Source organism: Rhizobium sp. 05N49 (genome assembly GCF_056396805.1).
Genome location: NZ_JBFTME010000008.1, coordinates 227984 through 340602, shown reverse-complemented (window position 1 = coordinate 340602; position 112619 = coordinate 227984). Strand labels below are relative to the sequence as shown.

115 protein-coding genes and 3 pseudogenes (1 of these 118 cut by a window edge) are annotated in these 112619 nt (G+C 60.1%); 47 read left to right on the top strand and 71 right to left on the bottom strand.

Annotation, left to right across the window (positions count from 1 at the left end):
* From AC1DF8_RS18780 to ccoN, 14 genes are all read right to left on the bottom strand, one after another.
* Positions 1–1910, bottom strand: a 1910-nt coding sequence (locus AC1DF8_RS18780; RefSeq protein ID WP_478154425.1) for a heme lyase CcmF/NrfE family subunit, incomplete at its 3' end; no start/stop codon positions are given.
* Positions 1907–2419 carry a cytochrome c maturation protein CcmE gene (gene ccmE / locus AC1DF8_RS18775; RefSeq protein WP_478154424.1) on the bottom strand — a complete coding sequence of 171 codons (513 nt, stop codon included), beginning with the start codon at positions 2417–2419 and terminating at the stop codon, positions 1907–1909. The genes ccmE and AC1DF8_RS18780, both read right to left, overlap by 4 nt.
* Positions 2416–3552 carry a c-type cytochrome biogenesis protein CcmI gene (gene ccmI, locus AC1DF8_RS18770; protein WP_478154423.1) on the bottom strand — a complete coding sequence of 379 codons (1137 nt, stop codon included), beginning with the start codon at positions 3550–3552 and terminating at the stop codon, positions 2416–2418. Before ccmI ends, ccmE begins: the two co-directional genes overlap by 4 nt.
* Before the next feature lie 63 nt (positions 3553–3615).
* Entirely contained in the window at positions 3616–4344 is a 729-nt protein-coding gene (locus AC1DF8_RS18765; protein WP_113209122.1) for a response regulator, read from the bottom strand.
* A 175-nt stretch (positions 4345–4519) separates the two neighbouring features.
* Complete coding sequence (locus AC1DF8_RS18760; RefSeq protein WP_478154422.1) at positions 4520–5185, bottom strand: Crp/Fnr family transcriptional regulator; 666 nt, start codon at positions 5183–5185, stop codon at positions 4520–4522.
* A 23-nt stretch (positions 5186–5208) separates the two neighbouring features.
* Positions 5209–5367 carry a cbb3-type cytochrome oxidase assembly protein CcoS gene (ccoS, locus tag AC1DF8_RS18755; protein WP_112546969.1) on the bottom strand — a complete coding sequence of 53 codons (159 nt, stop codon included), beginning with the start codon at positions 5365–5367 and terminating at the stop codon, positions 5209–5211.
* Positions 5364–7646: a cation-translocating P-type ATPase gene (locus AC1DF8_RS18750; protein ID WP_478154421.1), complete on the bottom strand. Its 2283-nt coding sequence runs from the start codon at positions 7644–7646 to the stop codon at positions 5364–5366. Before AC1DF8_RS18750 ends, ccoS begins: the two co-directional genes overlap by 4 nt.
* Positions 7643–8128, bottom strand: a complete 486-nt coding sequence (locus AC1DF8_RS18745; RefSeq protein ID WP_113209120.1) for a FixH family protein — start codon at positions 8126–8128, stop codon at positions 7643–7645. Before AC1DF8_RS18745 ends, AC1DF8_RS18750 begins: the two co-directional genes overlap by 4 nt.
* Positions 8125–9693, bottom strand: a complete 1569-nt coding sequence (gene ccoG / locus AC1DF8_RS18740) for a cytochrome c oxidase accessory protein CcoG (RefSeq protein ID WP_112971431.1) — start codon at positions 9691–9693, stop codon at positions 8125–8127. The genes AC1DF8_RS18745 and ccoG overlap by 4 nt, the downstream gene beginning before the upstream one ends.
* A 259-nt stretch (positions 9694–9952) precedes the next feature.
* The gene (locus AC1DF8_RS18735; protein ID WP_478154420.1) at positions 9953–10138 is read right to left on the bottom strand and encodes a hypothetical protein; all 186 of its coding nucleotides are present in this window, start codon (positions 10136–10138) and stop codon (positions 9953–9955) included.
* A 12-nt stretch (positions 10139–10150) separates the two neighbouring features.
* Positions 10151–11014: a cytochrome-c oxidase, cbb3-type subunit III gene (gene ccoP, locus AC1DF8_RS18730; RefSeq protein ID WP_113147691.1), complete on the bottom strand. Its 864-nt coding sequence runs from the start codon at positions 11012–11014 to the stop codon at positions 10151–10153.
* A gap of 1 nt (position 11015) precedes the next feature.
* Positions 11016–11168, bottom strand: coding sequence for a cbb3-type cytochrome c oxidase subunit 3 (locus AC1DF8_RS18725; protein ID WP_112546975.1), 153 nt, complete (start codon positions 11166–11168; stop codon positions 11016–11018).
* A gap of 8 nt (positions 11169–11176) precedes the next feature.
* Positions 11177–11911 (bottom strand): cytochrome-c oxidase, cbb3-type subunit II, encoded by a 735-nt coding sequence (gene ccoO / locus AC1DF8_RS18720; protein ID WP_112546976.1) that lies wholly within the window; start codon positions 11909–11911, stop codon positions 11177–11179.
* An 8-nt stretch (positions 11912–11919) separates the two neighbouring features.
* Positions 11920–13542 (bottom strand): cytochrome-c oxidase, cbb3-type subunit I, encoded by a 1623-nt coding sequence (gene ccoN / locus AC1DF8_RS18715; protein ID WP_478154419.1) that lies wholly within the window; start codon positions 13540–13542, stop codon positions 11920–11922.
* Positions 13543–13775: 233 nt separating this feature from the next.
* Between ccoN and AC1DF8_RS18710 the strand changes: the two genes are divergently transcribed.
* From AC1DF8_RS18710 to AC1DF8_RS18690, 5 genes are all read left to right on the top strand, one after another.
* Complete coding sequence (locus AC1DF8_RS18710; protein ID WP_478154418.1) at positions 13776–14504, top strand: Crp/Fnr family transcriptional regulator; 729 nt, start codon at positions 13776–13778, stop codon at positions 14502–14504.
* Between the two features lie 17 nt (positions 14505–14521).
* Positions 14522–16447, top strand: coding sequence for a hybrid sensor histidine kinase/response regulator (locus AC1DF8_RS18705; RefSeq protein ID WP_112546979.1), 1926 nt, complete (start codon positions 14522–14524; stop codon positions 16445–16447).
* Between the two features lie 319 nt (positions 16448–16766).
* On the top strand, positions 16767–17219 hold the full coding sequence (locus AC1DF8_RS18700) for a pseudoazurin (RefSeq protein WP_478154417.1): 453 nt from the start codon (positions 16767–16769) through the stop codon (positions 17217–17219).
* 57 nt (positions 17220–17276) lie between these two features.
* Positions 17277–17804 (top strand): YcnI family copper-binding membrane protein, encoded by a 528-nt coding sequence (locus AC1DF8_RS18695; protein WP_478154416.1) that lies wholly within the window; start codon positions 17277–17279, stop codon positions 17802–17804.
* Between the two features lie 48 nt (positions 17805–17852).
* Positions 17853–19406: a copper resistance CopC/CopD family protein gene (locus AC1DF8_RS18690; RefSeq protein WP_478154415.1), complete on the top strand. Its 1554-nt coding sequence runs from the start codon at positions 17853–17855 to the stop codon at positions 19404–19406.
* Between the two features lie 18 nt (positions 19407–19424).
* Here the strand turns inward: AC1DF8_RS18690 and AC1DF8_RS18685 are convergent, their stop codons facing one another.
* Together AC1DF8_RS18685 and AC1DF8_RS18680 are read right to left on the bottom strand one after the other, a co-directional pair.
* On the bottom strand, positions 19425–19883 hold the full coding sequence (locus AC1DF8_RS18685; RefSeq protein ID WP_113212903.1) for a hypothetical protein: 459 nt from the start codon (positions 19881–19883) through the stop codon (positions 19425–19427).
* A 3-nt stretch (positions 19884–19886) separates the two neighbouring features.
* On the bottom strand, positions 19887–20042 hold the full coding sequence (locus tag AC1DF8_RS18680) for a hypothetical protein (RefSeq protein WP_007823775.1): 156 nt from the start codon (positions 20040–20042) through the stop codon (positions 19887–19889).
* A gap of 161 nt (positions 20043–20203) precedes the next feature.
* Here AC1DF8_RS18680 and AC1DF8_RS18675 point away from each other — a divergent pair, with 161 nt between their 5' ends.
* The 6 genes from AC1DF8_RS18675 (at position 20204) to AC1DF8_RS18650 (ending at position 25776) form a co-directional block, all read left to right on the top strand.
* A complete protein-coding gene (locus tag AC1DF8_RS18675) occupies positions 20204–20746 on the top strand; it encodes a cytochrome c oxidase subunit 3 (RefSeq protein WP_478154414.1) in 543 nt (180 codons plus the stop codon).
* Complete coding sequence (locus tag AC1DF8_RS18670) at positions 20743–21024, top strand: cytochrome C oxidase subunit IV family protein (protein ID WP_478154413.1); 282 nt, start codon at positions 20743–20745, stop codon at positions 21022–21024. The genes AC1DF8_RS18675 and AC1DF8_RS18670 overlap by 4 nt, the downstream gene beginning before the upstream one ends.
* 206 nt (positions 21025–21230) lie before the next feature.
* Complete coding sequence (locus tag AC1DF8_RS18665; protein ID WP_007823770.1) at positions 21231–21683, top strand: c-type cytochrome; 453 nt, start codon at positions 21231–21233, stop codon at positions 21681–21683.
* A gap of 18 nt (positions 21684–21701) precedes the next feature.
* Complete coding sequence (locus AC1DF8_RS18660; RefSeq protein WP_113117630.1) at positions 21702–23042, top strand: cbb3-type cytochrome c oxidase subunit I; 1341 nt, start codon at positions 21702–21704, stop codon at positions 23040–23042.
* A gap of 27 nt (positions 23043–23069) precedes the next feature.
* Positions 23070–23882 carry a CbbQ/NirQ/NorQ/GpvN family protein gene (locus tag AC1DF8_RS18655; RefSeq protein WP_113117629.1) on the top strand — a complete coding sequence of 271 codons (813 nt, stop codon included), beginning with the start codon at positions 23070–23072 and terminating at the stop codon, positions 23880–23882.
* Between the two features lie 7 nt (positions 23883–23889).
* Positions 23890–25776 (top strand): nitric oxide reductase activation protein NorD, encoded by a 1887-nt coding sequence (locus tag AC1DF8_RS18650; protein ID WP_478154412.1) that lies wholly within the window; start codon positions 23890–23892, stop codon positions 25774–25776.
* Positions 25777–25934: 158 nt separating this feature from the next.
* Here AC1DF8_RS18650 and hemN read toward each other — a convergent pair whose 3' ends face one another.
* Positions 25935–27287: an oxygen-independent coproporphyrinogen III oxidase gene (gene hemN, locus AC1DF8_RS18645; protein ID WP_113204086.1), complete on the bottom strand. Its 1353-nt coding sequence runs from the start codon at positions 27285–27287 to the stop codon at positions 25935–25937.
* Positions 27288–27546: 259 nt separating this feature from the next.
* On the opposite strand from hemN, the gene AC1DF8_RS18640 reads away from it, so the two are divergent.
* The 5 genes from AC1DF8_RS18640 to AC1DF8_RS18620 all read left to right on the top strand — a co-directional run bounded on the left by AC1DF8_RS18640 (position 27547) and on the right by AC1DF8_RS18620 (position 30432).
* On the top strand, positions 27547–27831 hold the full coding sequence (locus AC1DF8_RS18640) for a DUF2249 domain-containing protein (RefSeq protein ID WP_112546989.1): 285 nt from the start codon (positions 27547–27549) through the stop codon (positions 27829–27831).
* A 15-nt stretch (positions 27832–27846) separates the two neighbouring features.
* Positions 27847–29220 carry a hypothetical protein gene (locus AC1DF8_RS18635; protein ID WP_478154411.1) on the top strand — a complete coding sequence of 458 codons (1374 nt, stop codon included), beginning with the start codon at positions 27847–27849 and terminating at the stop codon, positions 29218–29220.
* Positions 29204–29731 (top strand): DUF2249 domain-containing protein, encoded by a 528-nt coding sequence (locus AC1DF8_RS18630; RefSeq protein WP_478154410.1) that lies wholly within the window; start codon positions 29204–29206, stop codon positions 29729–29731. The genes AC1DF8_RS18635 and AC1DF8_RS18630 overlap by 17 nt, the downstream gene beginning before the upstream one ends.
* Positions 29718–30023 (top strand): metal-sulfur cluster assembly factor, encoded by a 306-nt coding sequence (locus AC1DF8_RS18625; protein WP_478154409.1) that lies wholly within the window; start codon positions 29718–29720, stop codon positions 30021–30023. Before AC1DF8_RS18630 ends, AC1DF8_RS18625 begins: the two co-directional genes overlap by 14 nt.
* 106 nt (positions 30024–30129) lie before the next feature.
* Positions 30130–30432 carry a DUF6522 family protein gene (locus tag AC1DF8_RS18620; RefSeq protein ID WP_478154408.1) on the top strand — a complete coding sequence of 101 codons (303 nt, stop codon included), beginning with the start codon at positions 30130–30132 and terminating at the stop codon, positions 30430–30432.
* Between the two features lie 42 nt (positions 30433–30474).
* Here AC1DF8_RS18620 and AC1DF8_RS18615 read toward each other — a convergent pair whose 3' ends face one another.
* Positions 30475–31692 (bottom strand): NnrS family protein, encoded by a 1218-nt coding sequence (locus AC1DF8_RS18615; protein WP_478154407.1) that lies wholly within the window; start codon positions 31690–31692, stop codon positions 30475–30477.
* Positions 31693–31892: 200 nt separating this feature from the next.
* On the opposite strand from AC1DF8_RS18615, the gene nirK reads away from it, so the two are divergent.
* From nirK to AC1DF8_RS18600, 3 genes are all read left to right on the top strand, one after another.
* Positions 31893–33041 (top strand): copper-containing nitrite reductase, encoded by a 1149-nt coding sequence (gene nirK / locus AC1DF8_RS18610; RefSeq protein WP_112971447.1) that lies wholly within the window; start codon positions 31893–31895, stop codon positions 33039–33041.
* A gap of 82 nt (positions 33042–33123) precedes the next feature.
* Positions 33124–34086: an SUMF1/EgtB/PvdO family nonheme iron enzyme gene (locus AC1DF8_RS18605; protein WP_478154406.1), complete on the top strand. Its 963-nt coding sequence runs from the start codon at positions 33124–33126 to the stop codon at positions 34084–34086.
* A complete protein-coding gene (locus AC1DF8_RS18600) occupies positions 34076–34771 on the top strand; it encodes a Crp/Fnr family transcriptional regulator (RefSeq protein ID WP_113147676.1) in 696 nt (231 codons plus the stop codon). Before AC1DF8_RS18605 ends, AC1DF8_RS18600 begins: the two co-directional genes overlap by 11 nt.
* A 66-nt stretch (positions 34772–34837) precedes the next feature.
* Here the strand turns inward: AC1DF8_RS18600 and AC1DF8_RS18595 are convergent, their stop codons facing one another.
* The 5 genes from AC1DF8_RS18595 to AC1DF8_RS18575 form a co-directional block, all read right to left on the bottom strand.
* Positions 34838–35125, bottom strand: coding sequence for a hypothetical protein (locus AC1DF8_RS18595; RefSeq protein WP_112546998.1), 288 nt, complete (start codon positions 35123–35125; stop codon positions 34838–34840).
* Positions 35126–35466: 341 nt separating this feature from the next.
* Positions 35467–36846 (bottom strand): 4Fe-4S binding protein, encoded by a 1380-nt coding sequence (locus AC1DF8_RS18590; protein WP_478154405.1) that lies wholly within the window; start codon positions 36844–36846, stop codon positions 35467–35469.
* A complete protein-coding gene (locus tag AC1DF8_RS18585) occupies positions 36843–37697 on the bottom strand; it encodes an FTR1 family iron permease (RefSeq protein WP_478154404.1) in 855 nt (284 codons plus the stop codon). The genes AC1DF8_RS18590 and AC1DF8_RS18585 overlap by 4 nt, the downstream gene beginning before the upstream one ends.
* A complete protein-coding gene (locus AC1DF8_RS18580; protein ID WP_113204049.1) occupies positions 37694–38041 on the bottom strand; it encodes a cupredoxin domain-containing protein in 348 nt (115 codons plus the stop codon). The genes AC1DF8_RS18585 and AC1DF8_RS18580 overlap by 4 nt, the downstream gene beginning before the upstream one ends.
* On the bottom strand, positions 38041–38583 hold the full coding sequence (locus tag AC1DF8_RS18575; protein WP_478154403.1) for an iron transporter: 543 nt from the start codon (positions 38581–38583) through the stop codon (positions 38041–38043). Before AC1DF8_RS18575 ends, AC1DF8_RS18580 begins: the two co-directional genes overlap by 1 nt.
* Positions 38584–38799: 216 nt before the next feature.
* Between AC1DF8_RS18575 and AC1DF8_RS18570 the strand changes: the two genes are divergently transcribed.
* The gene (locus tag AC1DF8_RS18570) at positions 38800–39480 is read left to right on the top strand and encodes an NnrU family protein (RefSeq protein WP_478154402.1); all 681 of its coding nucleotides are present in this window, start codon (positions 38800–38802) and stop codon (positions 39478–39480) included.
* Here the strand turns inward: AC1DF8_RS18570 and AC1DF8_RS18565 are convergent.
* Both AC1DF8_RS18565 and AC1DF8_RS18560 read right to left on the bottom strand, forming a co-directional pair.
* On the bottom strand, positions 39435–40073 hold the full coding sequence (locus AC1DF8_RS18565; RefSeq protein ID WP_478154401.1) for a UbiX family flavin prenyltransferase: 639 nt from the start codon (positions 40071–40073) through the stop codon (positions 39435–39437). The genes AC1DF8_RS18570 and AC1DF8_RS18565 overlap by 46 nt on opposite strands.
* Positions 40057–41565, bottom strand: coding sequence for a UbiD family decarboxylase (locus tag AC1DF8_RS18560; RefSeq protein WP_478154400.1), 1509 nt, complete (start codon positions 41563–41565; stop codon positions 40057–40059). Before AC1DF8_RS18560 ends, AC1DF8_RS18565 begins: the two co-directional genes overlap by 17 nt.
* 122 nt (positions 41566–41687) lie before the next feature.
* Here AC1DF8_RS18560 and ubiT point away from each other — a divergent pair, with 122 nt between their 5' ends.
* The 9 genes from ubiT to AC1DF8_RS18515 all read left to right on the top strand — a co-directional run bounded on the left by ubiT (position 41688) and on the right by AC1DF8_RS18515 (position 46717).
* The gene (ubiT, locus tag AC1DF8_RS18555) at positions 41688–42173 is read left to right on the top strand and encodes a ubiquinone anaerobic biosynthesis accessory factor UbiT (RefSeq protein ID WP_478154399.1); all 486 of its coding nucleotides are present in this window, start codon (positions 41688–41690) and stop codon (positions 42171–42173) included.
* Positions 42164–43141, top strand: a complete 978-nt coding sequence (gene ubiU / locus AC1DF8_RS18550; protein WP_478154398.1) for a ubiquinone anaerobic biosynthesis protein UbiU — start codon at positions 42164–42166, stop codon at positions 43139–43141. The genes ubiT and ubiU overlap by 10 nt, the downstream gene beginning before the upstream one ends.
* A gap of 3 nt (positions 43142–43144) precedes the next feature.
* Entirely contained in the window at positions 43145–44062 is a 918-nt protein-coding gene (gene ubiV, locus AC1DF8_RS18545) for a ubiquinone anaerobic biosynthesis protein UbiV (RefSeq protein ID WP_478154397.1), read from the top strand.
* On the top strand, positions 44059–44481 hold the full coding sequence (locus AC1DF8_RS18540) for a hypothetical protein (RefSeq protein WP_112547009.1): 423 nt from the start codon (positions 44059–44061) through the stop codon (positions 44479–44481). The genes ubiV and AC1DF8_RS18540 overlap by 4 nt, the downstream gene beginning before the upstream one ends.
* Positions 44478–44684 (top strand): hypothetical protein, encoded by a 207-nt coding sequence (locus AC1DF8_RS18535; protein ID WP_113204057.1) that lies wholly within the window; start codon positions 44478–44480, stop codon positions 44682–44684. The genes AC1DF8_RS18540 and AC1DF8_RS18535 overlap by 4 nt, the downstream gene beginning before the upstream one ends.
* Before the next feature lie 111 nt (positions 44685–44795).
* Positions 44796–44978 carry a twin-arginine translocase TatA/TatE family subunit gene (locus tag AC1DF8_RS18530; RefSeq protein WP_112547047.1) on the top strand — a complete coding sequence of 61 codons (183 nt, stop codon included), beginning with the start codon at positions 44796–44798 and terminating at the stop codon, positions 44976–44978.
* Between the two features lie 42 nt (positions 44979–45020).
* Positions 45021–45416 carry a hypothetical protein gene (locus tag AC1DF8_RS18525; RefSeq protein WP_478154396.1) on the top strand — a complete coding sequence of 132 codons (396 nt, stop codon included), beginning with the start codon at positions 45021–45023 and terminating at the stop codon, positions 45414–45416.
* Between the two features lie 323 nt (positions 45417–45739).
* On the top strand, positions 45740–46342 hold the full coding sequence (locus tag AC1DF8_RS18520; RefSeq protein WP_478154395.1) for a LysE family translocator: 603 nt from the start codon (positions 45740–45742) through the stop codon (positions 46340–46342).
* Between the two features lie 204 nt (positions 46343–46546).
* A complete protein-coding gene (locus AC1DF8_RS18515) occupies positions 46547–46717 on the top strand; it encodes a hypothetical protein (RefSeq protein WP_478154394.1) in 171 nt (56 codons plus the stop codon).
* Between the two features lie 262 nt (positions 46718–46979).
* Here AC1DF8_RS18515 and AC1DF8_RS18510 read toward each other — a convergent pair whose 3' ends face one another.
* Positions 46980–47354, bottom strand: a complete 375-nt coding sequence (locus AC1DF8_RS18510; RefSeq protein WP_112547013.1) for a VOC family protein — start codon at positions 47352–47354, stop codon at positions 46980–46982.
* 44 nt (positions 47355–47398) lie between these two features.
* Positions 47399–47524 (bottom strand): annotated as a pseudogene (locus tag AC1DF8_RS18505) (AraC family transcriptional regulator); the annotation flags it as partial.
* 149 nt (positions 47525–47673) lie between these two features.
* On the opposite strand from AC1DF8_RS18505, the gene AC1DF8_RS18500 reads away from it, so the two are divergent.
* Positions 47674–47928 carry a hypothetical protein gene (locus AC1DF8_RS18500; protein ID WP_478154393.1) on the top strand — a complete coding sequence of 85 codons (255 nt, stop codon included), beginning with the start codon at positions 47674–47676 and terminating at the stop codon, positions 47926–47928.
* Between the two features lie 296 nt (positions 47929–48224).
* On the opposite strand, the gene AC1DF8_RS18495 is transcribed toward AC1DF8_RS18500, so the two are convergent.
* From AC1DF8_RS18495 to AC1DF8_RS18460, 8 genes and pseudogenes are all read right to left on the bottom strand, one after another.
* Entirely contained in the window at positions 48225–48653 is a 429-nt protein-coding gene (locus AC1DF8_RS18495) for a hypothetical protein (protein WP_162732831.1), read from the bottom strand.
* Positions 48586–48895 (bottom strand): annotated as a pseudogene (locus tag AC1DF8_RS18490) (ThuA domain-containing protein); the annotation flags it as partial. The pseudogene AC1DF8_RS18490 and the gene AC1DF8_RS18495, both read right to left, overlap by 68 nt.
* 11 nt (positions 48896–48906) lie before the next feature.
* Positions 48907–50964 (bottom strand): aldo/keto reductase, encoded by a 2058-nt coding sequence (locus tag AC1DF8_RS18485; RefSeq protein WP_478154392.1) that lies wholly within the window; start codon positions 50962–50964, stop codon positions 48907–48909.
* A gap of 48 nt (positions 50965–51012) precedes the next feature.
* Positions 51013–53151: a beta-galactosidase gene (locus AC1DF8_RS18480; RefSeq protein WP_478154391.1), complete on the bottom strand. Its 2139-nt coding sequence runs from the start codon at positions 53149–53151 to the stop codon at positions 51013–51015.
* A gap of 17 nt (positions 53152–53168) precedes the next feature.
* Positions 53169–54311 carry an ABC transporter ATP-binding protein gene (locus AC1DF8_RS18475; protein ID WP_478154390.1) on the bottom strand — a complete coding sequence of 381 codons (1143 nt, stop codon included), beginning with the start codon at positions 54309–54311 and terminating at the stop codon, positions 53169–53171.
* 52 nt (positions 54312–54363) lie between these two features.
* Positions 54364–55215, bottom strand: coding sequence for a carbohydrate ABC transporter permease (locus AC1DF8_RS18470; protein WP_478154389.1), 852 nt, complete (start codon positions 55213–55215; stop codon positions 54364–54366).
* On the bottom strand, positions 55215–56099 hold the full coding sequence (locus tag AC1DF8_RS18465; RefSeq protein WP_112971469.1) for a carbohydrate ABC transporter permease: 885 nt from the start codon (positions 56097–56099) through the stop codon (positions 55215–55217). The genes AC1DF8_RS18470 and AC1DF8_RS18465 overlap by 1 nt, the downstream gene beginning before the upstream one ends.
* A 69-nt stretch (positions 56100–56168) precedes the next feature.
* Positions 56169–57398: an ABC transporter substrate-binding protein gene (locus AC1DF8_RS18460; RefSeq protein ID WP_478154388.1), complete on the bottom strand. Its 1230-nt coding sequence runs from the start codon at positions 57396–57398 to the stop codon at positions 56169–56171.
* Here AC1DF8_RS18460 and AC1DF8_RS18455 point away from each other — a divergent pair.
* The 3 genes from AC1DF8_RS18455 (at position 57379) to AC1DF8_RS18445 (ending at position 59179) form a co-directional block, all read left to right on the top strand.
* Positions 57379–57543, top strand: coding sequence for a hypothetical protein (locus tag AC1DF8_RS18455; protein ID WP_478154428.1), 165 nt, complete (start codon positions 57379–57381; stop codon positions 57541–57543). The genes AC1DF8_RS18460 and AC1DF8_RS18455 overlap by 20 nt on opposite strands.
* A 72-nt stretch (positions 57544–57615) precedes the next feature.
* Positions 57616–58824 carry an ROK family protein gene (locus tag AC1DF8_RS18450; RefSeq protein WP_478154387.1) on the top strand — a complete coding sequence of 403 codons (1209 nt, stop codon included), beginning with the start codon at positions 57616–57618 and terminating at the stop codon, positions 58822–58824.
* A gap of 160 nt (positions 58825–58984) precedes the next feature.
* Positions 58985–59179, top strand: a complete 195-nt coding sequence (locus AC1DF8_RS18445) for a hypothetical protein (protein ID WP_478154386.1) — start codon at positions 58985–58987, stop codon at positions 59177–59179.
* A gap of 216 nt (positions 59180–59395) precedes the next feature.
* On the opposite strand, the gene AC1DF8_RS18440 is transcribed toward AC1DF8_RS18445, so the two are convergent.
* The 10 genes from AC1DF8_RS18440 to AC1DF8_RS18395 all read right to left on the bottom strand — a co-directional run bounded on the left by AC1DF8_RS18440 (position 59396) and on the right by AC1DF8_RS18395 (position 71130).
* Positions 59396–60232 (bottom strand): HpcH/HpaI aldolase/citrate lyase family protein, encoded by an 837-nt coding sequence (locus tag AC1DF8_RS18440; RefSeq protein ID WP_478154385.1) that lies wholly within the window; start codon positions 60230–60232, stop codon positions 59396–59398.
* Positions 60229–61446, bottom strand: a complete 1218-nt coding sequence (locus AC1DF8_RS18435; RefSeq protein ID WP_478154384.1) for a CaiB/BaiF CoA transferase family protein — start codon at positions 61444–61446, stop codon at positions 60229–60231. Before AC1DF8_RS18435 ends, AC1DF8_RS18440 begins: the two co-directional genes overlap by 4 nt.
* Positions 61443–62492 carry an ABC transporter ATP-binding protein gene (locus tag AC1DF8_RS18430; RefSeq protein ID WP_478154383.1) on the bottom strand — a complete coding sequence of 350 codons (1050 nt, stop codon included), beginning with the start codon at positions 62490–62492 and terminating at the stop codon, positions 61443–61445. The genes AC1DF8_RS18435 and AC1DF8_RS18430 overlap by 4 nt, the downstream gene beginning before the upstream one ends.
* A 19-nt stretch (positions 62493–62511) precedes the next feature.
* Complete coding sequence (locus AC1DF8_RS18425) at positions 62512–64611, bottom strand: ADP-ribosylglycohydrolase family protein (protein WP_478154382.1); 2100 nt, start codon at positions 64609–64611, stop codon at positions 62512–62514.
* Between the two features lie 15 nt (positions 64612–64626).
* Positions 64627–65832, bottom strand: coding sequence for an ADP-ribosylglycohydrolase family protein (locus tag AC1DF8_RS18420; protein WP_478154381.1), 1206 nt, complete (start codon positions 65830–65832; stop codon positions 64627–64629).
* Entirely contained in the window at positions 65822–67249 is a 1428-nt protein-coding gene (locus tag AC1DF8_RS18415) for an extracellular solute-binding protein (protein ID WP_478154380.1), read from the bottom strand. Before AC1DF8_RS18415 ends, AC1DF8_RS18420 begins: the two co-directional genes overlap by 11 nt.
* Positions 67250–67281: 32 nt before the next feature.
* Complete coding sequence (locus AC1DF8_RS18410) at positions 67282–68184, bottom strand: carbohydrate ABC transporter permease (protein WP_113204077.1); 903 nt, start codon at positions 68182–68184, stop codon at positions 67282–67284.
* Positions 68184–69149, bottom strand: coding sequence for an ABC transporter permease (locus tag AC1DF8_RS18405; RefSeq protein WP_478154379.1), 966 nt, complete (start codon positions 69147–69149; stop codon positions 68184–68186). The genes AC1DF8_RS18410 and AC1DF8_RS18405 overlap by 1 nt, the downstream gene beginning before the upstream one ends.
* Before the next feature lie 4 nt (positions 69150–69153).
* Positions 69154–70203: a LacI family DNA-binding transcriptional regulator gene (locus AC1DF8_RS18400; protein WP_478154378.1), complete on the bottom strand. Its 1050-nt coding sequence runs from the start codon at positions 70201–70203 to the stop codon at positions 69154–69156.
* 228 nt (positions 70204–70431) lie between these two features.
* On the bottom strand, positions 70432–71130 hold the full coding sequence (locus AC1DF8_RS18395; RefSeq protein ID WP_113015231.1) for a type 1 glutamine amidotransferase domain-containing protein: 699 nt from the start codon (positions 71128–71130) through the stop codon (positions 70432–70434).
* 601 nt (positions 71131–71731) lie between these two features.
* On the opposite strand from AC1DF8_RS18395, the gene AC1DF8_RS18390 reads away from it, so the two are divergent.
* The 3 genes from AC1DF8_RS18390 (at position 71732) to AC1DF8_RS18380 (ending at position 75858) form a co-directional block, all read left to right on the top strand.
* Positions 71732–72547, top strand: a complete 816-nt coding sequence (locus AC1DF8_RS18390) for an N-acyl homoserine lactonase family protein (protein WP_478154377.1) — start codon at positions 71732–71734, stop codon at positions 72545–72547.
* A 1053-nt stretch (positions 72548–73600) separates the two neighbouring features.
* Entirely contained in the window at positions 73601–74650 is a 1050-nt protein-coding gene (locus AC1DF8_RS18385; RefSeq protein ID WP_478154376.1) for an alpha/beta fold hydrolase, read from the top strand.
* A 173-nt stretch (positions 74651–74823) separates the two neighbouring features.
* On the top strand, positions 74824–75858 hold the full coding sequence (locus tag AC1DF8_RS18380; RefSeq protein ID WP_478154375.1) for an LLM class flavin-dependent oxidoreductase: 1035 nt from the start codon (positions 74824–74826) through the stop codon (positions 75856–75858).
* Between the two features lie 203 nt (positions 75859–76061).
* Here the strand turns inward: AC1DF8_RS18380 and AC1DF8_RS18375 are convergent, their stop codons facing one another.
* Positions 76062–76532 (bottom strand): nuclear transport factor 2 family protein, encoded by a 471-nt coding sequence (locus AC1DF8_RS18375; protein WP_112547038.1) that lies wholly within the window; start codon positions 76530–76532, stop codon positions 76062–76064.
* Positions 76533–77190: 658 nt separating this feature from the next.
* Between AC1DF8_RS18375 and AC1DF8_RS18370 the strand changes: the two genes are divergently transcribed.
* The 5 genes from AC1DF8_RS18370 to AC1DF8_RS18350 all read left to right on the top strand — a co-directional run bounded on the left by AC1DF8_RS18370 (position 77191) and on the right by AC1DF8_RS18350 (position 80765).
* Positions 77191–77916 carry an SDR family oxidoreductase gene (locus AC1DF8_RS18370; RefSeq protein WP_113204082.1) on the top strand — a complete coding sequence of 242 codons (726 nt, stop codon included), beginning with the start codon at positions 77191–77193 and terminating at the stop codon, positions 77914–77916.
* Entirely contained in the window at positions 77910–78380 is a 471-nt protein-coding gene (locus AC1DF8_RS18365; RefSeq protein ID WP_478154374.1) for a RidA family protein, read from the top strand. The genes AC1DF8_RS18370 and AC1DF8_RS18365 overlap by 7 nt, the downstream gene beginning before the upstream one ends.
* 35 nt (positions 78381–78415) lie before the next feature.
* Positions 78416–79405 (top strand): enoyl-CoA hydratase/isomerase family protein, encoded by a 990-nt coding sequence (locus AC1DF8_RS18360; protein ID WP_478154373.1) that lies wholly within the window; start codon positions 78416–78418, stop codon positions 79403–79405.
* 154 nt (positions 79406–79559) lie between these two features.
* Entirely contained in the window at positions 79560–80111 is a 552-nt protein-coding gene (locus tag AC1DF8_RS18355) for a hypothetical protein (RefSeq protein WP_112547043.1), read from the top strand.
* Positions 80112–80129: 18 nt separating this feature from the next.
* Positions 80130–80765, top strand: coding sequence for a cysteine hydrolase family protein (locus tag AC1DF8_RS18350; RefSeq protein WP_113204084.1), 636 nt, complete (start codon positions 80130–80132; stop codon positions 80763–80765).
* Positions 80766–80892: 127 nt separating this feature from the next.
* On the opposite strand, the pseudogene AC1DF8_RS18345 reads toward AC1DF8_RS18350, so the two are convergent.
* Positions 80893–81161: pseudogene (locus AC1DF8_RS18345) on the bottom strand (NADPH-dependent FMN reductase); the annotation flags it as partial.
* A gap of 167 nt (positions 81162–81328) precedes the next feature.
* Between AC1DF8_RS18345 and AC1DF8_RS18340 the strand changes: the two are divergent.
* Both AC1DF8_RS18340 and AC1DF8_RS18335 read left to right on the top strand, forming a co-directional pair.
* Entirely contained in the window at positions 81329–81991 is a 663-nt protein-coding gene (locus AC1DF8_RS18340; protein WP_478154372.1) for a VOC family protein, read from the top strand.
* A 224-nt stretch (positions 81992–82215) separates the two neighbouring features.
* A complete protein-coding gene (locus tag AC1DF8_RS18335; RefSeq protein ID WP_478154371.1) occupies positions 82216–83514 on the top strand; it encodes an epoxide hydrolase family protein in 1299 nt (432 codons plus the stop codon).
* Positions 83515–83767: 253 nt separating this feature from the next.
* Here AC1DF8_RS18335 and AC1DF8_RS18330 read toward each other — a convergent pair whose 3' ends face one another.
* Both AC1DF8_RS18330 and AC1DF8_RS18325 read right to left on the bottom strand, forming a co-directional pair.
* Positions 83768–84463 carry a GNAT family N-acetyltransferase gene (locus AC1DF8_RS18330; protein ID WP_478154370.1) on the bottom strand — a complete coding sequence of 232 codons (696 nt, stop codon included), beginning with the start codon at positions 84461–84463 and terminating at the stop codon, positions 83768–83770.
* A gap of 175 nt (positions 84464–84638) precedes the next feature.
* Positions 84639–87473 (bottom strand): ATP-binding protein, encoded by a 2835-nt coding sequence (locus AC1DF8_RS18325; protein ID WP_478154369.1) that lies wholly within the window; start codon positions 87471–87473, stop codon positions 84639–84641.
* A 240-nt stretch (positions 87474–87713) separates the two neighbouring features.
* Here AC1DF8_RS18325 and AC1DF8_RS18320 point away from each other — a divergent pair, with 240 nt between their 5' ends.
* Positions 87714–88382 carry a response regulator transcription factor gene (locus tag AC1DF8_RS18320; RefSeq protein WP_478154368.1) on the top strand — a complete coding sequence of 223 codons (669 nt, stop codon included), beginning with the start codon at positions 87714–87716 and terminating at the stop codon, positions 88380–88382.
* A gap of 197 nt (positions 88383–88579) precedes the next feature.
* Here the strand turns inward: AC1DF8_RS18320 and AC1DF8_RS18315 are convergent, their stop codons facing one another.
* The 7 genes from AC1DF8_RS18315 to AC1DF8_RS18285 form a co-directional block, all read right to left on the bottom strand.
* A complete protein-coding gene (locus AC1DF8_RS18315; RefSeq protein ID WP_478154367.1) occupies positions 88580–88909 on the bottom strand; it encodes an MmcQ/YjbR family DNA-binding protein in 330 nt (109 codons plus the stop codon).
* A gap of 343 nt (positions 88910–89252) precedes the next feature.
* Complete coding sequence (mnhG, locus tag AC1DF8_RS18310; protein WP_478154366.1) at positions 89253–89642, bottom strand: monovalent cation/H(+) antiporter subunit G; 390 nt, start codon at positions 89640–89642, stop codon at positions 89253–89255.
* Positions 89639–89920, bottom strand: a complete 282-nt coding sequence (locus tag AC1DF8_RS18305; protein ID WP_112547637.1) for a K+/H+ antiporter subunit F — start codon at positions 89918–89920, stop codon at positions 89639–89641. The genes mnhG and AC1DF8_RS18305 overlap by 4 nt, the downstream gene beginning before the upstream one ends.
* Entirely contained in the window at positions 89917–90393 is a 477-nt protein-coding gene (locus AC1DF8_RS18300; RefSeq protein ID WP_113115641.1) for a Na+/H+ antiporter subunit E, read from the bottom strand. Before AC1DF8_RS18300 ends, AC1DF8_RS18305 begins: the two co-directional genes overlap by 4 nt.
* Positions 90393–92024: a monovalent cation/H+ antiporter subunit D gene (locus AC1DF8_RS18295; protein ID WP_478154365.1), complete on the bottom strand. Its 1632-nt coding sequence runs from the start codon at positions 92022–92024 to the stop codon at positions 90393–90395. The genes AC1DF8_RS18300 and AC1DF8_RS18295 overlap by 1 nt, the downstream gene beginning before the upstream one ends.
* Positions 92021–92356, bottom strand: coding sequence for a Na+/H+ antiporter subunit C (locus AC1DF8_RS18290; RefSeq protein WP_113013686.1), 336 nt, complete (start codon positions 92354–92356; stop codon positions 92021–92023). Before AC1DF8_RS18290 ends, AC1DF8_RS18295 begins: the two co-directional genes overlap by 4 nt.
* Positions 92356–95277 (bottom strand): monovalent cation/H+ antiporter subunit A, encoded by a 2922-nt coding sequence (locus AC1DF8_RS18285; RefSeq protein ID WP_478154427.1) that lies wholly within the window; start codon positions 95275–95277, stop codon positions 92356–92358. The genes AC1DF8_RS18290 and AC1DF8_RS18285 overlap by 1 nt, the downstream gene beginning before the upstream one ends.
* A 125-nt stretch (positions 95278–95402) precedes the next feature.
* Here AC1DF8_RS18285 and AC1DF8_RS18280 point away from each other — a divergent pair, with 125 nt between their 5' ends.
* A complete protein-coding gene (locus AC1DF8_RS18280; protein ID WP_113148127.1) occupies positions 95403–95651 on the top strand; it encodes a helix-turn-helix domain-containing protein in 249 nt (82 codons plus the stop codon).
* A 295-nt stretch (positions 95652–95946) separates the two neighbouring features.
* On the opposite strand, the gene AC1DF8_RS18275 is transcribed toward AC1DF8_RS18280, so the two are convergent.
* The 14 genes from AC1DF8_RS18275 to AC1DF8_RS18210 all read right to left on the bottom strand — a co-directional run bounded on the left by AC1DF8_RS18275 (position 95947) and on the right by AC1DF8_RS18210 (position 109362).
* Positions 95947–96453, bottom strand: a complete 507-nt coding sequence (locus AC1DF8_RS18275; RefSeq protein WP_478154364.1) for a VOC family protein — start codon at positions 96451–96453, stop codon at positions 95947–95949.
* Between the two features lie 104 nt (positions 96454–96557).
* Positions 96558–99065: an ATP-binding cassette domain-containing protein gene (locus AC1DF8_RS18270; protein ID WP_478154363.1), complete on the bottom strand. Its 2508-nt coding sequence runs from the start codon at positions 99063–99065 to the stop codon at positions 96558–96560.
* A gap of 70 nt (positions 99066–99135) precedes the next feature.
* Positions 99136–100203: a substrate-binding domain-containing protein gene (locus AC1DF8_RS18265; protein WP_478154362.1), complete on the bottom strand. Its 1068-nt coding sequence runs from the start codon at positions 100201–100203 to the stop codon at positions 99136–99138.
* Complete coding sequence (locus AC1DF8_RS18260) at positions 100200–101225, bottom strand: ABC transporter permease (RefSeq protein WP_478154361.1); 1026 nt, start codon at positions 101223–101225, stop codon at positions 100200–100202. Before AC1DF8_RS18260 ends, AC1DF8_RS18265 begins: the two co-directional genes overlap by 4 nt.
* Positions 101226–101336: 111 nt before the next feature.
* On the bottom strand, positions 101337–101516 hold the full coding sequence (locus AC1DF8_RS18255) for a hypothetical protein (protein ID WP_113148124.1): 180 nt from the start codon (positions 101514–101516) through the stop codon (positions 101337–101339).
* Positions 101517–101566: 50 nt separating this feature from the next.
* Positions 101567–101851: a YciI family protein gene (locus AC1DF8_RS18250; RefSeq protein ID WP_112547626.1), complete on the bottom strand. Its 285-nt coding sequence runs from the start codon at positions 101849–101851 to the stop codon at positions 101567–101569.
* Positions 101852–102005: 154 nt separating this feature from the next.
* Positions 102006–103070, bottom strand: a complete 1065-nt coding sequence (locus AC1DF8_RS18245) for a maleylacetate reductase (RefSeq protein WP_478154360.1) — start codon at positions 103068–103070, stop codon at positions 102006–102008.
* Between the two features lie 2 nt (positions 103071–103072).
* Positions 103073–103954 carry an intradiol ring-cleavage dioxygenase gene (locus AC1DF8_RS18240; protein WP_183851236.1) on the bottom strand — a complete coding sequence of 294 codons (882 nt, stop codon included), beginning with the start codon at positions 103952–103954 and terminating at the stop codon, positions 103073–103075.
* An 18-nt stretch (positions 103955–103972) separates the two neighbouring features.
* The gene (locus tag AC1DF8_RS18235) at positions 103973–105031 is read right to left on the bottom strand and encodes an SDR family oxidoreductase (protein WP_478154359.1); all 1059 of its coding nucleotides are present in this window, start codon (positions 105029–105031) and stop codon (positions 103973–103975) included.
* Between the two features lie 3 nt (positions 105032–105034).
* Positions 105035–106018 (bottom strand): zinc-dependent alcohol dehydrogenase, encoded by a 984-nt coding sequence (locus AC1DF8_RS18230; RefSeq protein ID WP_478154358.1) that lies wholly within the window; start codon positions 106016–106018, stop codon positions 105035–105037.
* Between the two features lie 11 nt (positions 106019–106029).
* Positions 106030–107043, bottom strand: coding sequence for a Gfo/Idh/MocA family protein (locus AC1DF8_RS18225; RefSeq protein ID WP_478154357.1), 1014 nt, complete (start codon positions 107041–107043; stop codon positions 106030–106032).
* Positions 107040–107324, bottom strand: coding sequence for a YciI family protein (locus AC1DF8_RS18220; RefSeq protein ID WP_113013697.1), 285 nt, complete (start codon positions 107322–107324; stop codon positions 107040–107042). The genes AC1DF8_RS18225 and AC1DF8_RS18220 overlap by 4 nt, the downstream gene beginning before the upstream one ends.
* A 56-nt stretch (positions 107325–107380) precedes the next feature.
* The gene (locus tag AC1DF8_RS18215; protein ID WP_478154356.1) at positions 107381–108454 is read right to left on the bottom strand and encodes a 2,3-butanediol dehydrogenase; all 1074 of its coding nucleotides are present in this window, start codon (positions 108452–108454) and stop codon (positions 107381–107383) included.
* Between the two features lie 71 nt (positions 108455–108525).
* Positions 108526–109362, bottom strand: coding sequence for a glucose 1-dehydrogenase (locus tag AC1DF8_RS18210; RefSeq protein WP_478154355.1), 837 nt, complete (start codon positions 109360–109362; stop codon positions 108526–108528).
* A 366-nt stretch (positions 109363–109728) separates the two neighbouring features.
* On the opposite strand from AC1DF8_RS18210, the gene AC1DF8_RS18205 reads away from it, so the two are divergent.
* Positions 109729–110634, top strand: a complete 906-nt coding sequence (locus AC1DF8_RS18205) for an NAD(P)-dependent oxidoreductase (RefSeq protein WP_112547617.1) — start codon at positions 109729–109731, stop codon at positions 110632–110634.
* Positions 110635–110716: 82 nt separating this feature from the next.
* On the top strand, positions 110717–112438 hold the full coding sequence (locus AC1DF8_RS18200) for an extracellular solute-binding protein (protein WP_478154354.1): 1722 nt from the start codon (positions 110717–110719) through the stop codon (positions 112436–112438).
* 69 nt (positions 112439–112507) lie between these two features.
* Here AC1DF8_RS18200 and AC1DF8_RS18195 read toward each other — a convergent pair whose 3' ends face one another.
* Positions 112508–112619: the 3' portion of a 2-dehydropantoate 2-reductase gene (locus AC1DF8_RS18195; protein ID WP_113206468.1), read on the bottom strand. 941 nt of this gene lie beyond the right edge of the window; 112 of the gene's 1053 nt are visible here — the last part of the coding sequence; its start codon lies off the right edge, out of view; the stop codon is at positions 112508–112510.

The following is a 112619-nucleotide window of genomic DNA, read 5'->3' as shown; positions in this document are numbered from 1 at the left end:
AGCGAGACGAAGCCGCCGAAGGCCATGATGAGCGCTCCGCCCCAGATGCAGAGGATGAACGGTTTCCACCAGATGCGCACGACGATGCCGCCGTCCTTCGTCGCGTCACCCAGCGAGACATAGAGCTGGCTGAGGCCGAACGTGAGAATACCGGCCTCCGTCGTCGGCATCTGCCGGGCAGTGTAGAGCCGCTTGGCAGACCAGACATCGGCCACCTCGGCGCCACCACGACGGATCGAGAAATGGCCGCGATCCTCGGTGTAGTTCGGGCCGGTTGCCGGCCGCATGCCGTCAAAGAGGATGCTGTAGCCGCCGGCCTCCGTCGACTGGCCCTGCTTCATCTCGACCACATGTTCGGTCTGGAAGGTGGTCACGGCGACGATGCCGAGCACGGTGACGCCAAGACCGGCATGGGCAAGCGCGGCGCCGAAGGCCGAGCGCGGCAGGCCGGTCAGRCGGCGCCAGGCRATATCAGCCTTCACCTTGCCGATGCCGGCGCGATACCAGAGGTCGGCCGCCGCGCCAAGGATCAGGAACAGGCCGGCGGCAAGGCCGATCACTRCCATGACCGGGCCGCCATGTTCGATATAGAAGAAGACRAGGGCTGCGACGAAAGCGAGACCGGCCACGACATAGAGCCGCTGCAGSGCGCCGAGCAGATCGCCGCGTTTCCAGGCRAGCAGCGGGCCGAAGGGCACGATGATCAAAAGCGGCGCCATCAGCAGGCCGAATGTCAGGTTGAAGAAGGGCGGGCCGACGGAGATCTTGTCGCCRGTCAGCGTTTCCAGCACCAGCGGATAGAGCGTRCCCGTCAGCACCGTGCCGCAGGCAACCGTCAGGATCAGGTTGTTGACCACCAACGCGCCCTCACGCGAGATCGGCGCAAACAGACCGCCGGCCGACAGAAGCGGCGCGCGGAAGGCAAAAAGCGATAGCGCCCCGCCGATGAAGATCAGGAGAATGCAGAGGATGAAGACGCCGCGGCTCGGGTCGCTGGCGAAAGCATGGACCGAGGTCAGGACGCCGGAGCGCACCAGGAAAGTGCCCATCAGCGACAGCGAGAAGGTSAGGATGGCAAGCAGCACCGTCCAGATCTTCAGCGCTTCGCGCTTTTCCATGACGAGGGCCGAGTGCAGAAGTGCGGTGCCGGCAAGCCAGGGCATGAAGGAGGCGTTYTCCACYGGATCCCAGAACCACCAGCCGCCCCAGCCGAGTTCGTAATAGGCCCAGTAGGAGCCCATGGCGATGCCGAGCGTCAGGAAGGTCCAGGCAGCGAGCGTCCAGGGCCGCACCCAGCGCGCCCAGGCGGCATCGATGCGGCCGTCGAGAAGGGCGGCAACSGCAAARGAGAAGCAGACGGAGAAGCCGACATARCCGAGATAGAGRAGMGGCGGATGGATGGCGAGGCCGATATCCTGCAGCACCGGGTTCAGATCCTTGCCCTCGGCCGGCGCCGGATCGAGGCGGGTGAAGGGATTGGAGGTCAACAGGATGAAGAGGATGAAGGCGACCGAGATCCAGGCCTGGACCGAGAGCACATTGGCCTTCAGCGTATCGGGCAGATTGCGGCCGAAGATCGCGACCAGCGCGCTGAACAGCGCCAGGATCAGAAGCCAGAGCATCATCGATCCCTCGTGATTGCCCCAGACGCCGGAGTACTTGTAGATCAGCGGCACCAGCGAATGCGAATTCTCCCAGACATTCTGGACGGAGAAGTCGGAAACCACATGGGCATAGGTSAGCACGCCGAAGGAGAAGGCAACGAGGGCGAAGAGCAGGACCGAGCCGAGCGGCGCCACATCCATCATCGCCTGATCGCCGCGCCTTGCACCGATCACAGGTACGACCGACAGGATGATTGCCGTTGCGAGCGCCAGAACCAGCGCATAGTGGCCGATCTCGATGATCATGGCGTTGCCCTTGTCTGTTGYCCCTGGGCTTCCTGGCCCTTTGCCGCCTCGCCTTGCGGTGCGGCCCCCTTGCCCTCTTCCCAGAGGCCCTGSGCCTTCAGCCTGTCGGCGACTTCCTTGGGCATRTAGGTCTCGTCATGCTTGGCAAGCACGGTATCGGCGGTRAAGACATTGCTGCCTGTCTCGAACGTGCCCTCGGTCACCACSCCCTGCCCTTCGCGGAAGAGATCGGGAAGGATGCCCTGGTAGCGGACATTGACGAKCTGMCCGCTCGGATCGGTCACGGCRAAACGCACGACCGAGCCCTCGCCRCGCATGACGCTGCCCTCGCCCACGAGGCCGCCRAGGCGGATGCGGGTGCCCGGYGCGATCGGGTTGCTGGCGAGWTCGCCGGGCATGTARAAATAGGCGACCGACTGGCTGAAGGCGAACATGACGAGCAGCACGGCGGCGGCAATGAAGCCCATGCCGCCGGCAATCACCGCCATGCGTTTCTGCTTGCGCGTCATTCGCTCAATCCCTCCGTCGCGATGCCGAGCTCCTTGCCGAGCGCCAGCAGCTGCCTGCCCTCATCGCCTGATRCMGGGAAGGCYGCAAGCCCACGCTTCAGRGCGCCYGCRGCGCGATCCTTGTCGTTCAATACGGCGTAAGAGCGGACGAGACGCATCCAGCCCTCGAAATTGTTGGGATCAGCTGACAGCTTCGCATCGAGGCTTTCCACCATGCCGCGGATCATCTGCTGCCGGTCGCCGCTACTCATCGTCTCGGCCGCGGCCACATCCTCGGAAGTCGGGCCGCCCGGCGCCGCGGGCTGGGCCTCGGGCGCTGCAGCCTGACCGCCATTCTTGGCGATGTGCTCGTTGACCAGCGGCAGCCAGGGGGCATCGGCAGGCGATTGCTTCGCCAACGTCTCGAAAGCGCTCCGCGCCTCTTCCGGCTGACCCGCCTGCTCCATGCTCAAGGCAATGTAGAAACGTGCACGCGGATTGTTCGGCTCGAGAGAGAGAACCTGTTTGAGTTCATCGAGCACCTCTGTCGTCACCGTGCCATTTGAGGTGGCCATGAGCGTTTCCGACAGCCCTTCAAGACGGCGAACATTGGCTCCGTCCAGGCGAAGCGCGGTTCGATACGCCTTTGCCGCGTCATCCACCCGGCCCATCTTCAGGTAAACCGGAGCGATGATGTCCCATCCCCGCCCGTCCTCGGGGCGCTCGGCGAGATGATTCTCCATCTTCTTCACGAGGATTGCGAGATCCTCGCCCGGCTCCGCGAGCCTCGTCGCCAAAGGACGCGAGGGGATATCAGGAGAACCGAGAGAGACATAAAGAGCGATACTGAGTACGGGCAGGAACACGGCTATCACGTGTTTGAGCCATCTGTCGGAGCGTTGCGGGGTCTGCGCCGGCCGGTCGTTATCGGCCGCCTTGAACAGCCGGCGCGCCGTCTCTGCTTTGGCCAGTTCGTATTGGTCCGGCGAGATACGCCCGAAGGCGATATCCTCGTCGAGTTCCAAAAGCTGGTCGCGATAGACCTTGCCGGCATCCGCTTTGCTGCTCGCTGTCTTCCTCCCCGTTGAAAGCGGATGAAGCAGGATGGCAGTCGCTGCGGTTGTGATCACCGCGAAAAGAACCCAGATCGTCATTGTTGCAGCCATAATGGCTGAACTCATAGCGTCAGCAGCGGACCGGACATTGACGAGGATCAATTATCTCGATGTTCGTCCCGGTCGACCGGTGAAGACATAACCGACGCCGCGGACAGACTGAATGAGATCCGGGCTCTTCGGATCATCCTCGATCTTCTTGCGCAAGCGGACGATCTGGGCGTCTATTGCGCGATCAAAGGCTTCGAGATTGCGGTTTCTCGTCAAATCCATGAGCGTTTCGCGCGAAAGAACCCGGCCGGGATTACGCACGAAAACAAGAAGCATATCGAACTCGCCCGTCGTTAAGGCAACGTCGTCGCCCTGGGGTGAGGTCAGCCGCCTGCGCGACACATCGAGGGACCAGCCTTCGAAGGCGAGCGTTTCGTCTTCTCCCTTGGCAGTACGGGTCGCATCCGAGGAGGTGCGGCGCCGCAGGATTGTCCTCAGACGAGCCAGCAGTTCTCTCAGATGAAAGGGCTTGGCGATGTAATCATCGGCGCCGACTTCAAGGCCGACGACCTTGTCCGTGACATCGTCCTGACCGGTCAGCATGAGTACCGGCACATCGGATGTGCTTCGAAGCTCCCGGAGCAGTTCGAGACCATTCTCGCCGTTCGGGAGCACTAGATCGAGAAAAATTGCCGCGAAAGAGCTCTTGGCAAGTTCGGAACGCATCGCCGCACCGTTTGCGACCGCGTTCACCTTAAATCCGTTGTCTTCGAAGTAACGCATCAGCATCTGCCTGATCCGCGCGTCATCATCGACCACCAGAATCCTGTCCGGTTCCATTGTCCTCGTTGAGCTTGTTTCGACTTGCCAATCAGATAGCGCAGGAATTCGGCCAGCGCCACCGCTCTCAGCGCCGCATGCGATAGTTCCCAAAGAAACCTGGTGATGACCGCCTGGTAGGATTTGTCGCCACAACCTCCAACGCCATGACTTCGGACAGCTGACGCGATTGTCGCTAACAGACCTGACGCAGCAGAACGACGTTTTCAATGCGCACAGTTCGACCCTTCACGTCGACCCCGCATCTTGCGAGAGCGGCAAATGCCCTGGAAAGGGCCTCCGGCCCAAGCCCGAGTTTTCCAGCCAAAATCTGCTTCTTGTACGGAAGATGGAATGTCGCCTGAAGAGCCGCTTCCGGGCACTGCCGCAACAGGAAATTCGCCACACGTTGGATCGCAGTATGCAAACGGTCGCCAGCAATGCCATCGAAAGCTTCAAGAAGGTGGCGGGCCGATATCTTCAGCAGGTTGCGCTGGAGTTGCGGGCATTTGTCGGCCAATGCCCGCAGCGCCGCAGCTTCGAACAGCACGAGATCGCTCAGGGCGCCGGCACATGCGCCGTGCGCATAGTTACCGCCGAGCACAATGACATATTCGGCGATGAAGTCGCCTGGTTCGCAGACGCGGATATCCGCATCACGCCCGCTCGATACGGTTCGTGTCAGCCTGACAACGCCGCTTGCGACATAGACGACGTGGATGCCGGGCTCACCTTCCGAGAGAATCTCTTCGCCCAGCACATAGGTGCGCCGGCGAGCGAGGGCCGCAAGTCGTCTCGCGGTATCCTCGTTCAGCCCATGAAACAGGTCTGACCGCAAAAGCCGTTCGTTGTTAGAAAGCATCGGTCCTTTTCCGGCTGATGCTATCATGTAGCGGTCGGATCGGAATCATCATCGGAAATCACCCGCCAGGAAGCGCCCTCCAGATCGTCATACTGACCGCTCTTCAGGGACCAGAGGAACGCCGCCAATCCGAGGCCGCCCATGAAAAGTGCAATCGGAATCAGATAGATGAGCATATTCATGCGGCTTTCACCTCCTGATCGTGGATCGGCCTCTGCAAGGCCGGCGAAGAAGCGTTTCGTGCCGTAAAAGCGTTGAGACGCAGGGCATTGGTGACGACGATGATCGAAGAGGTTGACATCGCCACGGCAGCAATCAGCGGCGTGGCGAGGCCGGCGATCGCGATCGGTACGGCCAGAACGTTATAGCCGATCGCGAGTGCGAAATTCTGCCGGATGAGCGCGGCCGAGCGTCGGGCGATCCGGATCGCATCGGGCACGGCATCGAGTCTCTCGTTGAAGAAGACGAGGTCGGCCGCCTGGCGTCCTATGTCGGAAGCGCTGGACGGCGCCATCGAAACATGGGCTGCGGCGAGCGCAGGCGCGTCATTGATGCCGTCGCCGACCATCAGGACGCGCCGTCCCGCCGCTCGCAGGGCCTCGCAGGCTTCCACTTTCTGCTTCGGGGTCAATGCGCCAAGGGCGCGATCGACGCCGAGGCTGCGCGCCGTGCTTTCGACGACGGATTGGCGGTCCCCGGAAAAAATCAGCGTCAGGAAACCGGCCGATTCCAGATCGGCGACCGCCTCGGCCGCGCCCGGACGAAGCGTGTCATCGAAGAAGAAGCGGGCCAGCACCACCCCGTTTGCCGAAAGCACGACTTCGGACAGCGGACTGTCTGATGTCGCGATCTCGGCCTCGCCGCAGGCGAAGGATGCGTTTCCGAGCCTGTAGACGATATCGCCGCGCGAGGCTTCGAGACCGCCGCCTGCGACCTCTGTCACGCGATCGAATTGCTCCGCCATGACCGCCTGGCGGGCGAGCGACTGCGAGAGCGGATGCCTGGAATGCAGAGCAAGTCCCGCGGCGATCGCAATGTTCTTAACATTGTCGGCCTCGGTCCGCATGAGCCTCGGTTGCCCGAGCGTCAGCGTGCCCGTCTTGTCGAAGGCGACGGCGTCGACTTCGGCGAGCCGCTCGAGCGCCGAACCGTCCTTGACCATGACGCCCCTGCGAAAGAGCTCTCCGGCTGCGACGACCTGCACGACCGGAACGGCCAGTCCGAGGGCGCATGGGCAGGTAATGATGAGCACGGCAACGCCGACGAGCATCGCCTGCTTCCAGTCCCCGCCGATGATGCCCCAGCCCAGAAATGACACCAGCGCAAGCAGGTGCACGGCGGGCGAATAAAGTGCTGCGGCCCTGTCGGCGATCCGCCGGTAACGCGCCCGTCCGCCTTCCGCAGCCTCCATCAGGCCGATGATCTCGGCAAGCAGCGAGTTGCGTGCCAGCTTCGTTGTGCGCACGATGAGCGAGCCTGTCAGGTTCATGGCCCCGGAATGGACATCCGTTCCCGGTTTTACGGCTACCGGGCTGCTCTCACCCGTCACGATCGACAGGTCGAGATCGCTCTCGCCGCTGGCGACGATACCGTCGACCGGGATGCGGTCGCCGGCCGCCACGGCAAACTCGTCACCGACGGCGATCTCCTCAACCGCCACGTAGCGTCTCGACCCATCGGCCGCCAGCACCAACGCCCCGCGCGGAGCAAGCCGCGCCAGCCCGTTGATCGCTGCGCGCGCCTTCTCGCGCATGACGTGGTCGAGGGTCCGGCCGATCAGAAGGAAGAACAGCAGTGATACGGTCGCATCGAACCAGGCATGCTCGCCATGATGCATCGTCTCCCAGAGCGAAACCGCATAGGAGAGCGTCACGGCGAGTGAGATAGGCACATCCATGTTCGTGCGCCCGCGCTTCAACGCGTTCCAGGCCGATTGAAAGAAGAACCGGCCGGAATAGACGAGCGCAGGCGCTGCGATCATCGCCGAGATCCAATGGAACATGTCACGCGTCGCGGCATCCGCGCCCGACCAGACAGATACGGAGAGAAGCATGATGTTTGTCGCGGCAAAACCCGCGACCCCGACCGCAAGGAGAAGCTGGTTCCGTGTCTTGTCGCTTTCCGGCGCAAGCGGCGTGAAGAGATGGACCCTGTATCCGGTCGCGCTGATCGCGGCAGTGATGCCGGTCGGATCGACCGGTTTGTTGTCCATCTCCTCGGCATAGACGCAGCTCACACGCCTGGAGGTGAGGTTCACCCTGGCCTTGCGCACATAGGGCAGGCCCGACAGAGCCCGCTCGATGGTCGATATGCAGGCGCCGCAATGGACGTCAGGCACGCTGAGATCGAGCTGACGAAGGCCTCCGCCGAGCGCATGGCTTACAAGTCCGATCTCCTCGGCGCTGAAGGCGGTCGTGCTCATCGCCAGGACGCCGTCCGCATTCATGGTGCAGCAGGTCATTGGCCGAACTCCGCAGTGTCGATGCGCACGGCCTCGTGCATGACGATCTCGCCGCTGCGGCGCGAGGTGACCTCGACGATCCAGTCGCCTTCGGCGATTACGTGATCCGCCTCGAACCGCCCTTCCGAAAGTTTGATCAACGCAACGCGAAAATCTTCATGATCGCCGACCGGCCGCTTGAAGTTGGCCACGACGTCGTCGACAACAGCCGGCGAGCCGTCCCTGTTGCTGATGTCATAATGGATTTCGCCGCTCTTCAGCGAAAGCCTGCCCGCGATCCCGGAGGCAGCCATCGCCTTCATGGCGGCGGCCTTCTCATTGAATTCCTGGCTGGCGACATAGGTGTTTTCGACCACGAGCCCGCTCCAGCTCGATGAGGCGTACCAGGCCATCGTAAAGTTGACGGCGATGATTACGCCGAAGAAAGCACAGGTCGTCAGCAACATATGCCTGCCGGTGAATCCTTGCGTGCGGGTGCTCATCTGACATCTCCTGGGGCGTTGAATGCGGCGCGATAGGTCGCGCGGTCGGCGTGACCGGCATCTTCGATCGAAAAGAGGAATTCGTTGATCGCGTCGCCCGTCGGCTTGCGGGTGACGAATACCTTGAGTGTCGTGGCTGCGTCGGGCGCGGCGTCGATCGTGAACCGACGTCCTTCCTCCTTGCCGAGTTCAGGAATCCGCATCGTCGCGCCATCGATGCCCGACAGGGTCAGCTCGATCGTTCGCGGTTTGGGGACCATGTTGAGGACGCGCAGCGTATATCCGTTGCGGATCGATCCGTCGCTTTCCAGCACGTATTGCGGATTGCGGTCATGGACGACATTGAGCTCCAGCCGTTCGCGCATCGACAGGTGCACGAGCATGGCAATGCCAATGCAGGTCCAGACGCCCGCGTAAAAGACGACGCGCGGCCGGAAGATGATACGCCAGTTGAAGTGGCGAATGCCGTCGACAAAGGAACCATCCGGATTTCTGACGCGCGCCGGCTGGACCGGCGTCCTGCCTGCGTCGGTGGCGATGTTCATGTTGCTCGCATATTCGCTGAGCGTCGCATAGGCTATCAGGCCGCGCGGTTTGCCGATCTTGTCCATGACATTGTCGCAAGCATCGATGCAGAGCGCGCAGGTGATGCACTCCATCTGCTGGCCATCGCGGATGTCGATGCCCATCGGACAGACCGCAACGCAGGCATTGCAGTCGACGCAGTCACCGACGGCCTGTCCCTCCGCCTGCGTCTTCTTGGCATGGCGCGAGCGCTGCTCACCCCGCCAGTCGTTATAGGTCACGACCAGCGAGTTCTCATCGAGCATGGCGCCCTGTATGCGCGGCCAGGGGCACATGTAGGTGCAGACCTGTTCGCGCAGGAGCCCGCCAAAGACGTAGGTGGTCGACGTCAGAATGGCGACCGTGGCGTAGGCGACGGCCGGAGCCTGCCCGGTGAAGAGCCCTTTGACGAGCGTCGGCGCGTCGGCGAAATAGAATACCCACGCGCCGCCGGTGAGAACGCCGATGACAAGCCAGGTCGCATGCTTGAGCAGGCGCTTGCGAAGCTTGTCGAACGTCCACGGCCCGGCGTCCAGTTTCATTCTGGCATTGCGGTCGCCTTCGATGGCGCGCTCGACGACAAGAAAGAGGTCGACCCAGACCGTCTGCGGACAGGCATAACCGCACCAGGCGCGGCCGACTGCCGAGGTGACCAGAAACAGGCCGAACCCAGCCATGACCAGCAACCCGGCGACATAGTAGAACTCCTGCGGCCAGATCTCGATGAAGAAGAAAAAGAAGCGGCGCGACGACAGGTCGATCAGGATAGCCTGGTCGGACGCATAAGGTCCGCGATCCCAGCGGATCCAGGGCGCAAGATAGTAGATCGCGAGCGTGATCAGCATCACGATCCACTTGAACCGACGAAAATGTCCTTGAACCCTCTTGGGAAAGACCTTCTTACGAGCCGCATAAAGCGGCTGACGGTTGCGCCGGGCGTTGACCGGCTCCGCATTGACGCGTTCCACTAATTTGGGATCGGGTGCTGTGTAGAGGTTCATGGGCCTGTTCCGATTTGTGACTGCCCTTCTCCTCCGTTTCCAGCTGACCATCCTTGATTCATATCAAGAACGTCGTTTGCACGGCACATACGCTGCGCAGGCAGGATGCGGCCCTGAAGAGCCCGGCAATCGACAGGCATAGGCGGTTGCGTCCGATCGCTCCTTGCGCTTGGTCAAAGAAAAAGGGCCGCGCCCGGGAGAGGGGGCACGGCCTGGAGGACAACGGGGAGAAGCCGCTGGGACGTCCTCGTTTGCAGATTTAGCGGCTGGTCGGGTTGTGATCTTTGAGGCAGATCAAACTTACGATCGAACTGCCGATCTTTGCGGGATCTTCCTGTTCGCAGGACGGTGGTGYGGACCTTGCTCGCATCGACACACGCGAGCGGATCACCGCACGCGGGGTGCCATAGAGTTCAAGGAGCGCATTATGGTCATGGTTCGTCATCGTGCAGGTTCCTTATTGGCCGCCGCCGAGCGAGTGGACGAAGACGGTGAGTTCCTTGACGGTCGTGTCTCCAAGGCGCGCGGACCAGGCCGGCATGACGCCATGTTTTGGAGCTGCGACCTGTCTGATGATGGCGTCCTCACCCCTGCCCTTCAGCCAGATGGCATCGGCAAGATCCGGTGCGCCCATCTCCGCCTTGCCCCTGGCATCCTCGCCGTGACAGGCCGCACAATTGTCCAGGAATACCTGCTTGCCGGGTTCCACAAGCCCTTCGTCGGATGGCTTGTTCGTCAGGCTCCATACATAGGCTGCGACCTGGCGGATCTGATCCTTGTCGATCATGTCTGCGAAAGCAGGCATTTCGGAGACATGCGTGTCCGTGTCGCCGTCGAAGCGAATGCCATGGGCGATCGTCGTCTGGATGGAATCAAGGTCACCACCCCAGAGCCAATCGTCGTCGTTAAGGTTTGGGAAACCCGGTCCACCGCTCGCACCGGAACCGTGGCACGGCGCGCAATTCACCTTGAAGGCGGAAGCGCCGCCGGCGATCGCGAATTCGCGAAGCGCCGGGTCGGCATCGATTTCCTGCACGGTCTTGGCGGCGATCATGTCGTGAAACTTCGTCTGCGAGGCCTTGGCCAGATCAAGTTCTTGCTGCAGTTCGGCGCGGCTCGAAAAGCCGAAATAGCCCTTGGTGGCTGATGTGATCATGGGAATGGCCGGATAGGCGATCGCATAGCCTATTGCCCACAGGATCGTCGCATAGAAGGTCCAAACCCACCACCGTGGCATTGGATTGTTCAATTCACGGATCCCGTCCCATTCATGGCCGGTGGTTTCGACGCCGCTGATTTCATCGATATGTTTTTCCGACATCTCAATCGTCCTTCAAAGGAATATTGGCGGCATCCTTGGCGGCCTGTTTGCCGCCGGGACGGAGCGTGAAAATCACCGCTCCGATAAAGAAGGCCGTCATTGCCAGCAGGCCCCAGCTGTCGGCGAAGTGCCGCATTGCGGTGTAGGTTTCCATGTTTAACCTCATCGGTAGCCGGTGGCGTCGTCATAGGTCGAGAAGTCGACGAGCGTGCCGAGCATCTGCAGGTAGGCCACAAGGGCATCCATCTCGGTGAGCTTCTTGGGATCGCCGTCGAAGTCGCCGACCTTGGCCTTGGGATATCGCGCGAGAAGCGCCGTCGTATCGGCGTTCGGGTCGGCCTGCATCTTCATGTCCGCCTCCGCATTGGCGATCATGTCGTCGCTATAGGGTACGCCGACATCAACATTCGCTTTCAGGTCCATGCCGACGTCCTTGACGGTGATCTCGTGCTCCTTGAGGAAGGCATAGCTCGGCATGATCGATTCCGGCACGACGGCCCTCGGGTTCGACAAGTGCTGGACATGCCACTCGTTGGAATAGCGGCCGCCCACGCGCGCGAGATCCGGGCCCGTGCGTTTCGAGCCCCATTGGAAGGGGTGATCGTACATGGATTCGGCTGCCAACGAGTAATGGCCGTAGCGCTCCACCTCGTCGCGGAACGGCCTGATCATCTGGCTATGGCAAAGATAGCAGCCCTCACGGATATAGATGTTGCGGCCTGCCAGTTCGAGCGGCGTATAGGGACGCATCCCCTCCACCTTCTCGATCGTGTTCTGCAGGTAGAACAGCGGGGCGATTTCGACGATACCGCCGATGCTGACGACGAGCAGCGAGCCGACCAGAAGGAGGGTCGCGTTTTTCTCGAGGATCTGATGTTTGTCCAGGATTGATGCCATGTGTCACCTCACTCGGCAGCCTGTGCCTGCGGCACATAGGCAGTAGGAATTTCGGCTTCGTCGCGCTGATGGCCCCGAATTGTCATGAAGACGTTCCAGGCCATCACGAGACCGCCGGCGAGGTAGAGACCACCGCCAAGCGTGCGCAATACGTAGTATGGGAACATCGCCGCCACGGTCTCGGCGAAGGAGTAGACGAGGAAGCCCTGGGAATTATATTCGCGCCACATCAGGCCCTGCTGGATGCCGGCGACCCACAGGACCGCCGCATAGACGACGATGCCGAGCGTTGCGAGCCAGAAGTGCCAGTTGACCATGCGCAGGCTGTAGAGGCGTTCGCGGCCCCAGAGCTTCGGCGTCATGTAATAGATCGCACCGAAGGTGATCATGCCGACCCAGCCGAGCGCACCCGAATGCACGTGACCGATGGTCCACTCGGTGTAGTGGCTTAGCGAGTTCACCGTTTTGATCGACATCATCGGGCCTTCGAAGGTCGACATGCCGTAAAAGGCGATGGCGACGATCATCATGCGGATAATAGGATCGGTACGGATCTTGTCCCAAGCGCCCGACAGCGTCATCAGACCATTGATCATGCCGCCCCAGGAGGGCATCCAGAGCATGACCGAGAAGACCATGCCCAGAGTCTGCGCCCAGTCCGGGAGCGCGGTGTAGTGCAGGTGATGCGGTCCGGCCCAGATATACATGAAGATCAGCGCCCAGAAGTGGATGATCGACAGCCGGTAGGAATAGACGGGGCGGTTCGCCTGCTTGGGCACGAAATAATACATCATCCCGAGGAAACCGGCCGTCAGGAAGAAACCGACGGCGTTGTGGCCGTACCACCATTGCGTCAGGGCGTCCTGAACCCCCGAAAACAGCGAGTAGCTCTTCGAGCCGAGGAAGGAAACCGGCACGGCAAGATTGTTGACGACGTGCAGCATCGCGATCGTCACGATGAAACCGAGATAAAACCAGTTCGCCACATAGATATGCGGCTCCTTGCGCTTCAGTATGGTGCCGAGGAAGACGGCGAGATAGGCGACCCAGACGATCGTCAGCCACAGGTCGACGTACCATTCAGGCTCGGCATATTCGCGCGCCTGATTGATGCCGAGGACATAGCCTGTCGCCGCCATGACGATGAAGAGCTGATAGCCCCAGAAGACGAACCAGGCGAGGTTGCCGCCAAAGAGGCGCGCATGACAGGTGCGCTGGACGACGTAGAAGGACGTCATGATCAGCGCATTGCCGCCGAAGGCGAAGATCACCGCCGAGGTGTGGACGGGCCGGAGCCTGCCGAAATTCAGATAGGGAGCGAAATTGAGATCGGGTAACGCCAATTGCGCCGCGATGACGACGCCAACGAGGAAACCGACGACGCCCCAGAACACGGTGGCGATCAAGCCATAGCGGATGACCTCGTCGAAATAACCCGTTGGGTCCGCTTTCGGCAGCCGCCCTGCCGGCGAGAAATCCACGTTCCTGACGAGAAGTAGCGTTCCCGCAAAAAGGCAGAAGCTCAATATCCCCATGTGGATTGAAAATAGATGGTCGTGGGCGAAAGCAGCGCCAAGCAATGCCAGGAATGCTCCCACGGCGACCACCATGGTTTCCGTAGTATAGTTCATGATGACGTCCCCAGTGCGCAGACGACCACAGCGCGGTCGCCTTTCTCGTACTTTGAGGAACGACTGTCATGGAGACCCCGTCTGTTCCTTGATCCAGGTCAACGAAGGCGTAGCTTTGCCCGTTGTTACAGACTGTTACAGGGTCTTACCCTTTGGCACCGTCTGCTCATTCCGCTGTGACCGAACGCCTTTCTATTGGCCTCACATTCAATCAGGGCACGGGGATCATTGGGATGTTGATGCAGGGCCAGCAGGCATTCGAGAACGTCGATCTTGGCGTAAAGGCGGTTCAGGGCAATTCGTTGTCGTCGCTTTTCCAGATGTCGGCGACCGAAACGGTCGAGGCGGGAAAGGCGATCTGCTGGGAGGGTGATGCCGCACGGCATCTGTTCCAGATCACCGAAGGCGTCGTTCGGCTTCATCGCATCATCGGCGACGGGCGCCGGGTCATCACCGCCTTTCACTTCGCCGGCGATGTCGTCGGCTCTTTCCTGCAAGGCGATTTCCTGTTTACCGCCGAAGCGGTGACGGATTGCAAGATTCGCCGCCTCTCGCGCAAACAGTTCCAGGAAGAGATCGAGCGTTCCGAGCTTCTGCGGCCGGCCTATATCAGCCTGCTCTGCAGGGAGACCGCGTCGGCCCACGACCAACTCGTGCTCCTGTCCAGGAAAAATGCCGAGGAACGCCTGTGCACCTTTCTCATGAAGCTTGCGACCCGTGATGGCGAAACGCTCCATCAGGGGCTGCTCGAGGTGCCGATGAGCCGGCAGGACATCGCCGATTATCTCGGCCTGACCATCGAAACCGTTTCGCGCTCGATCAGCAAGCTCGCCCAGAGGAAGATCGTCATTCCGGACGGCCGGCACAATCTGCGCATCGTCAATCTGGCCCGCCTCRCCCAGTTGTCGGGCAACGTGGATGATTTTTCGGACAGAACCTGCCATAGGGGTAGCGTCCACTGACTCCGGAACGAATGTCTATGCCTCACCGTCTGATCTCGCCGCGCATCGCATCGCCCCAGGAACTGGACGCGCTCGTACATGTGCTCGACGGGGCCGACATCATCGTGCACCGGCTCGAAGGCACGATCACCCATTGGTCGATCGGCAGCGAGAACATGTATGGCTGGTCTCGTGAAGAGGCCGTGGGCGAATCCGTCTATACTTTGCTCGATGCGCGCTTTCCCGAGCCTATGGACACCATACGCGCGCATCTGACGACGCGGGGCTTCTGGCAAGGCGAGGTCGTTCATCGTCACAAGAACGGTCGCGACATGTACGTGACGACACGCTGCGTTCTCGTCAATCTTCCAGACGGCGATCCCGTCGTCATCGAGGCAAACAGCGATATCAGTGCCCTGCGCAAGGCGGAAGAGGCTGTGCTGGCGCGCGAGGCACACCTGTCATCAATCCTCGACACAGTACCCGATGCGATGGTTGTCATCGACCAGAACGGCAATGTCATGTCGTTCAGCAAAGCGGCTGAGATGCTCTTCGGCTTCAGCTCTGAAGAAATCTGCGGCCAGAACGTCAAAAAGCTGATGCCCGAACCCTATCGCGCAGCCCATGACGGATATATCGACCATTACATGCAGACGGGCGAGAAGCGGATCATCGGTTACGGTCGCGTCGTAACGGGCCAGCGCGCTGACGGCACCCAGTTCCCGATGGAACTTCACGTCGGCGAGGCAACGGCAAATGGCGAACGGATCTTCACCGGCTTCGTTCGCGATCTGACCAGCAGGTTCAAGATCGAGGAGGACCTTCGCCAGGCCCAAAAGATGGAAGCCGTGGGTCAGTTGACCGGCGGGCTGGCGCACGACTTCAACAATCTTCTCACCGTCATCAGCGGCAATCTGGAAATGATCGAGGACAAGCTCCCGTCAGGCCCGCTGCGCGACATGCTGCAGGAAGCGCAGGATGCCGCGGCCGACGGCGCAAAGCTCACCGGACAATTGTTGGCATTCGGAAGGCGGCAACCGTTGAACCCGAAGCAGGCCGATCTCGGCCGGCTCGTCACCGGCTTTTCGGACCTGTTGCGAAGGACGCTCGGTGAAAACATCAAATTGTCGACGGTCCTTTCGGGATCCGATTTCAACGTGCTGGTCGACAGTTCCCAGTTGCAGAACGCGATCCTCAACATCGCTCTGAACGCGCGCGACGCCATGCCGAAAGGCGGCACTCTGACCACCGAGGTCTCGCGTGTGCAGCTCGATGCAGACTACGCGAAAATGTATCCGGAAGTTCGCAGCGGCAATTTCGTCCTCGTCTCCATGAGCGATACCGGGGACGGCATGACCGAAGAGGTCAAGAAGCGTGCGATCGAGCCCTTCTTCACCACCAAGGAAGTCGGATCGGGAACCGGACTGGGCCTCAGCATGGTCTACGGCTTCGTCAAGCAATCGGGCGGCCACCTGCAAATCTACAGCGAGGTCGGTCGCGGCTCGACGATCCGTATCTACCTGCCGGCGCTTTCGAGCGCCGGCGCAAGGGATGAAGCGACGGCTGGCGGCAAGGCCGAAGCGGCACTGCCGGGTGGCGACGAACGCATTCTCGTGGTCGAGGATGATTCACGCGTCCGAAGGGTTGCGGTCGCCCGATTGGCCGGGATGGGATATTCGGTGATCGAGGCGGATAATGGCCGCCGCGCCCTTCAATTGCTCAAGGACCAGCCCGATGTCGCGCTTTTGTTCACCGACATCGTTATGCCCGGAGGCATGACCGGCGACGAGCTGGCAAGGGCTGCCCGTGTGGAACGGCCACACCTCGCCGTACTCTTCACCTCGGGATATTCCGAGCCAGCACTGGCGGCAAACGAGGTCATCACCGGAGCGCAATGGCTTCGAAAGCCGTACACTGCGCGTGACCTTGCCCTGAAGATACGCGAGCTCATCGACGCCCGGTGAGGCGGACGCGCGTAAACTCTCTCAAAAACCCAGCAACCTGCTCGCCCACCGGGACCCCCGACGGCTCCACTCGCGTTGGCCCTGAAGGCAGCCTTCCAGCAGTTGGGAGGATGCCCAACGGTCAGGAGATTGATGCCGTCATCAGCGATGATCTGCGGCCGCTCAAATGTTCTGTTACCTGTCGTCGAAAACACACCGGGGAGAGCCGCCGGTCGCTGAATTGGCACAGCCAATTTGACGGGCATCAAAGAGTGAGCCGCTTGCATGTCCTAAACCCTAGCCGAGGCCAAGGTCGGCCCCGAACGATAGGAGAAATGCAATGCGTCTGAATTTTGGACTGATCGCTGCCACAGCGGTTCTGATGGCATCGGCAGCGCCGCTCATGGCCGCCGACCATCAGATCCAGATGCTCAACAAKGGCGCCGACGGCGCGATGGTCTTCGAGCCGGGATTCGTAAAGATCGCTCCCGGCGACACGGTTACCTTCGTGCCCACCGACAAGAGCCACAATGCCGAGACCTACAAGGGCCTTATTCCGGATGGGGCTGCGGAGTTCAAATCCAAGGCGAGCGAGCAGTACCAGGCCAAATTCGACGTGCCCGGCGCCTATGTCATCAAGTGCACACCGCATGCAGGCATGGGTATGGTGGCGCTGATCCAGGTTGGCGACAACCCCGCCAACCTCGAAGTCATCAAGACTGCCAAGCTTCCGAACATGGTGCGTAAGCGCCTTGACGCCGATCTCGCACAGATCGCGCAGGTCACCCAATAACGCAGGCGATCACAGGTGGCGCGCGATGCGCCCCACCTGCGGACCAGGAGACATGTGATGATCAGACACTTGGCCCTCACCGTGGCGGGCATGTTTTGCATTGCCGGATCGGCGCAGGCCCATATCACTCTCGAGCAGACCGAAGCGGTATCCGGCAAGGCCTACAAGGCCGTGCTGCGCGTGGGCCACGGCTGCGAAGGCAAGGCAACCGTCAGGATCCGGGTAAAAATCCCCGAAGGATTGCTGTCTGCCAAACCGATGCCGAAGGCGGGCTGGACGGTGGCAAAAATCCGCGGAACCTACGAAAAGAGCTATGATCTCTACGGCAAGCCGGTCAAGGAAGGCCTGACCGAGATCGTATGGCAGGGCGGCCAGCTTGCCGACGACGAATATGATGAATTCGCGTTCCGCGCCACCGTGGCGAAGGAACTGCCGGCAGCGACACGGATTTACGTCCCTGTCGTCCAGGAATGCACCGAAGGCGCGGTCGAGCGCTGGATTGACATTCCCGCTGCAGGCAAGACGTCGGATGATTATGAGACGCCGGCGCCGTTTTTCGACGTCGTCGTTCAGCCGCGTTCCTGAGATGGGTCGCCCATGGCGTGGAATTTTCCCCTATGGGCCACCCTTTGCATGCTCGCGCGTGTCGCGGGGCTGTTTCTTCTGCTGGCAGCCGGGGCAGACGCCCATGCTGTCCTGATCGCATCATCGCCCGCGAATAATGATATTCTTGCCGCCGCGCCGGAAAAAATCCTGTTGCGCTTCAACGAAGCCGTCAGGGTCGTTCGCTTCAGCGTGGCCGCAGGCGATGGCGTTGCCAGAGAGATTTCAGCGAGCTCTACGGGCGCCGAAGTCGAAGCGCCCCTTCTCCGCCCGCTTGCAGAAGGCACAGTGATCTTCAGCTACAGGGTGGTCTCTGAGGACGGCCATCCGGTCGGCGGATCCGTCGTCTTTCATGTCGGCAAACCCTCGGCCCCCGCCAGCAGTGTTTCCGATAGACCGTCGAAGGCGTTGCATGGCGCCCTCTGGCTCGTCACCATCGGTTCGACACTCGGTCTCGCCATCATTGTCGGCGGCTCGTTTTTCAATTGCTGGCTTTCTCCGGCAGGCAGGCGCGCGGAATCTCCCGCCCTCGCTGCGGTAGCAATCGTGTTTATCCTGGCGGGGCTTTATCTTCAGGGACTGGACGACATTGGCCTGGGCCCTGGCTGGGCCGGATTAGAGCCGTTTGCCCAGGCTTTTTCCGACAGAACGGGGATCGCCCAATGCCTCAAGCTGGTGGCAATTGTGCTTGCTCTTTTGCCGTTTGTCCGTCGTCCGCAGTCCGCACGCATAGTCTCGGCTACCGCACTTGCCGTTGCCTCACTCGCCTTCGCGCTGACCGGCCACAGTTCGATTGCGCAACCGCGCTTCATCGCACTGGCGTCAATCCTCCTGCATGCCGCTATCTTGATTTTCTGGATCGGAAGCCTGCTGCCACTGCTGCGTCTCAGCCGATCTGCTGACGATCAGCATTCGCTGCGCTTCTTCTCTCGCCTGATACCGGTCCCCTTCGTCCTTATGTTGCTGGCGGGACTTGTGCTTGCCGTGATGGAAATACCCCGCATCGACATCGCATGGTCGTCGCTGTTTGCGCGCGTGCTGGCCGTCAAGATAGCCCTCGTTGCGGTCCTCTGCGGGGTCGCCCTCTACAATCGTTTCTGGCTGACTGCTCCGGCGCTGGCGGGAGAGGCTGTCGCCCGGCGCAGACTGCGCTTGAGCATTGGCGGCGAGATCGGGCTTGCGCTTTTGATCGTCGCTGCCGCCTCGCTATGGCGTTTCGCCGGTCCTGAACAATATCAATACGCGTATGCCAAACCGCCCGTGCCACTCCATCTCCATGGGCAGAAGGCAATGGCGGAACTCGAAATGTCGCCGCAGCCTGACGGTATGGTCGATGTCCGCGTTTCGATCCTGACACCGGAATTCGATCCGATGCAGCCACGAAGCGTATCTCTGGGCCTAAGGAACAGCTTGCGAGGGATCGAGCCTCTCAAATACGGACTGACAAATGCTGCCGATGGCACATGGGCCGTGAGAAACCTGCCGCTTTCAGATACTGCGGGCTGGAGCGTGGACCTTCAGGTCCTGATCGACGACTTCAACCTCGTCCATCTCGAAGGCGACCTTCCGGCAGGAGCCGAATAGACCACAGGTATGCCTCAATCACGCCACGTCGAGCTCGACCCTGGATGCCGCGTCTATCCGTCTGATGATTTGACGCTGGGCAGCGATATGCCGACGCAAGCCAGAGAAGAACGATCTGAGCAGGTAGTTGACAGCGTCGAAAGACAGCGAGCAGCGGCGACCTTGTAACGCCTGCAGCACCTCCACAACATCCTCCCCCGACTCCAGATTGACCCGTCGACCAGCCTCGAGGTGGTTCTCCGTCTCGGATCGCTCGCTGCCGCTCATGATCGCTCCCAGCCAGTCGGAACCGATCTGTTCCTCCAGTCGATGACTGGTCAGAAGCAGAGGAAGGAGCCCGTCGGCGACCGCGCCGCAGAGCCGCTCATTGACGCGACATGGCAGGAAATCAGCGATCGCCTCAAGAAGATCGCACCAGGACAGGAGCTCGCCGTAACGCGCTTCAAGCTCGTGAAATGCCGATGTCGGGCGGTTCATCGCTTACCTCTGGAGAAAAAGGCTTGCGGCGATAGCGATCGCGGCAATGACCGCAGTCACGACACCTGTCCGTTGCAGCACGCCCATCCGGTAAAGCATGATCGCGAAGATCACGATGACAGGTGTTGCTATCGAAAGTCCGATTTGCGCGTCGCTCATAAGGTCTCCTTTGCGACCGCAACATAGCTAGCCGCAACGATCGCTTCTTTGAGATCGGTCAAAGAAAGTTCTCGCCTGGCGAGCGGCCTGTCCGCGGGGGACGCGTAGCTGTTTGCGGTTTCACAAAGACGAGCACTCAGCCTCGTCATAGGCTTGGGAACATGACCTCGATGATCTCAAGCCGCGAGACACGCGATACTGATAATGGCGATCTGCTGGTATGGATCCTTGCCTGGAGCGAGCTGGTCGCCTTCGGGGCGCTGCTCACGGCCTTCGTCGTCGCCTCCGTGCTGCATCCGGAAACATTTGCAGCCGGCAAAGCAAGGCTTGATCATGCCTTGCCGATCGCCAACACGATCGTGCTTCTGGCAAGCGGCTGGCTTGCCGCCAAGGCAGCCGAACAGGGCGCAATCTCCCGCCGGCGTTTGATGCTGCTTGCGGCGGCACTGGGCGGGGTCGTTTTCGGCGGGCTCAAAGGCCTGGAATATGCATTCGAAGGCGCGTCCCTTCTGTCCGGCGATCCCTTCTCGCAGCTCTATCTTCTCATCACCGGGTTTCACCTGACGCATGTGGCGTTCGGATCGATGATCCTCGTCCTCGTGGCAATTTTTCCGACGCGGGAAAATGTCCACCTGATCACCACGCTCTGGCATGTGATCGACATCGTCTGGCTCGTCATGTTTCCGGTGATCTATCTCCTATGAAGCACTCCGGTCGTCCGAACTGCTCGCGCGCTTTGCTGCTGCTCTTTGCTCTGACAGGCTCGACGTTCATCCTGACACACGCTCTGCCGGATAGCGTACCTCCGGTTCTGGTCGCTGTGACGATCGCTGTCATTGCCGTCACCAAGGTCCGGCTCGTTGTGCTGGATTTTCTCGGACTTCGTGGAACTCAGACGTCCTTGATCGCGGCCTTGTGGTCCTGGGCGGCATTCGTGCTGTTGATCGCGGTCACGCGCGCCGCCTTGCAACTGTCCGTCTGACATTTCGCTCTGCTCTTCAAAAAAGCTCCCCGCGTGAGTGCCGACTGTCCGCGGCGTGCAGCTTCTCCAGCATGCCGCACATTCGTCGGCTTGCTTGCGAATGAGCAAAGAGCTCCCGGTCGAATTCCGCCATTCCCTTCCAGCGAGCCCGCTGGCTCGATTTCCGACGTCACGGCGGCACCGCCACTGACATGAAAGGATGATCGATGGCTGAACGCCTGACAAAAACCGCGGCCCGAAACGTGTTCTACGGCGGGTCGGCATTTTTCTTCGCCATATTCGTGGGCCTGACGGCCCACAGTCACTACTACATCCGCACGGTTTCCACCAATGAGGCCACGCTGACGGAAGGCGTCGCCCGCGGGAAACACATCTGGGAAAAGAACGCCTGCATCAACTGCCACACCCTTGATGGCGAAGGCGCCTATTTCGCGCCGGAACTGTCGAATGTCTGGATCCGCTGGGGTGGCGACAAGGATCCGGCGAATGCCCGCGAGGCGCTCCACGCGTGGATGGCGGCGCAACCCTCCGGCATCGAGGGTCGACGGCAGATGCCGCAGTTCAACCTGACGGACCAGGAGGTCAATGACCTCGCCGATTTCCTCGAATGGGTCAGCAAGACCAACACTCAGAACTGGCCCCCGAACCAGGCCGGCTGACAGCGAGAGGCTATAGAAATGAAGTACAAGACCCAGAGCGTCGCAATGCTCTACTTTTACGGAGCTCTCGGCCTGTTCATGGCCCAGCTCCTGTTCGGCGTGCTCGCCGGCACCATCTACGTGCTGCCCAATACGCTATCCGTCGAACTGCCCTTCAACATCGTGCGCATGATCCACACCAATGCGCTGATCGTCTGGCTGCTTATGGGCTTCATGGGGACGACCTATTTCCTGCTGCCGGAGGAATGCGAAACCGAGCTCTACAGCACCAAGATCGCAATCGCGCAGTTCTGGATCTTTCTGATTGCGGCGGCAGTCGCCGTTGTCGGCTATCTCTTCCATATTCATGAGGGCCGCGAGTTCCTGGAACAGCCCTTCGCGATCAAGGTCGGGATCGTGATCGTGGCGCTGATGTTCCTCTTCAACGTCACCATGACCGCGCTCAAGGGACGAAAGACGACAATCACCAACATCCTGCTCTTCGGCTTATGGGGTGTCGCGATCTTCTTCCTCTTCGCCTTCTACAACCCCGTCAATCTGGCGCTCGACAAGATGTACTGGTGGTATGTCGTCCATCTGTGGGTCGAGGGCGTCTGGGAACTGATCATGGCGTCGGTGCTCGCCTTCCTGATGATCAAGCTGAACGGCATCGACCGGGAAGTGGTGGAGAAGTGGCTCTACGTCATCATCGGACTGGCGCTTTTTTCCGGCATCCTCGGCACCGGCCACCATTATTACTGGATCGGCGCCCCTGGCTACTGGCAGTGGATCGGATCGCTTTTCTCGACGCTCGAAGTGGCGCCCTTCTTCACCATGGTCGTATTCACCTTCGTCATGACCTGGCGCGCCGGCCGTAAGCACGAAAACAAAGCCGCCCTCCTCTGGTCGATCGGTTGCTCGGTCATGGCCTTCTTTGGGGCAGGCGTCTGGGGTTTCCTGCACACGCTGTCGTCGGTCAACTATTATACCCATGGCACGCAGGTCACCGCAGCTCATGGGCATCTGGCCTTCTTCGGCGCCTATGTGATGCTCAATCTCGCGGCGATGGCCTATGCCGTCCCACAGATCCGCGGCCGCGCGCCCTATAATCAATGGCTGTCGATCGCCAGTTTCTGGATCATGTGCACCGCAATGTCGGTCATGACCTTCGCGCTCACATTCGCTGGCATCATCCAGGTGCACCTGCAGCGGGTTCTCGGCCAGTCCTACATGGACGTCCAGGATCAGCTCGCCCTCTTCTACTGGGTGCGACTTGGTTCCGGCATCTTCGTATTCATCAGCGCTCTGATGTTCATCTGGTCGGTGCTCGTTCCCGGACGGACGCGCGTCGCAAGCCCAGTCGTTCAGCCCGCCGAATGAGGCGGGCCATTTTCCTGGAGAACAAAGATGACAATAGCCTTCAACCACCCGCTCAATCCTGATGTGGAGATACCGCACTACGCGCCTCAGGGGAACGAATGCGCACTCTTCGAACACGCCTGGACACGACAGCTCCCGATCCTGCTGAAAGGACCGACCGGCTGCGGCAAGACACGCTTCGTGCAGCACATGGCCGCCCGTCTCGGCCTGCCTTTATCGACAGTCTCCTGCCACGACGACCTCACGGCCGCCGACCTCACCGGCCGATATCTTCTCAAGGGCGGCGAAACGGTCTGGATGGATGGCCCGTTGACCAAGGCCGTTCGGGACGGCGGTATCTGCTACCTCGATGAAATCGTCGAGGCGCGCAAGGACGTGACGGTGGTTCTCCATCCGTTGACGGACGACCGCCGCATCCTTCCGCTGGAGCGAACCGGCGAAGTCCTGGAAGCCGGTCCCGGATTCATGGTCGTCGTCTCCTATAACCCCGGCTACCAGAACCTTATGAAAGCGCTGAAGCCCAGTACGCGTCAGCGCTTCGTCTCGATTGAATTTGATTTCCTGCCGCGCGAGCGGGAAATCACCACAGTATCTCTGGAAAGCGGCCTTGCCGAGGGCAAGGTTGCACCGCTCGTCGAACTTGCCCGGCGTCTGCGTGCGCTCAAGGGCCAGGATCTGGAGGAAGGCGTTTCGACCCGCCTGCTGATCTACTGCGCTTCGCTTATCGACGCCGGCCTGCCGACGATCGACGCCGTGCGGGCGGCCATCATCGAGCCGCTGACAGACGAGCCGGACGTCAAGGCCGCCCTCGTCGAGGTCGCCAGGGCCGCGATCGGATAGGTGAAACATGCTGGAATTTCTGGAACTCGAGGAGACGGTAGGCCGCGCCTGGCATCGGCTGGTCGGCGATACCAGTTCATGGCCGCACCATCCGGCTGCGGCCGTTCACCTTGCCGAGGTCAGACAGCAGCTCGCCGTCTGCTTCAGGGCTTTCGGCGGGGACGCCACGCTGCAGATCCAGAGGGCACGGCAGAAAACCTCGATGCACAGGCTGCGGCTGAGACAAGTCATCGGCCTCGGCGAGGAGAGATCGGACCACCCGAGCTGGGACGGCACGGCGATCCACCTGCCGGCGGCTATCGACCTTTTCGACGACCGTTCGCTCAATCGGGATCTTTACTTCTGGCTGGCCGCCTATGTGGCGACCGCGCCGTCCGCTTTGTCCCCTGCCGATCCGGCTCTCGCCGATCTCTGGCGGATCGAAACGGGTCGGGAAAATTCCGCGCTGGTCATCCAGAGATTCCCAGGAATGGCGGCACGCTATGTGCGGCTCACCCGGGCGCTGCTTGGCTGCCGCAGGCGCGGAACGCTTCCTCAGGCCGAACGGTGGATCGAGGAATTCGCGCAACTGGCACTCACCGTTCCCTTGCATCATTCCCTTCCCGACGCCGTCCGCCCAAAGGTAACCGCCGCCCCTGCCGGCTATCTGCCTATGCTGCCTTTGCCGATCTGGCCGGATTTCAGGGGCCGCAGTGAGACGAACTCGTCAGAGCGCGATGACCTTCCGTCGGATCAGGCGGGTAACGACCAACAGGCGCGGCCATCGCATGAGGCAACACGCAAACGCGACGCCGACGATCGCAAGCGCGATCCCTTCATATTGAACCGCTTCGAGAAAATCCTCGCCATGGCGGAAATGGTCAACGTCGATCGCCCAAGCGATGACAGCGAGGAGAACGATCCGGCGGCGGCCGATGAACTTGAGGAGATCGCACTCAGCGAAACGCGCGAACGGCCGAAGTCCAAATTTCACTTCGACCTGGACCTCTCCCCGGAAGCCGCCGACCCGGCGACGATAGACGGCGAATTCACCTATCCGGAATGGGATTTCCGGAAGAGCCAATACCTTGCCGACCACTGCCGCGTGGTGATCGGCTCACCCTCCGACAAGACAGATCAGGCAATCGTCAGCGACGCCGCACTCGTGCGCAAGGTCAGGCGCCAGTTCGAGACGCTGCGCCCGAAGCGGGAACTGCGAAGGGCACAACTGGACGGAGATCAGATCGATCTCGAAGCGGCCATCCGCTCCCGCATCGACTTCATCGCCACCGGCCAGCCGGATGATCGCATCTACGGATGTGTCCGCCCCGCCAGTCACGAACTTGCGACCTCGATCCTTGTCGATGTCTCCTTGTCGACGGACTCCTGGGTCGACAATCGCAGGGTTCTCGACGTCGAAATGCAGGCGCTCGACGTCCTTGCCCGCGGCCTGCAATCCTGCGGCGACCGCTTTGCCATCAAGACTTTCACGTCGCGTCGGCGCGACTGGGTTCGCGTCGAGACTATCAAGGATTTCGAAGAGACATTCTCAGCCAGGACCGCCAGCCGCATCGCAAGCCTCAGACCCGGTTACTACACGCGCATGGGAGCGGCCATCCGGCATATATCCAGGCAGCTGGAGAGCGACGGCGCAAGAAAGAAGCTGCTGCTTATTCTGACGGACGGCAAACCCAACGACGTCGATCACTACGAGGGTCGCTTTGCCCTCGAAGACAGCCGCAAGGCCGTCATGGAGGCACGCACGAAAGGACAGGCGGTCTTCGCCGTCACGGTCGACCGCAGCGCCGGCGACTATCTCCCGGCGATCTTCGGCAGATCCGGCTTTGCCCTCGTGTCGAACATCTCGACATTGCCGAGCGCACTGCCGGCGATCTACCGGAACTTGACGGCATAGCGAGGCGAAAGCCGAGCCACCCCCTTTCGCACATCGAAAACCAGGCGGAATTGTCTCCAGCCTGGTTTTTCGTTCTATTGGGGGTGAGGAGTAAACGGCAGGAATATTGCCATCGGCCCCCTACCGCTTGTCAAAACGCGTCGACGGTCAGCCGGAGGTCATGCCGCCTTGCTATGCGTCCGGCCGAACGACCCGAAATAGGCATCGAAGGCTGCTGCGACGGCGCGGACCATGAAGCGATGCTCCTTCGAGACGGTGATGCGGCCATTCTCGATCGTCACCACACCATCCGACGCAAGGCTGTCTAGCCGGTCGTTCCGCTCGAGGAGAAAGCCGGCATCGTAGCCGGCCTCCGCACCAAGCTTTGCGAGATCGACCTTGAAGTCGCACATCAGCCGTTCGATCACCCTGGCGCGAAATTTGTCCTCGTCGGTCAGCCCATAGCCCTTGGCCGTCGCGAGGATTCCGGAAGCGATCCGCTCGGCATAGCGACCAAGAGCGACATGGTTCTGGACGTAGCCATCAGGCAGCCGGCCGATCGCCGAAGCGCCGAGCCCGATCAAGGTTTCACATTCATCGGTCGTGTAGCCCTGGAAGTTCCGCCGCAAGCTTCCCGAAAGAGAGGCGACGGCGAGCTGATCGTCGGGCAACGCGAAATGGTCGAGGCCGACACGAACATATCCGGCGCTCTCCAGCTCCCTGGCAATCGCCTCGGCCTGCTCGTTGCGTTGCGTTGCATCGGGCAGCGCGGCTTCGTCGATCAGCCGCTGATGCTTCTTGAAGGCCGGCACATGGGCATATCCGAAAACGGCGAAACGCTCCGGTCGCAGCTCGACCGCCGTCCTCACCGTTTCAATACAGGATTGGATGGTCTGATACGGAAGTCCGTAGATGAGATCAAAATTGATGCTCGTCACACCATAGCCTCGTAGCCCCGTCACGGCGGCTTGGGTCTGCTCGAAGCTCTGTATCCGGTTGATCGCCTTTTGGACCACCGGGTCGAAGCTCTGGACGCCAAGACTTGCGCGGTCGACGCCGTTCTCGCCGAGTGCGGCAATCATTGCACCCGATAGCGTCCGCGGATCGATCTCCACCGCAACGCTGCAGTCGCTCGTAAACTGGAATGCGCTCTTGAGCTTGTCCATCAGGCTTGTAAATTCGTCGGGCTTCATGATCGTCGGCGTGCCGCCACCGAAATGAACGTTCTTGACCGGAACCTCGTTTCGAGCTGCCTGCGATACGAGTTCGATCTCCTGGCTCAGGACGTCGAGATATTCCAGCACGGGCGCATCCTGGCGCGTGATCGTCGTGTGGCAGCCGCAATACCAGCACATGGAGCGACAGAAGGGAACGTGCAGATAGACGGAGACAGGTCCGGCAGCTGCGACCTCTGCGAGACCCTGCGCATATTGCTCCGGCCCGACGGCTGGCGAAAACGCAGGCGCGGTCGGATAGCTGGTGTAACGCGGCAGGCGGGCCTCGCCATATTTGGCGACCAGGGCATCGGACATTTCGGCTTCCTTCATGAGACAATCATGATTTTCATAGGCCGACGAAGGGGCAGGCTTCCTTGTCCTGGATCAACAACGACCCGTGTATAGTTGACAATAGCAAGTTCGGCGGTGGCCAGCGTCGAGGACAACCAACAATCGCCCGGCTGTTTGCTCACTGTCAAAGTCGCCTGACCCGCACCCGGCTATCTTCCGCCTCGACACAGGATGCGTCGCGGTCCGGTCATCAGTTATCCCGCGGCAGAAGGAAACAGCCATAATGACAGATGCGCCAGCCACGCAGACCGCGATTGCGCATATCGACGTCCGGATCCTGCCACCCGTCGAACGCCATCCCCGGATCTTCGGCACGCTGAACTCGCTGACACCGGGCCAGAGCCTCCACATTACCAGCGACCACGAACCTCGTCCGCTGCAGTACCAGCTCGACACTGCCCTTCCCGGAAAATTCGCCTGGGAATATCTGGAACAGGGGCCGGATGTCTGGCGCGTGGAGATCACCCGCCTCGATGCGGGTTGCGACTGCTGCTGCGGCAGCCACTAGCGCCGGAGACGCGCCATGATGCCAGTAGGCACGACCCTGTCGCGGTGGACGATGTCGTATTTCGGCGCGGCGCTGTCTTACCTGCTGCTGGCGGAGTGCCTGCTGGCAGCAGGCGTCTGGACGCCTTCCCTTGGTATCGCCGAGCCTGGAGCGCTTGCCATCGTGCACGCCGTGACACTCGGATGGCTTTTGCTTCTGATGATCGGATCGTTGCTTCAGTTCGCGCCGGTCCTGACAGGCAATGACAGACCGGCCAGCCGCTTCGATCCAATCGTTTTCGCCGGCATGGTCGTCGGTCCGGCACTTCTCATGCTGGGATTTTATTTGATCCGCCTCGGTTCCTCCGCGGCCGGTTCGGTGATGATTGTAGCGTCCGCCGCGATTTCAATCTCCATCGCTGCTGTTTCGCTATCCTTGTCTGCCTTACTCTGGCGGGGAAGACGCGTGCATGCCGCCTCCCTTATCGTCCTCGTTGGTATCGGATGCCTACTCGTCACAACGGCCTTCGGCGCCCTTTTCGCGCTGACGATCTCCGGTCAGATGGAAACACCGGCAATCGTTGCCTATGGCATGGAAGCCGTGGCTTACCATGCGAGTTTCGGCCTCGGCGGATGGATGACCCTTGCGGCGATCGGCGTCAGTTATAAGCTGCTTCCGATGTTCCTGCTGTCCGACGATATGCGCAGGGTCCAGTTCGTTCGCCGGTCGAGCATGCTGGCGGTTCTGCTCCTGTCGGTGGCCGCGATCGCCGCCATCGTCGAACCCGATTTTGCGCGCGCCGTTTTCCTGTCGGCCGCGGTGCTGTTTGGGCTGATCGTAGCCGCCTATCTCTTCGAAATTTACGGAACATATCGCGCCAGGCGCCGCCCCACGCTCGAGCTGAATACGCTGGGATCGCTGCCGGCCTTCGCGATGCTCGGCCTCTCCGTCTCCCTTCTTGCGTTGTCCCTTTTCCTCGATGCCGAGACGCGTATCGTATCGGCGATCGTCTATCTTTTCGTGTTCGGCTGGCTCACCGGCTTCGGTCTCGCCCAGCTCCTGAAGATCGTTCCATTCCTGACCTGGATCGAAGCCTTCGGTCCGCTTCTTGGCCGCAGACCGACGCCGAAGCTCGGCGAACTGATCAACGGGCGCCGCGCCGGCGTCTGGCTTGGCATCTTCTACGTTTCGGTAGTCGGCGCCGCGGCCGCGCTCTGCGCTGGATGGGACTTGGGTTTTCGTGTGTTCGCGATCGTTCAAACCGCCTCGACGCTCGCTCTTATCGTCGAGCTGGTGCTCGCCCGCGCGCTCGCGAATGTAGAACCCCAGATCAAGACCGCACCCTTTCACAAACCGGCGCTGTTCGTCGCCGCAAACCACAGAGGTAACGCCAATGGTTCAGTTCCGTGAACTCGACGTCCGACAGATCCTGCGCGATGGCGGCATGCCATTCCAGCTCATCATGGACACGTTCGCCGGCCTCGATCCCGAAGAGGGTCTGAAGCTGCGCGCAATATTCGAGCCCGTCCCTTTGATCCGCCAGCTCGAAAAGCGCGGCTATTCACATGTCGCAAAGCGTCTGGCAGACGATGACTGGGAAATCGATTTCGTCCCGAACAAGCCCATTCAGCGATCGGAACCCGCTATCGCCGCGACGGAAGCGGTCTGGCCCGAGCCAGTCTGGAACCTCGACCTGACCGATCTCGCGCCGCCCGAGCCGATGGAGCGCATTCTGTCCCGGCTGGAGACAATGGAAGACGGCGAGGTCCTGTTTGCTCTTCTCAACCGGGAACCCGTCTTCCTCTTCAACGAATTGAAAGCACGGGGGCACGAATGGATCGGCAACTTCGATTCGTCCGGCAAGACCTACCGGATCATGATCAGGACGACCACGGGAGGCCAGAACGATGCTGGTGCCTGAGGTGACGGAACAGGACGTGCGCAATGCGCTGCGCGAGATAGAAGACCCCGAAATGGGAACGAGCATCGTCGATCTCGGCCTCATCTACGAAATCGATGTCACCGAGCCTGCGGTCGTGAAGATCAAGATGACGACGACCACCCGCTTCTGTCCTGCGTCCGGCTATATCGCCGACGCGGCGCGCCAGCGCACCGAGGATATTGCCGGCGTAAACCGAGCCGTCGTCGACCTTGTCTACGAACCGGCCTGGTCGCCGGACATGGTATCGCTCTTCGGCCTGCAGAAGACCTGAGGCTTTGCAGTCACGTTTTTTCCTATGGCGGACCGATCGCCCGACGAGCAAAATTATACATCGAATCGGGACAGTCGGTCTGCCCTCCCATTTGATTGGAAAGGCCATGAGCGAAGACTTTGCGGATAGGACGAGCCTATTTGGATTGCAGACAGATGGTAGCCCCATTGTCGAGGCTGCCGTGCTCGCAGGGCGCTTCGGCCTTACGCCCGACCTCCTGCTGGATCATCTGCGCCGGGGTTTTGTCCGCTCGAGAGTGGAGATCGGCGCCGGTGACGACGCCGGCAAGCGGCGTCTTTCCGTCCGTATCGGCAATCGGGTCTGGATTGCGATCGTCAACGAGGACGGCTGTGTGCTCAGCGAAGAAATGCAGTTTTCGGGCATGGTGCCGGGAGGCGAGCGCAGCTGAACGAAAAAGGCCGCTCGTGCGGCCTTTTCGATGCCGGCAATGTCACCCTCCCCTCATCGTCAGAGGCTTGCGCCCCGACCATAGGAGCGGCGCATGTTCCACCACGAACAATCCGAAAGCCGCCGTCCAGCCGATCGCGGCGACCGCAAGGATCTCGGTGCTCAGCGCCGGGATGAGTTCGGCAAGCGGCCGAACGAGGGCAACACAGCCAAGCAGGACATAGGAAATATTGGTCATCCGGCTCGATTTCAGTTTCCGCCCGGTATGACCGCGTGTTGCCCGCGTCATCACTGCGAGCATCATCATCGAAATCGTACCGATCGCGAAGACATGCAGCACGGCCACTTCGGGCAGCCACCCTGCGGCTTGAAGCGAAATGGCGGCAAAACCGAACGGTACGAACAGGAACGTGGCGTGCAGGACGAACAGGATGGGTTCCCGCCAGGTGGTCCAGCCGCGCCAGCGAACAAACCTGATCATGTTGAGGACCGCCGCGACACCCGCCGTCCCGCACGCTGCCGTCGAATCCGGCGCGCACGCCCACAGGACAAACGCGACAGCACCGATGATGATGGTTGCCGCATCGAAACTGTTATACGGCACCGGAAAGTCCGTACGACCGAACTGATTGATCCAGTTGCGGGTGAAACTCGGCAGGATTCGGCCCCCGACAATCGTCACGAGCAGCACGTAGGCACCGATCCCGAAACGTATGGCCAGTTCCGGACCTGCGCCGGCGATGACCTCGATGTGGAAAAGCACATTTGCGAGCGAAAGGACGAAAAGCCCGGCGATGACCTTCAAATCCTTCCATTTTTTTCCAGCCACAACCTCTCTCGCGCAGATGGGGAGCATCACCGGCAGGAACAGGCTGTCGACGGCGGCGGCCGGCACGATCCCGATCGAGCCGCTGAGCAGCATGGTGATACGGCCGGCGCACCAGATCGCAAACAGCACCGCCAGTGGCCTGCCCGCGATCGGCAGCCGTCCGGTCCAGTTCGGGATCGCTGTCAGCAGGAAGCCGGCCAGAACGGCTGGCGCGAAACCGAACAGCATCTCATGCGCATGCCAGTACAATGTCCCATAGTCCGATGCGACGGGAACGCCGAAGCTGAGATAGGCCATCCATAGGGCTATGCTTGCGATGGCCCAAAGCGCCGATGCCAGAAAGAAGGGCCGGAAGCCGTAGGAGAAGAGCACCGGTCCGGTTCGCGACATGCCGCGCGGAAGATCTCGCGTGGCATCCGAAGTGTTTTTCATTTCCGTGTCTCCAAATTGACGACACAGCAATGCAAAAGTTTCTTGGGGTAGTCGTTGAGATTACGCAAATAGCGGCAGCAGAACTTTGCGCTGACACAAACAGTCAGTTTGCTCCAAATCAAAGAGTCCAGCGGAGTTTCTACTACCTTCCTTCTCGACCGGGCGGCATTCGCTCGCTCTTCGACTACGGGAGATTAGAAATGACGAATACTCTGCAAATGACCCGTCGCACGATGCTTGCGGGCGCTGCTGTCGCAGGAGCGCTGACGCCCATCATCATCGCGAATAACGCTGCCCATGCCGACGAGGTGGTGGCAGCGAACACGCCCAAGAAGGCGCCGACCGTCGACTTCACCAAGCTTCAGCGCGAGAAGGTCGAATTGGTCAAACCGCCCTTCGTCCACCCCCACAGCCAGAAAGCCGAGGGTGGGGCGAAGATCAAGGAATTCACGCTGACCATCCAGGAAAAGAAGATGGTGCTCGACAAGGACGGGACCGAGGTGAACGCGATGACGTTCGACGGTTCGGTGCCTGGTCCGATGATGGTCGTGCACCAGGACGATTATGTGGAACTGACGCTGATCAATCCTGAAACGAACACGATGCAGCACAATATCGACTTCCACGCCGCAACCGGCGGGCTTGGCGGCGGCGCATTGACGGTCGTCGGCCCCGGCGAAAGCACCGTCCTGCGCTTCAAGGCGACGAAGGCAGGCGTCTTCGTCTACCACTGCGCGCCTCCCGGCATGGTACCCTGGCATGTCACGTCGGGGATGAACGGCGCAATCATGGTTCTTCCACGTGAAGGTCTCACCGACGGTCACGGAAAACCCCTCGTCTACGACAAGATCTACTATGTCGGCGAGCAGGACTTCTACATCCCGCGCGATGAGGACGGCAAATTCAAGAAATATGACAGTCCCGGCGAGGCCTACGAGGATACGCTTGCCGTCATGAAGACGCTGACCCCCACCCATATCGTTTTCAACGGCGCCGTCGGCGCGCTGACGGGCGACAATGCCATGACCGCCAAGGTCGGTGAGACCGTGCTCATCGTCCATTCGCAGGCCAATCGCGATACGCGGCCGCATCTCATCGGCGGCCATGGCGAATATGTCTGGGCGACCGGCAAATTTGCGAACGTGCCCGACGTGGACCAGGAGACCTGGTTCATCCCGGGCGGCACGGCGGGTGCTGCGCTCTACACCTTCGCGCAGCCGGGCATCTACGCCTATGTCAACCACAACCTCATCGAGGCATTCGAACTCGGTGCGGCTGCCCACTTCAAGGTCACCGGGGACTGGAACGACGATCTGATGACTTCGGTGAAGTCGCCGTCGGCCAGCTGACCTTGATGGGACTGTGCAGGCCGTGAGGGCGGCCTGCACAGTTTGTTTTCTCTAAAAAGGGGGCGCATGTTGCGAAAAGGACATGACACCGCACGCCGAGACTGCAGGAGTTTCCGGCATTTCAATCGCACTTCCACTTGTGCTTCTTGCGGTCCTTTCCGCAACGCTTGCGGTTGAGGCGGGGCTCGTGAACATCGGGCGGCGCGACGCTGCATTTGCTGCTCCCGAGGTGGTCACAATTGTACCCCACGAATTCCAGTACCGCGACGCAACCGAGTATTTCCGCAGCGGCCTGGCTGTCGACGCGCCGAAGCATAAGGTCCGTGTCCGGATGCCTCTGACGATCACGAGATATCAGACGAGCCTTTCCGAATATGACCGTTGCGTGGCCGACGGCGCCTGCCCTGAGCCGGAGGGACGAAGCGCGACCGCCGGCAACGACACGCCGGTCACCGGTGTCAGTTACGAGGATGCGCTGCGCTATGCGAGCTGGCTGTCGCAGAAGACGGGCGAACATTGGCAACTTCCGACCGACTTCGATCTCGCCTATGCTGCCGCCGATCGTTATCCCGACGATGCACTCGGCATCGAGGCGGACAGCAAAAACCCTGCGTTGCGCTGGCTTGCAGACTATGAACGCGAGGCACGGCGCACCGCTTCGAGCGACCCGGCTCCACAGCCAAGAGGATCGTTCGGCGTGAGCCAGACCGGCCTTGCCGATTTCGGCGGGAACATCTGGGAATGGACCTCGACCTGCAACAGGCGCATCGACCTCGACAAGCAAGCCATTGTCGACCAGCCTGATCCGGCAAACTGCGGCATCATGATCGCCGCCGGCAGGCACCGCGCTCCGATGAGCACCTTTGTGAGAAATCCCAAAGGCGGCGGATGCTCGGTCGGCAGCCCGCCGGACAATCTCGGTTTCCGGCTCGTCCGCCGACCAGGCCTCCTTGAGAGTATCGAAGACTTCACCCGCAGCGCCATGACCGATATGATCGGCGGCGCCATTTTCAGAGGAGTTCAGCGGGGCGACGATGAAAGTTGACCGTATAGTTTTGAAGTCACTGCCGCTTTTCGAGCGCATGACGGATGCCGATCTCGACGCCATGCTCGAGCATGCCACACCGCGCCGTATCGCCCAGGGCGATGCGGTATTCGAGCAGGGAGCACCCGCAAAATCGTTCTTCCTGCTGTTGCACGGCAGGCTCAAGGTCACGCAGGTCACGCATGACGGCCAGCAGATCATCGTCAGGATGGTGCATCCGGGCGACCTGTTCGGCTTCGCCATGGCATTGCGCCGACAGGACTATCCGGGCACCGCCACTGCCGCGGCCGAAAGTCTCATCCTCGGATGGCCGACCGACATGTGGTCGCGGTTCGTCGAGCAGAACCCTCGCCTGGCAATGACTGCGATGCAGACGATCGGCCAGCGGCTTGAGGAGGCGCACACACGCATCCGCGAGATGTCGACCGAAGAAGTGGAAAAGCGGGTTGCCCATGCCGTGCTGCGCCTGTCCAAACAAGCCGGCAAGCCGGTCGGAACGGCGATCAAAATCGATTTCCCGATTTCGCGGCAGGATATTGCTGAAATGACGGGCACGACGCTGCATACAGTGTCGCGAATCCTGAGTGCCTGGGAAGGCAAGGGCATCGTCGAGGGTGGCAGGCAGAAGCTGACGGTCACCGATCCGCAGCGTCTTCTAAGACTTGCTGAAGGCGAAGACGACTAACGGCCACGCGGCACACTGCCCGGAAGGATTTGAACCGAGCCCGGTCCCGTCGTGGCTTGGCTTGCCCTAGTGGAAGGTGTCGTGCGACGCCTTCCACGCCTCGATATCGTCCTTCGATACCCTTATCCGGGAAAATGACGAGTGCGGCTGCAGGCGCATCTTGGAGGCGGCGATTTCGCATATCGTTCCGACATGCTCCTGCAGTCTTGTCTCATCGGCGCGCGGCGGATTGCTGATCTCCCGCAAGGCATCGCGATCGATGATGACCACGCGCTGTGCGCCCTCGTGCTCCATCAGCACGACACCTGTTTCTCCGGAAGATTTCAGAAATGCAGTGATGAACCTCGGCAACATCCAGGCTTCCTCCTCTTTCGTCCACGATGGACCAGAGCATAGCGGCTGGTGTTTCGACGTCTTTGATGTCCATCAAAGAGAAAGAAGGCCGAACACCGTAAAACTCAGCCGATGGTTCGCGGCGAGTGGTCGCGTTTCGGACATAAGGAAAGGAATGCCGGTGCCTACATCGCAAAAGCCCTTCATCGTCGAAATCAAAAGACGCCGACGCCGTCGTCCGGCTCGCCACGTTGACCTCACCAAGAGCCCGCCTGACAAGATATCCGACACGGTCAGGCCCGCCGGTTTTGCCTCGCGCAGCTTGCACACTCCAGGTCTGCCATCGTGACCGGTACAGCACGTCACCTCAGGAAGGCTGCAATCCAGGCGATCGAGAAAGACGTAATCGGAACGGCCATGATCAGTGTCGCCAACACTCTGTTGGCAAGACGCGTGTCGTAAAAGACACCGATCCGGAAGACCAAGGCTGCGGACCAGGCGGCCGCAGCAAGAACAATACCGCCGCGAAACTGATCCGAATAGGGTATGACGACGCCGTCGGAGCGCAACTGCGAGACGGTCAGCGAAAGCAGCCCGCTGAAGAGACAGGCCGCAGCAAGCGGAATGAGCGCCTGGACAATATGGTGAGGAAAACGCCCCCTCACCCGAAGGATTCTTGCGCATACCACAACGGGAATGCCGAACATCAGCGTGACCGCGGCGATCGAAACCGACAGAAGGATCAGGAGCGTCAAGGCATCCACCGGTGACATGACGTCATTCGCCAGGGGATAGTCGGTCAGCATCCACCAAGGCAAACGCTGCGAAAGCGGCCAGGCCAGATGCAGATTGAGGCATCGCTCCACCAGCCACAGGCGGATCACCTGGAAGAGGCCGCTATCGGACCAATGCAAGGCGGCTGGAACCAACCCGAGCAGAACCGGCACGATCAGAATTGTCTCCCACATGGTCGCAAGCCGGCCCGACCCGTGGACGATGTCGCTCGCCGGATTGCGCCAGCAAAGCCGGATCGCTCCGCGATAACCGGAGCACCGGCCGCACATGTGGCAAGCGCTGGCGCCCTGCATGGTCTTGATGGGGATGAGCGGCGCGCAATTGACGGCGTTCGATCGTCCCTGCTGCCCGATGCGCCAGCTGTCGGGGTCAACACGGAAATGCAAAGGCGCGATTTTCGAAACGGTCCCGAATACGCCGTTGACCGGGCACAGAAACCGGCACCAGACCCTTTTTGCCTTTCCATAGCGCGCACCGATGACAATGGCTGCGAAGGTCGAGCCGCCAAGCAGCAGTGCGGCGGGCCTCGGATACTGGTAGATGCTTGTCAGCTGCCCATAGACCGTAGTCGAGACGAAGGACACGACCGGCCAGCCGGACCATTTCATCCATCCCGGAATTGCCCGCCCGGCGCCGCGCTGGCTGGCAAATTCCGAAAGCGCACCTTCCGGGCACAGGATCCCGCACCAGAAGCGGCCCACCAACGCGGTGGCAAGGATGATGAACGGCCACCAGACACCCCAGAAGACAAACTGTGCGAAGCGCACGGCATTGCTCCACACATAATCGGTGTGCGTGGGAAGCGGCAGCAGGAGCGGAACCGTCAGAAGCACCGCATAGATTGCCACCATTACCCATTGAAGACGCCGGATAGCCGCCTGATGGTGGAGAAGGACATCACCGAACCTGGCAACAAGTGCCGGTGCGGCGCGAAGAGAAGACGTCATGCAGGCGCCTTGCCGGTCAGAGGAGGCGCATAGGCCAGAGACGCGATCATCCAGTAGAAGCCGAGGCTGAGAAGAGGAAGAAGCTCCGGCCGGGCGCGATAGCCCGCCAGACCGGCGATAAAGGCGCCGAAGCCGCTGCCATCATTGAGCAACCGGCTTGAATCCCACAGTGGCTCCGTCATCGGCGAAAGAATTCCAAGCGAAATCACCTTGTCGACGACAAGCATGGTCAGCCCGCTTCCGAGGATCAGGAGCAGCACCTCGCTGACGCGTGAAAGCACCGTCCTGGAGATCAATTTAGACCCGGCGTTAAACGCCCAGAAGCTGATCGCAGCAAGCACGAAGCCGGACAGGCCCGCGGCGACGACGAAACCGGCCTGCCAGCTTTGCGACGAAGCCATCAGTCCGAACAGGAAGACAACCGTCTCCGCGCCCTCCCGGGCCACCGCAAGCGCTGCCAGCGTCGCAAGTCCGAGCCAGTTACCGGTCTTTACGTGCCGGACGGCCCTGTTTGCGAGATCTCCGGTCTGGCCACGTTCCATCGCGCGCATCCAGAATACCATTCTGAGCATGAGGACAGCGGCGAATGCTGCCATGATCATCTGCAGGATATCCTCGCCATCCCCTTCGAGGATATCGCTTGCCCTACTCACGATCAGCGCCAGCATCAGGGCGAGCGCGAGGCCGGCGCCAGCGCCGGCAAGGATCCAACTGGTTGCCCGTCCACGTGTTGCCGGCGCCGCCCTCGCGGACCACGTCAACAGTATCCCCACAACCAGCAAGGCTTCGAAGCTTTCCCGCCAGACCACCGAAGCGATCTCGAATGTTTGCAGAGTGAGATCCGCGCTCATCGGGCGACCAGCGCTGCAGGAGGCATGTCGAGATGGAAATCATCGAAGAAGGCATAGTTCCCTTCGCGCAATGAGCGGAACACGAGGAAACTCGATGCACCGGGTGCGAGAACCTTCTCTTTGCGCAGCGGAATGCTCTCGAACTCGATCGGGGTCGAACCGTCATTGTGGAGTTCGAGCTTGAAACGGGTGTTCGCAGGCACCTCGATGACCGATGGTGAGACGACGCCATTGCTGAAATGAACCTCGAAAACCGGATCTTCCTCTTCGGCGAAGGCGGTCTGACAAGGTGCCATCAGCGCGGCTGCAGCCAGCAGCCGCATCAACCAGCCGATGGCGCGCATCAATAACCGCCCTTCTTGCCAATGCCGGCGAAAACGAAGTCGAATTTCAGCGCAAAAGCGCCGGGCCAGGGAGCAACGCCTGTCTCCTTGTCGACGTGGCGTCCGAAAGACATCTCGCCGTGACCGCCCGGATGAACGTTGAGCTCCAGCTGATAGCGGCCGGGTCCCGACAGCTTGACGTTGTCGCCGTAATGCGGCCCGTCGCTCGCGACCATGGGCTCCAGCGATCCGACTTGCTCCTCACCATTGTCGAGGTTCGTGACCGTGTATTCCACATGCAGGTTGGGAAGCCAGTCGCCTTCCGCAAAGCCATTTGCATTTTCGGCAGTCGCGTGGATGTCCGCCTCCAGATGAATGTCGGACTCCGCTGCAGCACGCATCATGCCGGGCGGATCCATCTCGATCGGCTGCAGGTAGACCGCTGCGACTTCCATGCCCGCTGCGATCTGAGGTGAGCCGATCGGATATTCGGCAGCCTTCAGGGCAAGCGGCATTGCGATGAGAACGAGAGGAGCGGCGAATAGGCTGGCAGCGCGGAGCATGATGGCAATCCCTAAAGATGAGTATTATCGTCACGTTTAACAGCGCGATCGCCCTGCTCTTTGCGCTGGCGCAAAGATGCGCGGTTTAGCGTCGGGCACGCCTTTGCCGGCCGCACGCGACCCAAATCTCATCAACGGGTCGCCCATTGCTTGACCCTGGTCAAAGTTGTGGCGGGCCGTGACCGATACATCACCTTCGCCAAAGGGGAAAATCACGTGATCCAGTTCGTCAGCGCGTTTGGTGTCTTTCTCATGCTGCATTCGATCCCGGCGATCCCGAATATTCGCCTTCGTATCATCCGGTCGATCGGCAAGCCGACCTATATCCTTGCCTATTCCGTTGTCTCGCTCGCGGCGCTGGTCTGGCTCTTTTCCGCAGCACTTGCCCTCGACTATGTCCCGCTGTGGGAGCTGCGTCCCTGGCATGCGGCGATGACCTTCCTGCTCGCGCCGGTCGGGTGTTTTCTCGTGCTTGCCGGTCTGATGAGCGCAAATCCCCTGTCCATATCGATCCGCTCGGCGGGGCCGGCCGGAGCGGTTTCGCAAATCACCCGACATCCCGTGCAATGGGGATTTGCTCTCTGGGCACTCGGCCATGTCGTCGCCAACGGGGACTTGCGTTCGCTTCTCTTGTTCGGAGGTCTCGGGCTTTTCGCACTCGCCGGCATTCCGATGGCCGAGCGCCGGGCGAGAAAGCGTCTCGGCGCTCACTGGGAGGTCTATGCCGCGCAGACATCCGTCTGGCCCCTGGCGGCGTTTGTTTCCGGGGTCCGGCCGAAATCGGACACGGCGCTTGTGGCAGCAGCGGTGGCCACGATCGCGCTGGTCGCCTGGCTGCTCCTTGCGGGCGGTCACGCCCTGCTCTTCGGCGCCGACCCGATTTCCGTCTTCGGCTGATTGAAGTCCGCCTCGCCGGACCAGGCGCTTGCCAGCGGCGCGACCGGCAGGCCCAGGAGATCGACGGCGCGACGGGCAAGGTGATCTACGATCTCCTGCACCGACTGCGGGCGATTGTAGAAGGCGGGGACCGGCGGCATCACGATCCCGCCCATTTCGGTAACGGATGTCATGTTGCGCAGATGCCCGAGATGCAACGGCGTCTCTCGCGTCATCAGCACGAGCCGCCGTCTCTCCTTGAGTTGGACGTCGGCAGCACGCGCCACGAGGCTGCTGGAAAGACCGGTTGAAATTGCGGCCAGCGTCTTCATCGAGCAAGGCGCAACGATCATTCCCGCGACAGGAAACGAGCCGCTGGCGATAGTCGCACCGATATCGCCATTGTCGTAGCTTCTGTAGGCCTTTGGCAGCATCCCGTCATGGGCGTCGGCCCCAGCCTCGTGCAAAAGGGTCCGCTTGCCGCTTTGCGTGACGACGAGATGGACCCGCACGCCGAGCCCGCACAAGAGATCGAGGACAGCAAGGCCAATAGCCGCGCCTGAGGCTCCAGTAACCGCCAGTACGACGTCGCGCTGCTCATGAAACGATGTCACGTTTGATCCTTTCCCATGTTGTTGCTGCGCGCGCCGCAATGTCTGGCGGCATGCGCAGTTCGCGACCCCATTCGCGGTCGCTCTCCGGCCCGATCTTGCGGGTGGCGTCGAGGCCCATCTTCGTTCCGAGACCCGCTCGAGGTGACGCGAAATCGAGATAATCGATCGGCGTGTTTTCGAGGACCGTCAGGTCACGCGACGCGTCGAACCGCGTGGACACGGCCCACATGACATCCTCCCAGCTCCTCACGCCGATGTCGGCATCGACCACGATGATCAGCTTGGTGTAGTTGAACTGCGGCAGCATCGACCAGAGCCCCATCATCACCCTGCGCGCCTGTCCCGGATACCGCTTGTCGATGGAGACGACCGCAGTGCGGTAGGAGCAGGCCTCCGGCGGCAGCCAGAGATCGCAGATTTCAGGAAATTGTCGCCGCAGGATAGGGACGAACAGCTCTGTCATCGCCTCCCCTAGCCTGGAAGGCTCGTCCGGCGGGCGGCCGGTATAGGTCGAAAGGTAAATCGGCGAGCGGCGGGTGGTGATGGCGCTCAACCGGACGATCGGAAAGGGTTCGACGCTGTTGTAATAACCGGTGTGGTCGCCGTAGGGGCCTTCAGGCGCAGTCTCATCGATCGACACGTGCCCCTCCAGAATGATCTCGGCGCAGGCCGGTACGTCGAGCGGCACGGTCAGAGCGCTGACGACCTGCGTGCGCGCGCCACGCAGAAGACCGGCGAAGTTCAGTTCGCTCACTCCTTCGGGCAGGGGCATGACAGCGGCAAGCAGCGTCGCAGGGTCGGCGCCGATTGCGATCGCCACTGGCATGTCCTGACCGCGTCGCTGCCATTGGCGGAAGTGCTTTGCGCCGCCGCGATGGGCAAGCCAACGCACGATCAGGGAGGAGCGGTCGCGAACCTGCATCCGGTAGATGCCGACGTTGACGTCGTCAGGATCGTCGGGGTCGCAGGTTATCACCAGCGGCCAGGTCACCAGAGGGGCCGGTTCGCCCGGCCAGCACCATTGGACTGGAAGCATGCCGGTATCGATATCGGCTCCACGGTAGACCACCTCCTGCGACAGGGCTGTGCGTCGATGCCTCGGCCGCATGCGACTTGCGGCCGTGAGCAGCGACAGCTTGCTCAAGGCGTCTGCAAGCGACTTCGGCGCGGAAGGGTTTCGAAGATCGGCGAGATCCTCTGCCAGTCGTCCGAGACCGCCCTGCCCGACCCCGAAACCAAGCTCTATGCGTTCCCTGGTGCCGAACAGATTGACGAGCACCGGGATAGGGCTGCGCCGTCCATCGGCGTCTATCGGTGCCTTTATGAGAAGGGCCGGCCCGTTTTCCTCAAGGACATGCTGATGCAGTGCCGTCAGCTCGTGGACGAGCGACACGGGTTCGTCGATCGACAGAAGCAGCCGGCGCTGCTCGAGCTCGCGAATGAAGGATTGCAGGTCGGCATGACGTTTGAACTTGGGCGCATCATTTAGCATGGGGATGCAATCGGCGAGGAAACCGCTCCTGTCTTTGTCTCAAAACAAACAGGGCGAATGCGACAGGCCCTAGGGTGCCACTCTCACGAGAAGAGGCCTCAATGCTTGTTCCATCCCGCTTGATGACCGCGGCCGGTATTGTGCCGTTGCCGATCGCGGCCCGCGCCGCATCCCTGCTGTTCGAGCAGGTGCTCAAATCCCACCCCCGGCTCTTCGACCGGCTCGGGGATTATCGATATTTGTGTTTTGGCTTTGCTCCCTCGGACCTTGCCTTCGAGTTCGTGATCCGGCCTGCCGGAGGCAGTATCCGAACCTTCCGGCGCGGGCGCGCGCCGGAAGCGGACGCCAGGATCAGTGGCCCCCTGCTCCTGATGCTCGGGCTTGCCGAGGGCCGCCTGGATGGTGATGCCGTCTTCTTTGCCCGCAAGCTTGCCGTGACAGGCAATATGGAAGCTGTGCTCGCACTTCGAAATGCGCTCGACGACAGCGGAATCGATCTGGTGAAACTGGCCGGAGACATGTCGGGGCCAATTCGCCGTCCCGTGATGGCGACACTCTCATCCATCCGGCGCCGTGCGCTCAAAGCCGAAGGTGCCAGATGGAACTGATATGCCCAGCAGGAACCCCCTCGTCCTTCAGAGAGGCCGTAGATGCGGGTGCGGACGCGGTTTATTGCGGCTTTCGCGACGAAACGAACGCCAGAAACTTCCCAGGTTTGAATTTTGATCTGCAGGAGCTCAGAGAGGCCGTTTCATATGCCCGCGCCCGAGGCGTCAAGACGTTCGTGGCACTGAACACATTCATGACGGCAGGGCGGGAAGATCTCTGGTATCGCCGGGCGCAGGAAGCAACCGATGCCAGGGCCGACGCGCTGATCGTCGCCGATTTCGGGCTGATGGCCCATGTTGCCGAACGTCATCCGCATCAACGCCTGCATATTTCCGTGCAGGCTTCGGCCTCCAATCCGGATGCTCTTGCCTATCTGGTCGAAAGTTTTGGCGCAGCGCGCGTTGTCCTTCCCCGAACCCTGACGGTCGCCGACATTGCCCGCATCGCCCGTCACGTGCCCTGCGAACTTGAAGTCTTCGTCTTCGGCGGCCTCTGCGTCATGGCGGAGGGACGCTGCTCGCTTTCCTCCTACGCCACCGGAAAATCACCCAACATGAACGGCGTCTGCTCGCCGGCAAGCCACGTTCGCTACCGGCAGGAGGGCACCGACATGGTATCGGAACTGGGCGGGTTTACGATCAACAGGTTCTCCGAGAAGGAACCGGCCGGCTATCCAACCCTCTGCAAGGGGCGCTTCGAAATCGGCAAGAGCAAGACCTACGCCTTCGAGGACCCGGTTTCTCTCGATGTCATGGACCAGCTGGACGAACTCCAGGCAGCCGGTGTCACAGCGCTGAAGGTAGAGGGGCGCCAACGCGGCAAGGCTTATATCTCGCAGGTCGTTTCGACGCTCCGCGCCACGATGGAAGCCGCACCCGCCGATCGTCCCGCACTCATGGCCCGCCTCAAGGCCCTCAGCGAGGGACTGGAGACGACGCATGGCGCCTATGAGAAGCGGTGGAGGTAAGAGATGAAGCTGACACTTGGCCCGCTCCAATATCTCTGGCCGACCGACCGATGGCGCGACTTCTATTTCGCGATCGCCGACGAAGCGCCTGTGGATGTCGTCGTTATCGGCGAGACGATCTGCTCGAAGCGCCTGCATTTCATGGAGGCCGAACTTGCTGTCGTCATCGAGCGGCTGGAGGCAGCAGGAAAAGAGGTCAGGCTCTCGACACTGGCGCTTGTTACGCTCGATCGCGAGGCGAATTATCAAAGGGCACTCGCTCAGGAGGATGTCAGGCTCGTCGAGGCCAATGATCTCTCCGCCCTCTATCTTCTGAAGGGACGGCCGCACGCCGTTGGACCGTTCATCAATGTCTATAATGCAGCGACAGCACGCGTTCTGGCATCCAATGGTGCGACGGCGATCTGCCTGCCGCCGGAACTTCCGGCCTCTTCCGTCGCCGCCATTGCCCGGACCTGTCCCGATCTGGATCTAGAAGTCTTCGCCTTCGGCCGCATGCCGCTCGCCATCTCCGCGCGCTGCGCTCACGCCCGCTCGAAAGGGCGAACCAAGGACAATTGCCAGTTCGTCTGCCAGGAGGATCCTGATGGCATCACGGTCAACACCATTTCAGGCCAGCCCTTTCTCGCCCTGAACGGCGTGCAGACGCTGTCGCATACCTGTCAGGCGCTGCTCGAGCGATCCGACGAATGGACGGCACAGGGTGTCAGTTCGCTTCGGCTGTCGCCGCAGACCTGCGACATGGTCGAAGTATCCTCGACTTTTCGCGGGATGCTGAATGGAGCAATCGAGCCCGGGCAGGCGCTGAACAGGCTGCGCGATCTCTATCCGGACATTCCGCTATCGAACGGGTTTCACCACGGCAAGAGCGGCGCGGAATGGGTCGCGCGCCTGAGAAACGCAAAGGATTTGGCACAATGAAGATGAGACTGTCGGAAAGCGACGCTCCCGGCGACAGACGGATCTTCTCTGCTCTGCGTCAGATAAAGGCTTTTGCGAAGGACCCGGATTCCGACTGCAACTGCACCCTCATCATCGGTGAATTGCTCGCGCATCTGGTTCCAAGACAAAGAGCCGCCGTCGTGCAGGAGCTGTTCATGTCGGCGCTGCGCCAAAAAACGAAGGTCGGCACGCTCCTGGAACTTCTGAAGGAACTCGAGCAGTTTGGACCTGCCTCCGAAATCGGCGAGATCGAGGAAGCGGCTCTGATTTTCGACGATGTGGCAAAGCAGGCAAGAATGGGCTCTCAGCTTCTCAGAGCCTTCGTCGCCAATCGGCGAGACATTCTTGGTGCCCAGCAAACCCTTCTCGCGAAAGAGGCCGGGGAAATTCCATCATGAAGGCAGAAAACCGCCGGGATCGGCACGTCGACGTGCTCGAGGTCATAAGCTCTGGCGGCTCGCCCGGCGGGGAATCGCGCGCAGCTCTCGAAATGTTTCTCCTGCAGACACGGCCGACCCTCGCGCCGGAGCCGACTGCCGGCGACCAACTGAACGGTCTGCGTATTGGCGTCAATGAGGCGGGCGGGGGGCCACATCCGTGAAAGCCGGCCAGTGGTCGATCGGTATTGTCACCGACATCATCGCATTTGCGCCAGATCAATCACGGTCGAGGCTAATGGTTTATGCTCATCATATTGCAAGGAGTGATCGGAATGGGAAGTTTTAGCACCTGGCATTGGCTAATCGTCCTTGCCATCGTCCTCATCCTGTTTGGACGCGGCAGGATCCCAGAACTCATGGGCGACGTGGCACATGGCATCCGGGCCTTCAGGAAGGGATTCGACGACGAGCAGGTCAGCGGAAAGGACAGGCACGGCGATGCAGATCGGCCTTGATCCCGACCGACACAACTGTGCTGGATGCCGGGAGAGCGCATGATGGACTACGCGATCATCTCGGCTCGGTTCGACGACGCAGAAAAATGCGGTCGAATCGATCTTCAAATCGCGGACCAGATCAGGCAGTTGATCGTCACCAGGCGATCGCTGTTGAGTGTTGCATCGCCACCGCGCGCGAGCGAGGCGCGGCTTTTCCAGTTCCAGCATAACTTTTGCGAAATTGCGCTCGCCTATGGCAAATGCGACCGGAGGCGGGCGGAAACGCTGGTCGTCACAGCAACCGACGTAAGGCGCTGGCGCCGCGGTCATTCACAGTCAGAACCGCTGTGGACATGGCATGATGTCGGCACCATCACCCCCGCTCCCCGCCCGACCGAACCTACACCCCGGCTACGCGCTTCGGCAGAAAAGCGCGAACGCTTCGTGGGCGCATAGTTTCCCGAGACGGCTTCGTCCTGATCGCGCGATATCGCGAAGCTCGGTCTCGAGCAGTTCTCATTCGTTCGCGCGGTTGCGATTGAGACATGGCGCCTTTGAAAGATCGTCAGAGATGCAGAACGTGTCTTCGGGTGCTTGATAGATCTCTCTCAGGAGCATGGCTGGAGAAGCTGCTCGGCAAAACGGGGAGCGCATGTCTCTCCATGACCGGCGAAATGCTATCGCCCTCTGGGAGTTCGTCCTCGATCAACCTCGATCCGCCTGGCGCGGTCCTCGAACTGATACAGATCAAAACGATCCGTCAGAATCCATGAGAAAGGGTGGCAGACAATCGAGGACCGGATCTGATGAACCTGCCGACATTCGCACTCGCCGTCTTATCGCTGTTGATCCTCCCCGGCCCAACCAATGCGGTTCTCGCCTTGGCGTCGACAGCCCTGACGTTCCGGCGGTTCCTATCGCTTATCTCTGCAGTCTTGCTCGCTTATTTCGCAATCATCGTTCCGGTGTCAGGGATCGCCGCTCCGCTCCTTCATGGCCATCCGACCATCGCCAGCATCGTCAAGCTGATTTCGGCGATCTGGGTTCTTTATCTTGCGCTCAAGCTATGGGCTCCGGCACGATCGGGCGGCCGTAACAGGCTCAGCCTCGGTCCACTCTTCATCACCACGCTGCTCAATCCGAAGGCCGTCATTATCGGCCTCTCCCTCGTGCCCGCTGTCCAAGCCGGCGTACCTGCCGTTATGGCGACATTCGCCTGCTGCGTGGCGGTGACCTCAGCGATCTGGCTAGGCCTTGGCAGTCTCATTGTTGGACACCATGCGCAGATGCCAACACTTACGCGGCAGTGTGGTTGCGCAGCATTGGTTGCCTTCGCCGTGATCCTTGCCGTCGGCGCCTTATTGGACCTGAGAGCGATCTGAGTTTTTCAGGGCGGCATCTGGAACACCGCAGTCGGTTGCGAGGTTCGACGTCTTGGTCGGCGATTAGACGGCCTGCCCTGTCCTGTCATCAGCGGCGAAGACCAACACTACCTCCTGCGCAAATGGCAAAAGGACAAGCTGACGGCAATCGGCCCATCCTATCCGACCTACCAGTGGCGGACAGCGATCCTCAGCGCTCTTGATGTGCTCGACGGCAAACAGGTGCCGGGTCCGGAATGGATCCTGCCTCAGCCGGCGATCACGCAGGATACGCTGGCAAGCTATATCGACGAGCGCATGCCGCCGTTAGACTCCAGCCTTGGCGGCTGCCAGGATCTGCCCGGCTATCCGGAGGTTTGGGTTGGCAAGAAATAGGTTTTGAAGGAAAGCAGCCCCGGCGGGAACGCCGGGGTATCCCGCATTGGCCGGCGTCGCCGGCGGTAATGAGGAGTTTTCCATGCGGCAACCGACAATTGCGCCAGTCAGAGGTTCCGGGGTTGTGACTGAAAGAATCGGCTCCAGGTCGTCCACCTCTGCGGCCAAAAGCGGAACCCGGCACAAAACGGCCCGGAGCTGAAGCTGCGCGCCTGCCCGCCTCCAACAATCAATCGCTGTCCACCAGACCATCCACGGCCTGTCATTTCGCCGGTTGAGACCTCGCACTCAGCTTGTTGCCGTCAGGATCGCGAAGATATGCCACGAATGCCCCGTTCGGACGCTCCGAAGGTGGGCTCTCTATTGCCGTGCCTCCATGCGCGGTACCGGCAGCATGCCACGCTAGAACGTGGTCGCGGCTCGCGGCGACGATACCGATCGTTCCACCATTGGCCGCGGTCGCAGGCTTCCCATCGATCGGTTTCGTGATCATCAGCCGGCCGCCTTCGTGTGCATAGATCAGCCGCCCTCTCGCATCCATCTCGCCGGGCTTGCCGCCTAACGCCGCGAACGTCGCGTCGTAGAAGCTTCTGGCCCGCTCCAAGTCGTTGCTGCCGATCATGACGTGCGTGAACATGCTTCATCTCCTGTGGGATGCTTGTGTAATCTGATTCCTGCCTGTTATCGGTCGAAGTTTCTTAAATATTTTGCTGGCGACGCGCCGAGCGCTTTCTTGACCGTGGTGATAAACGCAGAGATGGATTCGTACCCGAGGTCGGCGGATACCTGCTGAACCGTCGAAGGCGCCTTCTTCTGCGGCAAATTCAGCTTCGACCTTGTAGGGTGGCAGGCTCTCCTGATTGCGGACTTGATAAGCGTTAACCTTTCATTAACCATAGCTCCCTAGCTTCCGGAAAGAGAAGCAACAGTGTCCGGCAATTTTCGAGGAGGACGCCATGTCGCTCGTGACAGTGCCAGGGAAAATTCGCCTTTATGGCGGTCATGCAATTCTAATCATGACGGAAGGAAACCTACATCAGGCCGTCTGCATCACCGACGATGCCATGCCTGCCGGTGAAGGCGACATCATGCAAGGCCTCCTCCAGTGCCTTCAAGTTTATGAGGGCATCGCCGATCGCAAGTTCTCGGACGRTGAACTGGCCTATGATGGACGGGTGTGGATTACTTCATCCGACATCACCCCGCATTAAGCAATCGTAACACCCGTGGCTATCCCGAACGATTCGTCAGAGCCGCAGCGTCCACATGGTTGGCAGCTTTAGGCCGATAGCGGCGATGGTCGACAACCTGTCACGTGGGCGCTCTCATGAATTAGGTAACCAGTGGATCGTCCAGATGAGTGAGCGGAAGCCGGAGCTTCGCCGCCAGCTCTCCGGCCAGTCAGGTCTTGCCGCTTCCGCCATTGCTGCGACGAAAATCGTTCCATCACCCTTTCTCCACCGAAAGTCAGGTCAACGACCCCCGGTCGTTTTGTTCGACGATTTCCTCACGACAAWGCCGAGTTTCCGTGCAAGCTTGCTTCGAAAAGCATCGATGGCGGATCCACTTCACCCAGGATCCGGATAACCCGCTCGCAATAGCTCGGCCCTGCGAGCGTCAGCTCTATCCGCCTTGGGCCGGCGTCATTATCGGCGGCGCGCGTTGGACCCGGTACCGGCCTATCGCGCGAAATCTCTGTCTTCGGCTTGATAGTGAGCGAGCTGCCGGCAAGCACGGCATCAAAACCCGTCGCTTCGGCTGCCGCGCCGGTGAACTTTGCAGTCAGCGCATCATCACTCCCCGGAAATTTTACAGACACTGTACCGCCATCGTTTTTCGCAACTGAGATGTCACTTTCGCAGCGCAGCACCGTCAATGAACTGGTATTCCGTTGATTCACGGAAGCTGTCTCCCGCTCCGCCATGGTATCCAGCAAGGCCGACACCCCCACAATTGCGCTCGATAGGCGGGAGCAACCTCGTCCTTTTCGATCTTCGACATGGTGATGATCGGGACGACCAGGCTGAAATCATACATCGCTTCGCTGGCAAAGACGCTTGTCGCCGTTTCGACAGCGACCGAAAATCCTTCACCTTCCAACATGTCCTTGACGATTGCAGCGCATTGCTCCGGCTCATGCCCGATCCAGCCGTCCCAAACGATAAGTGCTTCGCGCATCGTAGAACTCCTCAGTGAGCGGCCCGGCCGATGCCTTGCATTGCTTCCGCGGTCGCGTCCCCAGCCCCATCTTCCAGCCACCGCACGTCTTCGGGGGACAGTTGGATGGCGGAGGCTGCAAGGCTGTGGCGAAGCTCTGCGAGGCTTGCCGGCCCAATCAGAGGAATGACCGGCCAGGGTTGATTGAGGACATAGGCGAGCGCGATCTGGATCGGATCCTTGCCAAGGCGCCTGCCGAGCTCTTCTGCGCGGCCCTTACGCTGAAAATTCAGGTCGGAATACCAGGCGCGAGCGAGGTCCCGATCATCGAATTTCCGTGGCCCGGATCTGTCCGTAAAGAAGCCGCGTGCCTGGCTCGACCAGGCAAAGTTTGTGACCCGTCGCTCCCTCAACCAGCTCTTCCAGCCGGCGTCGGAAGAAGCGATGCAACCCGCCCAGACCGGATCGACCATCTCGGCCAGCGAGAAGTTGTTGGACAGCACGCTTGGTCTGGTCTTGCCGGTTCGTTCGGCATAGGCGATCGCTTCGTCCATGCGTTCCCGCGTCCAGTTCGATCCGCCGATCGGTCCGCGAATGCGGCCGGCCTTCACCTCCGCATCCATGGCATCGACGAACTCGCCGACGGGCACGTCGGGATTGTCGCGATGCATGAAATAGACGTCGACATGGTCGGTCTGCATCCGCTCCAGGCTGGTGGTCAGCTGTTTGGCGATCACATCGGGATAGCAGAGCGGCGAATGCGCCCCCTTTTCGATGATCACTACCTCGCCCCTGACGCCTCTGCTGCGAACCCATTCGCCAATCAGCCGGTCCTGCGTGCCGCCCCCATACTGGAAGGCGGAGTCGATGAGATTGCCGCCGGCTTCGAAGAATGCATCGAGAGCGATCGAGGCTGCCGGGAAGGTCGAAAACAGCATCATGCCGAGAGCCAGCATCGATGTCTCCTTTTCCACCCCGTCAATATGCCCTCTCGGAACGATCACATCCTTGCGGCGGAGCTGTTCCCCGGTCAGCGTCCTCGTTCTGACGGCCGGCGTTTCCAGCGCATATTCAAGTCCGATGGCGGCGCGCCACTTGTCCATGACCTTGAGATTGCCGAGCGTGTCGGCAGCCGACATGCCTGGATAGGCGAATTCCCGTCGCCCTGCGCGGATCGCCTCGGCCGCCGCATCCACCTCGAAACTGTAGACGTGCCGCGGCTCGTCGACGTCGATGTCGTGCCGTTTTCCGGCTGCATCGAAGAGCCTGATGACCGCAGTGCCGCCCTGTTTGCCAGCGGCAAACCAGAAATGATCGATCTCGATCGATCCGGCAGTCCCGAAGATCCGCAGCACGTTGTCCTGGACAAGTGAGACCGAACAGGCAACTTCAGCAATGATGCCGTTCGGGAAACGCAGGATGGCCGCACTCCATTCGTCGATGCCGGTTGAGCCGAGATGCCCGACGCCGAAGACCTGGTCCGGCTCGAGGATGCCGCCCGCCTCGTGGATGCCGGCGATCAGCCTTGCCATCGAGACGGGATAGCCGCCGACATCGAGAATGCCGCCACCGGCAAGATCATTGGCAAACAGCCGGTGCTCCTGTTCGAACGGCTTGGCAAAACCGAAGCTCGACTTGATCATGCGGACATCGCCGATCGCCTTGGCCTTGAGAAGCTCGATCAGCTTCAGCGTCAACGGGTGCAGCCTGTACATATAGGCTTCGCCGAGGAAGGTACCGGCCTCGCGCGCGGCCGTCTGCATGGCTTCCGCCTCTGCTGCCGACAGGCCGATCGGCTTCTCGCAGAGCACATGTTTTCCGGCCCTTGCTGCCTTGATTGCCCATTCCGCATGCGTCGGATGCGGTGTCGCAATATAGACCGCATCGATTTCCCCGTCTGCTAGGAGCGCCTCGTAGCCCTCGAGTATCCGTGCACCGGGGAAGCGCTCGGCAAGGCCTGCTCGGCCCGTGTCGCGAGTGGCAATTGCATCTACCCGGCCTGTCCTCGATTGCGCGACACCTGCAAAGAAGTCGCCAGCGATCCTGCCGGGGCCAAGGATGCCCCAGCGAATTCTATCCATATCGGTCATCTCGTATTCCTAACCTTCAGGTCGGTTGGCGTTGGCAGCGCGGTATGTCTAGGAAAGCTGGACCACGGCGCAGCCGTAGCCCTCGAGTGAGAGGTGACCATCGACCGGCTTGCCGGCATCGAGCAGATCGACCCCGGCCGCAACATGTGACAGGACGGTCGGCTTGTCCGTGTAATTCTGGATGAAGAGAAGCCGGCGATCTGCGTTCATCCGCATCGTGACTTCGACGCCCTCCGGCAGGTCGGCGATTAGCGGTTCGATACCGGCCTCGCCAAACAGGCGCTCCGATAGTGCCTCCGTCAGGTCCGGCGTGAGATAGGTGCCGAGATAGACGACCCGGCCTTTGCCGACGGTGTTTGAGGTTGCCATCGCCATTCCGTCGGCGTAGCGGTTGGACCAGACCGCGATCGTCTCGACGCCGGCGTCGACGGTCAGGTTTTCGTAGAAATAACCGGCCGTCAGTTCACGATTGCCGATTTTGAAGCGACGTTCGCGGCGATGGGATTCCGCGGGTCTGTTCGGAGGCACGACCAGACCGCCGGAGCGCTCCATGACGTCGAAGAGGCCCTTCGCCCCGGGTGCGGCAAGCCGTCCGAAATCCTCCACCTGCACACCCGTCAGTTTCGAAAGCGAAGTTCCAGGTGCGGTCTGCCTGATGACGTGATTGTTCTCGTCGCGGGTTCCCGTGCGGGCGCCGACCACGACGGTACCGCCCTTCTCCGCGAAGGCCTTCAGCCGCTCGGTCCATTCGTCCTTCCACATCACCCAGTGCGGCACATAGAGAAGCTTCAGCTTCGAAAGATCGTCTTCCGGATGGATGAAGCCGCAGGCAATGCCGCGATCATAGCAATACTGGTGAAGCAGGACCGCATCGTCCTGCGGGCTTGGCAAGCCGATCGGATAGGTCTTGTGGGCCTCCTGGTTGTCGAAATCCGACCCGGCGATGCCAACGTCCATGCGCACATAGGTGCCGAGGATCTTGTCCTGCAGCGCCGTCATCTCGGTGGCGAACTGTTTCGCCTCCTCGTAGCGGTGGCGCGGGACGTCGTCGTGATCGATGATACCCATCCAGTAGATCTCGGCGCCGAAATGGGCGGGACGCCAGCGGAAGAACATCAAGCCGTCCGCACCGCGGGCAACCGAAGACATCGCCATGCGCCGCATCTCTCCAGGTTCCGGCGTCAGCGTGCAGAAGCCCGGCTGGCTGCCGAAGTTCGACTGCTGTTCGGGCACGATGTAGTTGCCCGAAAATCCGCGGCAGATGTCGAGATGAAGCGCCTGGACCTTGGCGTGATTGCCGATGCGCTGGAACTCGTCATAGAGTAGCGGATAGATGTCGTAGCCGACGAAATCGAGATCAGTGGTGAACTGTCCGCGGAAATCGATGTCGCGCAGGCCTCCAAGGTTGTGGAAGACGAACCAGGACGATTTGACGGCGCGTAGGATCTCGACCTGGTCGTGCTGGAAGCGGGCCGTCGAAAAGGCCAGGAAGCGATGGTAGTCCTGGAGATGGCCGGGGCTTGGAAAGGTCGGCCCGAATTCGATCGGCAGCACGACCTGGTCGAAACCCTGATAGGCGGTTGCCCAGAAATCTCCGCCCCAGGCGTGATTGAGCTTGTCGATCGTGCCGTATTTGTCCGAAAGATATGATTGGAATTCGCTGAGTGTCGCCTTTGAGAAACTCTCCGGCATGCTCGTGTTAAGCTCGTTGTCGGTCTGCCAGCCGACGACATGGGGATTGTCGCGATAGTGTTCGGACATTGCCCTCGTAATGCGGCGGCTATGCTCGCGAAACACCGGGCTTGCCGTATCGCAATGCTGGCGCGACCCGTGGCTCATTGACCGCCCCTTCCCGTCCACGCGCAGGATTTCGGGATGGGCGGCCGTCAGCCAGCGTGGCGGGGTCGCCGTCGGCGTGCACATGATCGTATCGATGCCGTGGCGAGCAAGAACGGCGATCGCCCGGTCGAACAGGTCGAAATCGAAGCGCCCGAGTTCGGGTTCGAGAATATGCCAGGCGAATTCGGCCATTCGCACGACATTGAAGCCGGCCTTGGCCATGCGCTCGGCGTCGCGCTCCCAGTAGCTCTCGTCGACATGCTCGGGATAGTGAGGGGCGCCAACGAGGAATCGATCGGTCTTGACCGGGTTCCAGGCGGAAATTGTCGCAGATTTCTGTTCAGACACGGCGAGGATCCTGATTGCTATTTGTCGATGATTGCCTTGCGGGCGCTGATCGTGCGTCCGCCATCCGGCGCGAAGAGATAGAGTTCGGTCGGATCGAGCTTGAGCGTCACCGACTGATCGGCCTTGAAGGGCGCGACATAGCTCAACTGAACCGTGATATTTCCCGTCCCGCTTTCCGAAGCGACGGTCCTGAGTTCGCCGGCATCGACGTAGAGGATCGTCTCCCGACCCAGATGCTCGACGAGACGCACCACGCCGTTCAAGGCCCCCGGCTGCCCGTCGGAGACCACGGAGATGGTTTCGGGACGTACACCGAGCGTCAGTTCCGTACCTTTCGCGAGCGCTGAGGGTTCCGACAGTTCGACTGTCAATGGTGCAAGGCCCGGCGCGGAAACGCGGATCTCGTGGCCCGACACGCCGTCGACCGTGACGGAAAGAAAGTTCATGCGCGGCGCCCCGAGGAAGCCCGCGACGAACAGATTGTCGGGATTGCGATAGAGCTCGAGAGGCGAGCCCACCTGCTCGATGATGCCCTGGTTCAGGACGACGATCCGGCTTGCCATTGTCATGGCCTCGACCTGGTCGTGGGTGACATAGACCATCGTTGCACCGAGCTCGGCATGCAGGCTCGAAAGCTCTACACGCATCTGCGTGCGCAGCGCCGCATCGAGATTCGACAGCGGCTCGTCGAACAGGAAGACCTCGGGCGAACGGGTGATCGCCCGTCCGATTGCAACACGCTGGCGCTGGCCGCCGGAGAGCTGCTTGGGGCGTTTGTCGAGCTGGTCGGTGATGCGCAGGATCCTGGCGGCGCGGGCCACCGCAGCGTCGATCTCCGCTTTCGGCCGCTTGGCCATACGGAGGCCGAAGCCCATATTCTCGGCGACCGTCATATGCGGATAGAGCGCATAAGACTGGAAGACCATGGCAATGCCGCGGTCGCCAGGTTCCTCGCGGCTGACGTCGCGTCCGTTGATGCGGATCTCGCCGGAGGTGATGCCTTCGAGACCGGCGATCGTCTTCAAGAGGGTCGACTTGCCGCAGCCCGACGGGCCGACCATGACGATGAACTCGCCTTCCTCCACCGAAAGATTGATGCCGCGCAAGGCGTGATAGGCGCCGTAATTCTTGTTTATCTGTCGCAGTTCGAGGCTGGTCATGCTTCCTGGCTCTCTGCTTTTCGAGATCTAAGGTGCGGGTTCGTGGAGGCAGTCATCCCTTGACCGCTCCCATCGTCAGGCCCGCGATGAAGTGGCGCTGCATCAGGAAGAACATCACGACCGGTGGCACGGCGACGACGATCGTTCCTGCCGAGATGCGGTTCCAGGCCGAGACCCATTCGCCGCGAAGATTGGCAAGGCCCGCCGTCACCGGCTTGACGGAATCGCTGACCGTCAGCACGACGGCCCAGAAATAATCGTTCCAGATGAAGGTGAAGAGCAGGATTGCGAGTGCCGCAAGTGCTGGGCGCACCAGCGGCACAGCGACATGGATGAGGGTCTGGAAGGGACTTGCGCCTTCAGCCCTTGCAGCCTGGAAGAGTTCATCGGGCAATGCGGCGATGAAATTGCGCATGAAGAGGGTGGCAAAACCCGTCTGGAAGGCGACGTGAAAGATGATCAGTGCCGTCGTCGTGTCGATCAGATCGAGCCTGACCATCAGATCGCGCACCGGGATCATCATAATCTGGTGCGGCAGGAAGTTGCCACCGACGAAGAGCGCGAAGATCAGCATGTTGCCGGGAAATCGATACCGGGAAAGCACGAAGCCAGAGAGCGTGCTCAGGACGAGGACGCCTATAACCGAGGGGATCGTGATCGTCAGGCTGTTGATGAAATACTGTGCCATCGGCGTCTGGGTGAAGACGGCTCTATAGTTGTCGATCAGACCGAACTCCGTCGGCCAGCCCCACAGGTTGCCGCCCATGACATCGCTCGTCGAGCGGAACGACGTCAGGATGATCGCAAAGAGCGGGCAGAGCCAGAGGAGAAGGACGACGAGGACGGCGAGGAAGTAGAGGCGGCGTTGCCAGACGGCCGTCTCCGGAATTGGACGAGGATACATCAGCCGCCCCTTTCTTCCGTGCGGACGATCCGCGACAGATACCAGATGATGAAGGCCGCCATGATCACGAAGAGGACCGATGCGATCGCCGCGCCATAGCCGAACCGGTAGGAAAAGATCGATTGCTCGAACATCTGATAGGCAAGCACCGATGAGGAGCCGAACGGTCCGCCGCGCGTCATCACCGACACCATGTCGAAGGAGCGAAGTGCGCCGACGACAGTGACCGCAATGGCGATGAAGGTCACCTGGGTCAGTTGCGGCAAGACGATATGCCAGAGCATGTTCCAGCCTCGGGCGCCATCGACGCGCCCCGCACCGATCAGCTCTTCGCTCAGATTGTTGAGGCCGGCGAGATAGAGCACCATGCAGAAGGTGACCTGCGGCCAGAGCGCTGCGATGACGATCGCGAAGGTGACGAAATGTTCATCGGAAAGCACGGCGGGCGCGGTCGCTCCGAACGCCTTGAAGATCAGGGCAAGCAGCCCGAATTCCGGCGTATAGACCCACGTAAAGACGACGCCGACCGTCACCGAGGCGAGCACCAGCGGGATGAAGAACAGCGACTTCAGGAAGCGCATGCCGCGGATCTTCTGATTGACGAGCAGCGCGATGGCCAGCCCGAGCGGCGGTGCCGCCATGAACATGATGAGCCAGATCAGATTGTTCTTCAGCGACGTGTAGAATTGCGGGTCATTGTAGAGCTCGACGTAGTTGCCAAAGCCGATCCACGTCATCGGCCCCATCCCGTCCCAGTCATGCAGGCTGATCCAGAGACTGCGGACGGCCGACAGAAGAATGACCGTAAAAAACAGGAGGATCGCGGGAGCGATCAGCAAAGTCGGGGTGAGCCACCATCGCTGGCGGCGCCATAACATCAACATTGTCCAGAACCTCTAGAGGAAATGAGGGAGCGGAACCGCAATTCCGCTCCCCGGTCGTCGGGAGGAGAACTAGATCTTGTAGATACGCTTGCGCGTGCCTTCTAGGCGCTGCAGGATCGCCTGCCGACGCTCAGGCTTGGCCATGAATTCCTGGAAGCCGACGAGACCCGCCTGGGCCATATCAGGATCACTGTCGCGGTCGTAATATTGCGAAGTGCCCTTCACCTGCTTGAGGGATTCCACCGCCGCGTTGACCAGCGGATCCTTGCTTGGCGGCAGGTCGCTGCGCGGCGGCACATTGCCGCCCGGTTCCAGATAGGTCGCAAGGTTTTCTGGCTTGTAGAAATAGGCGAGGAATTCACGCGCGCCCTGCTTGTTCTTGCCATTTGCCGGGATATGGACCGAGTTTAGCGAGAATTCCTCAAAGCGCGGAACGCTGGCGTCAAGCGTCGGGAATGGTGCGAAAGACAGCTGCGGCAGATCCGCCTCGGTGAAGGCCGCCCTCAGGAACGCTCCGAGATTCATCATCCCGGCCTTCTTCTGGGCAAGCAGGGCCGCAGCCTCCTGCCAGCCGAAGGACGTGTGATTCGGCGTGAACACTTCCTTCTTGATCATCGCTTCCCACTGGTCAAAGACAGGCGTCAAGGCCGGATCGAGATAGCTCATCTGGCCGTCCATCAGCGCCATGTGCTTGTCGAGACCATTGATGCGCAGGTTCATCTGGTCGAACCAGCCGGCGGCAGGCCAGAGCTCCTTCGTACCGATGGCGATCGGCGTTAGGCCGGCACCCTTCGCCTTATCGCAATAGGCGGCAAATTCATCTGCCGTCGTCGGCACCGTCAGCCCGTTCTGGTCGAAGACGTCCTTGCGATAGAACTGCCCCCAGAGCGTGCCACCGGTCGGCAGGCCGTATTGCTTGTTGTCGACTGTGACGGCGCCGGTGCTGGCACCGAGCACGTCCTTGTACTTTTCCTTCTCGAACAGATCAGAAATGTCGTCGAAGAGGCCGCGCTTGACGAAGGCGCGCATGCGGTTGCCTGAAAACCAGAAGCAGACATCAGGCGCGCCGGCAGTCAGATAGTTGCGGATCGCGGTCTTGTGGGCCTCGTGGTCCATATTGTTGATGACGACCTTGGTCCCGGCCTGCTTGCCGAAGTCTTCTGCGATCTTTTTCAGGGCCTCGAGCGCCTTGCCGTTGCTTTCGGCCGAAATCACATTGATTTCCTGGGCCTGGGCAATGGCCGGAATCGGAAAACTGCCTGCGACCGCGGCGGCGGACATGACGCCGGCACTCTTCAAAAAGGTTCGTCGTGTGGTCGATGTAAAATGCTTGGAAAATGCCCTTGAATTCCTCCCAGTTGAGCTGATCAACACGTCCCGGCGGCCGTCCTCCAAAACGGAGACGCCGGGCATTCAACGTGCCGACCGCTTCATTCCGAGTTGATCGACGGGGCAAATTTATGCATAGATCAGACAGGGTCGCAATAGTTTATTTAAAAAATAAAGAAACTCTGCCGTGAAGCTCAAAAGTGACCAGACGACCGCCAGGGCCATGAACCGCCGTCTGATCCTGAACCTGCTCAGACAAGACGGGCCAAAGAGCCGCGCAGAACTCGCGACGATAACTCAGCTCAGTCCTGCCGCCGTTACGTTTGTTGTCGCAGATCTGATGGGAGAAGGTGTTGTCATCGAGGGAAAGGCAGTCTCCGGTTCTACCGGCCGTCGGCCGACACCGGTGCAAATTGACTACGATCATGCGGTGGCGATCGGCTTTAAGCTGATGGCCGATACAGTGGAGTGCGTTGCAACTGATCTCGCGACAAACCCCATCGCCGCGATCCGCATCCCGATGCCAAGCAAGGCACCCGATGATGTCGCCGATCTGCTGGCGGTGACAGTACCACGGCTGATTGGGCTTGCCGAACGCCCGCAAGCAAAAATCGCCGGCATCGGCATATCGATGCCGGGCGTCATCAATCACGAACAGACGATCTGCGTCAGAAGCCATCGGTTCAACTGGGACAACGTCCCCCTCGCCTCGCTGCTTGCCCGGCGAGTCAACGTCCCCGTCTGGCTGGAGGACGACACGAATGCCTATGCGATCGCCCAGCAGCTTTTCGGTCTTGGACGCCAGCATCGCAACATGGCGGTGCTGGCGGTCGGCGTCGGCATAAGCTGCGCCCTCGTCATCGAGGGAAAGCTCTATCGCGGTGCCAATGGCGCGGCCGGCAAATTTGGCCACACGCTTTTTGAAGAAAACGGACGACTTTGCGAGTGTGGCAAGCGCGGCTGTCTGATGGCCTATCATTCCGAAACATCGATCCTGCGACGATGGAAAGAGGCAAGAGGCGGAGGTGAGGACCTCGGCGCACCCGAATTGCGCCAGGCACTGGTTGCCGAGGATCCGGCCGCGGTTGCCATTGTCGGTGAGGCTGGCCGCGGGATCGGCACGGCGCTCGCAAACCTCGTCAACGTCACCGACCCGGAAGTGATTGTCGCTGGAGGCGAAGCGGTTTCGCTCGGAGAATATTTCCTGGCGCCGTTACGTGAAGCCTTTTCGCTGCGCACCTTTCGCAGCCCCCCTCCAATCCTTCCGGACTGGGAGGACAATTCGTGGGCGAGAGGTGCCGCTGCGCTCGTCACGCAGCGAATGTTCGACTTCGAGTCGTCCGGCGGCATTACTGGTATCGGCGAGAATGGGTACGGACCGGCGCGGGCATCGTAGGGTACAGTTCCCGAATTAGGACGGGCGAGGACGCCCGTCTACAGTCTCAACCCTAAAGTCTTGGTGCGCAAGAGCGACCGCTTCAGCTCCATCTGCTGAGCGAGTTCGGCACGGTGGCTGCGATCAGCGAGCTGTACGATTCACGTATGCGCCGGATATCGTGCGGCCGGTCGAGCCCCGCCCGCGTCAGCTGCTCAGCGAAATCCAGCGGATCAGTTCGACCAAAGCGTTCCTCGACCGCTCCCCCTATTTGCTTGGCTTCGTTCAGCGCTTCGCGACCGGCACCACTTTTCATCAGTTCGGCGACGATCTTGCTTCTGTCAACGTAGGCGCGGCGTCGAGCTGGCGAAGCTGAGCCTCGCGGCTGTCGGCCCGAACCGGATCAGCGTGCGAGGTTCTTTGCACCACATAGAGGCAAACCCGTAGCCGTCTCGCCACTGTCGCTTACCGACACAACGGCCCGACGTTTTTCCATTCAAACGGCCCACTGGCGTTGCGCTGGCTGGCCTGGTCTTTTCGTTCCTGCCGTTCATATCGCACTCCCGGTTGGGCTTGATCCCGCATGCCAGCATCACTGAGACAGCAGCGCACGCGCCCTCGCGACGACAGGCGCGTCGATCATCTTTCCGTCGAGCGAAATGGCGCCCTTGCCGGCCGACCCCGCGATCTCGGCAGCCTCGATGACACGGCGCGCCCAGTCAAGCCTTTCCGGACTTGGTGAAAAGGCGGCGTTGAGAATGGCGACGGCGGAAGGATGGACGCAGCTCGCCCCGTCGAAACCATGGCGCCTGGCCTCCTGCGCCGCGGCGTCGAGCGCTTCGAGATCACCGTAGTCAGCGACCGTCGTCAGCGTGCCGAAGGAGAGCTTGCCCTCCGCCTTTGCCGCCATGTGCACCATCAGCTTCGGCAGGCGCAGCACGTCCGGCAGCGGTTCGGCGCCCATGCTGGCAGCCAGATCCTCGCCGCCCGCGGCAAGGGCAAGAACCCGCTGGCAGCCGGCGAAGGAGCGCGCATCGAGCACGGCGGCGGCATCCTCGATGAGCGGCACGAACCACATCTGCTCGCGGCCGAGTTCGCGTTCCAGTGTCTGCAGGTGATAGGCGAGGAGATGCAGGCGGCTCAGCGAGCGCGTCTTGGCGACATATAGGCCGAAGGCGCCGGCCCGGCAGGCGGCCTCGGCATCCGGCATCTGCAATTCTGGCTCGGAATTGATGCGCACGAAGACAACCGCGCCATTGCGCCCGACGGAGGCGACGGCCTCGGTTAGCCTTGCGCGGGCGGCCTCCTTCTCGGCGGGTGCGACTGAATCCTCCAGATCGAGAATGATCGCGTCTGCCCCACGCTCATGCGCCTTGGCGATGAACCGTTCGGAGGAGGCGGGCACATAGAGGAGCGAACGAAACCTCATGCGCCACTTCCCTTCACGATGGCGTCGATCGCGGCGGCGTCGAGGCCGGCTTCGGCAAGCACCTCCGCCGTATGCTGACCAAGTGACGGTGCCGGCCGGCGCCAGACGCCTGGCGTTTCAGAAAGACGGGGAACGATATTGTGCATCGGCAGGCTGCCGAATTCGGCATCCTCGGCATCGACGATGATCTCGCGTCCGGAAAAATGCTCGTCTTCAGCGGCATCGGCGATGCTGTAGATCGGGCCGACGGTGGCGCCGGCATCGCGCATGATCTGCAATGCCTCGTCATGATCATGCCCGGCAAACCAGCCGCCCACCGCCTCATCCACCAGCACGCGATTGTTCACGCGCGCCGAATTGGTGGCAAAGCGCGGATCCTCGTTCATGTCGCTGCGGCCGATAATGTCAAAGATGCGGCGGGCGACCTGCGGTGTCGATCCCGAGAGGGCGACGTATTTGCCGTCGCGGCAGCGATAGACATTACGGGGCGCGGCGGTATTCGAGGCGCTGCCGACGCGTTCCTTGACCTTGCCGGTGACCTTGTAGATCGCCGCTTCCGGCCCGAGCACCGAAAACATCGGCTCCAGCAGCGAGAGATCGATCACCTGGCCGCGCGACAGGCCGCGGTCGCGGGCCAAAAGCGCCGTGACGGTTGCCGAACTGCCATAGACGCCGGCGATCATATCGGCGAGCGCGAGCGGCGGCAGCACCGGTTCGCGATCGGGAAAGCCGGTGCGATAGGCAAAGCCGCTCATGCCCTCGACGATCGTTCCGAAACCCGGAAACTGGGCATAAGGCCCGGTCTGGCCGAAGCCGGAAATGCGCACGATGACGAGATCGGGATTGCGGGCATGGAGGACGTCAGGGGCAAGCCCCATTTCTTCCAGCGTACCGGGACGATAATTCTCGATGAAGACATCGGCCGTCTCGATCAGCGCCCAGAGCGCGTCCATGGCCGGTTTCTCGCGCAGGTTCAGCATGACCGAGCGCTTGTTGCGGCTATAGGTCTTCCAGTAGAGCGAGTGGCCGTCATCCTTCCAGTCGCGTAGCGGATCGCCTGACGGCGGCTCGATCTTCACCACATCCGCGCCGAAATCGGCAAGCTGCAGCGACAGCATGTTGCCGGCGACGAGACGGGAGAGGTCGAGCACGCGGATGCCGGCAAGCGGGCCTTTCGCTGCAGGGTCGAACTGTCTTTCGGAATGTCCCGTCATCGGATGCGCCCGCCGGTTGCCCTGTCGAACAGCAGCACCTTGTCGATATCGATCGACAGCTTCACATCCTGCCCGGCCGAGAGCAGCCGACCGCCGTGAACGACGACGGAAATGTCTTCGCCCCCCATGTCGACCACGAGTTCCTGGTCCTCGCCGGTCGGCTCGACGAGGCTGATCCGGCCGGGCACCCCATCTGTGGCAAGCGTGATATGTTGCGGACGGATGCCGTAGACGATTTCCGTGCCCGGCCGCAGCGGGTTTGTCAGCGGCAACGCGACACCGCTATCCGTCATAGCCGCCCCTTGTCCCACCGTCGCCGGGATCAGGTTGATCTCCGGCGAGCCGATGAAGCCGGCGACGAAGAGGTTGGCGGGATCGTGGTAGAGCGTCAGCGGCGCACCCACTTGCTCGACCTTGCCGCCGTTCAGCACGACGATCTTGTCGGCCATGGTCATCGCCTCGGTCTGGTCATGGGTGACGTAGACCGTGGTCTTGCCGAGGCGCTGGTGCAGCTTCTTGATTTCGCTGCGCATCTTGACGCGCAGTTTCGCATCGAGATTGGAGAGTGGTTCGTCGAACAGGAAAGCACGCGGATCGCGCACGATGGCACGACCCATGGCGACACGCTGGCGCTGACCGCCCGAAAGCTCGCGCGGCAGACGGTCCAGGAGTTTTTCAAGGCCGAGGATGCCGGCGGCCTCCTCGACCCGTTTGCGGATTTCCGCTTTCGGGGCGCCGGCGAGCTTCAGGGCGAAGCTCATGTTTTCGGCGACCTTCATATGCGGATAGAGCGCATAGGACTGGAAGACCATGGCGATGTCGCGCTCCTTGGCCGGCATGTCGTTGACGACCTTGCCGCCGATGGTGATCTCGCCGGCGGAAATATCCTCCAGTCCGGCAATCATGCGCAAGAGCGTGGACTTGCCGCAGCCCGAGGGGCCGACGAGCACGACGAATTCGCCGTCGCCCATATCCAGCGAGATATCGTTGAGCACAGCAACGCTGCCGTAGCTCTTGCCGACATTCCTGAGTTCGATCTCCGACATGTTCTTCCTCCCCTTGGCGTTACAGCTCGACGATCTCGAGCCGGCCGATCGACATGCGGCCAGCCGATGCCATGCGCAGGCCCGCCATGCCGTAGCCGAATGTCTGATCCTCGGCTTCGAGAACCAGGCTGCCGTCGATCGACAGGGCGAGCCTGTCGCCGGTGACCGTCAGATTGACCTGATAGTCGCGACCGTATTCCGCCTTGAAGGGCGCCCGCGCCAGGATGGTCGTGCCGTGGTTTTCGGCCAGGATCACCGCTTCGCCATTCTGGAAACCGCCGGCATAGAAGCGGCTGGTCCCTTGCGCGCGGGCCACCACAAGATGCGAAGCGCCGGAGAGCGGTCTCAAATCCGCGTTGACGCTCACATCCCGCAGATAGGCATTGCCGGTCCAGGCATCGGCGTCGCTTGCCGTATGGGCATGGATGCGGCCCTGCTGCAGGCTCCAGTGGCCGCGGTTCCAGGTGAAGCGGGTGATGCCGCCCCATTCCAGCACTTCCTTAGCCGGGTCGATCACGGTGCGGCCCTTGCCGGAAACGGAGAATTCCGAGAGGAAGAGACGGCCGAGGAATTTCAGGCGGCCGAAATATTCGACGAGGATGCCGATCTCGTCGATCGCCTCGCCCTTGCCATCGGGAATGGTGAATTCATAGTCCTGCCAGCCCTCGGCTGAGGGAACGTGCCAGGCGCCGGTCTCCTCGATCGTGCCGGTCATGGCGCGGCGGACATAGGGGGCGACGCGCAGATGGCCGTCGCCATTCCACGGGTCGAGCCAGAGCTTGAACCTGACCGTCTGGCCGTCATCGGCAAGCGGCGTGAACATCGGCCGGTAGCGCTCGTCGTCGAAATCGGAGCGGCGATAGAAAGGCTTCCAGAAGATGCGGCCGCCCTGCCCGCGCTCCAGCCGATCGAGCAGGATTTCCAGCGAGCCCCTGGCATCGTCCGTATGGCGCTCGTTCGAAGCCTTGACGGCGATCTGGTTGAAGGGCTCGGTGCGGAAAGCGTGGGTGGCACCCGGCGCATCGAAATCGAAGCGCACGCCGCGCCGTTCGAAATCCTCGACCCAGAGCGCCGGCGGCTCCTTGCCCTGCAGGCGCAGTGCAAGGACGGTGAGTTCGCGGGCAAAAGAGGGGATATCGACGACGTTGATCGTGCCGGTCACGCCGGAGGCGACGACGAAATCGTTGATCGGCTTGCGGTACTTGTCCCAGCCCGGCTGCACCCCTTGGAACGTGCCGACGATCGCGCCGGCATTGCCGGCATTGCAGTCGGTATCCCAGCCGGCCATGGTGGCGATCTCGGCGGTGCGCGGCAGGTCGCCCTGGCCGTAGATCAGCGCCATGAAGACGACGCCGGCATTCGGAATGATGTGGCAGACGCCGGGATAGCGATCATAACCCCACTCGGCCGTCAGCATGTCGCGGCAGGCGCGCCAGTCACCGGGATTGTCTTTGTGGAAGGCGAGGACAGCGCGGGCAACCCGGGCATAGAGCGAGCTTGCCGGGATCGTCGAAAGGCCGGTTTCGATAATCTCCTCGATGCTTTTGGCGACGAAGGCCTGGGCGATGGCAGCAGCGCAGAAACGGGCGCCGTTCAGCCCCTCGCCGTCATGGGCGACACTTGCCGCCCGTGCGGAGGCGTCGGCCGCCTTTTCAGGTTCACCCGGATGGATCCAGCCCCAGCTGTCGATGAAGATCTGGCCGCCGATCTGTTCGGCAACCGTCGTGCCGTTCTGGGCAATGGAACCCGATTGCGGGGCGGGAATGCCGGCGCGCAGGTTCTGGTAGGCGGTATGTTCGGTGGAATTGCCGAAGCCGCCCCACCAGTACATGCCGTGCTCTTCGGCCGCGTAGTTCAGCCAGGTCTTGCCGACATCCTCGGCGGTGGCGCCGAGCCCGTAATCGCGCAGCGCGCGGATGAAATAGACCGGACCGTTGGTATCGTCATCGGCGGCGAAATTCTTGAAATCGCGCAGATATTCGGTGACCTCGCCATAGGTGCCGCGAATGCGGTCATAACTCCAGATGGTGGGCTCGACGGGGGCGCCGAGCCGCACGCCGATCGCCTTGCCGATGAAGCCGGAATAAATGCGTTCGAAAATCTCAGTGGTGTTCAACATCGTCCTGTCCAAAATTTATAGGCGTTCAAGCTGGGTTTGATCCGCAAGGCCGAGGAGCCTATTGCGCGCCCTGATCTTGGCGGCATCGCGCGCGTGCTCGGCCGTCTGGATCGCGATGACCGTTTCGGTGAAGGCATCGGCAGACGTGAAGAGATCAAGCCTGTTGACCCGGTCGAGCTGCGCGGCAGCGGCCGCGTCGATCACGCTTTCGCCGTGCAGGGCGCCGAGGATCGCGCCGGCCATGACGCCGATCGAGTCCGTGTCGCGGCCAGAATTGATGCCGTCCTGAATGGTCTTGTAGAAATCGCCGTCGTTGACGATGGCAAAGCCGAGCGCCAGCGGCAGTTCCTCGATCGCGTTCAGCCGCGACGGCTGATAGGCGTCGGAGGCGATCCCGGCCTTCTGGGCGGTGTGATTGACGTTGTCGCCCATCGGCGAATAGCGCGCGATGATCTTTTGGAACTCATCGACCACGGTCTTGTAGTCGGCATGTTTGAGGATGCGGGCGGCATCGACGATATCGGCGATGGCAGCGCGCGTGCCATCCTTGGCAACCGCAAGCGCTTCATCGATGACGGCATCGAGCGTCGTGCCCGGCACGAAAGCGGCCGCGATGGCAGCGGCCAGAACGCCGGCGGCTTCGAGGCCGAAGCTCTGCTGGTGGCCGGAGGCAAAGGCGATCGCCTCGTCATAGGCAGCCTTTGGATTGCAGGCGTTCACGACGCCGACGGGCGCGATATACATGGCGGCACCGCAATTGACCATATTGCCGATCCCGCCCTGACGCGGATCGCAATTCGACAGCTGGTGGCGCTGGAAGATCCATTTTTCGGGATAGAAAAGGCGCTCGATCAGCATCGCCTCGCGCTGCAGTTCCGGCACCCAGCGCGGCGTCCAGGCGATCTCGCGCACCATGCCGGAGGCCATATCCCAGGCATCGACATGGCGCTTGACGTCGCCATAGATCGACATGAGGCAGAGCGTCATCAGCGTATCGTCGGTGACGATGCCGCTGCCGCGCACCCGGCCGTTGCGGGCGCTCTCGCTCTGGCTCATGCGGTGCCATTCGGTATCGAGCGAGGTGACCCTGCCGTAACGCTCGCGGATTTCGGCAGCGGAGAGTTTTTCGACCGGCGCCCCGAGGGCGTCGCCATAGGCGACGCCAAAGAGAAGCGCACGGACCCGTCCCTTGAGGGAGAGCCCCTTTGCATCATTTGCCATTCAGTACCGTCCTTGCATATTCGGTCATGTGTTCGCCGCCGGCACTGTTCCATTCGGACACGAACTGGTCCCACTGATCCATCTTGGCTTCGCCGGAGATGAACTTGTAGACCCAGGCCCGGTAGACATTTTCCGTGGCGTCGATGTCGGTGGCGTAGTCTGCGGGCCAGACGAAGGCGTTGTCCGGCTTGAAGTTGGCAGCGATCGTCTTCAGCGAGCCCTGCGCGGCGTCGCTCATCCACTGCACCGGCGGCTGCCAGTTGGCGGCGACGAGGAAGCGCGCATACCAGGTGGCGATCTTGTCGGTCGTCTTGATGGTGTTGCCGTCCTTCGTGTACTGCTCACCCTCGAAGCCGAGGCGTTCGATCGCCTGGCCCTCGGGGCTGGCGATGAAGTCGAGCAGCTTGACGACCTCTTCCTTGTGCTCGGAGGTCGTGGCGATCGCGAGACCGCGCGCTTCCTTGGAAACGTCGAGCGCGATCAGCCCCTGGCCGGCCGGACCCTTGGGCGGCGCAAGCAGCGTCAGCGTCGGGTTCTGGTCGGGATGGGCCTGGCGCATCTTGCCGCCATAGATATCGATGACCTCGGCCGACGAGCCGAAGACCACGCCGGCGCGGCCGGAATAGAACTTGTCTTCCTTCACGTCCCACTTGGTGGTGATGTATTCCGGATCGTAGAGGCCCTTCTCCTTCAGCGAGGCGTAGAAGGCGATCTTGTCCTTCTCCTGCTTGGAGGTGCGCGCCGCGATCCATTCGCCGGCGTCGTTCTTCATCCAGGTGCCGGTCACGCCGAAGGCCTGGTTGAAGATGGAATCGAGTTCCTGCGTATTGTCGGCGGTCGTCACACCATAGGTGTCGGCCTTGCCGTTTCCGTCGAAATCGCCGTCCTTGATGGCCGTGAAGAGCTTGACGTAATCATCGACCGTCTGCGGGGCAGCGACACCGCTCTTTGCGAGCCAGTCGGTGCGGATGACCGGCTGGGGAATGCGCGGCGGATAGACGTAGAGCAGGTAGGGATAGTTCTTCAGGCGCTCGACATTGTGCGGGAAGAGCGCGTCCTTCAGATAGGTCGTCTTCGGCAGCCAGTTGTTCCAGTCCTCGAGAACACCCTGCTCGGCCATCTTGGCGTCGCCGCCCTGGAAATAGATGAGATCGGGAATATCGCCCGAGAGCAGCATGGCGCTCAGCTTGTCGGCATAACCCGAAGAGGGAAGATCGACGATCTGGATGTGGATGTCGGTGCCCTTGGCCTTCAGCGCCTCCTCGTATTTCTTCACGAGCTTGACGTCGTCAGGATTGGTGGTCAGCAGATCCTTGGAAACGACACGTATCGTCACCGGATCGGCAAGAGCGGGAATGGCGGTTCCCGCCGTCAGCGCCATGACTGTCATGGCCCCCAGAAGCATTCTCCCAAGCATGATTTCCTCCTTATATGCTTTGGTTTCGTGTCTCAGCCCTTCAGCGCACCGCTCATGGTGCCCTTGGTGAAGAACTTCAGAATGAGTGGATAGATCGCCAGGATCGGCACGATGGTGAGCAGGATCATGCCCGCCTTCAGCGCGCGGATATTGATCTGGCTAGCGCCGGTGTAATTGTTGGAATTGTCGACGCCGACCATGGCGAGCTTGTCGCCCTCGACGACGAACTGGCGCAGCACCACCTGCAGCGGCCATTTCGACTGGTCGTTGAGATAGATCATCGCCCGGAAGAACTCGTTCCAGTGGAAGACGAAATAGAAGAGCGCGATGGTGGCGAGTGCGGACTTCGCAAGCGGCAGCGCCACGTACCAGAAGATCTGGAAGGGATTGGCGCCGTCGAGCTCGGACGCCTCAAGCAGTTCCTTCGGCACTTCCTCGAAGAAGCGGATCAGGATGATCAGGTACCAGGCATTGACCAGCTTGAAGAGGATGACCGACCAGTAGCTGTCGAGCAGGCCGAGACGCTTGTTGACGAGGTAATCGGGAATGATGCCGGGATCGAAGACGATCGTGACCAGCATGAGGACGAAGATGACCCGCCGCCCGGGCAGGCCGGGACGTGACAGCGCCCAGGCCATCAGCGCCGTCAAGACGACGCCGAGAAAGCTGCTGACGAGCGTGATGAAGATCGAATTGACGACGCCGCGCAGCACCGCCGGATTGTTCAGAAGCAGGCCCCAGACATCGGTCGAGAAGCCGTTCGGCAGTACGGTGAGACCGCTCATGCCGGCGACCTCGCTCGGATCGGAGAGCGAGATGGCAAGCAGGTTGAGGAGCGGCTGCACGGTCAGCACGACGAGGAAGAGCAGCGTCGAGACGATGATCGCATATTCGGCGCGTTCGAGCGGCGTGCGGCGGATGTTGAGGGCGGCCATTACCACACTCCCTTGCCGGTCAGGCGTTTGGAGAGGAGGTGCGCGCCGACGATCATCAGCATGCCGAGCACGGCCTTGAACAGCCCTGCTGCCGTCGCCAGCGAATATTCGCCGGTCTGCAGGCCGATGCGGTAGACATAGGTGTCGATGATATCGATCTTGCTGCGCACGACGTCATTGGAGAAATTGATGACCTGATTGAGGTCGGCATTGAGGAACATGCCGGCATTCAGGATGAAGAGCGTCGCGATCGTCGGCACGATGCCGGGAATGGTGACGTAGCGGATCTTCTGCCAGCGATTGGCGCCGTCGATCTCGGCGGCGGCATAAAGCTCCTGGTCGATGGCGATGATGGCGGCGAGATAGAGCAGGCTGTCCCAGCCGGCCGAGCGCCAGATTTCCGAGAATACCAGCACCCAGCGGATCGAGCCCGTATCGGTCATGAAGGAGACCGGCTGCATGCCGAAGACGCCGAGCACGTCGTTGACCGCGCCATCGCTTGGCGACAGCACGGCGATGAAGACGCCTGCTATGACCACCCAGGACAGGAAATGCGGCAGGTAGATCGCCGACTGGATGAACTTGCGCAGGGAGCCGCCACGGATTTCATTCAGCAGCAGGGCGACGACGATCGGCACCGGAAAGACGAAGATGATCTTCAGCGTCGAGATGATCAGCGTATTGGCGAGCACCTGCCAGAAGATCGCCGAGCCAAACAGCGTCTGGAAATGCTTGAGGCCGACCCAGAGGTTCGGGCCGATGATGCGCAGCTGCTCGAAGGCGATCTTGGCTTCCCAGATCGGCAGGTAATGGAAGATGAGGAAGAAGACGAGGCCGGGCGCCATCATCACATAATAGGGCCACCATTGGCGGATGCCCTTGCCGAGTCGGCTTCGACGAACTGCGGGAACGTTCCCACTTTTGGACGTCACAAGTGACATCGGCATATTGTTGCTTACGGTCATGGCATTACCTCCCTGCCGCCACCCTTATGGGTGCCGGAACCGACAGATTGGCGAGTGATCCTCGCTCTATGAGCCGGCATGGCATATAGACCCGGCCGTGTTCGGGACGGCCGGCAATTTCATCGAGCAGACATTCGACGGCGCGAACGCCGATCAGCCGCCCGGGCTTTTCGATCGTGGTCAGGCCCGGCCAGGAAAAGGCGCCGGCCGGGATGCCGTCGAAACCGAGGATCGACACATCTTCCGGGCAGCGCAGGCCGGCCTCGCGCACTGCCATCATGGCGCCGAGCGCCATGAGGTCGTTGGCGGCGAAGACGGCCAGATGGCCGGGGCCTCTTCTCTCCAGCAGCCGGGCCATGCCCTGCCGCCCGCCCTCGACCGTATATTCGGCCTCCTCGATCGGCAGCAGAGCCGGATCGAAATCACGCTCGACGCAATGTTCGTGCACCGTGCGCAGAAACCGGGCGCGGGCCAGACGCGAACGCGGGCCGAGCAGCAGCGCCGGCGCCGCGTGACCGCGCGCCGTCAGCACGTCCATGCCAAGGCGCACCGCCTGGGGAATATCGGAACCGACGCTCGACGTATCAGGGAAGCGCTCGGCGCTGGAGCCGATCAGCACGAATGGCAAGCCGAAACGCCCAAGATCGTCGAAACTGTCGGCCACAGGATTGATGATGGCACCATCGACGCGCGCGCGACGCAGCGCCCGCAGATGGCGCGCCTCCTTTTGCTCATCCCAGTCGGAGGAAAAGACGAGAAGCGAGATATCGTCCTTCGCCGCCCGGTCCTGAGCGCCGCGCGCAACTTCTGCCCAGAACGGGTTGGTAATATCGGGAATGACGATGCCGAGCAGGCCGCTGCGCCCGGAGCGCATGCCGACGGCGAGATGATTGGGCTCGTAACCGGTGGCGGCGACCGCCTTCAGCACGCTATCGCGCGCCTCGTCGGAGATCCGCCCCGAACCGGCCAGCACGCGCGCAACGGTGCTCTTTGAAACACCGGCCCGCTCTGCCACATCGATAATGGTTGCCCTCCGCAGAGGCTTCTTCTCCATCGGCCTCCTCCATTCGCGCGACAGCAACACGGCCAGAGCCGATATGTGGGAACGTTACCACAAAAATTGAGATTTGCAATGCCGAGGACGGCCAATGGGACAAAGACGGCAATTGCATTCACCAGGATTGCCGCAGCGTCTGCCCACCCGCGAAGCGGCACGTAGCCATTCAAATCACTTGGAGGCCGTGAGATACTCATCTCCCGGCCTTTCCTCGTCAATGTCCGGCTATACAGCGACACCGGCCTTTAGACTTGTGAGAAGCGTAACGAGGGCCTCGGCTCCGGCGGTCGACGATGCCGGATTCTGTCCCGTGATCAGCCTGCCATCGGTGATCGCAAAGCTCTCCCAGTTTGCCTTTTTCTCGTAAAGACCGCCGAGCCGCTTGAGTTCGTCCTCAACCAGGAACGGTACGACCTTCGTGAGTTGCACTTCTTCTTCCTCACCGTTGGTGAAGCCGGTCACCCGCTTGCCCTTGACAATCGGAGCGCCCTTATAGGTTACGCGGTGCAAGACGGCGGGCGCGTGGCAGACCGCCGCGACGGGCTTACCGTTGTTGTAGAAGGACTCGATCAACTTGATGGACACGGGGTTGTCAACCAGATCCCACATGGGACCGTGACCGCCAGGATAGAAGATAGCGTCGAAATCGTCAGAGCGCACGTCACTTAACCTGGTGGTGGTCGCGAACACCCTTTGCGCAGCCTCGTCGTGCTTGAACCGCGTCATGGCAGGCGTCTGGTTCTCCGGCAGATCGCTCTTCGGGTCGATCGGCGGTTGACCGCCCTTGGGTGACGCCAGCGTCAAATCGACTCCGGCGTCGCGAAAGACGTAATACGGGGCGGCGCCCTCTTCGAGCCAGAAGCCTGTCTTGCGCCCTGTGCTTCCGAGTATGTCATGAGAGGTGAATACCATGAGGATCTTCATTGTTCAGCTCCATCCAGTTCTGTCCAACAGCAGAATAGCTGCACACAAGGACTACTGGGGATCGAGGCATTTCACACTTGGACCATGGTATCGCCGACACGTTGGTATTGGTATGACCGGCGAGGACGCCGCGGACGGTTATCAGCCGAAGCGAATGACGGGGAACCGTGGCGACCCTTCTATTCACTATCCCAATGCGTGACGAGAACGCGTCTGTTTCTCAACTGGGCCTTCGCATGAACGGAAGCAATCAGCGCCGTCATTGCTAGGTGCGGGCGTATGTTCGCAACAACACTGTTGGCCGCCAGCGGGCAGCAACAATCGATACCTTAGTTCACTTACCGCGAGCGATTGAACCGTTTACCTCTGACGCGTCGCCCTCATTCTGGCTGGGCAAAAATTCGGAACAGGCAAAGGCTCTCCAGCTCCTAATCGACTGAAGCGCCTGCTGCTCTCGCAGGACTGCGGGGCCGCTGCGCGCCTGGTGCTCGTTGTGTTCCGTTGGATCATCGTATCATTAAATTCTGGAGGAACTGGCATGAGATCTCGTCCAACAGCAATGTTCGCAGCCGCTGCTCTGTTTGCTATGCCGGGAAGCGCCATGCTGGCTGAAGACGGCGCCACACCAACAGGGACAATAGATAAACTGTACCACATTGACTGTGGTCACTCCCTGGCGAACGATGAGTCTGTCTGGACACCCGGTCAGAACGTAGGCAAGTCCATCGAATTCTCATCGACGTGCTATCTGATAAAGCACGGCTCAGATATACTCATCTGGGACACCGGGGTGCCTGAAGCCACCATTGACGATCCAAACGGCTGGTCCACACTTCCCAGTCTCATCGTCTACCATCTTGACAAGACGATATCGTCGCAGCTCGCGCAGATCGGGCTGACCCCGGCAGATGTAAAATACGTCCTTGTTTCACACACGCACGGCGATCATATCGGAAATATCGGCCTGTTCCCGGACGCCACCGTTGTTATGCAGAAGGCGGAGTACGACTGGATAAACTCGCCTCCCCCGGCTGATCCCAACATCAACACGCTTGTAATCCTTGCAAGGAAGTTGCTTGGCCAACCTCGGCGATTAGAACTCGTCACTGGTGACATCGACTTTTTTCGCGATGGAAGCGTTAGGCTCATTTCAACGCCTGGCCATACTCCCGGCAGCCAGTCACTCATGGTTCACCTGGCCAAGACAGGGTACGTGGTTCTCTCGGGCGACGTCGTGCATTTCGAGAGCAATTTCGACGATGACATCGTTCCCGCACTCAACGTCGACAAAGCAAAGTCGATCGCCTCGATGGATCGCGTGCGGGAATTGATGAAGCAGTACAATGCGACGATGTTCATAAACCACGATAAACGGCAGACGGATACATTGAAGGTTCTTCCAGACTTTTACGACTGAAGAACAGCGATTCCGCTTATCCCGCGCAGATTGATCAGCAATGGCCGCGGGCGACCGCAGGCACGTCCGGCGTCCATCCTCTGGACGTGGACATGATCTCGCCCCCCGCACGATGGTGATCTCCCTACATTTCGCATGACCGGGATACCACTCATCGCCAGTGTCACACATCGAACTTGGCGGCACACTGTCGAGCATCTGACTCAATGGTGAAGTGTCATTTGCACTCGGTATGTCAACACCCACGCTTGTATCGCGCATTTCCAGGCGCGGAGGTGGTCTTCGACGTGACAAACGGTGGCGTGCCTGTGAGCCTTGCTGACCGCTACCGTCCCAGGTCAGCAAACGCGCGGCATGAGCGGTCTTAATATCTTGCTCTGAGGACTTCCTGAAGCCGCTCCCGGCTTGGAACTCCGGTCTGGAGCCAGCGAATAATATCCCGTGCCACGGCCTCCGCTTCCTCGCTTTTTCTGTTGCAACGTCGAGCTTCGCAGTACTCCTTCAGGACGTCTGCGGCCAACGACACCTCCTCCGGCATGAGCGGGCGAAGACACGGCCTATCGATTGGGCTTGGCATGATTGTTTTTCCCTTGGCAGCTCAAACTGGGTCCGACACAGCGGCGGTCGCTCCGGAACCAACGGAAGCGGAAGGTACCCAGACACGGGTCGGTGCTGGCCGATCGCCGATGGCAATCAGAACCCCGACGATCGCCACCATGGCAATTACGATCACAACAAGCGGAAGGCTTGAACTAGCAGCGCGGTAGATCATCATCTGCTCCCGATTTTTGGCCGCGGTTGATCGCAACCGCCGGCTTCGACCGAGACTATGTCGGCGAACTGTCAGGAAGGCATTTGTACCTTGGTATAGGCGATACGTTTTTATAGGCGATACCATCGTGCAATAGCGCTCTGCATGGGCCAGCCTCAATGTTTCCGGGTACGGATCGACAGCAGATCTCGGTACGAAAGGCCAGCGCAAACACTCTCGGAATCCTGATCGAGAGCGCAGCCTTAACCCAGGATAAGCAATGACCATCGGAGACCGGCGCAATGTTCAATTTCGTACCCGCAAATCTCACACGTCGATCGTTCGGCAGCGTTGCACTCGCTATTGCCGCGACGGGTGTCCTCGGCGAAAAGACGACCCAAGCATCTCAGGCGACCACGGGTGTGGATATACCGACAGCTGCTGACGGAGCCACTCTCGAAGCAAACAAGGGCATCGAGGCAGGAGACTTGTTCGTCTCTTATGCCGACATAGGACCGGCGACTGGATCACCAATCTTGCTGCTGCACGGCTGGCCCTACGACGTCAACAGCTTCGCGCAGGTCGCACCTCTCCTTGCCCACCGAGGGCACCGCGTCATCGTGCCCTTCCTGCGGGGTTACGGGGGCACGCGCTTCCTATCGGCGGAGACGAAACGCAACGGCCAGCAGGCCGCAATTGCAGTCGATATCATCAAGCTGATGGACGCCCTAGGGATCAAGCAGGCTACGATCGCAGGCTTCGACTGGGGAGCGCGGACAGCCGACATAGTCGCGGCTCTTTGGCCGGAACGCTGCAAAGCCCTCGTATCGGTCAGCGGCTATCTGATCGGGAACCAGTCTGCCGGAAAGGCGCCACTGCCGCCGACCGCCGAACTTCAGTGGTGGTATCAATTCTATTTCGCCACTGATCGCGGTCGCGAAGGCTACGAGAAATACACGAACGACTTCGCCAGGCTTATCTGGCAGCTCGCCTCCCCACATTGGAAGTTCGACGACGAAACGTTCTCGCGAAGCGCCGCTGCACTCGCCAATCCCGACCATGTGGCGATCGTCGTCCATAACTATCGATGGCGTCTCGGACTGGCACCCGGCGAGGACCGGTTCGACGAATACGAGGCCGTGCTCGCCAAGGCCCCAGACGTATCGGTCCCGACAATCACGCTCGAAGGCGACGCAAACGGGGCACCTCATCCGGATCCCAAGACCTACGCCGCGAAGTTCAGGGGAAGATATGAACACCGTCTGATCACAGGTGGGATTGGCCACAACCTTCCGCAGGAAGCGCCAGACGCCTTCGCGCAGGCAGTGATGGACGTCGATGCCTGGGCATGACGGGAACTCAGCGCCCCTTCACGTGGGAAGCACCCATCGAATTTATCGATCAAGATCATCCTAATAAGGAGGGTGGCGCGGCGCTGGCGGAAGTAGGATGAAAGGCGCGTATCTGTCGCTGTGCATCGCCCAACTTGCGCCCAGCGGAAACGTCACCTTGAAAGGATCCGACATTGGAAATCGGTATCGATAGTTTTGCAATGCTCCTGACCGACCCCGCCACGGGGCGATTGCAGTCAGCCATCGATCGCATGGAGAGCGTGCTTGCGGAGATCGAAATCGCAGATCAGGTCGGCCTCGATGTCTTCGGAATGGGCGAACACCATCGAGAGAACGCGCTCGATTCAGCCCCGGCCGTCATCCTTGCGGCCGCCGCGGCACGCACGAAGTCGATCCGGCTGACAAGCGCCGTTGCAGTCCTCAGCGCCGCCGATCCCGTGCGGCTCTTCCAGGAATTTGCCACACTGGATCTGATATCCGGCGGAAGAGCTGAAATCGTGGTCGGTCGTGGCTCTTCGGTCGAGGCGTATCCGTTGTTTGGATTCGACCTGCGGGACTACGATACGCTGTTCGCGGAAAAGCTGGACCTGTTGCTGAAGATCAGGGAGCAACCCAACATCAAATGGCAGGGTCGCTTTCGTCCTGCGATTAATGGCGAGGGTGTGTTTCCCCGTCCACACCAGCCGAATTTGCCAATCTGGCTGGGCGTCGGGGGCACACCCGAATCCTTCGTCCGAGCTGGAACACTCGGTTTGCCGTTGATGGTCGCCATCATCGGCGGAAGCTTCGAGCGGTTCCTGCCTCTGGTCGATCTCTATCGCCGCGCATGGGATGCCGCGGGTCATCCGCGGCAGGGCCAGAAGGTCGGCGTCCATGCCCTCGGCTTTGTTGGAGAGACGGACGCGGCTGCGAGGGAAGCGTTCTTTCCGGGTTGGTTTCAAATGTTCTCCGACGCGGGACGGGAACGGGGCTGGCCGCCGCCGACGAAGGCCCAGTTCGAGCAGATGTGCGGTCCGAACGGCGCATTCCTGGTTGGCAGCCCGCGGACGGTTGCGGCCAAAATCCTGCATATTAACGAGACCTTGCGCGGCGTCTCTCGCATCACCTTCCAGATGAGCACCGCTGCCCTGGAGACCGAGGCGATGCGCCGCTCTATCGAGTTTCTCGGCACTGATGTCGCGCCTCTCGTTCGTGGACAACGTCCTTAGCTGGGCCATCAAACGACGCGAGCTTCAAGGGAAGCCACGAGCGCCGCCAGATCACCGATAGGATGGGTCGAAACCTTCTGATGGAAGCGCCAACGCGTTCCCACAGGCGATCCAGACTCCGGCGTGATGAACCGACGTTGTTTCGGCCTTTGGTCAAGACAATCATACGCGATCACAGAGCCGCATCCGTGCTGACGCTGTGATCATTTGCTGCTGCCGAAAATCAGCTTCTGATAGTCTGCTAGCATCTGTGGATCCTCGACGGAGCCGTGATGATGGAGTTGCCTCCAGGCGCCGTCCATCCGAACGAACCAGCGGGTTGTGCGGAAGGCGACATCCAGACTGTCGCTGGCGGTGCGGCACTTGCCCCGCTCGCGACCGACGAAGAGATGCCACTCTCGTCCGCCCTGGCTGGTGAAGTCGTGGAACGTGACGTTCACTGTGGCGGCGCCACCGAACAGCTTGGCATAGCCCCCCGCGATCTCATTCCAGCCGCGACGGATCCCACCGATAGGGTTGTCCATGCTCGGAGTCTCCCCGGGGAACCAGACCCCTTCCAGGCCCGCCATATCGGCCGAATTAAATGCCCTGTAGAATTCGATCAGCGCATCCAGGGGGCCACCATCCCCTGCCTTCTGTTCCGCGCCCGTGATCTCCTCGAAACGTTCGTTCATGTCGAAAACCTCTTTCCGGATTCGTTTGGCAAGCTACGCCGACCTGCTGGCAGTCGGTCGCCTTGCGGAAGGAGAGAACTTGCCCCTCACACTCAGTTACCGTGCCGACGAAGGCAGCATGCGCGGCGATAGTGGCGTAATCCATTGTACGATGGTGTCGGCGCAAACCTATCGCCCTCCATCGCATCTGAGCGACCGCGTCCACGGGAGGCGTTTGCAGAGCGAAGAAGTTCACAGTCAGCTGCGCACTCGCCAGCGAGCCTAGTTCGCCAGCCTGCCGTGCAGCGATCGCCATCTCGATGGTCCTGGCACGCACCACAGGCGCCTGGATGATCGGAAACCTGATGCCGAAAGATCGAGAGTGCGTCTGACTGGCCGGCCAGTCATCTCAGACACCATCCCATTGCTGAGGTCGAACCGTGATAGATCAGTGCATGTGGCGGGTCTATTGCACCTCATATCTGAGACCCGATCCAAAGGTATCGGGGACACCTTCGTACAATAGTGAGACGCAGCAATCCGCGAGATGGTGTCGTTGCGGCGGCTGGCGACGATCGTTCCTGTCCGCAACAGCAGAGACATGACCTTGAAGATCCTGGCGAGCCCACCGTGCGTCGGCGGGCGAGGAATCCCGTGTGTCCAAAAACGGAGGTGCGAAATGAGCACGCGTAAGACAATCCTGATCACCGGCGCGTCGCAGGGGATCGGGGCCGGACTGGTCAGATCGTTCATCGCGAGAGGCTACAATGTCGTCGGCACGTCGCGACGCGCCACTCGGGCATTGTTGGCCGACACGATGGAATACCTGGAACTGGTCGATGGCGACGTGGGCGATCCGGCGACCGCCGAACGCGTGGCCCAACGTGCGATCGAACGCTTCGGATCGATCGACGCGCTGGTGAACAATGCCGGTATCTTTTTCACCAAGCCATTCCTCGAATACACGATCGACGACCTTCGGCAGCTTACCGCGACGAATGTCGAAGGATTCGTTCATTTCACCAAGCACGCGATCCGGCAAATGCTCCGCCAGGGATCGGGCGGAAGCATCGTCACGATAACGACTTCGCTGACGGACCACCCGATCGCCGGCGTGACCGCGTCGTTCGCCATGATCACAAAGGGCGGCCTGAATGCCGTCACGAAGAGTCTCGCGATGGAGTACGCCAAGGACAATATCCGGGTGAACGCCGTTGCTCCCGGCATCGTCGACACGCCGATGCATGAAATGGATCCGAAGGACTTTCTGAAGTCTCTCTCGCCAATGGGCACGATCACCGCCGTCCAGGAGATCGTCAACGGCGTCGTCTATCTGACGGAATCCACCAATATCACCGGGGAGGTGCTGCACGTCGACAACGGCGCACATCTTGGAAAATGGTAGTCCCTGGCGCTGACGCACGATTGCTGGAACTTGATATCGAGCTCCCTCCCCCGCCAACACCTTTCGGCGCCTATGTCGAGGCGGTCCAGGTCGGCCCGCTTCTCTTCCTCAGCGGCATGCTCCCTGTGATCGGACACGAGGCCATCTACCACGGGCGCATCGGCGAGGGTCTTTCGGTTCCTGAAGGATACGACGCCGCCCGTGCTGCTTGCCTCAGCGGGCTCGCCACGGCGAAAGCCCACCTGGGGTCGCTGAACAAGATCACCCGTATCGCCAAGCTCGGCGTCTACATCGCATCGCCCAGCGATTTCCAGGAACACCCAAAGGTGGCTGACGGAGCATCCGAGCTTCTGCGGGATGTCTTTGGCGCGTCGTCGGTTCCGCCCCGCATCGTCCTCGGCGTCTCCAGCATTCCGTTGGGAATGCCGGTCGAAATCGAACTCGTGCTCGAGATCGAATCCTAGCGACATCGTTCGCAACAACCTGAATGGAGGTATTCATGAAAGTCAGATCACCCATCTCGACGAGCGCAATGATCGCATCGTCGAAGTTCCTGACGGCTGCGGCAGTGCTCATGCTTCCCGCGCTCGCGCTTTCCGGGCAGACCATGGTCGCGGAGAAGACCGATCGTCCGGCCGACGCCAAGTCACAGCCTGCGAGCGAGAAGCCGCAGATCCGGATCGAGAAGCGCACGCCCGCATATTGGCGTGTCACCTTCGACAATCCGCCTTTCAACATATTCGGGCCGGAGACCATTCCGCAAATGGAGAAGGTCGTCGAGGAGATTGAAGCGGACCCGAGCCTGAGAGTTGTTGTCTTCGACAGTGCTGTGCCGGGCTTCTTCCTCACCCACTATAACTTTACGCCGCCACTCTCCGAATCCACGAGCCTTCCCTATGGGAAGACCGGCCTCCATCCCCTGCCGGACATGCTCGTTCGCATCAGCAAGGCGCCCGTTGTCTCTATCGCCCTCATCCGCGGGCGAGCCACGGGCGTCGGCAGCGAATTGGCGCTCGCCAGCGACATGCGGTTTGCCAGCAAGGCGAATGCAATCCTTTCCCAATGGGAGGTCGGAGCCGGCTTCGTTCCGGGTGGTGGTCCGATGGCGCGTCTCCCGCGTCTGATGGGCCGCGGCCGTGCGCTCGAAGTGCTTCTCGGGTCTGATGACATCAACGGCGAACTCGCCGAGGAATACGGCTACGTCAACCGTTCGTTCGACGACGACAAGCTCGACCCGTTCGTAGATGCACTCGCCGCGAGGATTTCCGGTTTCGACCGCCAGGCGATCGCCGATACGAAGCGGCTCGTCGATTTCGCGAGCCTCCCGAGCGATCCAGAAATCGGAGCTGGGTGGGACGCCTTCATCCAGTCCGTCCAGCGCCCGGTGGCGCAAAAGAACATCGGCCGCCTGATGGAAATGGGGCTTCAGACGAACCCCGACATTGAAGCGCGCCTCGGGCACTACACACAGACTTTGGCCGACAAGTAGGCCGGAGCAGCGCCCGCGCGTCGGAACGGCAGGTCGCGCGGGCGCACATCTCATCCTGCCGTTCGTCCAATCAGAGAAATCGCGCGGCCCCCAGCCGCGGTCATGAAGGCGCGGTCTTCCGCACGAAACACCCAACCAGCCATGGAGACGTCACATGCACAGCATCGAAAACCAGATCGTCGATTCCAGCTTTTCGGCAATCATCAATGCCCCGATCGAACAGGTGGATATTCCGAAGTGGTGCTTCACCCTGCCCGAGAAGGAATACCAGGGATGCTCTCCGGCGCACATTGCCGCGGGCTTCACGACGGCGCCCGACGGCACACGCATGTCGATCAATGTCGAGACGATCGGCGGAAGCCTGATGGTCCAGCATTACCTCGAAACCCTCGGCGAGAAGGATCATCTCATTCTCGACTCGGATTCCGACGTGTTCACGCCGAATGGCCGCGTGACGATCCATGTCACGTGGGAGCTCAGCGTCAAGAAGCTCGACGCGGGTAGATGCGAATTCACCAACCGGGTCAGGTCCTATGCGACTGACGAGATGATGGCTTCGCTCGACCGCCAGGGCATCCCCTTCGACATCTTCCGGACCCAGCGGCAACCGATGTCGATCGCACACAACAAGGGCGAAACGCCCCTATTCGCCGCAAGCATCGAACGGGCGGCGCTGAAAAACGCCGCCTCGACGAAAGCGGCCTGAGCATCCGGAGGAATATCCATGACCCAACTGACTTTCGACCGGAACAACACCGGTCTGCTGGTGGTTGATCCGTACAACGACTTCATTTCCGAAGGCGGGAAGATCTGGCCAAGGATCAAGGAGGTGGCGGAGGCGAACGGCTGCGTACCGCACATGCTCCAGGTGCTGAACGCGGCACGCCAGGCGAAACTTCGCGTCTTCTATGCGATGCATCACCGGTATCGCCCCGGCGACTACGAGAATTGGAAGTTCATCGCTCCTATCCAGCGCGCGGCATGGCATCGCAAGAGCTTCGAGTTCGGCACCTGGGGCGGAGAATTCCGCGCCGAGTTCGTGCCGCAGGCGGGTGAAGTCGTCGCCTCCGAACACTGGTGCTCAAGCGGCTTCGCCAACACCGATCTCGATCTCGAACTGAAGCGGCATGGAATTCAGAGGCTCATCGTGATCGGGCTCGTTGCCCACACCTGCATCGAGGCGACGGTCCGCTACGCCGCCGAACTCGGCTACGACGTGACCGTCGTAAAGGACGCGGTCGCCGACTACTCGCATGAGATGATGCACGCCGCTCTGGAGATCAACATGCCGAGCTACGCAAGCGCCATCGTCGATACGAACGAGATCCTTTCGGTACTGTCGGTAGCTCAGGCTGCCTGATCCTGAAGGGCAACAAAAAACCCGGCGGACCATAAGCGTCGGCCGGGGTTTTCCTTGTCATTTACGTGACCTCTGGAGCAATGGAGAGTTGTGGAGCCCGTCCCTGAAGTCCGCTCACGACCCTTCGAGCTTCGGTCGCTTTGGCGCCCATAGTGGCCTTTGCCCACCAGACCAGCTCATCGAGCGCAATCTTGGCCGATGGCAGGAGATTTGCTTCGATCTCCTAGGTTGGTTCGTTGCCGCCCATCGGGAACATCGCAAAGAAATCGCCGATGTGAACGGCTGTGCGCGTGGAAACCATCTGCAGTTCCACGCCGATACCCCTGAGATGTTCGAGCGCGCGCGACCCGCCAGTGCTGCAATATGCGTGGCGGTGAACGGCTTGCGGTTCCACTCCGTTCCTGGAACCCGTTGAACAAAGGTATCGTCGATACCTTGGAAGGAGCTTTCCGGCCTATCCCAGATTGGAACCAACACCATGGGACAATGGACGCGACCGGTGCGCCAGAGCATCGTCACGCCCGCTGCGGACGGTCCGCAGAGATCACATAGAGGGAAAGCAAATGACCATTCAGGAGCACAACACGCAGCCTGCCACCGCCGCCAATGACATTGACATGAAACTCGAGGTAGTCGTGATACCGGTTTCCGACGTCGATCGCGCAAAGTCCTTCTACACGGGCCTTGGGTGGAGGCTAGACGCCGACGTCTCCGGCGCGGACGGCTTCAGGGTCGTCCAGGTAACGCCTCGCGGATCGCCTTGCTCGGTCATCTTCGGTAGTAACGTTACTGCGGCCGTCCCGGGATCGGCGCAAGGCCTGCACCTCATCGTTTCGGATATCGAGATGGCCCATGCGGCCCTTGTCGCTCACGGCGTTGAAATGAGCGATGTCTTCCATGATGCAGGTGGAGTGTTTCACCACAAGGGCACAGACCGGCGGCTCCACGGCCCCCATCCGTCTCGTGCCAGCTATGGCTCATTCGCCTCGTTCACGGATCCGGACGGTAACGGATGGCTCTTTCAGGAAGTGACCACAAGACTACCGGGCCGGGTCGAAGCTGCAACATTCAGCTCCGCCGCCGATCTTGCGAACGCCCTTCGTCGCGCCGCCGAAGCGCATGGCGAACATGAAAAACGCACGGGCGGGAAACATGACGAGGCATGGCCGGACTGGTATGCCGAATACATGGTGAGCGAACAGTCGGGGAGCACTCTCCCGACCTGACCGTCGAGCGCGGTCGAGCAGACTGAGTCCAGTTGAGACGACCCTGTCGCGCTGAGTTTTTCATTCGGCGCGAAGTATAGCCCGTAGAAGGGGTTCTGAGAACCTTGCCCGGTCCGGCGAGCGGCGAGCTACATACGAAGATATCGGCGATACCATGGTGCAATAGGTCAAACGCGCTTTCAGTGTCAACTTCCTCCACATCAACCCACACATAGGAGGATACCATGTCCCGCATACAGACTGAGCTCACACGTCGAAAGCTTCTTGCCGCAGCCGCTGCTGCGGCGGCGGTCGGGATGCTTCCGGGCACGCCGGCCGCTTCCGCCCCGAGCGCCGACATAAGGCAATTCAAGTTTTCGGCGACCGACGAGCAGCTGAAGGATCTGCACCGGCGCGTTGCCGCAACCCGCTGGCCGGATCGTGAGACAGTCTCCGACGATACGCAGGGTGTGCGGCTCGATACGATCCAGAAAGTCGCCAAATACTGGCGGGCGCATGACTGGCGCAAGGTCGAGGCACGGCTGAACTCCTTCCCGCAGTTCATGACCGAGATCGATGGGCTGGACATTCACTTCATCCATGTGAAGTCCAAGCATGAAAAGGCGTTGCCCATCATCATCACGCATGGCTGGCCGGGTTCGATCATCGAGCAGATGAAGATCATCAAGCCGCTGACCGACCCTACCGCCTTTGGCGGCACCGAGGCCGATGCCTTTGATGTCGTCATTCCCTCGCTGCCGGGCTACGGCTTCTCGGGCAAGCCGAAGGAAGCGGGCTGGAACCCGCCACGCATCGCCAAGGCCTGGGCCGTGCTGATGCAGCGCCTCGGTTATACCAAATATGTCGCCCAGGGCGGCGACTGGGGCAATGCGGTGAYCGAGCTCATGGCGGTGCAGGAGCCTGCCGGCCTCATCGGCATCCATACCAACATGGCCGCCACCGTGCCTGCCGACATTGCCAAGCTGCTGTCAGCAGGGGCGCCGGCGCCGGCAGATCTTACGGCCGATGAAAAACGCGCCTATGAGCAGCTCGACGATTTCTACAAGAACGGCCTCGGTTATGCGATCGAGATGAACAACCGGCCGCAGACGCTTTACGGCATCGTGGATTCGCCTGTTGGCCTCGCCTCCTGGATGCTCGACCACGACATCCGGAGCTACCGGATGATCGCCCGATCCTTCAACGGAGAAAAGGAAGGCCTGACGCCTGACGATGTCCTCGACAATGTCACGCTTTACTGGCTGACCAACACGGAGATCTCGTCTGCGCGGCTCTATTGGGACAATGCGCATTTCCCCTCCGGCGGCTTCTTCGATCCGCGCGGCATCAAGATCCCGGTCGCCGTCAGCGCCTTCCCGGACGAGATCTACCAGGCGCCGCAGAGCTGGGCGGAAAAGGCCTATCCGAAGCTCATCCACTACAACAGGCCGGCCAAGGGCGGGCATTTCGCCGCCTGGGAACAGCCGGAGCTGTTTACCGACGAGCTGCGCGCCTCCTTCAAGTCGCTGCGCGACCAGATCTGAAAACGATCAAAACGACACCTGTCCGCTTTATTGGCAGTGTCCAAACCGGGTTGCCGCTTTTGCCGGCTGCCCGCTCTCTCGCGGAAATTCGTCGTGTACGTGATGCTAATGGAGGGCACCGGGCTTCACCGGCGCCCGTCCTGCAATCAGTAGAAGCCTAAAAGCCCACCGACCCTGGGGTTGATCGTCACGAAAGAATGCCACGACGTTTGCGTTCTTTTGCCTTTCTAGCATCCACGATCACTTGCAGATCCTAAGCTTTTTGAGAGCTTTGCCCGGACAACTCCGCGCGGATATCCTCCAGCCGACGCAATTGCCTTCCTTCTGCACCGAAATTGTCAGGAGAGAGCCAATCCTCGAATGCAGCCTTGAGCGTAGGCCACTCATTGTCGAGCATCGAAAACCAGGCAGTATCGCGATTGCGCTGCTTCGAGATCATATGCTGGCGGAAAACGCCTTCGAAACTGAAGCCATAGCGCGCGGCCGTCGTTTTGCTCGGCTCGTTTTTGTTGTCACACTTCCACTCGTAACGGCGGTATCCAAGGACTTCAAATACGTGCTTTGCCAGAAGATAGTGCACTTCGGTGGAAAGCGRGGAGCGCTTCATTCCAGCTCCATGGGCGACGCCCCCTATTTCGACCACGCCGTTTGACGGGTCAGCGCGCATGAAACTCGCCATCCCCACGATTTCACCTGTAATGTTGCTGCGGAAGATATGTGTCAGCCAGCCATTATTCTTGACCTCCTTCAGCCACCTGCCGAAATCGTCGACTCCGCCAAAATCGTCCTGGACAAAATACAGGAGCAGAGGGTTTATCCCCATCCCTCCCAGTCCATTCCACAATTTCTGGAGATGCAGGTCGTGAACATACGGTTCGACCGTGCCGTGGCGACCCTTCAGTGTCACATAGTCTGGCGGGGCAACTTTATAATCGTGGAGATTCCGCATCGAGATTACTCCTGAAAGCTATATTGGCGAGCCGCCTTTGCGCGGCAAGCTGGCCTCGCATCGGTCCGTCGCCGAATTGATTGTGAGCAGCGCGCGTGCTGCAAACTCGCCGCCATCTTGCGGGAAATTGTCGTCTCGTAAATCGAAGACTCGGCGTCAAAATATCGACCGGGCACTAGACGTCACCGGCTATCAATGCCTTCGCGCGCAACAGTCGCGGTGCGGTAAGGCCTTCCGTGAAACGTTCGTAAATGGGCAGGAGGATCTTCCGGGCCGAGCGACGTTCGCCGAGACCGGCAAGGTGTTCGACTAGACTGATACCGGCCGTCAGCTCCCAATATAAACCGCCCTGGGCGGAAGCTTTCTGGCTGGCCTCTTCAAATAAATCCATCTGCAGACCTGCACCGGCTCGTTGTGTCACGACAATCTCGGCTTTTCTGCGCAGCAATTCGGGGACCATCCAGTGATAACCCTTCTCGGATGAAAACCTCAATGCCTCGTGAATCTGATTGAAGCCCTCATCCGAACGCCCTGATCCGTGTAACGCGGCTGCAAGTTCAGACATGAAAAAGGGGTAGAAGAGCAAGTATGTCGTCTCACGCATTTCGCGAAGTCCCGCACACAAGTCGGCGATACCGTCCGCGGGCGAACCCGAACGTGACGCCAGAGTGCCACGCACGCACACACCAACAGCGTGAAATGGTCTGAGATTGTGCTGCACCGCATGCTCGATCAGTTCTTCGCTCCATTCTTTGGCTTGAACAAAATTTTCGAGGTTCAGGGATAGGAAAGCGGAAGCCCAGGCCAAAGCGACACAAGAGACAAAGGGTTGTCTCGTCGAGCGCGCTTCAAGGATTGAATCCTGCGCTGTTCTCAAGGCAGTGTCGAGTTGACCCCGCGATATCATGTTGACCGTGTTGTGGGCCATGGAAGACGTTCGAATGTCTGCACCGAGCCTCAGCATGTCTCGGCGACGATTGTTGGAAGACGAATGTCGGGCAGCCCAATCGAGCCTGGCCTGCGCCTCCAAGTGCTCGGCTTGATAGGTTTGCGGGATGCCTATCAACCAGGCTGCTGTTGCCCTTTCGTCCTGGCCACTGGCTCCCCGCTCATATTCGCGCGCATAGAAAAGGGCATCGTCTAACTCCATCGAACGGGCGCAAAAAAGCCAGAGGGCACAAGTTACGCGTTGCAGGTAGTCGCGATCATCCAGCGCTCTCGCAATCGACAACGCCCGGATCAGCACATCCTTTCCTCGTTCGCTCATCCCTTCTGTATAAATCAGCGCAAATCCAAGGGCGCATTGAAGGACCATTTCTGATCGGCTGCCTTCTGTGCGTTCAAGGTAAGGGAGAGCCTTCTGTGCCCATTCACCGGATTCGGACACAAGACCGAGGGCGATCCAGAAATCCGATGCAACGGCTGCTAGCTTGGCTCCCAACGTCCCGTCGCCACCGGGCGAAAATGCCCAGTTCAAAGTTGCCCGCAGGTTGTCGATCTCCCGTCTAAAGGGGCCAAGATGTTCGATCGCTGCGTGTAGCGAACTCTCGTTTGAAAATGGCTGGAAGAACGATGCGAAAAACGCCACACATCGCCGCATCGTCACGTGATAGTCGGCACCCGTTCCCAGCTTCTCGAGGGAGTAGACCCTTACGGTCTCTAGCAAACGCCATCGAGGCGCAGCGCCCGTTCCTTCGAAGGTGACCAGCGATTTTGAGACGAGATTTGAAAGCCCCGAAGCGGCTTCACCTTCTTGCTGCCCGCTCGCCGCTGTGGCAGCTTCCAACGTGAAACCTGAGGGAAAGACGGCGAGCTGGCGAAGGAGGAAACGTTCACCTTCCGGCAACAGCTCGTAACTCCAGTCGAGTGCGGCTCGCAGGGTACGATGTCGGGGCAGCGCCGTTCGTCGTCCGCCGGTCAGGAGGACGAAACGATCATCCAGACGACCGGCAATCTGTTGAAGGCCCAAAGTGGCCGCACGTGCAGCTGCAAACTCTATGGCCAAGGGAATTCCATCGAGATGCCGGCAAATACCCGCAATCACCGAGATCTTTTCCCTGGTCACGTTAAAATCAGATTGCAGCGCCTGGGTTCGAGCGATGAATAACTGGATTGCGCTGTGTTGAAGCAGATCGGCTTCTTGTTCCTTGGCCGGCACTTCAAGCGGCGGCACTCTGTATGCGAATTCGCCTTCGATGCGAAGAATTTCTCGGCTGGTCGCGAGCACGGATACGTTCTGACAAGCACGCAGGATCGCCTCCACCATCTCGGCAGCGGCGTCGACGACGTGTTCGCAATTGTCGATCACGAGCAACATCCTCCGGCTGCCTATGGCTCTTGCCACGATCTCGGTCGAGATGTCGTCGCCCTGGAGGCGCAAGTCGAGGGCCTGGGCGAGAGTTGTCGGAACCAGATGGGGATCGGACAGAGACACGAGCTCGACAAAATACGCATCACCGCCGATCGACTGCTGGAGATGGCGGGCAACCTCGGACGCCAGCACGGTCTTACCAATTCCACCCGGTCCCGTCAGGGTTACAACACGATAGGCCGACATGAGTGTGTGAATTTGCGAAACCGAGGCCTGACGACCTATAAGTTCAGATGCTGCTGAAGGGATGTTTGAGACAAAATCGCCTCGTTCGCCCACCTGCTTTCGAGGCGCAGGCACCGGTTCGGCATATTGCGACTCGGGCTCGACCCATTCCCCGAGCAACCGATAACCCCGACCGGAAACGGTGCGCAGCAATTCGCGATCCTTTCCCAGCGCCCGCCGGATCGCTGAGATATGGACCTGCAGGGTATTGTCCTCAACCGCAAGTCCTGGCCAGACGCGCTTCATCAGGTCGACTTTAGTGACCATCCCACCCGAGGACAGCGCAAGGGTTTCCAAGATATCGAAAGCTCTACTGCCGAGCGGAACCGGAGCGCCCATGGCGCGCAACTCCCGTTTCTCGAGATCAAGCTCCCATCCGGAGTACTCGAAGCGGCCAATCTCAATCTGTCCCAATGCCAGCCAATTCTATCCGTTTCAAATCGTAGTGATAAAACCATAGAGGGGGAGATTGAGCCAACCATTGTTCCGCAACCCGCGGGAGAATATTTCAGTTTTTTTCAGGTTCTATCACGCCACTTAAGTCGCAGCAGGCGGGCTGTTCGTCTAAAACGACCACAGAAGCTCTTTTATCAAAACGTCTACCTCAAGTCTTGCATCGCAACAGCGCGAACATAATCGGCGTGGGAGAATGACATGTACTATACTCGACACCTTACCGCCTCCGTAAAGCATCCGAACAGACCGACCAGCGACCCGCTGGTGGCGATCCTGAGCAATGCCTCCGACGTCTGTACGGCCCTGCTCGGAGATTTTTCTCAGTCTGGGTGGCAGCCAGAATTCTATCACTCGGCGGATAGCTTTCTAAGATTGGTGCAGGTCGGCACGCATGCCTGCATCGTCGTTGATACGACAACCGCAGAACTGACAGTTTCAGATCTCACGGATCTTATCTGTTCGCGTGCTTCGTATTGCCCCGTCATCGTGCTGACTGCAGGGGCCAGTGGGGCGATGACTGTTGCAACCAACAAATTCCGTGTGACATTCATGGCCAAGTCTGTTGATCGCCTCAATCTTCTGGAGGAGATCGAGGCAGCCGTAAGTGCGGTGAAAGACGCCAGCCGTCTGGAAGCGTATTTTCTGTCGCTTACACCTCGGGAACGTCAGGTAATGAAATTTGTGGCTGAGGGCCTGTTGAACAAGCAGGTGGCGTTCAAACTGAATATCAGCGAGATAACTGTAAAGGCGCATCGAGGACAAGTCATGAGGAAAATGAGAGCAAGGTCTCTCCCCGACCTGGTCCACATGGCAGCGAAGCTGGGACCGAACACCGAACCTCTACTCGACTGTGCTGCAGCACTCTGAAAAACGGAATGGGTGCCAGCCGTCTCTCGATCCGGTTCTCGCCTGCTGAGAGCGACGGATTACCACCTTCTCGTCGTCGCCGTTGATCAGTGGCGTCTTGGGGCGATCAAGGCCGGTGTCCGTCTCCCGGCTTCGGCGTTCAAAAGATTTGAAGGACCGCGTCCGAGTTCGTCTGGCTGTTTTAGCGTTGCCGGCATTCATTTTCGCGCCGGTTTATGAACCTTGTGTCCATGCGCCCAGGCCGTCCGTAGCGCGTTGTTGAGGTCGTCTTCGCTAAGGCCCGACAGAATACCTACAGTCCATCCCTTCTTGCCCCAGGCATTAGGAATGGGAGAAAAAACCTCCGGCAGTATCATGCATTTCAACGCCTGCTCATCCGGCGTGAAGTGGAAGTTGGCCGTCAAGCGATCGGCCGCAATTGTCGCGTAGATTCGCGTCACTTTGAAAGCGGCTCGATCAAAATGTGGCATCTCGGTCGTGCCTTCCAGCAACAAAGCCAAGCGCCGTAAATCCTTCTCGCTCGCCATTGCGTCCTCTTGTGGCTGATCGGACCGAGAGCACTTTATAACAGCGCCTCGGTGCCCTGACACATCGAGACGGTTGGCTTGGTCAACATCAAGCAGATAAAATTGAAGCATGGAGGATCAGGTTGGCGAGGTACGTTGCCCCGATGATAGAATAGTGGTTGTTAGACATTATAGTGGTGAAAACCTCAAATGGATCCGACCTGCCCGAGAAGGTTGTCTATCTCCGACCTAACCAACGTTTCGCCCAATAGTCCGCTGTATCAACGAGGACGGCTCAGCGGTGCGCAGCCGTCAAGCGCATGAAAGATCGCGCTTATAGCCATGTGCGTGGGGCCGAGGAGGTTCAAGTCTCTCCGTTGCTGCTTTGTTTTCTTGCAGCAGCGGGGTCGATCTGTTTTGGCGGCGCCCTTTCATCATTCTCGACACGATCACGGTAAAGAGCAGCTCGCGCAAGCATCATCAGCGTAACCGGCGTCGTCGCCGTTACAAAAATCCCGATGAGGATCTCGTGAATCTCAAGTCGTCCTGAACCGACTGAGAAGAAGATCATCGAGGCGAGCATGATCCCGCCGATCCCCCAACTGGTTGCGAGCGTTGGCGCGTGAATACGTTCATAAAATGTTGGGAGGCGCAGGAAGCCTATCGCTCCGATCAATGCCAGGCAAGCGCCACCGAGAAGAAAGAAGGCGACAAGGATGGCCGCCCACAACGGGATATCTGCAGCCGCAGTCATTCTATCACCTCACCCCGCATCAAAAACTTGGCCAGTGCGACGGAGGAGACAAATCCCAAAATCCCGATCACCAATGCCGCTTCAAAATAGAGGACTCGACCCGTGCCGACGCCAAAAGTCACAAGCAACAGCATGGCGTTGATGTAAAAGGTGTCGAGACCGATAATCCGATCTTGCGCGCGGGGCCCGATGACCATGCGCACCGAAACAATCGCCATCGACGCGACCAGCATCAACTGAGCGATCGAAACGGCGCTGAACAAGATAATTGCGCTCACGCGAAGATCTCCATCAGCAATTTCTCATATCGATTTTTGATCGTGTCTCGCCACACCGTCTCGTTCTGCAAATCGAGGATGTGGAGAAGGACGGAATTCTCGTTGGAATCGTATTCAAGCCAGGCAGATCCGGGCGTGCTCGTCAGGATCACTGCAAGAACGGCCAACGCGAACGGGCTTCTCATTTCGAGATGAATGGTCAGAAATCCCGGATCGTGCCGGCGCGAACCGCTCCGGATAATAATGCCCGCGACCGCAATGTTGGATTTGAGGATGTCGTAGAGTACGACGAAAAAAAGTTTGGGCAGCAGGTACCACTTGACCAATCGCGGCTTTTGCGGACGCAACGACGCCATCGCCCAACTGGCGAACACGGCGACGAAGATACCCAGAATAAAATGACCGACCGTGAAGCCGTTGAGCAACAGCCACATCACGAGCAGCGACAGCGAAAGAACGGGATAAGGCAGCATCAGTTGCTCTCCGTTCCGGGCGCGGCCGGGCCCTGATAGCCCGGGACCTGAACCGCATTGTGGACCGCATCGATATAGTTTGCAGGCTTGCTCAGCGTGCGAATGGTTAAGTCCATATATTGCAGGACCGGCCCTGCTTGCACGGTCAAGGCAAGGGTGAGCACCAGCAAAAACAGCACGGGGACGATCTCGATCACAAGGACACGCGGAACTGTGCCTTCGATCGAGCTCCAGAAGGTACGAATGCCGGCGCGCGTCATGGAAATCAGCGCCGCGATACCGGAGAGGATGACGAGCACGATCAGTGTCCAGATTGCTGCCGTCGGCGGCACCCCGATCGCACCCGTGCCCATCATTGCCGACAGCATTGCAAATTTGGCTATGAAACCGGAAAGCGGCGGCAGTCCGGACAGCAGGATCCCGCAGGCAGCAAAGCAAATTCCCAGTATCGCCATCGTCCCGGGCATGGTGACACCCTCTTCTTCATCGGGGGTTTGCTCGTCGGCGTCCCCGTAGGCTTCCATCGTTACCGCAAGGACGTTGGCGCCGGCGTCCTGTCCGCGCTCGACAAGTTCAATCAGCATGAAGAAGGCACTGATCGTCAGTGTTGAACTGACGAGATAAAGGAGCGCACCGGATGATACGGCACCGTCATTGATGCCGAGGACCATCAACAGGGTGCCCGACGAGACGAGTACGGAAAACCCCGCGAGCCGGCCGAGCGCCTGGGATGCCAGCACACCGATCGTCCCGAAGATAAGCGTCGCCACACCACCGTATAAGAGCACCATCGCGCCAAATCCCGCCAGCGGCCCCTCTCCGAACAGAAGCATCGTCAGGCGCAGGATTATGTAAATCCCGAGCTTGCTCATGATGGCAAACATTCCCGCCACTGGAGCTGATGCCGCACTATATGCTGTCGGCAGCCAGAAGCAGAGCGGCCACATCCCCGCCTTGATGAGGAAGACTACGCCCAAGATCGCCGCTCCTGCCTCCATGAGCATACGGCGATCGCGCTCCATTTCGGGAATGCGCGCCGCAAGGTCCGCCATATTGAGGGTCCCGGCCGTGCCGTAAATCAGGCTCACACCGATGAGGAACAACAGGGCTGCCACCAGATTGACGGCGATGTAGTGCAGGCCCGCCTTGACCCGAAGCGGACCGGAACCATGCAGGAGCAGACCATAGGACGCCGCCAGCATGATCTCAAAGAACACGAATAAATTGAACAGATCACCGGTGAGGAAGGCACCATTGACGCCGACCAACAGGATCTGGAACATGCTGTGGAAATGCGCGCCGACCGCGTGCCAACGAGCGAGCGAGAAGATCAGCGCAGGAACGGCCAGCAACGCCGTCAACAGCAGCATCAGCGCCGACAGTCCGTCAAGTACCAGGACGATACCGAAAGGGGCCGCCCAGTTACCGAGCAGATAGATGCCATCGAAGGCGTTCGGGCCGCTTTCAATGCGAAACAGGCAGATGGCAATGGCCGTCAGAACCAAGGTCGATGCAAGACTGATCATCGCCTTGGCCAATCGTTGACGCTCGTCCACGAGCAGCAACAATGCGCTGGCGACCAGTGGTACGAGTACCGGAGCAATGATCAGATGGTGGGCCCAGGCATTCATCGCGGCTCATTTCTCCCGTCGACATGGTCGCTTCCCGTCAGACCGCGCGAAGCGAGGAGCACGACCAGAAACAAGGCGGTTGTCGCAAAGCCGATGACGATAGCGGTCAGAACCAGAGCCTGTGGAACCGGATCGGCCAGAGGGCCCGCCGCATCGTCAGCAAGAATAGGCGGGACGTTTGCCTTGACGCCGCCGACCCCGAAGATGAACAGGTTGACCGCGTACGAGAGCAGTGAAAGGCCGATGATCACCTGGTAGGTTCGCGGGCGCAGGATAAGCCAGACACCACAACTGGTCATCACCCCTATGGCAATCGACAGGATCAGTTCCATCACGCCTCCTCCGATTTCGCCGCGTCGATCATCCGCAGCCGGTTGATGCGCAAGGATTGGTGTGCGAGTGCGACAAGAATGAGCACCGTCGATCCGACGACAAGGCAGAAGACACCCAGATCAAAGAGCAGCGCAGTGGCCGCGGGCACTTTTCCGATCAGCGGCAGATCGAGGTAGCGGGAGTGCGAAGTCAGGAACGGATAACCAAGGAACCAAGCTCCGACCCCGGTTGCAACGGCGGTCAGCAGTCCCGCGCCCATCCAGCGGAGCGGCAGGATGCGGATGCGATCCTCTGCCCAGCGTGTTCCTCCCGCCAGATACTGCAATAGGAAGGCGATCGACATCGTCAGGCCCGCCGAAAAGCCGCCGCCCGGCAAATCGTGTCCGCGGATGAAGAGGTAGACTGAGAAGGTAATGATGACTGGAAAAAGCCACTGCATGATGACCGATGGCACGAGCAGATAGTCGCGCACTGTATCGCCGGCAGACCGCTCTGGCCGCTCCTCGTCAAAGCGGTTTTGCGCTTGCTGCTGCTCTGGCGCCCTCATGCTGTCTTCGGCAGGCCTGAAACGGCGCAACAGCCCATAGACGGTGAGCGCAACGACACCGAGAACAGCGATCTCTCCCAACGTATCGAAACCACGGAAATCCACCAGAATGACATTGACGACGTTGCGGCCACCGCCCTCGGTATAAGCATTCTCCAAAAAGTAGTTGGCAATCGCGTCGGGTACTGGCGTCGTCATCACGGCATAGGCGACGAAGGACATGGCGACGCCGCAGAGAACGGCCAGTGCAAGGTCGCGAAACCGGCGAAACCGTGCTCTCAACGTCATCGCCTCGCCGAAACCCTCAGTCCGTTTAGGCAGCCAGCGCAGGCCGAGAAGGATCAGGACGGTCGTGACGATTTCGACGAGCAACTGGGTGATTGCGAGATCGGGCGCCGAAAGCCATATGAACGTGATGCAGACGACGAGACCGACACCGCCGAGCATCACCAGTGCGGCCAGGCGGTGGTATTTCGCCGTATAGGCTGTGCCAAGCGCAAGGCACACGCCGATGATCCAGATCGCCGTGAAGGCGGGATCGACGCTCGCGTAGGTAACCGGCCGGCTTTCGAAGCCACTCAGATAAAGCGGCAACGTGCCTGCGGCAAAACCAGTCACGATCAGCCAGCGCAGCTGGGGTTGCAGCTTGCGTGTGCCCAGGCGCCCCTCGGCGAGGCGCGCCCATCGCCAGGATAGTTCGACAATTACGCGCTCGAAGACCCGTTGCCCCTTGAGCCTGCGAAACAGCGGCGGACCGTCATCGCAACGACTGAGGTAATCCTTCAGCAAAAAATAGATGAGCGCGCCACCGACAAGAGCGATCGCGCTCATTACGAGCGGAAGGTTGACGCCATGCCAGATCGCCAGGCTGTATTCGGGAGTAGCACTCCCGAGCACGCTGACTACGGCGCTGTGAAGAAACGGACCAATCGATATAGCCGGAATGACGCCAACGATCAGGCAGACGATGACGAGGAACTCGACCGGAAACCGCATCCATCTGGGTGGCTCGTGTGGACGGTTGACCGGCAGATCGGTCGGCGGCGGACCAAAGAAAACCGTGTGAATGAACCGCAGCGAATAGGCCACGCTGAAGGCGCCGGCGAGGGTCGCGACATAGGGAAGAATACGGTCGAGGATCGAATCGGCATGGGTCTCCACCGCCTCGGCAAAGAACATTTCCTTGGACAGGAACCCGTTGAGGAGTGGCACGCCAGCCATCGCGGCACTTGCCACGATCGCCAAGGTCGCTGTGAACGGCATGAAGCGGAAGAGACCGCTGAGCTTGCGCATGTCGCGTGTGCCGGTCTCGTGATCTATGATGCCCGCTGCCATGAAGAGCGACGCCTTGAAGGTCGCGTGATTGAGCATATGGAAGATGGCGGCCACGGTCGCCAATGGGCTGCCGAGGCTCAGCAGTGTCACGATCAATCCAAGATGGCTGATGGTCGAATAGGCCAGGAGGCCCTTCAAGTCGCGCTGGAACAGCGCAAAATATGCGCCCAGCAGCAGGGTTGAGATCCCGGCGACGCCGACGATCCAGAACCATTCGTACGTCCCCGAAAGCACCGGCCAGAAACGCACCAACAGGAACACACCGGCTTTGACCATGGTCGCCGAGTGAAGGAAGGCCGAAACCGGCGTCGGGGCAGCCATGGCGTTGGGAAGCCAAAAATGGAATGGAAACTGCGCGCTCTTTGTCAAAGCGCCTAGCAATATGAAAATCAGCGTTGGCAGATAGAGAGGATGACTGCGAACGATGTCGCCGGAATCGAGGATCTTGTCGACGTCATAGCTGCCGACCACGTTGCCGAGCAGAATGAAGCCGATCAACAAGCAAAAGCCGCCAATCCCGGTAATCGTGAGTGCCATTCTGGCCCCATCGCGGGCATTGGCATTGTTATGCCAATAGCTGATGAGCAAGAACGAGAAGATGCTGGTCAGTTCCCAGAACACGGACAGCAGGATCACATTGCCTGAGACGACAATGCCGAGCATGGCTCCCATGAAAGCAAGAAGGAACGAGAAGAACCGTGGAACCGGATCCTCCTCGGACATGTAGTAGCGCGCATAAAGCACGACGAGAAGGCCGATTGCGGTGACAAGCATGGTGAAAATCCATGCAAAACCATCCATGCGCAATGCGAAGTCCAGGCCAAACTGCGGCAGCCATTCCGCCCGAAACCGCACCACCCCGCCGTCTGCCACCGCCGGATACAAACTTCCCGTAAGCAGCAACAAAGCGGTGACGATGATAGCTGCCAGACCTGCAGGCAGGCGTGGCGAAGTCGTCTTGAGCAAGAGTATGGAGAGGAGGCTTCCGACGAAAGGCAGAAGCAGCAGAACGAGAAGCAAAAATGGTTCGGCTGTTATCCCAACGCCTCAATCCTCCAAAAAATCGGTATCCATCGCTTGGGCAACAGTTCAACTGCCGTCTAGCAATCGGGGCTTTGTTGCTCTATATGGCTTATATCAACCAATATGGGCGACTCTAGGCGATGGGTCAAGCAAGCGGGACAACGATTTTGACACCGGAGCTGTGCCGCGCTGCACGCGGTCTCCTGGACTGGACACAAACGGACCTTGCCGAACGCGCGGGCGTATCGCGCAGCACCATCAGAGACTTTGAAGGTTGCCGGCATGATGTCCATCGTGCCACCGCAGCGCAGTTGCGCCTTGCGCTCGAAGTCGGAGGGGCGGTTTTCATTCCCGTCGAGGGCGGCAAGATAGGGTTGTGCACCGGCTGACCTTGCTGGGGAAGTGCAGACCGGACATTTCCTTTGTCTATTGGGCAGGAGTTGCAACGGAAGGCCCAACAGCTTGGCAAGCCTGCTAGCCTTGATGTTTTTGAGGGCGGCGCACACGACTTTTTCCTGAGATCAGGGACGCGGAACGCTGACAAAGCTCAGCAGAGTGCCGCCGAATTTCTGTCGTCGACTTTGTTGCGGCGATGACCGCATCGGGCCGAAAGCGGACAAAAGCTGCGGCTCTTGAAAGGACGCGAACCTGCGATCTAGGTCATCCATGAATATCAATGAGAATTCACGGCTCGGCGCTCAGTGTATCATCGGATCGCCAAAGGCGTTCGGAGGAAGTATCCTCATAACCGAGGCTGGTGAAACTCGCGACCTCCAGAATGAGGCCCCATGGAGCACGGAAGTAGATCCAGTTGAACCCGGCCAACGGCCCTGCATCTACCAGGTTGGGGCCATCGAGCAGCTCCACGCCTTGATCACGCAGCCTGTCAGCGGCCGCGTCGACATCGTCGACTTCGAAGCAGAGATGCATGCCGCCCACTTCAGATGATCGTTTGGGCGGCGACACGCTCTCCCCTTCGTATTCGAAAAGCTCAACGCTGGTCCCATTGCCGCAGCGGAGGAACACGAGGTCACGGATTTTGGAATGCCTCGCGGCTCCGAGCTTGTTTTCCATGAAGTCCTGATCGACATCGAAGGGTCCAGTGCGAAACACCTCGACGGCGCCAAACACCGCTTTGAAAAACGAAATGCCTTCCTCGATGTCCGGCACGGTGATCCCGATGTGGTGCATGCCGCGAACTTTGTTTGTCATTTCATTTCTCCCGAGACAAACGATTGGTTCCGACCCGTGCCCGTCCGGCGAACACGAAGACGATCGCATTGGTGCTTCCTGCGTTATGCGGACCGGCGGCGGGCGGCAGAGTAGATGAGAGCCGCGATCACGATGAGCGCCCCTTGAAAGAGGTACTGGTAGGTCTGCGTGAGGCTAAGAAACGTCACCGCACTGAGAACCTCAGTCAGCAATACCGCGCCCATGAGGGTGCCTACGAACGTCCCTCGCCCGCCTGCCAGGCTGGTTCCTCCGAGAACGACGGCGGTGATGCTGGACAACGTGTAGGCCACGCCTTGTCGCGGATCCCCGACGCCAATCTGCGTCATCAGCATGACCGCACCCAGGCACGTGAGCATGGAGCACAGGATGTAGCCTCCGACATAGGTCAGGTCGACCCGGATGCCTACCCTGCGTGCGGAGTCCTCGTTGGAACCCACAGCGCGGAGGCGCCTGCCGGCTCTGGACCGACGCAATGCGTATTCCCCGAGCAACGTGACGCCCACCAACACGAGGAAAGCCACCGGGAACGGGCCAATCTGCCAATTCACCCAATCAGTGACGGTCGAGTTGATGTAACCGTCAGGGTTCTCGCGGAGTAGGAAGCTCAGGCCTTGGATCGCTATATACATCGCAAGGGTTGCCGCGATCGGCGTGAAGTTGGCAAACCGGATGAGAATACCGTTGATCGCTCCCGTTATGAATGCACCGACGGCCATCAGCAGGAACCCTGAGGCCATCACCCCCGCAGACATGTCTTCATTCACCAAGAATGAGGCGATCACAACAAGGAAGCCGGCAAGCGGCCCGACGGACAGATCTATCCCACCCATCAGAAGCGCTATCGTCTGGCCCATGGCTATGAAGCCCAGAGCGGTCGCGAGCAGAAGAATGTTCGAAATGTTGTAGGCCGACAAGAAGTTGTCGTTCTGGCTGTTGACGAAGAGGCCGAGCAAAATCGTCACGAGGGCCAGTGGAACCACCGGTGCGATGTCCGATTCCATGAAATGCCTCAGGCGCGACATGCTCTGCGGGCTCCCAGAGCTTTCATGGCCGATGTCATGCGCCTCGGACCGGACGGCTGCGGCAACGATCCGCTCCTCGGTGATCTCCTCCCCTACAAGAGTTTCGACCACCTGCCCTCGCGACATCACGATGACCTTGTCGCAAATGCCTTCTAACTCGACCGCGTCGGAAGAATTGACGATAACGGGCGTTCCTGCCTTGGAGACGCTCCTGAGAATACGATAAATCTCGAAACGTGCCCCGACATCCACGCCCTGCGTGGGCTCATCGGCGATCACGATGCCAGGCTCGGACAAAAGGGCGCGCGCCATCACGACCTTCTGCTGATTGCCGCCAGACAATGCTTGGATCGACGCCTCAAGGCCCGGCGTCTTGACCGCGAGATCACCGAAGATCGACCTGACCTTCTGATGTTCAGCAGTCTTGCTCAAAATCCCGCCGGTCGCGAATTTTTCAAGGGCCGAGAACGTTGCGTTCTCACGAACTGTCAGTCCGTTTGCCACACCTTCAAGATGGCGATCGGACGGCATGAAGGCTGCTTCGTCCAGAAGCTCCTTCTGACCGAGGTGACGCCCATGCAAGGTTGCGGCGCCCCGCGTCTGATGCAGGCCTGCCAGAGCGCGCATCAGCTCAGATTGGCCGTTCCCCGAAACACCAGCAACACCGAGGATTTGTCCGCGCGCTACGCTGAAGCTGACATTGCTGAACCCCTCGCCGCTCAGTTCCTCGACCTTGAAAACAGGCGAAAGATCGCCAGCTTCAGACTTTGGTGGGAAAGCCGCTTCGAGGGTGCGGCCGACGATCATATTGACCAGCTCGCTGTCACTGATCTCGCTCACTCTGGCTGCTCCGCGGATGCGTCCGTCGCGCATAACCGTGACGCGGTCAGCGATCTGCCGGATCTCTGCCAGTCGATGAGTGATGTAGATGACGGCCGTGCCGTTCTTGGCCGCGGTCCGAATGAGACCGAACAGCATCTCAGTTGCCTCCTGATCCAACGAAGCAGTAGGCTCGTCGAGGATCAAGAGCTTCGGGTTCACGGCAATTGCTTTACCGATCTCAAGCAGATGCTTCTGGGCCACCGTCATATGACCAGATCGCATGTTCAAAGGCAGGTCGAGACAAACCGATCTCAAGGTCTGCTCAGCCAAATCTCGCGTCGATCGATTTCGCAGCACCGAAGCGGGCAGAGCTACACTCAGGTTCTCCAAGATCGAGAGATCGTTCAGGATGGCCGGATGCTGGAAGCATATGGCAATTCCAAGAGAAGCCGCCATGTCGGGCGACATCTGCGGGACCTGCTGTCCCTCGAAGATGATCTCGCCTTCGGTGGGTTGCAGCGTACCAGCGATGATGTTCATCAGCGTGGACTTACCTGCACCGTTTTCACCCAGGATGGCGTGGACCTCGCCCGGCTTGAAATCGACATTGATGTCGCGCAGCGCCGGGATCGCAGCGAAGTACTTCGAGATTCCGGCCAGCCGGATCGTCTCTTCGGTAGTCGCCAATGAAAGTGTCTCGTATGCGTTCATTTCAACTGCTGCCATGGTCCACGATCCAATTCCAAAGGATGACCTGTTCAAAGTACTCGCTCCGAGCAGGTCTCAAGACGATTGGCTATTTTCCAACAGCCTTGGCTTGCTCTTCCGCAGGAAGCTCAGACGATAGGTAAATCGCGCCGGGCAGCTCCTTGCGGCACTGGACTGGGTTCGGCTTCCCCGAAACGGAGTCCTCGAAACCCGGCGCCTTGAACATCTCGTCCTTCGGTGGCGTTCCGCCCGTCGCCAAAGCCACGGCCCATTGGACCGCCAACCTGACATTGTCGTTGCCAGTGGCAACGGTGAACAACTTGAAGTCGGGGTTCTTGTCCTTGTTCTCCTGCCAGAAGCAGCCCAAGGAGTTGCCGTCAGACGTAGCAAGGGCCGGTACCGACTTGCCCTGCTTTTCGAACAGCGGAAGCGCACCAACCAGCGAAGGTCCGAAGTCGGAAATGATAACGTCGATCTTCGGGTTCTTCGCAATTTCTGCCGTGAGCACCTTCTGCGTCAGCGCCGGATCCCAGTTCGTGACTGCGAAAGGCGCCTGGTTCACGAAAACATATTCGGGACCGAGCACCTTCTTCAGACCCTTCAGCTCGTCGAGGCCTTGGCTGTTTCCGGCGGGACCGCTCAAGAACAGCAGATTGCCTCCCTTGGGCAAAATCGTCTTGATCCAGTTGCCCCAGCTCTCGCCATCGTTCTCGAACGATGCACCAACGAACTTCGAGTAGTTCTTTCCATCGGCGCCACCAACGGCCACGCGATAGGGAACGACGACCTTTCCGGATTTGAAGACGCTCGTGAGGGCTGGCAGAACGGCAGGTCCTGCATCACCGAAAACGACCAGGGCATCCAAACCCTTTGCGGCCATGCTCTTGATATCCGAAATGGACTTCATGGTATCGCCTTGGCCGTCGGCGTATTCGTACTTGGTTATGCTGGGGCACAGCTCAACCGTCTGCTTGCCGGAAGCAGTCGTGACCTGGCGCCAACTGTTGCCGCCGTAGCCGTCGAGCAAAGCAAGTGTCGCTTTCTTTGGTCCGCACCAGGACGGCGCTTCTGCCTGAGCCGCTCCCGCAATCGCAATCCCGCTGAGCGCGGTCGTCACTGCCAGTCCGAGATAAGTTGCAAGTTCCCTATATTTCATTTTGCGTCCTCCACTTTTGTTGCTGAAGTTTTCCCACCTTGGTTCATCGACCAACGGATCGAATAAACCGCGATACCGAAGCCCAGAGCGAGTGCCTGGATGATTGTCTGAGCTGAAAAGGGCACGCCGATCGTCAGCGCGAACAGGCTCAGGTGATTTAGGAAAAATGCTGCGATAACCGTCGAGATTGGGAAGCCCCGTCCCCCGAGCAGCGATGTTCCGCCTAACACCACGACGGCAACCGACGGCAGCAGCAGGCTATCGCCCTGAAAAGCGGTCGGCTCACGTGTTATTCCCGCGATGAGCGTCCCGGCCAGGCAGTAAAGAAGCTGAGCATAGATGTAGGCCATCATCTGATGGAGGCGCACGTTCAAGCCAGCGGCCTTGCCAGCCAGGGGATTGGCACCGATCGCCTCGAACCTGCGACCGGCCACGGTCTTCTTGAGCGCGAACGAGACGACAGCCATAGCGCCAAGTGCGAAGAGCACCGAGTTCGGCAATCCCAACGTCTCGCCGCCTGCGATCTCGGCCAGAAGATTGGTGGTGATGGATGGCACGCCGCCCGACACCGCGAAAACTGCACTGTATAAAAGGGCGTTGGTGCCGATCGTCGCAATGATTGCATTCAGCCTGAAGAAGCTCACCAAGGCGCCGTTGAGAATGCCCGCCGCGACACACAGTCCGGCAGAAAGAAGCACGGCCTGGAAAAGCAACCCGTCGTCCTGCTGGGGATAGTGCGTGGCGATGACCACGGATAACGACACGGCGCCGGGGAGAGACAGATCGAAACCACCCTGCTGCACGACGAGGAGTTGGCCTAGGCCCACGATGGCTATGATTGCAGCAAACGGAAGGCTTCCCGAGAGAGCGCCGCTCGAAAGACTGCTCGGAGCAAACAAAGCACACAGGACTACGAGCACGAGCGTCGAGAAAACGACCGTGACGAAATTTCGCGTGAAGGGAATCCTCAAAGTTGCCTCCCTGGGAAGTCCGATGTCGGCGATGGGCGAAGCGTTTGGCATCAAGCTTTCTTTCGCTCAAAAGGGCACTGTCTTCCCGGCGGGCTCGCGGCATAAGTCCGGGCCCGGTCGGTTGGGTTTGGAAAAAGAAGGAGCGGTCAGATCAGAGCGCGGTCAGTTCGCGCGAGACTGCAAAAACCTGTCCCGATCATGGAGTCGATTTCGTAAACGGTAGGCATCAGCTTCCCCGTCACGCAGCTCGCGATACTCTACGAGGATGCCGCTACAGATGCTTCCCGCCTCTGCAATCCAATCGAGAATGTCATTCAAGGTGATAGCTGTCACCGCCTTCATTTTCTCTCCTCCTTAGAAAATCAGCAGATCAATCCCGTTCGCGAGCGAGGCTAGCCACGACCTCCAATCGTGGGGCGCCACTCGTAGATCGCAACATCGCGGTAGATGCCGTGGACAACAAAGGGGTCCGCCGAGCTGAAACGACGCATTTCTTCGAGAGATCCGACGTCGGCGACGACTACCCCGCCCTCGCCTGATCCGCCCTCGTTCAATATCGGCCCGGATTGGATGATCGAAACTTCTTTCGATCGCAGGTACCGCTTGTGTTCCTCGAGGTAGATTTCGCGCAGGGAGTCCTTGTTCGGATCCGATATCGCGAAACGGACTGCGAGCATTTCTCCACCTCCCAAATTATCGGCGATTCCTCACAATACCGACGATATTTGATTTCGTATTATCGATGGTAGCCTGATGGTGCCGGAAGAAAACAAGGGAATTATCCATTTCGGATGTTCCAGTATTATCCCGCCTCCGCGTTGCCTTCTCGCATCATCCGACCTTCGGCTCATCTCCGCGGAAGGCGCGTTCCAGTAGTTGAACAAGGGCTCCGCGATCCAGTTCTCTTGGATTCCAATAAGCGTTACTAAGAGTCTGATCTGCCGCCGCTTCGATACTGCCGTCGGGCATGCCTAGATCTCGTAACGACATCTCGGCGCCCAGACCTTTTGCAAGTTTATGAAGTGCCATCGCAGGATCAGGCGCGGCCAGTGCGCGGCTTAGCCTCTCCATCGCAGCCGATGTAGCAGACGCATTGTAGGCCAAAGCATGAGGCAAGACTGCTGTATGCAACTGCGCATGCGGTAGATTGAACATGCCACCGAGCGTATGGCAGAGCTTGTGATGCAGAGCCATTCCTACCGACCCGAGGCACACGCCGCAGAGCCAAGCGCCGTACAAAGCTGAAGTGCGTCCTTCGACGTCCCCTTTGTTGGCATGTATGCGAGGAAGCGCGCGCACGATGGCACCGATCCCCTCCTCCGCCATCAGAGAGACGACGGGATTTGCCTCCTTGGCGTAGAGCGCCTCGACCGCATGGGCGACGGCATTGATCCCGCTCGTCACCGACAACGGCACGGGCAAGGTCAGGGTAAGATCGACATCATAGACGATGACCTCTGGGAGTATCCGCGGATCTGACCTGGTGACCTTGTGCCCACCATCGGTCTCGCCGAGGATGGGCGTCGCCTCAGAGCCAGCATACGTAGTCGGGACGACGATCTGTGGGAGGTCGGTTCGCAAGGCAATGGCCTTGCCCAGTCCAGTCGTCGACCCGCCACCAACTGAAAGGAGCGCGTCGATATCGTGGCGTTCCACAGTCTTCATCGCGTCGGCCGTTACCTCGACAGGCGTATGCATCTGCGCTTTGGAAAAGGTCGCAACGACGCGCGCTCCCAGGCTCTTGGCAATGTCTGCCGCCTGCGACGCCTGCTCTGGCGTCGAGAGCACTAGGATGCGGCGGGCCTTCAGCCTGTCTGCTTCCTCAGGAAGGCTAGCGATTGTGCCCTGGCCAAAAACCACCCTGGCGGGATTTCCCGTATAAAGGAACCGTTCCACCCTCATCTCCTATCGGTCTGCCGTGCGAGCACGAAGTCGAAGTCGGACCGCCAGAGCGTCTCGCCATCCTCCACCTTCGTGAAGGGCGCGACGAGCGTCTGCTTCACGCCGAAAACCGTGTCGGATTCCAAATACGGATCGCCGCCAACGAACGTGTGGGTGACCAGCTTCTGAAAGCCATCCGCTCGCACCATGTAATGCATGTGCGCGGGACGAAACGGGTGGCGGCCGAGGCTTGAGAGCATCTGTCCGACAGGACCATCGTCCGGGATAGGATATGAAACCGGCTTGATACCAACGAAGCTGTACTGGCCGTCGGCAGCGGTGATGAATACACCCCGGTTATTCCACTTCGGCTGGATGTCGGGCTGCTGGACGTCGTAATAACCGTCCGCGTTGTCCGACCATACGTCGATCCGGGCACCCGAAACCGGATTGCCTTCCAGATCGACCACCCGTCCAATGAAGAGGCAGCTTTCGCCCTTGCCGTCGAGGCAAATCTGTTCACCCATCTTTCGGATCGGGCACCCCTCCACATGGAAGGGTCCGAAGACCGTGTTTTCCGTCGCACCAACTGGGCGTCTATTGTTGATCGCATCGACCAGCATGGACATTCCAAGCGTATCGGAAAGAAGGATGAACTCCTGTCGTTCCCGCGTGCACATCTGCCCGGTGCGGGTCAGGAAATCGATCCCGAACTCCCATTCCGCTTGCGTCAGCTCGATTTCACGGGCGAAGCTGTGAAGGTGCTTCACAAGGCAGGACATGACCTCCTTAAGCCGGGGACTTATATCTTTGCCCATTCGGGCGTTCACTGCCTCGACGGAATTATCTTCGGTAAAGAAACCAGCCGTCGAGGTGATCGCGGTTATGCTTTTGGCCATGTCCAGTCCTCGAGACATCTAGGGAATGATGCGGTCCAGCCGCAAACGATCGAAGGCATCCGTGAAAGACCGGGTTGTGTCTTGATATTCAAGGAATCCCAGTTCCCGGCTGCGGCCCATATCGTTGAACGTCTCGATCTGGCGCCCGAGATCTGCGTCCGAATGCCAGAACGATGCCACGCGGGTAAGAGCATTTGGTTCCAGCGAGTATTTCGCCACCATCTCGTCCCATATCGGACCCGCCTCACGCATCTGCTCTTCGAGCGGGGTCGGGCTCCCTGGATAGGCGCCGGCTTCAAGACCGAAATAGGCAGCAAGACGTGGCCACAACCACTTCCATCGAAACACCTCGCCATTGACGACGTTGTAGGCGAGATTGGCCGCCGCGCTGGTGGTTGCCGCCCATTTGAGGTGCTTTGCCAGGAGCCGGGCATCAGTGACGTCTGTCGCCGCTTCCCACTGCTCCGGTGATCCTGGGAAGATGAAAGGTCTACCGGTTTCACGGCAGATGGAAGCGTAGACGGCCAGTGTCGCCGCCATGTTCATGGCATTGCCAACTGCATAGCCGATAAGGGTGTGAGGACGATGCACGGACCAGGTGAAGCCGTCCCTCGCGGACGCAGTGAAAATCTCGTCTTCCTGGACATAGTAGAAATTCTCTCCAGGAAGGCGCTCCTGCTCCTCTCTGAACGGGGTTTCCGGCTTGGTCTTCGCGTAGGATTCGAACGGTCCGAGATAATGTTTGGTGCCCGTAGTAAGCGCTACGTGTTCAACGCCTCGGCCGGAAACGGCATCGAGCACGTTGCGAACGATAGCGCCATTCACTCTGCAGTTCTCCGCTTCGGTATCCTGGCGTGACCAGGCCGTGATGAACACGTGGCTGGGGCGCTCTTCAGCGAGAGCGGCTTTTACCGATTGACCGTCAACGAGATCGCAACTCAGCGTCCGCACCCCGGGAACCTTGCTTTGCGAACGTGAAAGGCCTGCCACGGTCCAGTCACCGCTCGCCAGGAGGTTTTCTGCAAGATTGCTTCCGGTGATGCCGGTCGCGCCTACGATGAGTGCCTTCTTGGTCATCTCTTATCCGTTCAGCAGTGTGATCTTGATGCTCTTCGTCGGATCCTGTCCGAATGAAAACGCCTCCACGGCGTCGGTGAGAGCGTAATCGTGGGTTTGGATCGGCGACAAGTCGATCCCCGTGCGCTCAAGGAAGCGAATTGCAGCAGGCCACACACCGGGAGAGCCGATGCAGCCGCGCACCGTCAGGTTCTTCATCTGGATCTGGCCGATCGTCACCGGCACCTTGCGTCCGATGTTGATGCCAACCATCGACATCCTTCCTTCCTCGCGAGTGTAATCGAAGGCCGCAGCGAGAGACGCATCATGGCCTGACGCCTCGATCACGAGGTCTGCGCCGTGCCCCCCGGTCAGCTCGCGAATCCGGTCTGCGGCGCCTCCGTCAGAAGGATCGATAGCTTCGTCGGCGCCGAGGCGCTTGGCGACCTCGCGGCGTGTTGCCAGAGGATCGACCACGATGACCCTCGCCCCCATACCGATCGCTGCTGCGGCCGAAACCAAGCCAATGGTGCCACCGCCCGACACGACGACCGTCTCGCTTGCGTTCGTGCCACCAGACCTCATCACCGCATAGTAGCCACATGTGAAGGGCTCGATCAGCGCCGCCTTCTTGTTGTCGACGGCATCAGGAAGCTTGTGGAGCCATTCAGGATTGACTGCGAAGTACTCGCGGTCGGCTCCGCTCATGGAGAAACCGAAATGATGGAGACGATCGGGCGTGCGGACGACGCATTCGCCCACGACGCGCTCGCCTTTCTTGAATCCCTTCACGTTTCGGCCGACTTCCACGATCTCCCCGCTCCATTCATGTCCGGGCGTCACCGGGTAGGAGATCGGGATGATGTAGCGGCCAGCGAGGAGCTCGTAATCCGAATGGCAGATCCCAACCGCCTTGGTGTGGACGAGTACCTCGTTGGGCGACAGATCCGGCATCCCGACATCGGCGATAACCGGCCGTTCCGGAGCTTCGAAAACTAGAGCTTTCATTATCCTCCTCCTTAAATCTGTTCCAACGAGCCAGTGTTGGCGGCGCGTACGATTGCTTCCAGCAGGGCAATGTTGTTGATCAGGTCTTCCCCGGTGATCGGATATGAGCCCTCACCTCTCACAGCGGTGGCGAACGCCCGTAGATTGTCACGAACTGGCTCAGCGGGCGGCAGTTCCTGAACCGTAATCGGCTTGTTCTTCCACCCCTCGGTGACGACCCACCCATCCGGCGCCTCGACGTGAGCCTTGTCGCGGACTTCGATCCATCCCTCGGTGCAGAATACCGCGAAGCGGGAAATGAACGGCGTCGCGAGCGTTGCCGATATGTAGGCGGTACCACCGCCGGAGAAACGAATATGAGCACTCATCGTGTCGCCTTGCGGGATCGAGGAGGCAAGGTTCTCGCACATGACGCGCACGTCCTTGGCGGGCCCCATCAGCTTCACGGCCAGGTCTGTAAGATGAATGCCCGTCGCCGTCATGCCTCCGGCGGGAGCCTGGTCTGCCTTCAAGCGCCAGTTCGAAGGGTCGAGACCGAGAAACTTGTCATGGCTGAAATTGGCCTCGATCTGCAGAAGGCGCCCCAGCTTGCCGGAGCTCGCTGCTTCAAGGATCCTTGCAATCGGCGTTTCAAACCGGCGCTCGTGCCCCATCCCAAGCACCACGCCAGCCTCTTTGCAAAGCGCCACGGACGCTTCCGCACCCGCCTTGGTAAGGTCGAGGGGCTTCTCGCAGAAGACGTGCTTGCCTGCAGCAACGACGCGCGCGATCTGCTCACGATGCAGCGAGTGCGGCGTTGCCAGCACGACAGCCTCGACGGACGGATCTGCAAGCGCGTCCGCCATGTCCTGAGAATACTGCAACCCCATCTCAGCAGCGAAAGCGGATGCATCGGGATTCGGATCGACGCCATGGGTGAAGTGCATTCCGGCCCCGCCGGCGCTGACGAGGGCGGCCATCTTGCGCCCCCACCAGCCAAGACCAACGAGCGCTGCGATAACGGGTTTTTCCTCGCGAATGGTCATCGATTATCCACCCGCTTGTTGAAAGGATGGATATTGACCGTTTTCCATACGCCGGCCTTGGTGAACGGGTCGGCGCTGTTGAAATCGACGATCTCTTCCTTGGTGTCCGCCTCGAAAACGAACAGGGAGCCGATCATGGTTTCGTTGTCGTCGGCCAGCAGCGGCCCGGAGATCACGGTCTTGGTTTTGCCCGTCGAAAGATACGCCTTGTGGGCATCATAGTTCGCCAGTCGTTTTTCGACGGCGCCCTCATGGTCTAGGCAATGAACAACGAAATGCATTCGATAATTCCTTTCAATTCAGCGGTAGCGTCGCGGCAGCGACAGCTCGCAAGCGATCAGGCCTTCATGTCGACAAGGATTTTGAGATGGGTCCCCGCGGGGTCGAGAAGTGCTTCGAAGCCCTTTTCGACGACTTCCTCGGGAGCAATCTGTGCGGTGACGATCTTTTCGACCGGGAAGATGCCGGCCCCGATCATCTGAGCGATCCTCGGCCAGATCTGAACAGGGTAGCACCAGGTGGCTTCGACGGTTATGTCCTTCAGCGCCCACAACATGGCGTCAATGGATGCTGGCCGGACATGAAGTCCAACCTGGACTACGGTTCCTTGGCGGCGGACCGCCTTGGCGCACATATTGAGCGAAGCTTCGGCGCCGACACACTCCAAGGCAACGTCTAGGCCCACCCCCTCCTCCGTATGATCGCGAAATAGCTGGTCGGTATCGGTCTCGCGCGGATCGAAGACGATCGCCTCGGGAACAAGTGCTTTCGCAAGTTCCCTTCGATTGGGGTTCAGCTCGGATACGAAGATCTTGGTCGCGCCTGCGGCCCTGGTCGCGAGCAACACGAGCGCGCCGATCGGTCCTACTCCGGAGACGAGGACCGAGCTTCCCGACGTAACGCCTCCACGATCGACGCCGTAGACGGCCACGGCTGCAGGTTCGATCATCGCCGCCTGAACGTCCGAGACCGTGTCAGGAACCGGAAAAACGTTGTAACCGTTGACGACTGCGCGCTCGCCCATTCCACCCCAGTCCCACGAGAGACCGACACAGGCCATCTTTTCACTGAGATGGAACAGCCCACGACGTCCATAGTAGTCGTCGCGAGGCGAAATCAGGGGCTGGATGGAGACGCGGGATCCGGGAACGACGTGTGTCACGTTCTTGCCGACCTCGATCACACGAGCAGAAAACTCATGCCCCAGGATCTGCGGCAACGTCGCCCCGGAATAGACGTGGGGTGTCGCCGGCGTGACGATCGGGCCCGCGATATATTCATGGATATCGGTGCCACAAATACCGCACACAAGGGGCTCGACGAGCACCATGTCGTCGCCAAGCGGTCCCTCGGGGGCTTTCACGTCCTCGACCCGAATATCCTTCTTGGAGTAGTATCTAACAGCCTTCATTGCTCTGTCCTTTGCATGTTCTGCTCCACCATCTCCTGACGGTCGAATAATTCTCGCCCCTAAGCGCGCCGTCAGATCAGAACCATCCCGCCATCGACCATGATCGTCTGCCCGGTGATGTAGTCGGACGCCGCTGAGGCGAGGAACGTGGTCACGCCGCTGATGTCTGCGGGGAGAGACACCCTTCCCAAGAGGATCGACTGCGAAAACTCATTGATCGCTTGTTCAGGCTTTGCGGTGAGGCCGTGATCCATGAACTCACGGTCAAGCTGCTCCCAGAGCTCGGTCTTCACGACACCGGGGCCAAAGCAATTGACGGTGATCTTGTGTTCTGCAAGCGAACGGGCGGCAGCCTGCGTGAGGGCCACGACTGCAAACTTCGAAGCGCAATAATGCGCGAACAAGGGATAGCCCTGCTTTCCGGCGATGGATGCCGTATTTACGATCTTCCCGCCGGTGCCTTGTGCGATCATCTGCTTGGCGGCTTCCTGGGTACCTATCAGCACGCCTCGGCCATTAATCCGCATGATCCGGTCGAAGTCGTCATCAGTGACCTCGAGGAACGGGCAGGTCTGGCTGATTCCGGCATTGTTGAACATCACGTCGAGGCGGCCGAAATGCTCGACGGTCCTTGCGATCAGCTCTTGCACGCTCTGTCGATCGGAAACGTCGACCCCAATCGCGATGGCATCGCCGTCGCCGGTTGAAATCTTCGCCGCAGTCTGTCTCGCCGTTTCCTCATTCAGGTCTGCGATGACAACTTTAGCGCCGTTCTCGACCAAGTTGGCTGCGATGCCCGCACCGATGCCTCGCGCGGCACCAGTCACGATGACGACCTTGTTTTCAACTGATCCCGTCACGACACACCTCCCTGAATTCCATATTCCACCACCCGTTAGCCGGCGCATCGGGGAGCAGGTCGTTGGTCCGCCTAATTCGCCAATGCAAGGAAGCCATCAGCTACAGAACTCCTTCGCGCAAACCGGTGGCTTGCACGTGTTCTCATTCGACTGACGGCTTGGTTCCTCCCACAGGAAACGCCGTGCGATCCTAGACGAACGCTAGAGGATGGACCGGCGGCTCGACAAATCTTTAATTATCCGAAACGGATATTTTGAATGCAGCAATCCTTCTCGGGCTGAAGCTACTATTTCTGTGGGAGGAGATGGCGCTTGCGCCGAACGGACGCATGCAGCCGATTGTCAGGCTCTCCTTCGACATAGCGGCAAGAAGTATCTGGACGGCAGACGCCGCCAGGGAAGGAAGGTTTTGCAATGAGCGAGACATTGAGAGTGGGCTGGGCTGGCATTGGCAAGATGGGCGCCCCGATGAGCAGACGTGTGCTCGAGAACGGATACCCCGTTTCCGTTTATGAACCGCTCCCCGAAAATCGCGCCTCAGTGGTGGCTCTTGGTGCAAACGTAGCTCATAGCCTTGAAGACCTAGTGGAAACATCGGACGTGGTGATGCTCACCATTCCAAACGACGTCATTCTGCGCACTCTCATACTGGCACCAGCCACCCTCGCCGAGCTATTGAGGCCCGGTCAGATAGTAGTCGAGATGAGCACCGTATCTCCCGAGCTCTCAGCCGAGGTTGCGGACGCACTATCCCGAGCCGGTGTCGCATATCTTAGAGCTCCGGTATCAGGCAGCACGGTTACCGCGTCGTCCGGCATGCTTTCTGTCATGGTCTCCGGCCCAGAGGATGCCTACCGCAAGGTCGAGCCGATCCTCGCCAGTTTCTCCACAAAGCAGTTCTACCTGGGAGATGGCGAGGAGGCCCGATACCTGAAGCTCGTCCTGAACGCGCTCGTTGGTGCGACTGCCGCTCTCCTTGGCGAAGCTCTCACACTCGGACTGAAGGGCAATCTGTCGGTTGAAACAATGCTGAACGTCATTTGCGAGAGCGCTGTTGCCTCACCGCTGATCGCATACAAGCGCGACCTACTGGTAAATCGGAACTTTGACCCCGCCTTCTCGGTCTCTCAAATGATGAAGGATTTTGACCTGATCCTTGGCGCAGCGAAGTCTGATCATGTGCCCATGTACCTCGCCTCCGTGATCCGCCAGCAGTACGAAGCCGCATTCGCCGATGGCTTGGCGGAAAAGGACTTTTTCGTTCTCTTCGAGCAATCCGAGCGCCTAGCCGGTCTCAGCCGAGAGAAGAAAGCCTCCTGAGTAAGAGCGTCCGCGTCATGGCTGGTGCAAGCATGGGCGGCACGCTAGTCTGACTGCAAATAGCGACGGTTGGGAGGCCGACGTGAACGAATACGAAATGCTGCGCATCATCGACTTCATTGAAAAGACGCGCCGACCGTTCAGGGAGGTAATCGATGCCGCCAACGAAGATGCGGTCTGGCTGATCGTCATGTTCCTGATCAAGTCGCATATCTTGAGCCAGCCTGTATCGATCTCCACTCTTGGCCAGGAGTCGGGTCTCCCCTATGCAACATCAATGAGATTGATCAATCGTCTCATTGACGCCGGCCACATAGTCAAGATTTCCAAGGGCCCCTCTGGCCAGCGCTTCGCTTTGCAGCCAAGCGACCAGCTCATTCGCTCGTTCGAGTCTTACGCTCGCAAGACGAAATCGCTACTTGCACAAACCTTGGGACTGCGAACCGGAGAAGAGGAAGACGAGTACTACTTCGGAGGGACGCCGCTCGGCTCGCAGATCATCCCACCAATGCGCCTTGTCCAGCGTCGGGCCGAGTCCCAGATCGAGCTCCGTTTTCTCCTGAACAACGACAACTACTTCTCCGCCATGCGGAACATGTGGGCCGACTTCCGCAGCAATCTTGCCTCGCGAAAGAACTTCGACCTGTTACCGCTTCCCGAGCTTTATAAACGCGCAAGGGAAAACGCGGCCAAGAAGCTCTCCGACTACGACGTAATTGCCATCAATATGCCGTGGCTCGGAGAGTTCGCCGAAAGCGGGATCGTTCGTCCGATTGACCAGTATATTCAAAAAACAGGCATTAACCCTCTCGACTTCCATCCAACCATCTGGTCATCGGCGACATGGGATGGCAGAGACTATGGCGTTCCCGGATACTGCACGGTAGAATTCCTGGCCGCCCGCAAGGACCTTCTCTCCGAAGCCGGCGTACCCTTCCCGAAAACCTTCGACGAAGTAATCAAGGCCGGCCGCAAATTCCACCAACCCGATGACGGCATGTACGGTGCGGTTTGGGATGGCGCTCGCGGCATGCCGATAGCATCAAGTTTCCTCTTCTTCATGGGCGCGTGCGGACAACCAGCAATATCGCTCCGCAGGACGCGATCCGGTTTTACGCTCGATGGTCTCGATCCGGATGAGCTCACATGCACTATCCTCTCAGACGCAGGATTTGCCGCCCTGGACTATATGCGCCGACTCATGGAGATCTCACCGCCCAAGATCTTGGAGATGGCCTGGGACAAGACGCTCGACGTCTTCCTTCGCGGTAGAGCGAGTCTTGGCTATTTCTGGACGATGCGCGCCGCGCGGTTCGAGTACGATGTTCAATCGGTGGTGAAGCGCAGGGTTGAGTATCTCCCACAGCCGTCGGGACCCGGCGGCACACGCGCTTCGCCGATCGGCGGCTTTCTCTTCTGCATCCCCACAAACCTTCCTGAAGAACGTGTCGAAATGGCCGCTGATGCGATCGCGTGGATGGCCTCAAGGGAAGCTATGAAAGCACATGTGAAGAACGGCTTTCCCGTAGCACCGCGTTTCTCCGTGAGCGCTGATCCGGAAGCTGCGGCGAGCTCCCCGATCGTCAGGTTCGTTGATCAGCTTGCGAAGAAGAGCCTGCTACACACGTGGCAGCGTCCAAAAATTCCGCAGTACACAACGATCGAGAAAGTCCTGGGTGAGGAAATTCACGACGCATTGCTAGGCAACAAGACACCTCGCGCGGCACTCGAGACGGCTGCTTGTCAAATAGAGGCAAGCCTAAGAGTGCGAAGTCATCACCGTCGAGAAGTTCGGAGCGTTTGAGCACCTCCACCTGTCCCCGCTGAGAAGAACAGCCGCCTCAAGGCGGCTGCGATCTTCGGGATCCAAACACTAGGCCGGAACGGCCTGGTCCGTTCTGATCAACAGACCGGAGTTATCCGGTTGGGCCAGGAGCACCCCCTTCTCGATATCCAAAGCGACCTGGACAACGCGTTCGTTCACC

Excerpts from the sequence above, each read along its gene's own strand:
- AC1DF8_RS18765 (WP_113209122.1), bottom strand. The coding sequence starts at position 4,344 with ATGGAACCGGACAGGATTCTGGTGGTCGATGATGACGCGCGGATCAGG.
- AC1DF8_RS18760 (WP_478154422.1), bottom strand. The coding sequence starts at position 5,185 with ATGCTTTCTAACAACGAACGGCTTTTGCGGTCAGACCTGTTTCATGGG.
- ccoS (WP_112546969.1), bottom strand. The coding sequence starts at position 5,367 with ATGAATATGCTCATCTATCTGATTCCGATTGCACTTTTCATGGGCGGC.
- AC1DF8_RS18750 (WP_478154421.1), bottom strand. The coding sequence starts at position 7,646 with ATGACCTGCTGCACCATGAATGCGGACGGCGTCCTGGCGATGAGCACG.
- AC1DF8_RS18745 (WP_113209120.1), bottom strand. The coding sequence starts at position 8,128 with ATGAGCACCCGCACGCAAGGATTCACCGGCAGGCATATGTTGCTGACG.
- ccoG (WP_112971431.1), bottom strand. The coding sequence starts at position 9,693 with ATGAACCTCTACACAGCACCCGATCCCAAATTAGTGGAACGCGTCAAT.
- ccoP (WP_113147691.1), bottom strand. The coding sequence starts at position 11,014 with ATGTCGGAAAAACATATCGATGAAATCAGCGGCGTCGAAACCACCGGC.
- AC1DF8_RS18725 (WP_112546975.1), bottom strand. The coding sequence starts at position 11,168 with ATGGAAACCTACACCGCAATGCGGCACTTCGCCGACAGCTGGGGCCTG.
- ccoO (WP_112546976.1), bottom strand. The coding sequence starts at position 11,911 with ATGGCATCAATCCTGGACAAACATCAGATCCTCGAGAAAAACGCGACC.
- ccoN (WP_478154419.1), bottom strand. The coding sequence starts at position 13,542 with ATGAACTATACTACGGAAACCATGGTGGTCGCCGTGGGAGCATTCCTG.
- AC1DF8_RS18705 (WP_112546979.1), top strand. The coding sequence starts at position 14,522 with ATGCCTCACCGTCTGATCTCGCCGCGCATCGCATCGCCCCAGGAACTG.
- AC1DF8_RS18695 (WP_478154416.1), top strand. The coding sequence starts at position 17,277 with ATGATCAGACACTTGGCCCTCACCGTGGCGGGCATGTTTTGCATTGCC.
- AC1DF8_RS18690 (WP_478154415.1), top strand. The coding sequence starts at position 17,853 with ATGCTCGCGCGTGTCGCGGGGCTGTTTCTTCTGCTGGCAGCCGGGGCA.
- AC1DF8_RS18685 (WP_113212903.1), bottom strand. The coding sequence starts at position 19,883 with ATGAACCGCCCGACATCGGCATTTCACGAGCTTGAAGCGCGTTACGGC.
- AC1DF8_RS18680 (WP_007823775.1), bottom strand. The coding sequence starts at position 20,042 with ATGAGCGACGCGCAAATCGGACTTTCGATAGCAACACCTGTCATCGTG.
- AC1DF8_RS18675 (WP_478154414.1), top strand. The coding sequence starts at position 20,204 with ATGACCTCGATGATCTCAAGCCGCGAGACACGCGATACTGATAATGGC.
- AC1DF8_RS18670 (WP_478154413.1), top strand. The coding sequence starts at position 20,743 with ATGAAGCACTCCGGTCGTCCGAACTGCTCGCGCGCTTTGCTGCTGCTC.
- AC1DF8_RS18665 (WP_007823770.1), top strand. The coding sequence starts at position 21,231 with ATGGCTGAACGCCTGACAAAAACCGCGGCCCGAAACGTGTTCTACGGC.
- AC1DF8_RS18660 (WP_113117630.1), top strand. The coding sequence starts at position 21,702 with ATGAAGTACAAGACCCAGAGCGTCGCAATGCTCTACTTTTACGGAGCT.
- AC1DF8_RS18655 (WP_113117629.1), top strand. The coding sequence starts at position 23,070 with ATGACAATAGCCTTCAACCACCCGCTCAATCCTGATGTGGAGATACCG.
- AC1DF8_RS18650 (WP_478154412.1), top strand. The coding sequence starts at position 23,890 with ATGCTGGAATTTCTGGAACTCGAGGAGACGGTAGGCCGCGCCTGGCAT.
- hemN (WP_113204086.1), bottom strand. The coding sequence starts at position 27,287 with ATGTCCGATGCCCTGGTCGCCAAATATGGCGAGGCCCGCCTGCCGCGT.
- AC1DF8_RS18640 (WP_112546989.1), top strand. The coding sequence starts at position 27,547 with ATGACAGATGCGCCAGCCACGCAGACCGCGATTGCGCATATCGACGTC.
- AC1DF8_RS18635 (WP_478154411.1), top strand. The coding sequence starts at position 27,847 with ATGATGCCAGTAGGCACGACCCTGTCGCGGTGGACGATGTCGTATTTC.
- AC1DF8_RS18630 (WP_478154410.1), top strand. The coding sequence starts at position 29,204 with ATGGTTCAGTTCCGTGAACTCGACGTCCGACAGATCCTGCGCGATGGC.
- AC1DF8_RS18625 (WP_478154409.1), top strand. The coding sequence starts at position 29,718 with ATGCTGGTGCCTGAGGTGACGGAACAGGACGTGCGCAATGCGCTGCGC.
- AC1DF8_RS18620 (WP_478154408.1), top strand. The coding sequence starts at position 30,130 with ATGAGCGAAGACTTTGCGGATAGGACGAGCCTATTTGGATTGCAGACA.
- AC1DF8_RS18615 (WP_478154407.1), bottom strand. The coding sequence starts at position 31,692 with ATGAAAAACACTTCGGATGCCACGCGAGATCTTCCGCGCGGCATGTCG.
- nirK (WP_112971447.1), top strand. The coding sequence starts at position 31,893 with ATGACGAATACTCTGCAAATGACCCGTCGCACGATGCTTGCGGGCGCT.
- AC1DF8_RS18605 (WP_478154406.1), top strand. The coding sequence starts at position 33,124 with ATGACACCGCACGCCGAGACTGCAGGAGTTTCCGGCATTTCAATCGCA.
- AC1DF8_RS18600 (WP_113147676.1), top strand. The coding sequence starts at position 34,076 with ATGAAAGTTGACCGTATAGTTTTGAAGTCACTGCCGCTTTTCGAGCGC.
- AC1DF8_RS18595 (WP_112546998.1), bottom strand. The coding sequence starts at position 35,125 with ATGTTGCCGAGGTTCATCACTGCATTTCTGAAATCTTCCGGAGAAACA.
- AC1DF8_RS18590 (WP_478154405.1), bottom strand. The coding sequence starts at position 36,846 with ATGACGTCTTCTCTTCGCGCCGCACCGGCACTTGTTGCCAGGTTCGGT.
- AC1DF8_RS18585 (WP_478154404.1), bottom strand. The coding sequence starts at position 37,697 with ATGAGCGCGGATCTCACTCTGCAAACATTCGAGATCGCTTCGGTGGTC.
- AC1DF8_RS18580 (WP_113204049.1), bottom strand. The coding sequence starts at position 38,041 with ATGCGCGCCATCGGCTGGTTGATGCGGCTGCTGGCTGCAGCCGCGCTG.
- AC1DF8_RS18575 (WP_478154403.1), bottom strand. The coding sequence starts at position 38,583 with ATGCTCCGCGCTGCCAGCCTATTCGCCGCTCCTCTCGTTCTCATCGCA.
- AC1DF8_RS18560 (WP_478154400.1), bottom strand. The coding sequence starts at position 41,565 with ATGCTAAATGATGCGCCCAAGTTCAAACGTCATGCCGACCTGCAATCC.
- ubiT (WP_478154399.1), top strand. The coding sequence starts at position 41,688 with ATGACCGCGGCCGGTATTGTGCCGTTGCCGATCGCGGCCCGCGCCGCA.
- ubiU (WP_478154398.1), top strand. The coding sequence starts at position 42,164 with ATGGAACTGATATGCCCAGCAGGAACCCCCTCGTCCTTCAGAGAGGCC.
- ubiV (WP_478154397.1), top strand. The coding sequence starts at position 43,145 with ATGAAGCTGACACTTGGCCCGCTCCAATATCTCTGGCCGACCGACCGA.
- AC1DF8_RS18540 (WP_112547009.1), top strand. The coding sequence starts at position 44,059 with ATGAAGATGAGACTGTCGGAAAGCGACGCTCCCGGCGACAGACGGATC.
- AC1DF8_RS18535 (WP_113204057.1), top strand. The coding sequence starts at position 44,478 with ATGAAGGCAGAAAACCGCCGGGATCGGCACGTCGACGTGCTCGAGGTC.
- AC1DF8_RS18530 (WP_112547047.1), top strand. The coding sequence starts at position 44,796 with ATGGGAAGTTTTAGCACCTGGCATTGGCTAATCGTCCTTGCCATCGTC.
- AC1DF8_RS18525 (WP_478154396.1), top strand. The coding sequence starts at position 45,021 with ATGGACTACGCGATCATCTCGGCTCGGTTCGACGACGCAGAAAAATGC.
- AC1DF8_RS18510 (WP_112547013.1), bottom strand. The coding sequence starts at position 47,354 with ATGTTCACGCACGTCATGATCGGCAGCAACGACTTGGAGCGGGCCAGA.
- AC1DF8_RS18485 (WP_478154392.1), bottom strand. The coding sequence starts at position 50,964 with ATGACCGATATGGATAGAATTCGCTGGGGCATCCTTGGCCCCGGCAGG.
- AC1DF8_RS18475 (WP_478154390.1), bottom strand. The coding sequence starts at position 54,311 with ATGACCAGCCTCGAACTGCGACAGATAAACAAGAATTACGGCGCCTAT.
- AC1DF8_RS18470 (WP_478154389.1), bottom strand. The coding sequence starts at position 55,215 with ATGTATCCTCGTCCAATTCCGGAGACGGCCGTCTGGCAACGCCGCCTC.
- AC1DF8_RS18465 (WP_112971469.1), bottom strand. The coding sequence starts at position 56,099 with ATGTTGATGTTATGGCGCCGCCAGCGATGGTGGCTCACCCCGACTTTG.
- AC1DF8_RS18455 (WP_478154428.1), top strand. The coding sequence starts at position 57,379 with ATGACGCCGGCACTCTTCAAAAAGGTTCGTCGTGTGGTCGATGTAAAA.
- AC1DF8_RS18440 (WP_478154385.1), bottom strand. The coding sequence starts at position 60,232 with ATGAGGTTTCGTTCGCTCCTCTATGTGCCCGCCTCCTCCGAACGGTTC.
- AC1DF8_RS18435 (WP_478154384.1), bottom strand. The coding sequence starts at position 61,446 with ATGACGGGACATTCCGAAAGACAGTTCGACCCTGCAGCGAAAGGCCCG.
- AC1DF8_RS18430 (WP_478154383.1), bottom strand. The coding sequence starts at position 62,492 with ATGTCGGAGATCGAACTCAGGAATGTCGGCAAGAGCTACGGCAGCGTT.
- AC1DF8_RS18425 (WP_478154382.1), bottom strand. The coding sequence starts at position 64,611 with ATGTTGAACACCACTGAGATTTTCGAACGCATTTATTCCGGCTTCATC.
- AC1DF8_RS18420 (WP_478154381.1), bottom strand. The coding sequence starts at position 65,832 with ATGGCAAATGATGCAAAGGGGCTCTCCCTCAAGGGACGGGTCCGTGCG.
- AC1DF8_RS18415 (WP_478154380.1), bottom strand. The coding sequence starts at position 67,249 with ATGCTTGGGAGAATGCTTCTGGGGGCCATGACAGTCATGGCGCTGACG.
- AC1DF8_RS18410 (WP_113204077.1), bottom strand. The coding sequence starts at position 68,184 with ATGGCCGCCCTCAACATCCGCCGCACGCCGCTCGAACGCGCCGAATAT.
- AC1DF8_RS18405 (WP_478154379.1), bottom strand. The coding sequence starts at position 69,149 with ATGACCGTAAGCAACAATATGCCGATGTCACTTGTGACGTCCAAAAGT.
- AC1DF8_RS18400 (WP_478154378.1), bottom strand. The coding sequence starts at position 70,203 with ATGGAGAAGAAGCCTCTGCGGAGGGCAACCATTATCGATGTGGCAGAG.
- AC1DF8_RS18395 (WP_113015231.1), bottom strand. The coding sequence starts at position 71,130 with ATGAAGATCCTCATGGTATTCACCTCTCATGACATACTCGGAAGCACA.
- AC1DF8_RS18390 (WP_478154377.1), top strand. The coding sequence starts at position 71,732 with ATGCTGGCTGAAGACGGCGCCACACCAACAGGGACAATAGATAAACTG.
- AC1DF8_RS18385 (WP_478154376.1), top strand. The coding sequence starts at position 73,601 with ATGTTCAATTTCGTACCCGCAAATCTCACACGTCGATCGTTCGGCAGC.
- AC1DF8_RS18375 (WP_112547038.1), bottom strand. The coding sequence starts at position 76,532 with ATGAACGAACGTTTCGAGGAGATCACGGGCGCGGAACAGAAGGCAGGG.
- AC1DF8_RS18370 (WP_113204082.1), top strand. The coding sequence starts at position 77,191 with ATGAGCACGCGTAAGACAATCCTGATCACCGGCGCGTCGCAGGGGATC.
- AC1DF8_RS18365 (WP_478154374.1), top strand. The coding sequence starts at position 77,910 with ATGGTAGTCCCTGGCGCTGACGCACGATTGCTGGAACTTGATATCGAG.
- AC1DF8_RS18360 (WP_478154373.1), top strand. The coding sequence starts at position 78,416 with ATGAAAGTCAGATCACCCATCTCGACGAGCGCAATGATCGCATCGTCG.
- AC1DF8_RS18355 (WP_112547043.1), top strand. The coding sequence starts at position 79,560 with ATGCACAGCATCGAAAACCAGATCGTCGATTCCAGCTTTTCGGCAATC.
- AC1DF8_RS18350 (WP_113204084.1), top strand. The coding sequence starts at position 80,130 with ATGACCCAACTGACTTTCGACCGGAACAACACCGGTCTGCTGGTGGTT.
- AC1DF8_RS18340 (WP_478154372.1), top strand. The coding sequence starts at position 81,329 with ATGACCATTCAGGAGCACAACACGCAGCCTGCCACCGCCGCCAATGAC.
- AC1DF8_RS18320 (WP_478154368.1), top strand. The coding sequence starts at position 87,714 with ATGTACTATACTCGACACCTTACCGCCTCCGTAAAGCATCCGAACAGA.
- AC1DF8_RS18315 (WP_478154367.1), bottom strand. The coding sequence starts at position 88,909 with ATGGCGAGCGAGAAGGATTTACGGCGCTTGGCTTTGTTGCTGGAAGGC.
- mnhG (WP_478154366.1), bottom strand. The coding sequence starts at position 89,642 with ATGACTGCGGCTGCAGATATCCCGTTGTGGGCGGCCATCCTTGTCGCC.
- AC1DF8_RS18300 (WP_113115641.1), bottom strand. The coding sequence starts at position 90,393 with ATGCTGCCTTATCCCGTTCTTTCGCTGTCGCTGCTCGTGATGTGGCTG.
- AC1DF8_RS18295 (WP_478154365.1), bottom strand. The coding sequence starts at position 92,024 with ATGAATGCCTGGGCCCACCATCTGATCATTGCTCCGGTACTCGTACCA.
- AC1DF8_RS18290 (WP_113013686.1), bottom strand. The coding sequence starts at position 92,356 with ATGGAACTGATCCTGTCGATTGCCATAGGGGTGATGACCAGTTGTGGT.
- AC1DF8_RS18280 (WP_113148127.1), top strand. The coding sequence starts at position 95,403 with ATGGGTCAAGCAAGCGGGACAACGATTTTGACACCGGAGCTGTGCCGC.
- AC1DF8_RS18275 (WP_478154364.1), bottom strand. The coding sequence starts at position 96,453 with ATGCACCACATCGGGATCACCGTGCCGGACATCGAGGAAGGCATTTCG.
- AC1DF8_RS18270 (WP_478154363.1), bottom strand. The coding sequence starts at position 99,065 with ATGGCAGCAGTTGAAATGAACGCATACGAGACACTTTCATTGGCGACT.
- AC1DF8_RS18265 (WP_478154362.1), bottom strand. The coding sequence starts at position 100,203 with ATGAAATATAGGGAACTTGCAACTTATCTCGGACTGGCAGTGACGACC.
- AC1DF8_RS18260 (WP_478154361.1), bottom strand. The coding sequence starts at position 101,225 with ATGCCAAACGCTTCGCCCATCGCCGACATCGGACTTCCCAGGGAGGCA.
- AC1DF8_RS18255 (WP_113148124.1), bottom strand. The coding sequence starts at position 101,516 with ATGAAGGCGGTGACAGCTATCACCTTGAATGACATTCTCGATTGGATT.
- AC1DF8_RS18250 (WP_112547626.1), bottom strand. The coding sequence starts at position 101,851 with ATGCTCGCAGTCCGTTTCGCGATATCGGATCCGAACAAGGACTCCCTG.
- AC1DF8_RS18240 (WP_183851236.1), bottom strand. The coding sequence starts at position 103,954 with ATGGCCAAAAGCATAACCGCGATCACCTCGACGGCTGGTTTCTTTACC.
- AC1DF8_RS18235 (WP_478154359.1), bottom strand. The coding sequence starts at position 105,031 with ATGACCAAGAAGGCACTCATCGTAGGCGCGACCGGCATCACCGGAAGC.
- AC1DF8_RS18230 (WP_478154358.1), bottom strand. The coding sequence starts at position 106,018 with ATGAAAGCTCTAGTTTTCGAAGCTCCGGAACGGCCGGTTATCGCCGAT.
- AC1DF8_RS18225 (WP_478154357.1), bottom strand. The coding sequence starts at position 107,043 with ATGACCATTCGCGAGGAAAAACCCGTTATCGCAGCGCTCGTTGGTCTT.
- AC1DF8_RS18220 (WP_113013697.1), bottom strand. The coding sequence starts at position 107,324 with ATGCATTTCGTTGTTCATTGCCTAGACCATGAGGGCGCCGTCGAAAAA.
- AC1DF8_RS18215 (WP_478154356.1), bottom strand. The coding sequence starts at position 108,454 with ATGAAGGCTGTTAGATACTACTCCAAGAAGGATATTCGGGTCGAGGAC.
- AC1DF8_RS18210 (WP_478154355.1), bottom strand. The coding sequence starts at position 109,362 with ATGCGCCGGCTAACGGGTGGTGGAATATGGAATTCAGGGAGGTGTGTC.
- AC1DF8_RS18205 (WP_112547617.1), top strand. The coding sequence starts at position 109,729 with ATGAGCGAGACATTGAGAGTGGGCTGGGCTGGCATTGGCAAGATGGGC.